General features: G+C 56.6%; 105 protein-coding genes, 2 tRNA genes, 2 other RNA genes and 3 pseudogenes (2 of these 112 only partly in view). 40 read left to right on the top strand and 72 right to left on the bottom strand.

What is annotated here, in order from left to right; translation table 11 throughout:
• Positions 1-133 carry the end of an acyl-CoA thioester hydrolase YciA gene (gene yciA, locus ACT3IC_RS18925; protein WP_103179910.1) on the top strand. Its footprint begins 263 nt before the window's first position, so the window shows 133 of its 396 coding nt (coding positions 264-396); its start codon lies beyond the left edge, outside the window; the stop codon is at positions 131-133.
• A gap of 31 nt (positions 134-164) precedes the next feature.
• On the opposite strand, the gene tonB is transcribed toward yciA, so the two are convergent.
• A complete protein-coding gene (gene tonB / locus ACT3IC_RS18920; protein WP_473478943.1) occupies positions 165-902 on the bottom strand; it encodes a TonB system transport protein TonB in 738 nt (245 codons plus the stop codon).
• 221 nt (positions 903-1123) lie between these two features.
• Between tonB and ACT3IC_RS18915 the strand changes: the two genes are divergently transcribed.
• Positions 1124-1420 (top strand): YciI family protein, encoded by a 297-nt coding sequence (locus ACT3IC_RS18915; protein WP_032611245.1) that lies wholly within the window; start codon positions 1124-1126, stop codon positions 1418-1420.
• Positions 1421-1456: 36 nt separating this feature from the next.
• Here ACT3IC_RS18915 and leuE read toward each other — a convergent pair whose 3' ends face one another.
• Together leuE and ACT3IC_RS18905 are read right to left on the bottom strand one after the other, a co-directional pair.
• Positions 1457-2092 (bottom strand): leucine efflux protein LeuE, encoded by a 636-nt coding sequence (leuE, locus tag ACT3IC_RS18910; RefSeq protein WP_103822506.1) that lies wholly within the window; start codon positions 2090-2092, stop codon positions 1457-1459.
• Positions 2093-2158: 66 nt separating this feature from the next.
• The gene (locus ACT3IC_RS18905; protein WP_139156347.1) at positions 2159-2332 is read right to left on the bottom strand and encodes a YciY family protein; all 174 of its coding nucleotides are present in this window, start codon (positions 2330-2332) and stop codon (positions 2159-2161) included.
• A gap of 142 nt (positions 2333-2474) precedes the next feature.
• On the opposite strand from ACT3IC_RS18905, the gene cls reads away from it, so the two are divergent.
• Together cls and ACT3IC_RS18895 are read left to right on the top strand one after the other, a co-directional pair.
• Positions 2475-3935, top strand: coding sequence for a cardiolipin synthase (gene cls / locus ACT3IC_RS18900; protein WP_473478595.1), 1461 nt, complete (start codon positions 2475-2477; stop codon positions 3933-3935).
• A gap of 33 nt (positions 3936-3968) precedes the next feature.
• Positions 3969-4298 carry an HI1450 family dsDNA-mimic protein gene (locus ACT3IC_RS18895; RefSeq protein ID WP_103179912.1) on the top strand — a complete coding sequence of 110 codons (330 nt, stop codon included), beginning with the start codon at positions 3969-3971 and terminating at the stop codon, positions 4296-4298.
• Positions 4299-4341: 43 nt separating this feature from the next.
• On the opposite strand, the gene oppF is transcribed toward ACT3IC_RS18895, so the two are convergent.
• The 6 genes from oppF to ACT3IC_RS18865 form a co-directional block, all read right to left on the bottom strand.
• On the bottom strand, positions 4342-5346 hold the full coding sequence (gene oppF / locus ACT3IC_RS18890; protein WP_103179913.1) for a murein tripeptide/oligopeptide ABC transporter ATP-binding protein OppF: 1005 nt from the start codon (positions 5344-5346) through the stop codon (positions 4342-4344).
• The gene (oppD, locus tag ACT3IC_RS18885) at positions 5343-6356 is read right to left on the bottom strand and encodes an ABC transporter ATP-binding protein (RefSeq protein WP_103179914.1); all 1014 of its coding nucleotides are present in this window, start codon (positions 6354-6356) and stop codon (positions 5343-5345) included. Before oppD ends, oppF begins: the two co-directional genes overlap by 4 nt.
• A gap of 11 nt (positions 6357-6367) precedes the next feature.
• The gene (gene oppC, locus ACT3IC_RS18880) at positions 6368-7276 is read right to left on the bottom strand and encodes an oligopeptide ABC transporter permease OppC (RefSeq protein WP_103179915.1); all 909 of its coding nucleotides are present in this window, start codon (positions 7274-7276) and stop codon (positions 6368-6370) included.
• Between the two features lie 14 nt (positions 7277-7290).
• Complete coding sequence (gene oppB, locus ACT3IC_RS18875; protein WP_103179916.1) at positions 7291-8211, bottom strand: oligopeptide ABC transporter permease OppB; 921 nt, start codon at positions 8209-8211, stop codon at positions 7291-7293.
• 85 nt (positions 8212-8296) lie between these two features.
• Positions 8297-9928, bottom strand: a complete 1632-nt coding sequence (gene oppA / locus ACT3IC_RS18870) for an oligopeptide ABC transporter substrate-binding protein OppA (RefSeq protein WP_103179917.1) — start codon at positions 9926-9928, stop codon at positions 8297-8299.
• 772 nt (positions 9929-10700) lie between these two features.
• Positions 10701-11348, bottom strand: coding sequence for a YchE family NAAT transporter (locus tag ACT3IC_RS18865; RefSeq protein ID WP_103179918.1), 648 nt, complete (start codon positions 11346-11348; stop codon positions 10701-10703).
• A 476-nt stretch (positions 11349-11824) separates the two neighbouring features.
• Between ACT3IC_RS18865 and adhE the strand changes: the two genes are divergently transcribed.
• Positions 11825-14503: a bifunctional acetaldehyde-CoA/alcohol dehydrogenase gene (gene adhE, locus ACT3IC_RS18860; RefSeq protein ID WP_103179919.1), complete on the top strand. Its 2679-nt coding sequence runs from the start codon at positions 11825-11827 to the stop codon at positions 14501-14503.
• 83 nt (positions 14504-14586) lie between these two features.
• Here the strand turns inward: adhE and tdk are convergent, their stop codons facing one another.
• Positions 14587-15201 (bottom strand): thymidine kinase, encoded by a 615-nt coding sequence (gene tdk / locus ACT3IC_RS18855; protein ID WP_103179920.1) that lies wholly within the window; start codon positions 15199-15201, stop codon positions 14587-14589.
• Between the two features lie 548 nt (positions 15202-15749).
• Here tdk and hns point away from each other — a divergent pair.
• Positions 15750-16163 carry a histone-like nucleoid-structuring protein H-NS gene (gene hns, locus ACT3IC_RS18850; RefSeq protein WP_039030686.1) on the top strand — a complete coding sequence of 138 codons (414 nt, stop codon included), beginning with the start codon at positions 15750-15752 and terminating at the stop codon, positions 16161-16163.
• 203 nt (positions 16164-16366) lie between these two features.
• Here the strand turns inward: hns and galU are convergent, their stop codons facing one another.
• The 3 genes from galU to rssA form a co-directional block, all read right to left on the bottom strand.
• Complete coding sequence (gene galU / locus ACT3IC_RS18845) at positions 16367-17275, bottom strand: UTP--glucose-1-phosphate uridylyltransferase GalU (RefSeq protein WP_103179921.1); 909 nt, start codon at positions 17273-17275, stop codon at positions 16367-16369.
• A gap of 201 nt (positions 17276-17476) precedes the next feature.
• Positions 17477-18490, bottom strand: a complete 1014-nt coding sequence (gene rssB / locus ACT3IC_RS18840; RefSeq protein WP_156654662.1) for a two-component system response regulator RssB — start codon at positions 18488-18490, stop codon at positions 17477-17479.
• A gap of 92 nt (positions 18491-18582) precedes the next feature.
• Positions 18583-19482 carry a patatin-like phospholipase RssA gene (gene rssA, locus ACT3IC_RS18835; RefSeq protein ID WP_103179923.1) on the bottom strand — a complete coding sequence of 300 codons (900 nt, stop codon included), beginning with the start codon at positions 19480-19482 and terminating at the stop codon, positions 18583-18585.
• Positions 19483-19596: 114 nt separating this feature from the next.
• Here rssA and ACT3IC_RS18830 point away from each other — a divergent pair, with 114 nt between their 5' ends.
• The 6 genes from ACT3IC_RS18830 (at position 19597) to ACT3IC_RS18805 (ending at position 21651) form a co-directional block, all read left to right on the top strand.
• On the top strand, positions 19597-20055 hold the full coding sequence (locus tag ACT3IC_RS18830; protein ID WP_156654663.1) for a YchJ family protein: 459 nt from the start codon (positions 19597-19599) through the stop codon (positions 20053-20055).
• A gap of 45 nt (positions 20056-20100) precedes the next feature.
• Positions 20101-20943: a formyltetrahydrofolate deformylase gene (gene purU / locus ACT3IC_RS18825; protein WP_103179925.1), complete on the top strand. Its 843-nt coding sequence runs from the start codon at positions 20101-20103 to the stop codon at positions 20941-20943.
• Between the two features lie 156 nt (positions 20944-21099).
• Positions 21100-21184 (top strand) — tRNA-Tyr (locus ACT3IC_RS18820).
• A gap of 43 nt (positions 21185-21227) precedes the next feature.
• Positions 21228-21359: non-coding RNA, RtT sRNA (locus ACT3IC_RS18815), on the top strand.
• 35 nt (positions 21360-21394) lie between these two features.
• Positions 21395-21479 (top strand) — tRNA-Tyr (locus ACT3IC_RS18810).
• A gap of 45 nt (positions 21480-21524) precedes the next feature.
• A non-coding RNA gene (locus tag ACT3IC_RS18805) (RtT sRNA) lies at positions 21525-21651 on the top strand.
• Positions 21652-21904: 253 nt separating this feature from the next.
• On the opposite strand, the gene ACT3IC_RS18800 is transcribed toward ACT3IC_RS18805, so the two are convergent.
• Positions 21905-22348 (bottom strand): Lrp/AsnC family transcriptional regulator, encoded by a 444-nt coding sequence (locus ACT3IC_RS18800; RefSeq protein ID WP_103179926.1) that lies wholly within the window; start codon positions 22346-22348, stop codon positions 21905-21907.
• A 107-nt stretch (positions 22349-22455) separates the two neighbouring features.
• Here ACT3IC_RS18800 and ACT3IC_RS18795 point away from each other — a divergent pair, with 107 nt between their 5' ends.
• Positions 22456-23352 (top strand): DMT family transporter, encoded by an 897-nt coding sequence (locus ACT3IC_RS18795; RefSeq protein ID WP_103179927.1) that lies wholly within the window; start codon positions 22456-22458, stop codon positions 23350-23352.
• On the opposite strand, the gene narI is transcribed toward ACT3IC_RS18795, so the two are convergent.
• The 5 genes from narI to ACT3IC_RS18770 all read right to left on the bottom strand — a co-directional run bounded on the left by narI (position 23349) and on the right by ACT3IC_RS18770 (position 31781).
• Positions 23349-24026: a respiratory nitrate reductase subunit gamma gene (gene narI, locus ACT3IC_RS18790; protein ID WP_103179928.1), complete on the bottom strand. Its 678-nt coding sequence runs from the start codon at positions 24024-24026 to the stop codon at positions 23349-23351. The genes ACT3IC_RS18795 and narI overlap by 4 nt on opposite strands.
• Positions 24026-24736, bottom strand: a complete 711-nt coding sequence (gene narJ, locus ACT3IC_RS18785; protein WP_103179929.1) for a nitrate reductase molybdenum cofactor assembly chaperone — start codon at positions 24734-24736, stop codon at positions 24026-24028. Before narJ ends, narI begins: the two co-directional genes overlap by 1 nt.
• On the bottom strand, positions 24733-26268 hold the full coding sequence (narH, locus tag ACT3IC_RS18780) for a nitrate reductase subunit beta (protein ID WP_103179930.1): 1536 nt from the start codon (positions 26266-26268) through the stop codon (positions 24733-24735). The genes narJ and narH overlap by 4 nt, the downstream gene beginning before the upstream one ends.
• On the bottom strand, positions 26265-30008 hold the full coding sequence (locus ACT3IC_RS18775) for a nitrate reductase subunit alpha (RefSeq protein ID WP_180210500.1): 3744 nt from the start codon (positions 30006-30008) through the stop codon (positions 26265-26267). Before ACT3IC_RS18775 ends, narH begins: the two co-directional genes overlap by 4 nt.
• Positions 30009-30386: 378 nt before the next feature.
• Positions 30387-31781: a NarK family nitrate/nitrite MFS transporter gene (locus tag ACT3IC_RS18770; RefSeq protein WP_473478582.1), complete on the bottom strand. Its 1395-nt coding sequence runs from the start codon at positions 31779-31781 to the stop codon at positions 30387-30389.
• A gap of 309 nt (positions 31782-32090) precedes the next feature.
• Here ACT3IC_RS18770 and narX point away from each other — a divergent pair, with 309 nt between their 5' ends.
• Together narX and narL are read left to right on the top strand one after the other, a co-directional pair.
• On the top strand, positions 32091-33887 hold the full coding sequence (gene narX / locus ACT3IC_RS18765; RefSeq protein WP_473478579.1) for a nitrate/nitrite two-component system sensor histidine kinase NarX: 1797 nt from the start codon (positions 32091-32093) through the stop codon (positions 33885-33887).
• Positions 33880-34530, top strand: coding sequence for a two-component system response regulator NarL (gene narL, locus ACT3IC_RS18760; RefSeq protein ID WP_032611305.1), 651 nt, complete (start codon positions 33880-33882; stop codon positions 34528-34530). Before narX ends, narL begins: the two co-directional genes overlap by 8 nt.
• Positions 34531-34532: 2 nt before the next feature.
• Here the strand turns inward: narL and ACT3IC_RS18755 are convergent, their stop codons facing one another.
• The 7 genes from ACT3IC_RS18755 to nasR form a co-directional block, all read right to left on the bottom strand.
• Complete coding sequence (locus ACT3IC_RS18755) at positions 34533-35936, bottom strand: YchO/YchP family invasin (protein WP_156654665.1); 1404 nt, start codon at positions 35934-35936, stop codon at positions 34533-34535.
• A 181-nt stretch (positions 35937-36117) separates the two neighbouring features.
• Positions 36118-38628 (bottom strand): nitrate reductase, encoded by a 2511-nt coding sequence (locus ACT3IC_RS18750; RefSeq protein ID WP_420193687.1) that lies wholly within the window; start codon positions 38626-38628, stop codon positions 36118-36120.
• Positions 38625-42605, bottom strand: coding sequence for a nitrite reductase large subunit NirB (nirB, locus tag ACT3IC_RS18745; RefSeq protein WP_473478574.1), 3981 nt, complete (start codon positions 42603-42605; stop codon positions 38625-38627). The genes ACT3IC_RS18750 and nirB overlap by 4 nt, the downstream gene beginning before the upstream one ends.
• Before the next feature lie 11 nt (positions 42606-42616).
• On the bottom strand, positions 42617-43405 hold the full coding sequence (locus ACT3IC_RS18740; protein WP_103179937.1) for an ABC transporter ATP-binding protein: 789 nt from the start codon (positions 43403-43405) through the stop codon (positions 42617-42619).
• A gap of 10 nt (positions 43406-43415) precedes the next feature.
• Positions 43416-44303, bottom strand: coding sequence for a nitrate ABC transporter permease (gene ntrB, locus ACT3IC_RS18735; protein WP_180210497.1), 888 nt, complete (start codon positions 44301-44303; stop codon positions 43416-43418).
• Position 44304: 1 nt separating this feature from the next.
• Positions 44305-45552 carry a CmpA/NrtA family ABC transporter substrate-binding protein gene (locus ACT3IC_RS18730; RefSeq protein WP_263950660.1) on the bottom strand — a complete coding sequence of 416 codons (1248 nt, stop codon included), beginning with the start codon at positions 45550-45552 and terminating at the stop codon, positions 44305-44307.
• A 228-nt stretch (positions 45553-45780) separates the two neighbouring features.
• Positions 45781-46947, bottom strand: coding sequence for a nitrate regulatory protein NasR (nasR, locus tag ACT3IC_RS18725; RefSeq protein WP_103179940.1), 1167 nt, complete (start codon positions 46945-46947; stop codon positions 45781-45783).
• Positions 46948-47020: 73 nt separating this feature from the next.
• On the opposite strand from nasR, the gene ychN reads away from it, so the two are divergent.
• The 3 genes from ychN to ACT3IC_RS18710 all read left to right on the top strand — a co-directional run bounded on the left by ychN (position 47021) and on the right by ACT3IC_RS18710 (position 49719).
• Positions 47021-47374 (top strand): DsrE/F sulfur relay family protein YchN, encoded by a 354-nt coding sequence (gene ychN / locus ACT3IC_RS18720; RefSeq protein WP_103179941.1) that lies wholly within the window; start codon positions 47021-47023, stop codon positions 47372-47374.
• 106 nt (positions 47375-47480) lie between these two features.
• Entirely contained in the window at positions 47481-49265 is a 1785-nt protein-coding gene (locus ACT3IC_RS18715) for a methyl-accepting chemotaxis protein (RefSeq protein WP_473478570.1), read from the top strand.
• Positions 49266-49476: 211 nt separating this feature from the next.
• On the top strand, positions 49477-49719 hold the full coding sequence (locus ACT3IC_RS18710; protein ID WP_039030709.1) for a DUF1883 domain-containing protein: 243 nt from the start codon (positions 49477-49479) through the stop codon (positions 49717-49719).
• A 40-nt stretch (positions 49720-49759) separates the two neighbouring features.
• Here ACT3IC_RS18710 and ACT3IC_RS18705 read toward each other — a convergent pair whose 3' ends face one another.
• Positions 49760-50455 carry a gamma-glutamylcyclotransferase gene (locus tag ACT3IC_RS18705; RefSeq protein WP_103179944.1) on the bottom strand — a complete coding sequence of 232 codons (696 nt, stop codon included), beginning with the start codon at positions 50453-50455 and terminating at the stop codon, positions 49760-49762.
• 192 nt (positions 50456-50647) lie between these two features.
• Positions 50648-50878, bottom strand: coding sequence for a putative cation transport regulator ChaB (gene chaB, locus ACT3IC_RS18700; RefSeq protein WP_159339480.1), 231 nt, complete (start codon positions 50876-50878; stop codon positions 50648-50650).
• A 268-nt stretch (positions 50879-51146) separates the two neighbouring features.
• Between chaB and chaA the strand changes: the two genes are divergently transcribed.
• Positions 51147-52247: a sodium-potassium/proton antiporter ChaA gene (chaA, locus tag ACT3IC_RS18695; RefSeq protein ID WP_336998427.1), complete on the top strand. Its 1101-nt coding sequence runs from the start codon at positions 51147-51149 to the stop codon at positions 52245-52247.
• A gap of 113 nt (positions 52248-52360) precedes the next feature.
• On the opposite strand, the gene kdsA is transcribed toward chaA, so the two are convergent.
• Genes kdsA through hemA form a run of 6 tightly spaced genes read right to left on the bottom strand, consistent with a single transcriptional unit; the run spans position 52361 to position 57664 of the window.
• Positions 52361-53215: a 3-deoxy-8-phosphooctulonate synthase gene (gene kdsA, locus ACT3IC_RS18690; protein ID WP_103179947.1), complete on the bottom strand. Its 855-nt coding sequence runs from the start codon at positions 53213-53215 to the stop codon at positions 52361-52363.
• 36 nt (positions 53216-53251) lie between these two features.
• A complete protein-coding gene (gene sirB1 / locus ACT3IC_RS18685; protein WP_103179948.1) occupies positions 53252-54061 on the bottom strand; it encodes an invasion regulator SirB1 in 810 nt (269 codons plus the stop codon).
• 3 nt (positions 54062-54064) lie between these two features.
• Positions 54065-54457 carry an invasion regulator SirB2 gene (gene sirB2 / locus ACT3IC_RS18680; RefSeq protein WP_473478564.1) on the bottom strand — a complete coding sequence of 131 codons (393 nt, stop codon included), beginning with the start codon at positions 54455-54457 and terminating at the stop codon, positions 54065-54067.
• Positions 54450-55283 carry a peptide chain release factor N(5)-glutamine methyltransferase gene (gene prmC / locus ACT3IC_RS18675; protein ID WP_263950656.1) on the bottom strand — a complete coding sequence of 278 codons (834 nt, stop codon included), beginning with the start codon at positions 55281-55283 and terminating at the stop codon, positions 54450-54452. The genes sirB2 and prmC overlap by 8 nt, the downstream gene beginning before the upstream one ends.
• On the bottom strand, positions 55283-56365 hold the full coding sequence (prfA, locus tag ACT3IC_RS18670; protein WP_103179951.1) for a peptide chain release factor 1: 1083 nt from the start codon (positions 56363-56365) through the stop codon (positions 55283-55285). Before prfA ends, prmC begins: the two co-directional genes overlap by 1 nt.
• A gap of 42 nt (positions 56366-56407) precedes the next feature.
• Complete coding sequence (gene hemA, locus ACT3IC_RS18665; RefSeq protein ID WP_039030718.1) at positions 56408-57664, bottom strand: glutamyl-tRNA reductase; 1257 nt, start codon at positions 57662-57664, stop codon at positions 56408-56410.
• Between the two features lie 221 nt (positions 57665-57885).
• Here hemA and lolB point away from each other — a divergent pair, with 221 nt between their 5' ends.
• The 4 genes from lolB (at position 57886) to dauA (ending at position 62231) form a co-directional block, all read left to right on the top strand.
• Positions 57886-58497, top strand: coding sequence for a lipoprotein insertase outer membrane protein LolB (gene lolB / locus ACT3IC_RS18660; protein WP_103179953.1), 612 nt, complete (start codon positions 57886-57888; stop codon positions 58495-58497).
• A complete protein-coding gene (gene ispE, locus ACT3IC_RS18655) occupies positions 58494-59363 on the top strand; it encodes a 4-(cytidine 5'-diphospho)-2-C-methyl-D-erythritol kinase (protein WP_103179954.1) in 870 nt (289 codons plus the stop codon). Before lolB ends, ispE begins: the two co-directional genes overlap by 4 nt.
• A gap of 123 nt (positions 59364-59486) precedes the next feature.
• Positions 59487-60434 (top strand): ribose-phosphate diphosphokinase, encoded by a 948-nt coding sequence (gene prs, locus ACT3IC_RS18650; RefSeq protein WP_003856663.1) that lies wholly within the window; start codon positions 59487-59489, stop codon positions 60432-60434.
• 120 nt (positions 60435-60554) lie between these two features.
• Positions 60555-62231, top strand: coding sequence for a C4-dicarboxylic acid transporter DauA (gene dauA / locus ACT3IC_RS18645; protein ID WP_473478556.1), 1677 nt, complete (start codon positions 60555-60557; stop codon positions 62229-62231).
• On the opposite strand, the gene ACT3IC_RS18640 is transcribed toward dauA, so the two are convergent.
• Together ACT3IC_RS18640 and ychH are read right to left on the bottom strand one after the other, a co-directional pair.
• Positions 62217-63260, bottom strand: a complete 1044-nt coding sequence (locus tag ACT3IC_RS18640; RefSeq protein WP_103179955.1) for a MerR family transcriptional regulator — start codon at positions 63258-63260, stop codon at positions 62217-62219. The genes dauA and ACT3IC_RS18640 overlap by 15 nt on opposite strands.
• 117 nt (positions 63261-63377) lie before the next feature.
• On the bottom strand, positions 63378-63653 hold the full coding sequence (ychH, locus tag ACT3IC_RS18635; protein WP_103179956.1) for a stress-induced protein YchH: 276 nt from the start codon (positions 63651-63653) through the stop codon (positions 63378-63380).
• A gap of 274 nt (positions 63654-63927) precedes the next feature.
• On the opposite strand from ychH, the gene pth reads away from it, so the two are divergent.
• Together pth and ychF are read left to right on the top strand one after the other, a co-directional pair.
• On the top strand, positions 63928-64512 hold the full coding sequence (gene pth, locus ACT3IC_RS18630) for an aminoacyl-tRNA hydrolase (RefSeq protein WP_103179957.1): 585 nt from the start codon (positions 63928-63930) through the stop codon (positions 64510-64512).
• A gap of 126 nt (positions 64513-64638) precedes the next feature.
• A complete protein-coding gene (ychF, locus tag ACT3IC_RS18625) occupies positions 64639-65733 on the top strand; it encodes a redox-regulated ATPase YchF (protein WP_103179958.1) in 1095 nt (364 codons plus the stop codon).
• Positions 65734-65847: 114 nt separating this feature from the next.
• Here ychF and ftrA read toward each other — a convergent pair whose 3' ends face one another.
• Positions 65848-66813 carry a transcriptional regulator FtrA gene (ftrA, locus tag ACT3IC_RS18620; RefSeq protein WP_103179959.1) on the bottom strand — a complete coding sequence of 322 codons (966 nt, stop codon included), beginning with the start codon at positions 66811-66813 and terminating at the stop codon, positions 65848-65850.
• A 108-nt stretch (positions 66814-66921) separates the two neighbouring features.
• On the opposite strand from ftrA, the gene ACT3IC_RS18615 reads away from it, so the two are divergent.
• On the top strand, positions 66922-67317 hold the full coding sequence (locus ACT3IC_RS18615; RefSeq protein WP_103179960.1) for a rhodanese-like domain-containing protein: 396 nt from the start codon (positions 66922-66924) through the stop codon (positions 67315-67317).
• 45 nt (positions 67318-67362) lie between these two features.
• Here ACT3IC_RS18615 and ACT3IC_RS18610 read toward each other — a convergent pair whose 3' ends face one another.
• Positions 67363-68748 carry a purine-cytosine permease family protein gene (locus tag ACT3IC_RS18610; RefSeq protein WP_201304737.1) on the bottom strand — a complete coding sequence of 462 codons (1386 nt, stop codon included), beginning with the start codon at positions 68746-68748 and terminating at the stop codon, positions 67363-67365.
• 296 nt (positions 68749-69044) lie between these two features.
• Between ACT3IC_RS18610 and ACT3IC_RS18605 the strand changes: the two genes are divergently transcribed.
• Positions 69045-71318, top strand: coding sequence for an FdhF/YdeP family oxidoreductase (locus ACT3IC_RS18605; protein ID WP_159339483.1), 2274 nt, complete (start codon positions 69045-69047; stop codon positions 71316-71318).
• Positions 71319-71408: 90 nt separating this feature from the next.
• Here the strand turns inward: ACT3IC_RS18605 and ACT3IC_RS18600 are convergent, their stop codons facing one another.
• Positions 71409-71810, bottom strand: coding sequence for a YybH family protein (locus ACT3IC_RS18600; RefSeq protein WP_103179963.1), 402 nt, complete (start codon positions 71808-71810; stop codon positions 71409-71411).
• Between the two features lie 245 nt (positions 71811-72055).
• Here ACT3IC_RS18600 and ACT3IC_RS18595 point away from each other — a divergent pair, with 245 nt between their 5' ends.
• Together ACT3IC_RS18595 and ACT3IC_RS18590 are read left to right on the top strand one after the other, a co-directional pair.
• A complete protein-coding gene (locus tag ACT3IC_RS18595) occupies positions 72056-72625 on the top strand; it encodes a hypothetical protein (protein ID WP_156654677.1) in 570 nt (189 codons plus the stop codon).
• Positions 72609-72827: a hypothetical protein gene (locus ACT3IC_RS18590; protein WP_139156348.1), complete on the top strand. Its 219-nt coding sequence runs from the start codon at positions 72609-72611 to the stop codon at positions 72825-72827. The genes ACT3IC_RS18595 and ACT3IC_RS18590 overlap by 17 nt, the downstream gene beginning before the upstream one ends.
• Positions 72828-72888: 61 nt before the next feature.
• Here ACT3IC_RS18590 and ACT3IC_RS18585 read toward each other — a convergent pair whose 3' ends face one another.
• From ACT3IC_RS18585 to ACT3IC_RS18575, 3 genes are all read right to left on the bottom strand, one after another.
• Entirely contained in the window at positions 72889-73212 is a 324-nt protein-coding gene (locus ACT3IC_RS18585) for an AzlD domain-containing protein (protein WP_103179964.1), read from the bottom strand.
• Position 73213: 1 nt separating this feature from the next.
• Complete coding sequence (locus tag ACT3IC_RS18580; RefSeq protein WP_473478548.1) at positions 73214-73948, bottom strand: AzlC family ABC transporter permease; 735 nt, start codon at positions 73946-73948, stop codon at positions 73214-73216.
• 114 nt (positions 73949-74062) lie between these two features.
• Positions 74063-75130, bottom strand: coding sequence for an FUSC family protein (locus ACT3IC_RS18575; protein WP_473478545.1), 1068 nt, complete (start codon positions 75128-75130; stop codon positions 74063-74065).
• Between the two features lie 394 nt (positions 75131-75524).
• Here ACT3IC_RS18575 and ACT3IC_RS18570 point away from each other — a divergent pair, with 394 nt between their 5' ends.
• A complete protein-coding gene (locus tag ACT3IC_RS18570) occupies positions 75525-75980 on the top strand; it encodes a hypothetical protein (protein ID WP_159339485.1) in 456 nt (151 codons plus the stop codon).
• A 55-nt stretch (positions 75981-76035) separates the two neighbouring features.
• On the opposite strand, the gene ACT3IC_RS18565 is transcribed toward ACT3IC_RS18570, so the two are convergent.
• The 3 genes and pseudogenes from ACT3IC_RS18565 to ACT3IC_RS18555 all read right to left on the bottom strand — a co-directional run bounded on the left by ACT3IC_RS18565 (position 76036) and on the right by ACT3IC_RS18555 (position 77235).
• Entirely contained in the window at positions 76036-76278 is a 243-nt protein-coding gene (locus ACT3IC_RS18565; protein ID WP_103179968.1) for a hypothetical protein, read from the bottom strand.
• A 2-nt stretch (positions 76279-76280) separates the two neighbouring features.
• Positions 76281-76757, bottom strand: coding sequence for a DUF2778 domain-containing protein (locus tag ACT3IC_RS18560; protein WP_159339486.1), 477 nt, complete (start codon positions 76755-76757; stop codon positions 76281-76283).
• A pseudogene (locus ACT3IC_RS18555) lies at positions 76754-77235 on the bottom strand (Hcp family type VI secretion system effector). The gene ACT3IC_RS18560 and the pseudogene ACT3IC_RS18555 overlap by 4 nt, the downstream one beginning before the upstream one ends.
• Before the next feature lie 1354 nt (positions 77236-78589).
• On the opposite strand from ACT3IC_RS18555, the gene ACT3IC_RS18550 reads away from it, so the two are divergent.
• Entirely contained in the window at positions 78590-79612 is a 1023-nt protein-coding gene (locus ACT3IC_RS18550) for an NACHT domain-containing protein (protein WP_159339487.1), read from the top strand.
• Positions 79613-79755: 143 nt separating this feature from the next.
• Here ACT3IC_RS18550 and catA read toward each other — a convergent pair whose 3' ends face one another.
• From catA to ACT3IC_RS18465, 17 genes are all read right to left on the bottom strand, one after another.
• Positions 79756-80682 (bottom strand): catechol 1,2-dioxygenase, encoded by a 927-nt coding sequence (catA, locus tag ACT3IC_RS18545; RefSeq protein WP_159339488.1) that lies wholly within the window; start codon positions 80680-80682, stop codon positions 79756-79758.
• Positions 80683-80714: 32 nt separating this feature from the next.
• A complete protein-coding gene (gene catC, locus ACT3IC_RS18540; RefSeq protein ID WP_103179973.1) occupies positions 80715-81002 on the bottom strand; it encodes a muconolactone Delta-isomerase in 288 nt (95 codons plus the stop codon).
• A 12-nt stretch (positions 81003-81014) separates the two neighbouring features.
• Positions 81015-82130 carry a muconate/chloromuconate family cycloisomerase gene (locus ACT3IC_RS18535; RefSeq protein WP_159339489.1) on the bottom strand — a complete coding sequence of 372 codons (1116 nt, stop codon included), beginning with the start codon at positions 82128-82130 and terminating at the stop codon, positions 81015-81017.
• Positions 82127-82894, bottom strand: coding sequence for a 3-oxoadipate enol-lactonase (gene pcaD / locus ACT3IC_RS18530; RefSeq protein ID WP_159339490.1), 768 nt, complete (start codon positions 82892-82894; stop codon positions 82127-82129). Before pcaD ends, ACT3IC_RS18535 begins: the two co-directional genes overlap by 4 nt.
• Positions 82895-83557 (bottom strand): 3-oxoacid CoA-transferase subunit B, encoded by a 663-nt coding sequence (locus ACT3IC_RS18525; RefSeq protein ID WP_473478538.1) that lies wholly within the window; start codon positions 83555-83557, stop codon positions 82895-82897.
• Positions 83558-83566: 9 nt separating this feature from the next.
• On the bottom strand, positions 83567-84253 hold the full coding sequence (locus ACT3IC_RS18520) for a 3-oxoacid CoA-transferase subunit A (RefSeq protein ID WP_159339492.1): 687 nt from the start codon (positions 84251-84253) through the stop codon (positions 83567-83569).
• A complete protein-coding gene (locus ACT3IC_RS18515) occupies positions 84246-85511 on the bottom strand; it encodes an MFS transporter (protein WP_201304738.1) in 1266 nt (421 codons plus the stop codon). Before ACT3IC_RS18515 ends, ACT3IC_RS18520 begins: the two co-directional genes overlap by 8 nt.
• 86 nt (positions 85512-85597) lie before the next feature.
• Positions 85598-86092 carry a flavin reductase gene (locus tag ACT3IC_RS18510; protein WP_103179979.1) on the bottom strand — a complete coding sequence of 165 codons (495 nt, stop codon included), beginning with the start codon at positions 86090-86092 and terminating at the stop codon, positions 85598-85600.
• Positions 86093-86102: 10 nt separating this feature from the next.
• Entirely contained in the window at positions 86103-87035 is a 933-nt protein-coding gene (locus ACT3IC_RS18505; RefSeq protein ID WP_103179980.1) for a PDR/VanB family oxidoreductase, read from the bottom strand.
• A gap of 9 nt (positions 87036-87044) precedes the next feature.
• A complete protein-coding gene (locus tag ACT3IC_RS18500) occupies positions 87045-87785 on the bottom strand; it encodes an SDR family NAD(P)-dependent oxidoreductase (protein ID WP_156654686.1) in 741 nt (246 codons plus the stop codon).
• Positions 87786-87795: 10 nt separating this feature from the next.
• Entirely contained in the window at positions 87796-88275 is a 480-nt protein-coding gene (locus tag ACT3IC_RS18495) for an aromatic-ring-hydroxylating dioxygenase subunit beta (protein WP_156655492.1), read from the bottom strand.
• On the bottom strand, positions 88275-89588 hold the full coding sequence (locus ACT3IC_RS18490) for an aromatic ring-hydroxylating oxygenase subunit alpha (RefSeq protein WP_159339494.1): 1314 nt from the start codon (positions 89586-89588) through the stop codon (positions 88275-88277). Before ACT3IC_RS18490 ends, ACT3IC_RS18495 begins: the two co-directional genes overlap by 1 nt.
• Before the next feature lie 28 nt (positions 89589-89616).
• Positions 89617-90129, bottom strand: coding sequence for a nuclear transport factor 2 family protein (locus ACT3IC_RS18485; protein ID WP_159339495.1), 513 nt, complete (start codon positions 90127-90129; stop codon positions 89617-89619).
• Between the two features lie 11 nt (positions 90130-90140).
• On the bottom strand, positions 90141-90497 hold the full coding sequence (locus tag ACT3IC_RS18480; protein ID WP_103179984.1) for an IacB protein: 357 nt from the start codon (positions 90495-90497) through the stop codon (positions 90141-90143).
• Positions 90498-90518: 21 nt separating this feature from the next.
• Positions 90519-91646, bottom strand: a complete 1128-nt coding sequence (locus ACT3IC_RS18475) for an acyl-CoA dehydrogenase family protein (RefSeq protein WP_103179985.1) — start codon at positions 91644-91646, stop codon at positions 90519-90521.
• Positions 91647-91748: 102 nt separating this feature from the next.
• Complete coding sequence (locus ACT3IC_RS18470) at positions 91749-92873, bottom strand: amidase (protein ID WP_159339496.1); 1125 nt, start codon at positions 92871-92873, stop codon at positions 91749-91751.
• A 335-nt stretch (positions 92874-93208) separates the two neighbouring features.
• Positions 93209-93673: a MarR family winged helix-turn-helix transcriptional regulator gene (locus tag ACT3IC_RS18465; protein WP_103179987.1), complete on the bottom strand. Its 465-nt coding sequence runs from the start codon at positions 93671-93673 to the stop codon at positions 93209-93211.
• 388 nt (positions 93674-94061) lie between these two features.
• Between ACT3IC_RS18465 and hpaX the strand changes: the two genes are divergently transcribed.
• The 3 genes and pseudogenes from hpaX to ACT3IC_RS18450 all read left to right on the top strand — a co-directional run.
• Positions 94062-95429 (top strand): 4-hydroxyphenylacetate permease, encoded by a 1368-nt coding sequence (gene hpaX, locus ACT3IC_RS18460; protein ID WP_371816556.1) that lies wholly within the window; start codon positions 94062-94064, stop codon positions 95427-95429.
• A 329-nt stretch (positions 95430-95758) separates the two neighbouring features.
• A complete protein-coding gene (locus ACT3IC_RS18455; RefSeq protein ID WP_159339497.1) occupies positions 95759-96559 on the top strand; it encodes a Zygote formation protein zyg1 in 801 nt (266 codons plus the stop codon).
• Positions 96560-96722: 163 nt separating this feature from the next.
• A pseudogene (locus ACT3IC_RS18450) lies at positions 96723-96824 on the top strand (AraC family transcriptional regulator); the annotation flags it as partial.
• A 22-nt stretch (positions 96825-96846) separates the two neighbouring features.
• On the opposite strand, the gene ACT3IC_RS18445 reads toward ACT3IC_RS18450, so the two are convergent.
• From ACT3IC_RS18445 to ACT3IC_RS18425, 5 genes are all read right to left on the bottom strand, one after another.
• Positions 96847-97596: a phage antirepressor KilAC domain-containing protein gene (locus ACT3IC_RS18445; RefSeq protein WP_103822326.1), complete on the bottom strand. Its 750-nt coding sequence runs from the start codon at positions 97594-97596 to the stop codon at positions 96847-96849.
• 128 nt (positions 97597-97724) lie between these two features.
• The gene (locus tag ACT3IC_RS18440) at positions 97725-98561 is read right to left on the bottom strand and encodes an MBL fold metallo-hydrolase (RefSeq protein ID WP_159339498.1); all 837 of its coding nucleotides are present in this window, start codon (positions 98559-98561) and stop codon (positions 97725-97727) included.
• A 12-nt stretch (positions 98562-98573) separates the two neighbouring features.
• Positions 98574-99371, bottom strand: a complete 798-nt coding sequence (locus ACT3IC_RS18435) for an OBAP family protein (protein ID WP_473478527.1) — start codon at positions 99369-99371, stop codon at positions 98574-98576.
• A gap of 89 nt (positions 99372-99460) precedes the next feature.
• Entirely contained in the window at positions 99461-100804 is a 1344-nt protein-coding gene (locus ACT3IC_RS18430) for a carbohydrate porin (RefSeq protein ID WP_159339500.1), read from the bottom strand.
• 41 nt (positions 100805-100845) lie between these two features.
• Positions 100846-102204 (bottom strand): glycoside-pentoside-hexuronide (GPH):cation symporter, encoded by a 1359-nt coding sequence (locus ACT3IC_RS18425; protein WP_156654695.1) that lies wholly within the window; start codon positions 102202-102204, stop codon positions 100846-100848.
• Between the two features lie 332 nt (positions 102205-102536).
• Here ACT3IC_RS18425 and ACT3IC_RS18420 point away from each other — a divergent pair, with 332 nt between their 5' ends.
• A complete protein-coding gene (locus ACT3IC_RS18420) occupies positions 102537-104381 on the top strand; it encodes an alpha,alpha-trehalase (protein ID WP_290561614.1) in 1845 nt (614 codons plus the stop codon).
• 95 nt (positions 104382-104476) lie between these two features.
• On the opposite strand, the gene ACT3IC_RS18415 is transcribed toward ACT3IC_RS18420, so the two are convergent.
• Positions 104477-104731 (bottom strand): GlsB/YeaQ/YmgE family stress response membrane protein, encoded by a 255-nt coding sequence (locus tag ACT3IC_RS18415; protein ID WP_103179996.1) that lies wholly within the window; start codon positions 104729-104731, stop codon positions 104477-104479.
• Positions 104732-104938: 207 nt separating this feature from the next.
• Between ACT3IC_RS18415 and ycgR the strand changes: the two genes are divergently transcribed.
• A complete protein-coding gene (gene ycgR, locus ACT3IC_RS18410; protein ID WP_103179997.1) occupies positions 104939-105670 on the top strand; it encodes a flagellar brake protein YcgR in 732 nt (243 codons plus the stop codon).
• A gap of 36 nt (positions 105671-105706) precedes the next feature.
• Here the strand turns inward: ycgR and emtA are convergent, their stop codons facing one another.
• Positions 105707-106318 (bottom strand): membrane-bound lytic murein transglycosylase EmtA, encoded by a 612-nt coding sequence (emtA, locus tag ACT3IC_RS18405; RefSeq protein WP_103179998.1) that lies wholly within the window; start codon positions 106316-106318, stop codon positions 105707-105709.
• 113 nt (positions 106319-106431) lie between these two features.
• On the opposite strand from emtA, the gene ldcA reads away from it, so the two are divergent.
• On the top strand, positions 106432-107346 hold the full coding sequence (gene ldcA / locus ACT3IC_RS18400; RefSeq protein ID WP_159339502.1) for a muramoyltetrapeptide carboxypeptidase: 915 nt from the start codon (positions 106432-106434) through the stop codon (positions 107344-107346).
• 98 nt (positions 107347-107444) lie between these two features.
• Positions 107445-109112, top strand: a pseudogene (locus tag ACT3IC_RS18395) (potassium/proton antiporter); the annotation flags it as partial.
• A gap of 147 nt (positions 109113-109259) precedes the next feature.
• Here the strand turns inward: ACT3IC_RS18395 and dadX are convergent.
• Positions 109260-110330: a catabolic alanine racemase DadX gene (gene dadX / locus ACT3IC_RS18390; RefSeq protein WP_103180001.1), complete on the bottom strand. Its 1071-nt coding sequence runs from the start codon at positions 110328-110330 to the stop codon at positions 109260-109262.
• A 12-nt stretch (positions 110331-110342) separates the two neighbouring features.
• The gene (locus tag ACT3IC_RS18385; protein ID WP_156654699.1) at positions 110343-111641 is read right to left on the bottom strand and encodes a D-amino acid dehydrogenase; all 1299 of its coding nucleotides are present in this window, start codon (positions 111639-111641) and stop codon (positions 110343-110345) included.
• A gap of 323 nt (positions 111642-111964) precedes the next feature.
• On the opposite strand from ACT3IC_RS18385, the gene ACT3IC_RS18380 reads away from it, so the two are divergent.
• The gene (locus tag ACT3IC_RS18380) at positions 111965-113497 is read left to right on the top strand and encodes a SpoVR family protein (RefSeq protein ID WP_103180003.1); all 1533 of its coding nucleotides are present in this window, start codon (positions 111965-111967) and stop codon (positions 113495-113497) included.
• A gap of 126 nt (positions 113498-113623) precedes the next feature.
• Here ACT3IC_RS18380 and fadR read toward each other — a convergent pair whose 3' ends face one another.
• Positions 113624-114343: a fatty acid metabolism transcriptional regulator FadR gene (fadR, locus tag ACT3IC_RS18375; protein ID WP_103180004.1), complete on the bottom strand. Its 720-nt coding sequence runs from the start codon at positions 114341-114343 to the stop codon at positions 113624-113626.
• A gap of 200 nt (positions 114344-114543) precedes the next feature.
• Between fadR and nhaB the strand changes: the two genes are divergently transcribed.
• Positions 114544-115343, top strand: partial view of a sodium/proton antiporter NhaB gene (gene nhaB, locus ACT3IC_RS18370; protein ID WP_103180005.1) — the 5' portion only. Its footprint extends 739 nt past the window's final position; 800 of the gene's 1539 nt are visible here — the first part of the coding sequence; the start codon lies at positions 114544-114546; its stop codon lies off the right edge, out of view.

Raw genomic sequence — 115343 nt, 5'->3', positions numbered from 1 at the left:
GATCAATATTGAAGTATGGGTGAAGAAGGTCTCTTCGGAACCGATCGGCCAGCGCTATAAGGCCACCGAAGCGCTCTTTATTTACGTGGCGGTGGATAGCGAAGGTAAACCGCGTGCATTACCGCAGGCATAAAAAAAGCCTCCCGATTGGGAGGCTTTTTTCATTATTCCATCTGAGCCCCGCCGTTGAGGCGGAAAACAATATTGACGATGAGTCCACTGCCTGGCTTACCGGCTTCGTAGCGCCATTTACGCATCGCGTTTTTCACATCACGCTCGAACATGTTTGACGGCTGCGCGGAGAGGATCTGGACATTATCCACACGTCCGTCGGCGGTGACGTCAAATTTCACCCGCACACGCCCTTCAATACGCAGAGCCTGCGCGCGCGACGGATATTGCGGCTGGTTACGGCTCAACGCACGTGGACCCGGCGGCGCCGCCGGAACCGGCTTAGCGGTAACTGGCGCGGAGTTCATGACCGGGCGAGCCGGGGCTGCGCGCTCAACGGGCTGCGTGGTACGTGGCTCAACCGGGCGCTCTTGACGCTTCGGACGCTCTTCCACCTTTTTCACCGGCTTCGGTTTCGGCTTCGGTTTTGGCTTGGGCTCCGGTTTGTGGATCACCACAGGCGCTTCTTTTGGCGGCTCAGGAACAACTTCAGGTTCTGGTTCCGGCTCGGGTTCGGGTTCGGGCTCTGCAACAGGCTCCGGTGGAGGCGCGACCTGTACGGGCTCCAGCTCCGCAGGCGTTACCATGGTCACCGAAATCGGCTGCGCGGGCGCTGGCATTTCAATAACCTGATGTACCGATGTGTAAAGCAGACCCGCCACCACGGCTCCGTGAATTCCGACGGACAACAGCGTCGGCCAGGGAAAGCGGCGAGGTAAATCGAGGGTCATTGAAGTCATAATCGTTTCAGTTAAAAAGCCAGGCCCTGATTTTAAATGCAAATAGCAATCATATTCAATAAGCCAGTTAAACTTCGCCCGATTTTACCGTCCAGCTGGCGAAAAAAGGCACATCAGGCGCAAGGTTTTAACAATGTTGCCATCTTTACATTGCAGTCACCTGCACTTTCACATAACGTAATTCCCACTTTTATCGGTTAAGGAGCTCCGCTGTGCTTTACGTGATTTTTGCTGCAGATGTCGCTGATTCTCTGGAAAAACGTCTCTCCGTACGCCCTGCCCACCTTGCGCGCTTACAGCTGCTGCATGACGAAGGCAGATTATTGACCGCAGGCCCGATGCCTGCCGTCGACAGCAACGATCCGGGCGCGGCGGGATTTACCGGCTCAACGGTGATTGCCGAATTTGAATCGCTCGAAGCGGCACAGGCCTGGGCGCAGGACGACCCGTATGTGGCGGCAGGCGTGTATGATAACGTCGTGGTGAAGCCGTTTAAAAAAGTTTTCTAGGATAAAAAAAGGCTCCGTACCAGGAGCCTTTTCTTATTAGTTCAGCGATGCCAGCCGCGCCGCAAAGCCAACAAACAGTAATCCAATTAAACCATTTCCCAGCTTCGCCAGTTTCTTTTTGGTTTTCAGGTAGCGCGTAACAAACGCGCCGGAGAAGATCAGGAAGCTCATATAGATAAAACTGATGATTTCCAGCGTGACCGCGAGGATCATAAAAGCGACGCCGGTGTGCTTCGCGTGAACGTCAATAAACTGCACAAAGAATGAGACATAAAACAAAATCGCCTTCGGGTTGGTCATACTCAGCACCAGCGAGCGTTTCATTATGGTTTTAGCCGGTTCGAGACCGCCAGCATCGCCCTGCTGTGTATGCCTTATTACCGACCAGAGCATTTTGCCGCCCAGCCATAACAGATAGAACGCCCCGAGATAGCGCACAATATTAAACAGCATTGGCGTGGTCTGGATCAGCGCCGCGACCCCCGCCCATGCCAGAAACATCAGTACCGCATCGCCAATAAATACGCCACTGGCGGCAAGATAGCCCTTTTTCACACCGTGACCAATACCGGTCTTTAAAACGAATAAGGTATTAGGCCCAGGAACCAGAACAATAAAAATAGCCCCGACAACATAGGTCCAGAAATTCAGTACACCCAAATCCGCAAACACCTCATCCTCCTTTTTGACGTAGCGAATAAAAAACATCGGGCACCTCTGTGGGTGCCCTTGTGTCATTCAGTAATCCTGAACGGCGAACAGCAACGCATTGCGATGACGGTTCATACTGCATTTTCTGATGGCGTGGATACGCATATTACGGCGGGATTGTGCTTCCAGCCAACGCGCTTTGCGACGACTTGTCTGTCGCAACATGCGCCAGCGCCCTACTTCTGTTCTACTGCGCTTCATGTTACCAACTCTTCACAAAACAGAGCGTTCATTATAGTCCCTTGCCTGCGGCAGACCAGCGCTTTTATCTGGCGTTTTTATTTGCCAGAAAAATCCTGACGCGTAAACTCTTAACAATACGCTTTCAAAAGGATTTTTTATTATGACAACCTTCTACACCGTGGTGAGTTGGCTGCTCATTCTGGGATACTGGCTGTTAATCGCAGGGGTGACATTACGCATCCTGATGAAGCGCCGAGCCGTTCCCTCTGCCATGGCATGGCTGTTGATTATTTATATCCTGCCGCTGGTCGGCATCATTGCGTATTTATCCTTTGGCGAGCTTCACCTCGGTAAACGCCGGGCCGAGCGTGCCCGGGCGATGTGGCCCTCCACGGCGAAATGGCTGAACGATCTGAAATCCTGCAAACATATTTTTGCCGAAGAGAACAGTGACGTCGCCGCGTCGTTATTTAAGCTCTGTGAACGCCGCCAGGGGATTGCCGGGGTGAAAGGCAATCAGCTGCAATTGATGACCACCTCTGATGACGTGATGAATGCCCTGATCCGCGATATTCAGCTGGCGCGACATAATATCGAGATGGTGTTTTATATCTGGCAGCCCGGTGGCATAGCCGATCAGGTAGCTGAATCCCTGATGGCCGCGGCACGCCGGGGGATCCACTGCCGTCTGATGCTCGACTCCGCCGGTAGCGTGAATTTTTTCCGCAGCAACTGGGCATCCATGATGCGCAATGCCGGTGTGGAAGTGGTCGAAGCGTTAAAGGTTAACCTGATGCGTGTGTTTCTGCGCAGGATGGATCTGCGCCAGCACCGCAAAATGGTGCTCATCGACAACTACATCGCCTATACCGGCAGCATGAACATGGTCGACCCGCGCTTCTTTAAACAGGATGCCGGTGTGGGTCAGTGGATCGATCTGATGGCGCGCATGGAGGGCCCGGTCGCCACCGCGATGGGGATCGTCTACTCCTGTGACTGGGAGATTGAAACTGGCAAACGCATTCTGCCCCCGCCGCCGGATGCCAATATCATGCCGTTTGAACAGGCCAGCGGGCACACTATTCACACTATCGCCTCCGGACCGGGCTTCCCGGAAGATCTGATCCATCAGGCGTTATTGACCGCCGCCTATTCCGCCCGCGAATACCTGATCATGACCACCCCCTATTTCGTGCCGAGTGACGATCTGCTCCACGCTATCTGCACGGCCGCCCAGCGCGGGGTCGACGTCAGTATCATCCTGCCGCGCAAGAACGATTCGGTGCTGGTGGGCTGGGCCAGCCGGGCCTTTTTCAGCGAACTGCTGGCAGCCGGGGTGAAGATTTACCAGTTTGAAGGTGGGCTGTTGCATACCAAGAGCGTGCTGGTGGACGGTGAGCTCAGCCTGGTGGGAACAGTGAACCTCGATATGCGTAGTCTGTGGCTCAATTTTGAGATCACGCTGGTGATCGACGATACCGGTTTTGGGGGCGATCTGGCGGCCGTGCAGGATGATTATATCTCGCGCTCCCGCCTGCTGGATGCCCGTCTGTGGATGAAAAGGCCGCTATGGCAGCGAATTGCCGAACGACTGTTTTACTTCTTTAGTCCGTTGCTGTAAAACGTGCCCAACGATGTTAAACAGGTAGTCATCATGGAAATGGATCTGAACAATCGCCTGACCGAAGACGAAACGCTCGAGCAGGCCTACGATATCTTTCTGGAACTGGCCGTCGATAATCTCGACCCGGCTGACGTGATTCTCTTTAATTTACAGTTCGAAGAGCGTGGCGGCGCCGAGCTGTTCGATCCGTCTGAAGACTGGGCTGAACATGTCGATTACGACCTGAACCCGGACTTCTTCGCCGAGGTGGTAATTGGCCTGGCGGAGACCGACGGGGGCGAGATCAATGATATTTTTGCCCGCGTTCTGCTGTGTCGTGAGAAAGACCACAAGCTCTGCCACATACTCTGGCGCGAATAAAAAAAGGCTGCGATTGCAGCCTTTTTTATTGCCTTTTACCCGGTCAGAGCGGGTCAACCTTCAGGCAGGAGACCGCATGGCGGAAGCTGCCCTCCAGTACCGGACGCGTTTTCGCGCACTCCGGCCCGGCAATCGGGCAGCGGGTACGGAACACGCAGCCAGACGGCGGGTTGATGGGCGACGGCAGTTCCCCTTCCAGCAGCTGAATGGTCTTATTCTGCTCCAGGTCAGGATCCGGCACCGGCACGGCAGACATCAGCGCTCTGGTGTAAGGGTGTAACGGATTATGATACACCTCATCATAGGTGCCCAGCTCCACCGCATGGCCCAGATACATCACCAGTACGCGATCGGAGATGTGCTTCACCACCGCCAGGTCGTGGGCGATAAAGATCAGTGACAGCCCCATCTCACGCTGCAGTTTTTGCAGCAGGTTAACTACCTGCGCCTGAATCGACACGTCCAGCGCGGAGACCGGTTCGTCACAGATAATCAGCTTCGGCTCAAGGATCAGCGCGCGGGCAATGCCGATACGCTGGCACTGGCCGCCCGAGAACTCGTGCGGATAGCGGTTGATAAGGTTCGGCAGCAGACCGACCTTCATCATCATCGCCTTGACGCGGTCGCGCACTTCGGTACGCGGCATCTTCGGATGGTAGGTGCGCAGCGGCTCAGCGATGATCTCGCCAATGGTCATACGCGGGTTCAGTGACGCCAGCGGGTCCTGGAAAATCATCTGAATGTCGCTTCGGACCTCGCGCCACTCTTCCGGCTTCATCCCCAGCAGATCTTTACCCAGCCAGGCGACCTTGCCGCCAGTGGCTTTGACCAGGCCGATGATCGCGCGGGCAAAGGTGGATTTGCCGCAGCCCGACTCCCCCACCACGCCAAGGGTCTCCCCCTCGTAGAGACGCAGGGTGACGCCGTCAACCGCTTTCAGGGTTTTCGCCGGCTGCCAGAACCACTGCTTGCCGTCTTTGATGTCGAAGTGCACTTTCAGATCGGCGATTTCAAGCAGAACATTTCTTTTTTCGTCAATGGCTGTCATACCAGCTCCTCGTACGGCTTAAAGCAGGCACGCAGACGGCCTGGTGCAAACTCTTCCAGCGGCGGCGCGCTGTTGCAGATTTCCATCGCGTGCGGACAGCGCGGCTGGAACGGGCAGCCTTTCGGCAGACGCAGCAGGTTGGGCGGGTTGCCAGGAATGGTCAGCAGCGACTCCCCTTCCGCATCAAGACGCGGTACCGCATTCAGCAGGCCAATGGAGTACGGGTGCGCCGGATGATAGAAGACATCTCGCGCTTTACCGTACTCCATGGTACGCCCGGCATACATCACCAGCACTTTATCGCAGATCCCGGCCACGACGCCCAGATCGTGGGTAATCATGATGATCGCAGTATTAAACTCGCGCTTCAGCTCGTTCAGCAGGGTCATGATCTGCGCCTGAACGGTCACGTCCAGGGCGGTGGTCGGTTCATCGGCAATGAGCAGTTTTGGCCGGCACAGCAGCGCCATCGCGATCATCACGCGCTGGCGCATCCCGCCGGAGAACTCGTGCGGGAACATGCGCATACGCTTACGCGCTTCCGGCATTTTTACCGCATCCAGCATCTTAACCGACTCTTCAAACGCTTCGGCTTTGCCCATCCCCTTGTGCAGCATCAGCACTTCCATCAGCTGCTCGCCCACACGCATGTACGGGTTCAGGGAGGTCATCGGATCCTGGAAAATCATGGATATTTGCTCGGCACGCAGCTTGTTAAGCTCGTTCTCCGGCAGGTTAAGGATCTGCTTACCGTTAAAGGTGGCAGAGCCGCCGATAACGCCATTCTGTGCCAGCAGCCCCATCAGCGCGAACGCCGTCTGGGATTTACCGGAACCGGATTCACCCACGATACCCAGCGTTTCGCCAGCACGCAGGCTGAAGTTAAGATCGTTTACCGCAGTCACATCGCCATCAGGCGTTTTAAAGGTGACGCGCAGATCTTTCACATCCAGCAGAAGGTTACCCTGCTGATGCGCTTGTGGGGCAGATGCCGTTTCAATAATAGTCATGGCGGCACTCCTTAACGGTCTTTCGGATCGAGGGCATCACGCAGGCCATCGCCGATAAAGTTGAAACAAAACAGTGTTACCACCAGGAAACCCGCCGGGAACAGCAGCAGCCACGGTGAAACTTCCATAGAGTTGGCGCCATCGCTCAGCAGCGCACCCCAGCTGCTCAGTGGCTCCTGGGTACCCAGGCCGAGGAAGCTCAGGAAAGATTCAAACAGGATCATGCTAGGTACCAGCAGCGAGGCATACACCACCACCACACCCAGCACGTTTGGCACGATATGACGGACCACGATATTACCGGTCGAAACCCCGCCCACCTGCGCCGCTTCGATAAACTCTTTGCGCTTCAGGCTCAGGGTCTGGCCGCGCACGATACGCGCCATATCGAGCCAGGAGACCATGCCGATAGCCACAAAGATCAGCAAAATGTTCTGGCCAAAGAAGGTCACCAGCAGAATGACGAAGAACATAAACGGGAAGGAGTTGAGGATCTCCAGAATACGCATCATCACCGAATCGACCTTGCCGCCGAGATAGCCGGAGAGCGATCCGTATAACGTACCCAGAATCACCGCAACAAAAGCTGCTGCGATCCCTACCATCAACGAAATGCGTCCACCGATGGCCACACGGACCAGCAGGTCACGTCCGGACGAGTCGGTACCAAAGTAGTGGCCCGATTCGGTATCCGGCGCGCTGGACATCATGCCCCAGTCGGTATCGAAGTAGGTGAACTGCGACAGCATCGGCGCGAGCGTCACAAACAGGGCGATAAGGACCAGGACAATCAGGCTGGCAACCGCAGCACGGTTATGCATGAAGCGACGGCGTGCATCCTGCCAGAGGCTACGCCCCTCCACTTCCAGTTTTTCACTGAAGTTTTCCAGCGCCTCGCTGTTTTTCTTACTTAACATCATGGCGAGCTCCAGTGTCAGTAGCGGATTTTCGGATCGATAACGGCATAGAGCACGTCGACGATCGCGTTAAAGAAGATGGTGAGCGCGCCAACGAGAATGGTCAGACTCAGTACCAGTGAATAGTCGCGGTTAAGGGCGCCGTTAACGAACAGCTGACCAATACCCGGCAGACCATAGATGGTTTCGATAACCATTGACCCGGTGATAATCCCGACGAACGCAGGGCCCAGATAAGAGAGCACCGGCAGCAGCGCAGGTTTTAACGCATGACGGAAGATGATGCGGCGCATCGGCAGCCCTTTGGCCCGGGCAGTACGGATGAAGTTCGAGTGCAGCACTTCAATCATTGAACCACGGGTGATACGCGAAATACTGGCGATATAGGCGAGAGACAACGCGACCATCGGCAGGATCATAAATTTCAGCGCCCCGCCATTCCAGCCGCCGCCGGGCAGCCATTTCAGGGTGATGGCAAATATCATGACCAGCAAAGGGGCCACGACAAAACTCGGTATGACGACACCGGTCATTGCCACCCCCATAACGGTGTAATCCCATTTCGTGTTCTGGTTAAGCGCGGCAATAACGCCCGCCGTGACGCCAAGAATAACGGCCAGTAAAAACGCCGCGGCGCCTAATTTCGCCGAAACGGGGAAGCTGGACGCCACCAGATCGTTTACGGAATAATCTTTATATTTAAACGACGGACCAAAATCACCGTGGGCCAGCTGTTTCAGATAGTTGAAATACTGGGTGGAGATAGGATCGTTTAAATGATATTTCGCTTCGATATTCGCCATAACTTCTGGCGGCAGCGTACGTTCACCGGTGAATGGACTTCCCGGCGCGAGACGCATCATAAAGAAGGAGATCGTGATAAGAATGAATAGCGTTGGGATCGCTTCAAGACAGCGACGTAGGATAAATTTCAACATTGCCCGTACCTTCTGGCGTGTGCCTATATAATATTACGATGAGTAGACACCGTGGGGCAGACAGCGCCCGCCCCACTCATTGCCATTAATGCTTGATAATATACAAGTTTTTAACGTAGATATTATCCATCGGGTCTTTCCCGGTATATCCACCTACCCACGGTTTCACCAGACGGGCGTTCACGTAGTAGTAAACCGGTACGATCGCAGAATCTTTGTCGAGCTGCTGTTCCGCTTTCGCGTAGAGCTCGGCGCGCTGCGCTTCGTCAGTCACTTTCAGGGTATCGCCGATCAGCTTATCGAACTCTGCGCTCTTATAGTGCGCGGTGTTGTTCGAGCTGTCGCTCAGCATGGTGTTCAGGAAAGAGGTCGGCTCGTTGTAGTCCGCACACCAGCCGGCACGCGCCACATCAAAGGTGCCCTGATGGCGGCTATCCAGGAAGGTTTTCCACTCCTGGTTTTCCAGCTTCACGTTCACACCCAGGTTTTTCTTCCAGATGGAAGAGACTGCGATAGCCAGTTTCTTATGCAGATCGGAGGTGTTATACAGCAGGCTGAAGGTCAGCGGCTTGTCTGCGGTATAACCCGCTTCGGCCAGCAGTTTCTTCGCTTCTGCATTACGCTGTTCCTGGGTCATTTTGAACCATTCTGGCTCGGTCAGCTTCGCACCATCGGTGTACGGTGGCGTGTAGCTGTACGCTGGCAGGTCGCCCTGGTTTTTCACTTTGTTGACGATGATATCGCGATCCAGCGCCAGCTTCAGGGCGGTACGAACGCGAACGTCAGTGAATGGCGCTTTCTGGTTGTTGATTTCGTAATAATAGGTGCAGAGGTACGGGTCAACGTGTACTTCAGCAGGGATCTCTTTCTTCAGCTTCTGGAACAGTTCAATCGGCATGTTGTTATAGGTCATGTCGATTTCGCCGCTGCGGTAGCGGTTAACGTCAGTCACTTCAGAAGAGATTGGCAGATAGGTGACCTGATTAATGACAGTTTTCGCGTTATCCCAGTAGTTGGTATTACGCTCCAGGTCGATACGTTCGTTAACGACCCAGGCTTTCAGCTTGTAGGCGCCGTTAGTCACGATATTGGCGGGCTGAGTCCACTTATCGCCAAATTTTTCAACCGCGGCTTTTGGAACCGGGGAGACGGACGGGTGAACCAGCAGCTTATAGAAATAAGGGACCGGCTCGCTCAGGGTAACTTCGAACGTATTGTCATCGATCGCTTTTACGCCGAGATCGGTAATCGGTTTTTTACCGGTGATGATGTCATCGATATTGGCGATGTGGCCATACTGCAGATAGCTCGCATACGGTGAGGCAGTATTAGGATCTGCCAGACGCTGCCAGCTATAAACGAAATCGTGGGCGGTAACCGGGGAACCATCGGACCATTTCGCGTCTTTACGCAGGTGGAAGGTCCAGACTTTAAAGTCTTTGTTTTCCCATTTTTCAGCTACACCCGCAACCGGGTGGCCGTTTACGTCAGTGACCAGCAGACCTTCGAACAGATCGCGGTTAACGTTAGACTCCGGTACACCTTCAATCTTGTGCGGATCCAGAGACTGAACCTCAGCACCGTTGTTACGCACCAGCGTTTGCTTCTCCGCCAGTTGAACTCCAGCAGGGACGTCAGCAGCCATTGCAACGTTGCCTGCGATTAGCGCAGTTAAAATCCCCGCAGCTACCAGACTTTTTTTTGTGATGATGGACATTGTGTTGATACTCCACTCTTTATAATTACTGGTTTTTACCAGCCTGTTTAATTCCCCTTTTTAGGGGTTCCCTGACAACGTAGGAGTTTATGCTGCCGTCAGGCGTTTTTTACTTCTCGCTATCACCGACTTTACTATTACTGGCGGCTCGTCTGGCCGCCTTGCGTCGATTTGTGACATGCCTCCCCTGCCGAGGCATGTATTAATTCTTATAGGTCAAAATCGTTAATGAAAAAGATTCTCAACTAGAAGAATTACGCTGAAATGGAATGGCCGGAAAGTACCAAATGAGTTACTTAGGTGCCAATACATTTTGCAAATTTGTTAACCAATTCTCTTTTACGGAAGGGACCGTCATGCCGTGGCCTGCTATGTCCCGCACCGAAAAAGAAAAAAGTGACCAATATTCAATGAGATGAAGAAAATGTTATGGATGAGCGCACCGCGATGCCAGAAGCGTTCTCTTTTTTGTACAAAAAATTAACAACTGTCTATTATTTAGCACATTCATCTAAATCATTCAGCAAATTACTAATATCATCTCAGTAATCTTGCAGCAAGCCCCAGAGTATTGTGTGAGTAAAATAACAGACGTATTGCGCGGTTTATGAGCAGGTGAGCGGCATGGGAACAGGCAAGTGATTGAAAATCAACAAAACAAAATTATTAATAAAATTAATTATAGTTAAAGCGATTTTCAACTTTCATTATATGATTTGCTGATAATGACAAAAAAAGCGGAGCCCAGGGCTCCGCTTTTTCATTTGAAGGATTAACCTAATAACCCCGGAAAGATTGATTTCAGACCGGTTACAATAAATTCAATCCCTAGCGCCATCAGCAGCAGACCCATTATACGGGTGATAACGTTAATACCCGTCTGTCCCAACAGGCGTACCAGCCATGGCGCAATACGGAATACCCCCCAGCAACAGAAGGCAAACAGAGCAATGGCGATCGAAAAGCCAATCAGATGCATCAGGTTATGGTAACGCGTTCCCCATACGATGGTAGAACTGATAGCCCCTGGCCCTGCCATCAAGGGCAACGCCAGCGGCACCACGCCAATGCTCTCGCGGATGGCGGTTTCTGATTTCTCCTGCTTGTTCTGTTTGTCCTCACCCAGCTTGCCGCTGATCATTGACATGGCAATGGTGACGACGAGGATCCCACCGGCAATTCTGAACGAATCGATTGAGATGCCAAAAATCTGCAATATTGAGTCCCCAAGATAGAGCGACGTCAGCAGGATGATGGCCACAGACAAATTTGCCGTCAGGTTGGTTTTATTCCTGGCAAGGGCGGTTTGATAGCTGGTCATACTGATGAAGACGGGAATAATACCCACCGGGTTCACCAGCGCGAACAGACCGATAAAAAACTTAAAATAGGTTGGGAAATCAAAGAGCGATAGGCTCACTGTTAGCTCCGCTGATTAGCAAGTCTCAATATAAAATGTGGCATCCACAGTAACCGCGCAGACGATACGCCTTTTATGCCGCCAGTTCACCACAATAATGCTAAATATGGTGATGTAACGCTGTAAAATATTTGTGTACTTTATACGTTGTTATGGTTCAATTAGTTTTGCAATTATTTAACAACTGACGAAATGCCCTAAAATACCCCTGCTGAAAGGTATCAGCTTATGGATAAATTGATACAGATCATGTTTTCGGTACTCAGAAGTGAGTAATCTTGATTACGCCACCAGGGAGACTCAGAGTCTGAACGTAGGCTACTGATGGGAGGCTCTTTTAGTAAATCAGGGGAACGATAAAAACATTAACACCTTGTTTTTACGTAAGTTAAGCAAGTGGCAATGACGCTGACTATACTGTTTTCGTGTCGAGCAGCTGATTTACTAAAAGAGTTTAACATTATCAGGAGAGCATTATGGCTGTTACTAATGTCGCTGAACTTAACGCACTTGTAGAGCGCGTAAAAAAAGCCCAGCGTGAATATGCCAATTTCACCCAAGAACAGGTTGATAAAATCTTCCGCGCCGCCGCTCTGGCTGCTGCAGATGCTCGAATCCCTCTCGCTAAAATGGCCGTTGCCGAATCTGGTATGGGTATCGTCGAAGATAAAGTGATCAAAAACCACTTTGCTTCCGAGTATATCTACAACGCCTATAAAGACGAGAAGACTTGTGGCGTTCTGTCTGAAGATGACACGTTCGGTACCATCACCATTGCTGAGCCAATCGGCATCATCTGCGGTATCGTTCCAACCACCAACCCAACGTCTACTGCTATCTTCAAATCGCTCATCAGCCTGAAGACGCGTAACGCGATCATTTTCTCTCCACACCCACGTGCTAAAGATGCCACCAACAAAGCTGCAGATATCGTTCTGCAAGCGGCGATCGCTGCGGGTGCACCAAAAGACCTGATCGGCTGGATCGATCAGCCTTCCGTGGAGCTGTCTAACGCTCTGATGCACCACCCAGACATTAACCTGATTCTGGCAACTGGTGGCCCAGGCATGGTTAAAGCGGCCTATAGCTCCGGTAAACCGGCTATCGGCGTAGGTGCGGGTAATACCCCTGTTGTTATCGACGAAACCGCCGATATCAAACGTGCTGTTGCCTCTGTACTGATGTCTAAAACCTTCGATAACGGCGTAATCTGTGCTTCCGAGCAGTCCGTTGTGGTTGTTGACTCCGTATACGATGCCGTTCGCGAACGTTTCGCCAGCCACGGCGGCTACCTGCTGCAGGGTAAAGAGCTGAAAGCGGTTCAGGACATCATCCTGAAAAATGGTGCACTGAACGCCGCCATCGTAGGTCAGCCAGCGTATAAAATTGCTGAACTGGCAGGTTTCACCGTTCCAGCCAGCACGAAGATCCTGATTGGCGAAGTGAATATCGTTGACGAAAGCGAGCCGTTTGCGCACGAAAAACTCTCTCCGACGCTGGCAATGTACCGCGCGAAAGATTTTGAAGAAGCGGTTGTTAAAGCGGAGAAACTGGTAGCTATGGGCGGTATCGGTCATACCTCCTGCCTGTATACCGACCAGGACAACCAGCCAGATCGTGTTGCTCACTTCGGTCAGATGATGAAAACAGCACGTATTCTGATTAACACCCCTGCTTCTCAGGGTGGTATCGGTGACCTGTATAACTTCAAACTCGCGCCTTCCCTGACTCTGGGTTGTGGTTCATGGGGTGGTAACTCCATCTCTGAGAACGTTGGTCCTAAGCACTTGATCAACAAGAAAACCGTTGCTAAGCGAGCTGAAAACATGTTGTGGCATAAACTTCCGAAATCTATCTACTTCCGCCGTGGCTCCCTGCCAATCGCGCTGGATGAAGTGATTACTGATGGCCACAAACGTGCGCTCATCGTGACTGACCGTTTCCTGTTCAACAACGGCTACGCAGACCAGATCACCTCTGTTCTGAAAGCGGCTGGCGTGGAAACTGAAGTCTTCTTCGAAGTTGAAGCTGACCCAACCCTGTCCGTTGTTCGCAAAGGCGCAGAGCTGGCAAACTCCTTCAAACCAGACGTGATCATCGCGCTGGGTGGCGGCTCCCCAATGGACGCAGCCAAAATTATGTGGGTAATGTACGAGCACCCAGAAACGCACTTCGAAGAGCTGGCGCTGCGCTTTATGGATATCCGTAAACGTATCTACAAGTTCCCGAAAATGGGCGTGAAAGCGAAAATGATCGCCGTCACCACCACTTCCGGTACCGGTTCTGAAGTGACGCCATTTGCTGTTGTTACCGACGATGCAACAGGTCAGAAATACCCACTGGCAGACTACGCTCTGACCCCGGACATGGCGATTGTTGACGCCAACCTGGTCATGGACATGCCGAAATCACTCTGTGCATTCGGTGGTCTGGATGCGGTAACTCACGCCCTGGAAGCTTATGTTTCTGTACTGGCGTCTGAGTTCTCTGACGGTCAGGCTCTGCAGGCACTGAAACTGCTGAAAGAGAACCTGCCAGCCTCTTATAACGAAGGCTCTAAAAACCCGGTTGCCCGTGAGCGTGTGCACAGTGCTGCCACCATCGCCGGTATCGCGTTTGCTAACGCCTTCCTGGGTGTGTGTCACTCCATGGCGCACAAGCTGGGCTCTCAGTTCCACATTCCTCACGGTCTGGCGAACGCCCTGCTGATTTCTAACGTTATCCGTTACAACGCTAACGATAACCCGACCAAGCAGACGGCATTCAGCCAGTACGACCGTCCGCAGGCTCGTCGTCGCTACGCAGAAATTGCTGACCACCTGGGCCTGAGCGCTCCTGGCGATCGTACTGCTGCGAAGATCGAGAAACTGCTGGCATGGCTGGAAAGCCTGAAAGCGGAACTGGGTATTCCTAAGTCTATCCGTGAAGCTGGCGTTCAGGAAGCTGACTTCCTGGCACACGTAGACAAGCTGTCTGAAGATGCCTTTGATGACCAGTGTACCGGTGCGAACCCGCGCTACCCATTGATCGCAGAGCTGAAACAGATCCTGCTGGATACCTTCTATGGCCGCGAATACACTGAAGGTGTGGTTGCTGCACCGGCAGCTGTAGAAACGCTGGTAAAAGCGGATAAGAAAGCGAAGAAAAGCGCTTAATTAATCGCTCAATAAAAAACCCGCTCCGGCGGGTTTTTTTATGTCTCTTTTCCAGCGCAAATAGCGACAGACGAACTGGACCGTTAACGACGACTGGCTTCCTGAATCGCCGTCAGAGAGCCTGTTACCAGCGCCTCTTTATAATGCTTACGACATACGGATACATAGCGCTCATTACCGCCAATCACCACCTGTTCGCCTTCCGCATAGGGTTTTCCTGCCTGATCAAGACGCAGCACCATACTCGCTTTACGCCCGCAGAAGCAGATGGTTTTTAATTCCACCAGCTTATCTGACCATGCCAGCAAATACTGGCTGCCGACAAACAGTTCGCCGCGAAAATCCGTTCGCAGCCCATAGCAAAGTACTGGAATATCCAGTTCATCAACGACTTCAGAAAGCTCATGAACCTGCTGACGCGTTAAAAACTGGCTCTCATCCACCAGCACGCAATGGACTGCCTGGTCAGCCGCCTGTGCACGAATTTCGTCCAGCAGATTAGTTTGTGGGTTAAATAACCTGGCTGGAGAAGAGAGGCCAATTCGCGAACTCACTTTTCCGGCACCAAAACGGTCATCGATTTCGGCGGTGTAAACCACCGTACGCATCCCACGCTCCTGGTAATTGTAGGAGGATTGCAGTAACGCGGTCGACTTACCTGCGTTCATTGCTGAATAGTAGAAATACAGTTGTGCCATTGGCCGTTAAACCCTAATCAATGTGTATTATTACCGATAGGCGATTGTACCATATTTTGTCGGGTCTTCCGTGCTGCAGCGCGGAAGACCCGCGTTACGAGAGATTTTATCCACCACCGGGATATAGGACACATCATGAAGGAGCATACGAAAAGAACATAAAAACCCATGGTTTTATAAACGCTAAGTTCCGGAAAAACCTGTTATTTTAATGTCGCCACCAGGCTGAAAATGATTCAGGCGTAATTAACGGTTTCATCGGGTAACCGTGTTTTCAGTACTAATACGAAAGGTTGATATTTATCCGGAGAAACAATAATCCCCATGAAAATTGCCTGTAAAAAAAGAGTTCACCGTCAGGTTTACAACGCATCTTTTGATAACGCCGCCCCCCTTTCTCCCCGCCAAATTTAAGTTCCGGTAATTAATAATAGTGCCGAATATTAGGTATTTTTGAATTCCTTACATTCTGGCCTATTGCACATATCAATTTATGCCTCTATTATTACCTCAACAAACCCCCACATTATAAGTTTGAGATTACTACAATGAGCGAAGCACTTAAAATTCTGAACAACATCCGCACTCTCCGTGCCCAGGCGAGAGAATGTACTCTGGAAACGCTTGAAGAAATGCTGGAGAAATTAGAAGTCGTTGTTAATGAGCGTCGTGAAGAAGAAAACGCCGCTGCTGCTGAAATCGAAGAACGTACACGTAAACTGCAGCAATATCGTGAAATGCTGATCGCTGATGGTATTGATCCTAACGAATTGCTGAACAGCATGGCTGCCGCTAAAACCGGTACTAAAGCTAAACGTGCTGCGCGTCCGGCTAAATATAGCTACATCGATGAGAACGGCGAATCTAAAACCTGGACCGGCCAGGGCCGTACTCCAGCTGTTATCAAAAAAGCAATGGATGAGCAAGGTAAACAACTGGACGACTTCCTGATCCAGGAATAAGCCAGTAAATATCCGAAAAATCCCGCTTAATGCGGGATTTTTTATGCCTTTATTTTATCTCGTGTGACATTCTGTTACACGTGCACATATAACGATTACATCACACTATTACCCTGCCCTACATGAGCGACACCCTAAAAAGGTTATAAAAAAACCGGCGTAGCATAGCTATCACCGGTTTTGCTTAGGGCGTTAACGCCGTATTAGTTTTTAATGTCCAGCGTCTCTTTCAGCCAGCCCTTAAATTCTTCGCCCAGGGACTGGTGACGAACACCATATTCAACGAAGGCCTGCATGTAACCGAGTTTATTACCGCAGTCATGGCTCTTACCTTTCATATGGTAAGCCTCGACGGTCTCTTTTTCGATCAGCATGTCGATGGCATCGGTCAGCTGGATCTCATCGCCGGCGCCTGGAGGCGTTTTCGCCAGCAGCGGCCAAATCTCTGCGCTCAGTACATAACGCCCTACTACAGCGAGGTTAGATGGCGCTACGTCGGCTTTTGGCTTCTCAACCACGCCAACCATTGGCACGCTGTCGCCTGGCTTCATATCGACGCCTTTGCAGTCCACAACGCCATAAGCGGTAACGTCTTCAACTGGCTCAACCATGATCTGGCTGCTGCCCGTTTCGTCGAAGCGTTTAATCATTTCAGCCAGGTTATCCTGGGAAAGATCGGATTCAAACTCGTCCAGAATAACGTCGGGTAAAATAACCGCTACCGGCTCGTTACCGACTACCGGGTGGGCACACAACACGGCGTGACCCAGACCTTTTGCCAGCCCCTGACGGACCTGCATAATAGTGACATGCGGCGGGCAAATAGACTGCACTTCCTGAAGAAGCTGACGCTTCACGCGTTTTTCCAGCATGGCTTCAAGTTCAAAACTGGTATCGAAATGGTTTTCGATAGAGTTTTTGGATGAATGTGTTACCAGCACAATTTCAGTGATGCCTGCAGCAATACATTCGTTGACCACATACTGGATTAATGGCTTATCAACGAGTGGCAGCATCTCTTTTGGAATTGCCTTCGTTGCTGGCAGCATCCTGGTTCCCAACCCGGCAACCGGGATAACGGCCTTTCTCACTTTCGAATTTACGGCAGCCATTGAAACTCTCCTGAACTGTTCATGTTTTGAACTTTAGTCTGCATTAATAACGCGTTCAGTATATCAGCCTGTGGATGGTGTCCGGGTCTGAAAAGGACGCGCTACCGCTTAATTAGGATAAATACGAATAAAAACAGGCACCGATAGTAGCATTGCCCGTAAAACGACGGTAAAGCTATCTACCGTTTAAATTCCAACTGACTATTCTGTGGACAACATTAAGCGCAACCGCCCCCCCGTCCCCCAAATTTGGCATTGCCATGAGGTACAGCGGTGGCTTATTTGATTCAGGTAAGTATTTCCTAAGGTTCCTAACGGGACGCCGTTACTGACCTGAATATGATGCTCCCCGGTATTTAGCGTGGCATTAAGTCCGGCAGAGACCAAAATCAAATTTTTCAGGCCGCTATGGTAATAACCGACCAGTAATGGGAATTGTCCTGGTAAACTGGCCTGGCGCAACAGCTGGTTGACCTGTTTCAACAGGCTGCCTAACTCAGGCAGACGCTGACCCTGATGAGAAAGTTGTTCCTGAAGCAATCCATTAAATAATGCCCGCAATAATAATGCCGCCAGCACACCATTATCGCCCGCCCGGGTAACATCCAGACAATAAAACGCCAGATCGTTTTCAGATAATGGTGCGATATCCAGCACCAGACCCGGTTGATCGGCAGCCATCAGCTGGCGGTAATTAACTTTGCACCCGGAAAATGTCTGCTGAACCGGCGGCTGAAGCTCCTGTAACAGTTTTGCCGCCGCAGAGGGGTTATTCACCAGCGCATCCCAGTCCTGAAAAAGCCGCTCTTCCTCTTCAACACGCGAATTAAACATATTGGGATAGAGGCAGGCGAGAACGGTTTCACGCAAACGATTCAGATCTTTAACTGGCTTAAGCAATACGTCCTGGACACCCAGGCGTAACGCTTTTGCGATATCGGCCATATTTTCGGTCGCAGAGATGACCAGAATGGGGATCTGGTCGCCGGCATTACGTAAATGCTCCACCAGCTTCAGGCCATTCATCCGCGGCATGGCGATGTCGCAAATCATCAAATCGGGCTTAATGCCCACCATTTTTTCCAGGGCGTCGATCCCATCACCTGCAAGTGCAGTCGTCGCCCCCAGCGATGATAGCCATGAATCCAGTAAGGAGCGGAAAACAGGCTCGTCTTCAACTATCAGAATTTGTTTCCCGGCTAATGGCTGTGTCATGGTCTCTCCCGGCGCTGACAATAGATAAATAGTGGCATGCTATCGGCACTATCGCCTGTCAGATTTTGCTGAAGTAATCAAAAAAAGGGTGCTCAGGCTGTTGCCCGCACTAAAGGTAATAATTCGTCCATTTTCTTTTCGACTGCCTGCGCGCCTGCGGTAATGGCCGCTTCAGCACGATGGAAATCGAGCGTTGAAATTTGTGGACAAAAAGGTTGAATCAATATATCCGGCGGATCACCCGCCATTCGGTTGCGCTTCAGGCGATTTTCCAGCACCTGAATCGACGTCGTCATGATTTCCATGGCGGTTGGCGCAGCAACCAGTTTACGGGTGGTTCGCGTGAAGCGTCCTCGCAGGCGTTTATGCCATGCGAGATCGTCCAGAGCGGACTCATCCGACTGGGTGTTAACCGGCATCAGATCCTGTTGCATCAGGTGAGCATCGTGCTGGAGATCGACGGCAATTACGATATCAGCCCCCATCGCACGGGTCAGTGAAATAGGGACAGGATTAACAACGCCACCGTCAACCAGCCAGTAACCATTGTGCGGAACCGGCGCCATCAGGCCCGGCATACTGCAGGAGGCGCGGACGGCAAGATGAATATCGCCTTCGGTAAACCAGATCTCCCTGCCGGTGCTGAGGTTGGTCGCAACCGCACCGAAAGGCATCTGACAGCTGGAGAATTCGGTCAGGGGCATCACCTGGCGAAAACGGTTAAAGACGCGCTCTCCGCGTAATAACCCGCCACGTTGCCAGGAGAGATCCATCAGGCGCAGGACGTCCCAGTAGCTAAACGATCGTACCCAGGTTTCCAGCTCGGGAAGCTTGCCACACGAATAGGCGGCCCCCACCAGTGAACCTATTGAACAGCCTGCAACAATATCAATTTCGATACCCAAACGTTGTAAGGCGTTGATCACACCAATATGCGACCAGCCCCGGGCTGCACCTGAGCCCAATGCCAGTCCAATTTTTACTTTTCTCATTAGCCCTGTTTAGCGTCCCCTGGATTCCTGCATAGCGTCATTGCAACCGCTCAGTTAACATAGTGCCACCCTGGCGTTATACGTCATTCATTTTTTAATTTCAGGAAGAGAATCGTGTCTCAACTCTGTCCATGCGGTAGCGCTCTCGAGTATAGCCTATGTTGCCAACGATATCTTACCGGTGAGCAGGTTGCACCGGACCCGGCATCACTTATGCGCTCCCGATATGCCGCTTTTGTGACGCGGGACGCAGACTACCTGATTAAGACCTGGCATCCATCCTGCCATGCTACTGATTTTCGTCAGGAGATCGAGGCCGGATTTGCAAATACGCAGTGGCTCGGCCTCACTCAGTACGAAACGGCAGCAGGCCGGGATGAAAACGAGGGGTTCGTCAGTTTTGTTGCGCGCTTTACCGAGCAAGGAAGAGCGGGCGCGATCATCGAACGCTCGCGTTTCTTAAAGGAGGGCGGAGAGTGGTACTATATTGACGGCACGCGTCCACAGTTTGGTCGTAATGACCCCTGCCCTTGTGGTTCAGGCAAAAAATTTAAAAAGTGTTGCGGGCAATAAGGCCTGACAACACGATTCAAGCAAACACGTAAGGATTTTCCGGCAATGCAATCAACACAACGTAAAGTGCTGCGCACCATTTGTCCCGACCAGAAAGGGCTGATCGCCCGTATCACCAATATTTGCTACAAACATGAACTGAATATCGTGCAGAACAACGAGTTTGTTGATCACCGTACCGGCCGCTTCTTTATGCGTACCGAGCTGGAAGGGATCTTCAATGACGCGACGTTGCTGGCCGATCTGGACGGCGCGCTGCCGGAAGGTTCCGTGCGTGAACTGAACCCCGCCGGTCGCCGCCGGGTGGTGATCCTGGTTACCAAAGAGGCACACTGCCTTGGCGACCTGCTGATGAAAGCCAACTATGGCGGGTTGGATGTTGAGATCGCCGCGGTCATTGGTAACCACGAGACGCTGCGTACGCTGGTTGAGCGTTTTGATATTCCGTTTGAGCTGGTCAGCCATGAAGGCCATACCCGCGAAGAGCATGACAATTTAATGGCGCAGGCCATCGAAGCGCATAACCCGGATTACGTGGTGCTGGCGAAATATATGCGCGTCCTGACGCCGTCATTCGTTGCCCGCTTCCCGAATAAGATTATCAACATTCACCACTCGTTCCTGCCGGCTTTTATCGGCGCGCGTCCTTATCACCAGGCGTACGAACGCGGCGTGAAAATCATCGGCGCAACGGCACACTACGTGAATGACAATCTGGATGAAGGTCCAATCATCATGCAGGACGTGATTCATGTCGATCACACCTACACGGCGGAAGATATGATGCGTGCCGGCCGCGACGTTGAAAAAAATGTCTTAAGCCGCGCGCTCTATCAGGTGCTGGCGCAACGCGTCTTTGTCTACGGTAACCGAACGATTATTCTTTAATCCTTTATAAAATGAATTGATTAGCTTTGCGTCTTTATGCGTAAAAATCAGGCAAACGATTCATTTATGCAAAGGAAGTCTTTACAGGGGCGCGTCATTTGATATGATGCGCCCCGCTTCCCACAAGGAAGCAGGCCAGTAAAAGCATTACCCCGTGGTGGGGTTCCCGAGCGGCCAAAGGGAGCAGACTGTAAATCTGCCGTCATCGACTTCGAAGGTTCGAATCCTTCCCCCACCACCATTATTCACCACAGCGATGTGGTAATACCGATGAGATATAGCGATGTTTGCACTTGTCGGGAAGGGTGAGAACCTTCGATTAAGGTTCGAGTCGAGCGCAAGCGAGACAACGTTGCCAGAGGCAACGGCCCGGAGGGTGAGGAGCGAAGCGACGAATAATCCTTCCCCCACCACCATCTTCAAGTTTCACCTCAAAATCTGAATTACCCCTGGTGGGGTTCCCGAGCGGCCAAAGGGAGCAGACTGTAAATCTGCCGTCACAGACTTCGAAGGTTCGAATCCTTCCCCCACCACCATCACTCCCAGAAAGTTCAAACTTCTTACTCCACGCTATGTTCCATATTCTTCCAGTACAGGGAAGGATGAGAAGCTTCGACCAGGGTTCGATTCGAGCGTAGCGAGAAAGCGTTGCCGCAGGCAACGACCCGAAGGGCGAGGCGCAGCCGAGTTCTCCTTCCCCCACCACCATCACTTCTTCGAAAAAATCGATTCAAAATAAAAACACATTCTTCGGATTCCGTGCACCTTTTCCCCGGTGGCGCTGCGCTTACCGGGGCTACAAAACCGCACCATACCCGTAGGCTGGGTAAGGCGAAGCCGCCACCCGGCAAGATATCCGCACCATACCCGTAGGCCGGGTAAGGCGCAGCCGCCACCCGGCAAGATACCCGCACTACACCCGTAGGCCGGGTAAGGCGCAGCCGCCACCCGGCGAAATCCCTTACAACGGGGGCAACCGACGGGTCACCGGTGAACTCTTCACAATCGAGGTGTTGCACTGCGCATGTTCTGCCAGTCCATCCAGCAACGTATCCAGTTGTTCAATGGAGCGCACCACCAGGCGGATAACGAAACAGTCCTCGCCGGTCACTTTGTCGCTTTCAATACACTCGGGCATCTGCTGGATGTATTTATCCACTTTATGCAATAACCCCGGTAACGGTCGCACGCGCACCAGCGCCTGCAGCGTGTAACCCAGCGCGGCCAGGTTTACCCGCGCACCATACCCCTGAATGATGCCCCGCTCTTCCAGCCTTTTTAAGCGTTCTGCCGTACTGGGTGATGTGAGCCCAACCCGGGCGCTTAAGACTTTCAGCGACATACGCGCATCCTCTACCAGACAACGCAGAATATGGCGGTCGATCTCATCGATAAGGTAATCCATAACATTCACCTAATTTATAAAAGCAAACCTCTCCTTTTACCTTAATTCAGCGCTGTTAAATCGGACACCGTTTTTTAACAATAGAGGCAATAATCAGGAGGTGTACGATGCGCGACATTCAACAAGGCGTCTGGCAGATGAGCCTGGCGATGCTGATATCCGGCTCTATCGGGGCTTTTGTGCTGCTTTCCGGCTTGCCGGTCACTGACGTAGTGTTCTGGCGCTGTCTGATCGGCGCCATGGCGCTGTTTCTTTTTATTCGTTTCAGTAAACGCCCTTTTAGCCCGTTAACCAAAGTAACCCTGGGTCTGGCCATTCTTGGCGGCATTGCGCTGGTCGTTAACTGGCTGCTGCTGTTTGCCGCGTTCGAACGTATCTCCATCGGACTTTCGACGGTGGTCTATAACACCCAGCCCTTTATGCTGGTGTTAATGGGTATGCTGATGGGCGAGCGGGTGAGTCTGGTGAAATGGGGCTGGCTGTTCCTCGCCTTTGGCGGGGTGGTGATTTTGCTCTCCAGCGAGCTGACCGGCGGACACAGCGCACAATGGCTTTCGGGGATCGGCCTCGCGCTGGGTGCCGCTTTCTTTTACGCCCTCACTGCCATTATCACGCGCAAATTACAGACCATTACACCGCAGCACATCGCCTTTATCCAGGTGTTAACCGGTGTGGTGATGCTGCTGCCGCTGGCGCATATGCCGACCTTCTCCCGCGATTTCCCGTGGGCGATTCTGCTGACGCTGGGCATCGTGCACACGGGGGTGATGTATCAACTGTTATACAGCGCCATTCAGAAGCTCCCTACTCCCATCATCGGCTCGCTGTCATTTATCTATCCGGTCGTCGCGCTCGTTGTCGATAACCTGCTGTTTGGGCATGCGCTCAGCCTTACCCAACTGGCTGGCGGAGCGCTGATCCTGTTTGCCGCTGCGGGTAACAACCTCGGCTGGGGCGAAAAAAAACCCCGCCAGAGCGGGGTTGAGATGAAAACGGCGGATTAGCGACGGGCGCGCACAATCTGGTATTTGCGCGTCATGTACTCCACCGGCGCGCTCCAGATATGCACCAGACGGGAGAACGGGAACAGCAGGAACAGCGTCATGCCCAGCACCAGGTGCACGCGGAAGATAAACGCCACGCCGTCCAGATGCTCAGACGCACCGCCATGGAAGGTCACCACCGACTGTGCCCAACCCACCAGCTTCAGCATTTCGCTGCCGTCCATGTGCTGAGCCGAGAACGGAATGGTCAGCAGACCCAGCGCGCACTGCACCATCAGCAGGGTGAGGATCAGGATATCCGCCCCGGTGGTGGTGGCGCGAACGCGCGGGCTGAACAGACGACGCTTCAGCAGCATCAGGCCGCCCACCAGGGTCATCAGGCCGCAGGCGCCGCCGGCAATCATCGCCATCTTCTGCTTCACGTCCATCGGCAGGAAGGATTCATACATCCAGTGCGGGGTGAGCATTCCGAGGAAGTGACCGGCAAAAATCCCCAGAATCCCGAAGTGGAACAGGTTGGATGCCATGTTCATCCCTTTGCGATCCAGCATCTGGCTGGAGGCGGCGCGCCAGGTGTACTGGCCGTAGTCGTAACGCAGCCAGCTACCAATCAGAAATACCGAACCCGCAATGTACGGATAGATATCGAAGAAGAACATATTCAGGAAGTGCATTATTGCTGTCCTCCGTTAGAGATATTCAAATATTGCGGGGCAACGGCACCGGCAAAACGACGCTGGTGAGCAGAGATTTCCGATTCACCGCAGCTCTGGTCAGCAAAGAACTTCACCTGCTCCTCTTCCCAGACCGCATCCAGCGCCTGTGGGGTGTCGTCGCGCGCTTCATCGGCGATTTTCTCCGCCACTTTTTCACTGTCGACCGAGGCGTTAGCCAGCTTCACCAGCAGTTCGAACAGCACCGCATAGCGGCTTTCACGCTGTTGCAGACGCGCGCTCAGTAACGCCAGGATCGGGGCGATATCCTGCAGGCCGCCCAGCGCCTCTTCTTTTGGCAGCTGTGCCAGATACTCCAGGTAGAGCGGCAGATGATCCGGCAGCTCGCGGCTGTCGAGATGCAGGCCGTGCTGCTCATACTGGGCCATTAAATCCACCATCGCCTGACCGCGATCGCGGGACTCGCCGTGAACATGTTCAAACAGGAGCAGCGAGGTGGCGCGGCCCCGGTCGAACAGCTGGCTGTAGTCAGACTGCGCATCCAGCAGATCGCGCGCTAACAGATCGCGGAGGAAAACGCCCAGTTTCTGGGCATCCTCTTTATCCAGGTTTTCCGATGACGCGAGTGCATCGAAGAGTTCCTGTTGATGCTGCGCCAGCGCAGCATCCGGGTACTCGAGCAGACGCGAAACAATGACGAGTTCAATCATTGGTGCGGCTCCGTTTTGCTGGTCACATCCATCGCGTCGATGCGGCGGCTGTTGAACAGGTTGAATTTGTTGTCTGAACCGTGGCAACCGTCGCCGAAGGTAAAGCCACACCCGCTTTTCTCCGGGAAGGCTTCACGCGCCAGCTCACGGTGGCTGCTCGGCACCACGAAACGGTCTTCGTAGTTGGCAATCGCCAGGTAGCGGTACATCTCCTGGGCCTGGGCTTCGCTTAAGCCCACCTCTTCCAGGGCGCGGGTATCGATGACGCCGTCAACGGTTTCCGCGCGTTTGAAGTGGCGCATCGCCAGCATACGTTTCAGGGCCAGCAGCACCGGCTGGGTATCCCCTGCGGTGAGCAGGTTCGCCAGGTACTGAACCGGGATACGCAGGCTTTCGACGTCCGGCAGGATTCCGTTGCTGCCGAGCTCACCGGCATCCGCCGCAGACTGGATTGGCGACAGAGGCGGCACGTACCAGACCATCGGCAATGTGCGGTATTCCGGATGCAGCGGCAGGGCCAGCTTCCAGTCCATCGCCATTTTGTAGACCGGCGACTGCTGCGCGGCGTCGATCACGCTCTGCGGAATACCGTCCTTCAGCGCCTGGGCGATCACCTTCGGATCGTTCGGATCGAGGAACACATCCAGCTGACGCTGATAGAGATCTTTCTCGTTCTCGGTGCTCGCCGCGTTCTCAATCGCGTCAGCGTCATAGAGCAGTACGCCGAGGTAGCGAATACGGCCTACACAGCTCTCGGAGCAGACGGTTGGCATCCCGGCTTCGATACGCGGGTAGCAGAAGATGCACTTCTCAGACTTACCGCTCTTCCAGTTAAAGTAGATCTTTTTGTACGGGCAGCCGGTGATGCACATACGCCAGCCGCGGCACTTGTCCTGGTCGATCAGCACGATGCCATCTTCTTCACGCTTGTAGATGGCGCCGCTCGGACAGGTGGCGACACACGCCGGGTTGAGGCAGTGTTCGCACAGGCGCGGCAGGTACATCATGAAGGTGTTTTCGAACTGGCCGTACATCGCCTTCTGCATGTTCTCGAAGTTCTGGTCTTTGGCGCGTTTTTCGAACTCGCCGCCCAGAATCTCTTCCCAGTTTGGCCCGCTGGTGATCTTGTCCATGCGCTGACCGGTGATCAGCGAGCGTGGACGGGCGATCGGCTGGTGTTTGCTCTCCGGCGCGTTGTGCAGGTTCTGGTAGTCAAAATCAAACGGCTCGTAGTAATCATCGATGCCCGGCAGATGCGGGTTAGCAAAGATTTTACCCAGCAGCAGCGCGCGGTTACCCATGCGCGGCTGCAGCTTGCCGTTGATTTTACGGATCCAGCCGCCCTTCCACTTCTCCTGGTTTTCCCAGTCGGTCGGGAAGCCGGTGCCCGGCTTGCTTTCCACGTTGTTGAACCAGGCGTACTCCATCCCTTCCCGGCTGGTCCAGACATTTTTACAGGTGACTGAGCAGGTGTGACAGCCGATGCATTTATCCAGATTCAGCACCATGCCGACTTGTGAACGAATTTTCATTTTACGCTCTCCTGTACCTGGTCATTACCTTCGCCGTCTAACCAGTTAATGTTCTTCATCTTACGTACCACCACGAACTCATCGCGGTTCGATCCTACGGTGCCGTAGTAGTTAAAGCCGTAGGCCAGCTGGGCATAACCGCCGATCATATGGGTTGGTTTCGGCGTAATACGGGTCACAGAGTTGTGGATCCCGCCGCGCTGCTCGGTGATCTCAGACCCCGGCAGGTTCACGATGCGTTCCTGCGCGTGGTACATCATGGTCATCCCGGCCGGTACGCGCTGGCTTACCACCGCACGCGCCGTCAGGGCGCCGTTACTGTTGAAGACTTCGATCCAGTCGTTATCTTCGATCCCCAGATCTTTGGCGTCCGCTTCACTCATCCAGACAATCGGACCACCACGGGACAGGGTCAGCATCAGCAGGTTGTCGCTGTAGGTGGAGTGGATACCCCACTTCTGGTGCGGCGTCAGGAAGTTCAGTGCCTTCTCCGGGTTGCCGTTCGATTTCGCGCCCATCACCGCTTTCACCGAGCGGGTGTCGATTGGCGGACGGTACACCAGCAGGCTTTCACCGAAGTCACGCATCCACTGGTGATCCTGATACAGGGACTGACGCCCGGAGAGGGTACGCCATGGGATCAGCTCGTGAACGTTGGTGTAACCCGCGTTGTAAGAGACATGCTCATCTTCCAGGCCAGACCAGGTCGGGCTGGAGATAATTTTGCGCGGCTGGGCCTGAATATCACGGAAGCGGATCTTCTCGTCTTCTTTGTTCAGCGCCAGATGGGTATGGTCGCGACCGGTAAACTCGCTCAGCGCCGCCCAGGCTTTCACCGACACCTGACCGTTGGTTTCCGGTGCCAGGGTGAGGATCATCTCTGCCGCATCAATCGCCGTATTCAGCATCGGCTGGCCTTTCGCCGGGCCGTCTGCCTTGGTGTAATTGAGCTTACGCAGCAGATCCATCTCGCTCTGGGTATTCCAGGCGATCCCCTTCCCGCCGTTACCGATTTTCTCCATCAGCGGGCCGATAGAGGTAAAGCGTTCGTAAGTGGCCGGGTAGTCACGTTCAACCGGAATAATGTGCGGTGCAGTTACGCCCGGGATCAGGTCGCATTCGCCTTTTTTCCAGTCCTTCACGTCCAGCGGCTGCGCCAGTTCGGCGGCGGAGTCGTGCTGGATGGGCAGCGTCACCACGTCGGTCTCTTTGCCAAGGTGCCCTACGCAGACTTCAGAGAATTTCTTCGCGATCTCTTTGTAGATATCCCAGTCGCTTTTCGATTCCCACGCCGGGTCAACGGCCGCAGAGAGCGGATGAATAAACGGATGCATATCCGAGGTATTCATGTCGTCTTTTTCGTACCAGGTAGCGGTAGGCAGCACGATATCGGAGTACAGGCAGGTACTGGAGAGACGGAAGTCGAGGGTCACCACCAGATCCAGCTTGCCGTCGAGACCGTTGTCTTTCCACTCCACCTCTTCCGGCTTCACGCCGCCCTGCTTGCCGAGATCTTTGCCCTGGATGCCGTTTTCGGTACCGAGCAGGTATTTCAGCATGTACTCGTGACCTTTACCGGACGAGCCCAACAGGTTGGAGCGCCAGATGAACAGGTTACGCGGATGGTTTTTACCGTTTTCCGGCTGTTCTGCCGCGAAACGGATGGAACCCTCTTTCAGGGATTTGACGGTGTAATCCACCGGGGTCATGCCCGCTTTCTTCGCCGCTTCCGCAATGCGCAGCGGGTTAGTACCCAACTGAGGCGCGGAGGGCAGCCAGCCCATGCGTTCAGCGCGGACGTTGAAGTCGATCAGGTGACCGCTGTAGCGGGATTTATCCGCCATCGGCGACAGCAGCTCCTGCGCGGTAACCGTCTCGTAGCGCCACTGGCTGGAGTGGTTATAGAAATAAGAGGTGCTGTTCATGTGACGCGCCGGACGCTGCCAGTCAAGGGCAAACGCCAGCGGCTGCCAGCCGGTCTGCGGACGCAGTTTTTCCTGGCCCACGTAGTGTGCCCAGCCGCCGCCGCTCTGACCCACGCAGCCGCAGAAGATCAGCATGTTGATCAAACCGCGATAGTTCATATCGAGGTGATACCAGTGGTTCAGACCGGCACCGACGATGATCATTGAACGACCGTGGGTCTTATCGGCGTTATCGGCAAACTCACGTGCGGTACGGATAATCTGCGCCCGTGGAACGCCGGTGATCTGCTCCGCCCAGGCCGGGGTGTACGCTTTTACGTCGTCATAGCTGGTGGCGCAGTTTTCATCACCGAGACCGCGCTCCAGGCCGTAGTTGGCCAGGGTCAGGTCATACACGGTGGTCACCAGGGCGCTAGAGCCGTCGGCGAGCTGCAGGCGTTTCACCGGCAGTTTGTGCATCAGGACGTTCTGCAGCTCCACCTTGTTGAAGTGCTCGGAGCCTTCGCCGCCGAAATACGGGAAGCCAACATCGGCGATCTCGTCCTGGCTGCCCAGCATGCTGAGGCGCAGTTCGGTCTCTTCACCCGTCGTGCCGTTACGCTGCTCAAGGTTCCATTTACCTTTCTCGCCCCAGCGGAAACCGATAGAGCCGTTCGGTGCAACCAGCTCACCATTGCTGTTACAGGCAACGGTTTTCCACTCCGGATTGTTTTCCTGGCCCAGCGCATCCACCAGATCGGCGGCACGCAGCATGCGGCCTGCGGCATAGTAGCCGTCACGCTCTTCGAGCATGACCAGCATTGGCATGTCGGTGTAACGACGCACGTAGTCGGTAAAGTACTGGCTTGGCTTGTCGACGTGGAACTCACGCAGCATGACGTGGCCCATCGCCAGCGCCATGGCCGCATCGGTACCCTGCTTCGGTGCCAGCCACAGGTCGCACAGCTTGGCGATTTCGGCGTAGTCCGGCGTCACGGCTACGGTTTTGGTGCCTTTGTAACGCACTTCGGTAAAGAAGTGGGCATCCGGGGTACGGGTCTGCGGAACGTTAGAGCCCCAGGCGATGATGTAGCTGGAGTTGTACCAGTCGGCGGATTCCGGAACGTCGGTCTGCTCACCCCAGGTCTGCGGAGAGGCAGGCGGCAGGTCGCAGTACCAGTCGTAGAAGCTCAGGCAGGTGCCGCCGATCAGCGACAGATAACGCGCGCCAGAGGCGTAGGAGACCATCGACATCGCCGGGATTGGCGAGAAGCCTGCCACGCGGTCCGGGCCGTAGGTTTTCACGGTATAGACGTTGGAAGCGGCAATCAGCTCATTCACTTCCTGCCAGGAGGAGCGTACAAAGCCGCCGCGACCGCGAGCCTGTTTGAAGCTCTTCGCTTTGTCGGCATCTTCGATAATAGAGGCCCAGGCCAGAACCGGATCGCTGTGCTGCGCTTTCGCTTCACGCCACATTTTCATCAGGCGTTTACGCATCAGCGGGTATTTCAGGCGGTTAGCGCTGTAGAGATACCAGGAGTAGCTGGCACCACGGGGACAGCCGCGCGGTTCGTGGTTTGGCATATCCGGGCGGGTGCGCGGGTAGTCGGTCTGCTGCATTTCCCAGGTCACCAGACCATTTTTGACGAAAATCTTCCAGCTACAGGAGCCGGTGCAGTTTACGCCGTGGGTCGAACGTACGACTTTGTCATGTTGCCAGCGCTGACGGTAACCGTCTTCCCAGTCCCGGTTAGTCTCCAGAACCTGGCCGTGCCCATCGGCAAATGTTTCGCCCTTCTGTTTGAAGTAGCGAAACCGGTCCAAAAATTTGCTCATCGGGTATCTCCTGTATGGAGCCTGTGGCTCTCTAAATCGACATTGCTGATTTGCAGCGAAGGTAACGCTCTGAAAGAGGAGGAGAATTGATAACGATCAAGGGGAGCTGGGGATGTTCAGAAGGGTAAATTTTCGACTACCACCAAAGCGGTACAGAATACAATAATGTAACTTACTGTTTTATATGGTCATTATTTATTTATCCTACAAAAGCGCGCGTAACATTTAACCCCAGCGGTATTAAGGGGTAGGTAAGCCTGTTTAGCGATGGCGATCACAGTGGCCGCATGCTAACGGCGGCTCACCCTTCAAGTATGTTGTAACTAATTGCAGGCTAAAAAAAGCGCGGCACCAGGCCGCGCAAACGGATAATCAAACTTACTTTTTATTAGAATTCCGTCCGTATACCAGCCAGGTGACAAACACGCAGACGATATAGAAAATCAGGAACACCTTCATCGCACCCGCCGGCGAGCCGGTCAGATCCAGCGAGATACCAAAAGCTTTCGGAATAAAGAACCCGCCAATCGCGCCGATCGCTGAGATAAAGCCCAGTGCGGCTGCGGTGTCAGTAGCCGCCTCACGCATCGCCTGCTGCTCAGTGCCGCCCTGCGCTTTAACGCGATCCATCGTCAGTTTACGGAAGATCACCGAAATCATCTGGAAAGTAGAGGCACTCCCCAGCCCGGCGGTCAGGAACAGCACCATAAAGACCGCGAAGAAGGCGCCGAAGTTGCCGCCCACGCCGTTTACCGGCAGGGTCATAAACAGCAGGGCACAGAAGATAGCCATCACCACAAAGTTCACCAGCGTGACGCGGGTGCCGCCCAGACGGTCAGAGATCATCCCGCCGGTAGAGCGTGCCAGGGCACCAATAAACGGCCCGAAGAAGGCGTAGTGCAGGATCTGCACATCCGGGAACTGGGTTTTGGACAGCATCGCAAACCCGGCAGAGAAGCCGATAAAGGAGCCGAACGTTGCCAGATAGAGCAGCGCCATGATCCACAGGTGGGCGCGCTTCAGCACCGGCAGCTGTTCGCTGAGCGACGCTTTCGATGCCGCCAGGTCGTTCATGCCAAACCATGCGGCCAGGGTAAAGACCACCAGGAACGGTACCCAGATCCACGCCGCATTCTGCAGGAACAGGTACGAGCCATCAGCCTGCTCCACGCCTGCGCCACCAAAGGCCGCAAAGATAGGGACCGAGATCGCCAGCGGCGCAATCAGCTGCATTACGCTGACGCCCATGTTGCCCAGGCCGCCGTTGATCCCCAGCGCCCCGCCCTGCTTCTGTTTCGGGAAGAAGAAGCTGATGTTCGCCATGCTGGAGGCAAAGTTTGCCCCTGCAAAGCCGCACAGCAGAGAGATGATCACGAAGGTGCTAAACGGTGTAGAGGTATCCTGTACCGCAAAGCCGAGCCAGACGCACGGAATGATCATGATGCCGGTACTGAACGCGGTCCAGCGGCGTCCGCCGAACACCGGTACCATAAAGGCATAAGGGACACGCAGCAGTGCGCCGGAGAGCGCAGGCAGCGCGGTTAACATAAACAGCTGATCGGTGGTAAACGTGAAGCCCACTTTCGGCAGGTTAACGGCGACGGCGCTGAACAGCATCCAGACGCAGAACGCCAGCAGCAGACAGGGAACGGAAATCCACAGATTACGACTTGCTACACGTTTGCCGCGCTGTTGCCAGAACGCCGGATCTTCCGGACGCCACTCGGTAATGACTGCGCCAGAATCCCTTTCGGGGGTAGTAGAGTGACTCATAGACACCTCTGATTCTTAAAAGTTGCCACAAAGATCAGGGTTTTAAGCCGACAGGAAGTTGATATAAATCAATGGGAAGGTGGGCAATTTTATGGCCTGAAAATCGCTATCCTCCAAAGTGAGTAGCGCTTTTCAGTGAAAAAGGTGTGGTTTTTCACGGTACTGCTCCCCCCGCTTACCCCTCTCCTCCCATTCACCCCTCCAATGGCAATTAGTAGGTAATCCTTTTGGGGTATGGGTATACTCCAGGGGTTGCCTGAGAATAGAGTTCTTGCCGAGTCCAGGCATTGTCAGGAGCCAGACTGCCCTATGTTTAAACGCTGTTTTTCACCACTCACGCTGGTTAACCAACTGGTGCTGATTGTCATGCTGTCTACCGGGATCGGGGTGACAGGGATGGCGATCTCCGGCTGGCTGGTTCAGGGCGTTCAGGGCAGCGCGCACGCCATTAATAAGGCCGGTTCACTGCGTATGCAGAGTTATCGCCTGCTGGCGGCCATCCCACTGGAAGCCAAAGACCAGGCGTTACTCGACGAAATGGAAGCAACGGCGTTCAGCCCCGAACTGGAAATCGCCGCCCGCCGCGATCGTCAGCAGGCGCAGTTGAAGGCCCTGCAGACTTACTGGCATACCCAGTTAATGCCCGGGCTGCGACAGGCGCGTAATCCGGATGCGGTAGCCCAGGATGTCTCCGGCTTTGTCAGCCGTCTGGATACTCTGGTTTCGGCGTTCGATCACAGCACCGAGCTGCGTATCGGCCGGGTAGTATTGTTGCAGCAACTGATGGCGGTCTTCATGGGGTTGCTGCTGGTCTTCACCATCCTCTGGCTGCGCGCCCGGCTGTTGCACCCCTGGCGCCAGCTGCTGGCGATGGCCCGCGCCGTGACCCAGCGTGATTTTACCCAGCGCGCCCACATCAACGGACGCAATGAGATGGCGATGCTCGGCGAGGCGCTGAACACCATGTCCGGCGAGCTGGCCGAGAGTTATGCGGTGCTGGAGCAGCGCGTGCGTGAAAAAACCGCCGGGCTGGAGCAGAAAAACGAGATCCTCTCCTTCCTCTGGCAGGCCAACCGCCGCCTGCACTCCCAGGTGCCGCTGTGCGAGCGCCTCTCGCCGGTGCTTAACGGCCTGCAGAATCTGACCCAGCTGCACGACATCGAACTGCGCGTATACGACCTGGAAGATGAAGAGAATCATCAGGAATTTACCTGTCAGTCGGATGCCAGCTGCGATGAAATTGGCTGCCACCTCTGCCCGCGCGGCCTGCCGCCGCTGACCACCAGCGGGACAACCCTGAAGTGGCGCCTGGCAGATAACCTGACGCAATATGGCATCTTACTGGCAACGCTGCCCGCCGGACGTCATCTCAGCCACGATCAGCAGCAGCTGGTCGATACGCTGGTGGAGCAGCTGACCGCGACGTTAGCCCTCGACCGTCATCAGGAAAAACAGCAGCAGTTGATTGTGATGGAAGAGCGCGCCACCATTGCCCGCGAACTGCATGACTCTATCGCCCAGTCCCTCTCCTGCATGAAGATGCAGGTCAGCTGTCTACAGATGCAGGACACGGATCTGCCGGAGAGCAGCAAGCAGCTTCTGAGCCAGATCCGCAACGAGCTGAACACCTCCTGGATACAATTGCGTGAACTGCTGACCACCTTCCGCCTGCAATTGACGGAGCCCGGCCTGCGGCCTGCCCTGGAGGCCAGCTGTCAGGAGTTTAGCGCCCGGCTCGGCTTCACCGTCTCGCTGGACTATCAGCTACCACCCCGTTTCGTGCCCTCTCATCAGGCTATTCATCTGCTGCAGATCGCCCGGGAGGCGTTAAGCAACGCCCTGAAACACGCCGGGGCGACGGCGGTCTCGCTCACCGTGAGCCAGCACGAAAACCAGGTCAGGCTGGTGGTGCGTGACAACGGCTGCGGGATCCCGGAAAACGCCGAACGCAGTAACCACTATGGTCTGATTATTATGCGAGACCGCGCGCAAAGCCTGCGCGGAGATTGTCAGGTCCGCCGGAGCGAATCGGGCGGAACGGACGTTATCGTCACCTTTATTCCCGAAAAGCCTCTTTTCACTGCTCAAGGAGAACATCATGTCTAATCAGGAGCCCGCTACAATCCTGTTGATCGACGACCATCCGATGCTGCGCACCGGTGTTAAACAACTTATCAGCATGGCGTCGGATATCACCGTCGTGGGCGAAGCCAGCAACGGGGAACAGGGCATTGAACTGGCCGAGGCCCTCGATCCTGACTTGATCCTGCTCGACCTGAATATGCCCGGCATGAACGGCCTCGAAACCCTGGATAAGCTGCGCGAAAAATCGCTCTCCGGGCGCGTGGTGGTCTTCAGCGTCTCCAACCATGAAGAGGATGTGGTCACCGCCCTGAAACGTGGCGCCGACGGCTACCTGCTGAAAGACATGGAACCGGAAGATCTGCTGAAATCGCTGCAACAGGCGGCGGCTGGCGACATGGTGCTGAGCGAAGCGTTGACCCCGGTACTGGCGGCCAGCCTGCGCGCCAACCGTGCCACCTCCGATCGCGACGTCAGCCAGTTGACCCCGCGCGAGCGCGATATCCTCAAGCTCATTGCCCAGGGATTGCCAAACAAGATGATCGCCCGCCGTCTGGACATCACCGAAAGCACGGTCAAAGTCCATGTGAAGCATATGCTGAAGAAGATGAAGCTGAAGTCACGGGTGGAAGCGGCGGTCTGGGTACACCAGGAGCGCATTTTCTGAGTTTACTCCTCCGGCAGCAGCGTCCAGCGCGGATCCTCCTCTGGCAGCGCCAGTAGCGGCTCCGTCAGGGCAAGCGTGATCTCATTGGAAGAGACACGCTGCCCCGCTTCATCTTCCACCACCACCGACAGCCGCCAGCGGTTGCTCGCCCCCTCACTGCTGTCCCACGCCGGCAGGATAATACTCCAGCCTTCGCTGTCACTGGCCTTCGCCGGTGAGGTCAGGCTCAGCGCCTGCGTATCGCCCTGCCAGTGCAGGGAACGCACCCCGTGTCGGCTGCGAATATCCAGCTTCAGCATGACCGTTTCGCCAGGCTTAAGATCCCACGGCGGCGTCGCCAGCCACACCGAGAGCGTTTTACGCTGGCGGAACTCCAGCACCGGCAGGTTCTGACGCTCAGGCGGATCGTAGCGGCTACCCCGCAGGGAGCGGCTTTCAGCCACTTCGCTGGCGGAGAGTTGTTTTTTCAGCGGCACCCCGAAGCGGTAGTTGAGCTTCAGGCCAAGGTTGTTCTGGCTCACCCCACTCTCCCCCTGCTTATGCCCGGCGGAAAGGGTCACCAGCGGCACCGGGGTGTAGTTCAACCCGAGGTTGACCGCCAGCGGATTGTGATACCCGGTGCCGGTGTGAAACAGATCCACGCTGTCGCCAAAATATTGTTCAAAGCTGATGCTGGTGTTGAGGTGATGATAAAAGGGCAGCCTGGCGTTGGCGCTGATATCGTACCCGCGCGCCATGCGCTGCTCCTGCACCTCCGAGCTGTCACGCCAGCTGGCAAACGGCTGATAGTAGTTGGCCGACAGGCGCAGGTATTCGCCCCAGGCTTCGGCGCCGAGCCCGGCGCGCTGGAGGTTTTCATCGAGCAGATTGTCATAAAAGGTGTTGTAACCCAGCAGCCATTTGCCCGCCACCCAGCGCTGGCCGATGCCTGCATTGCTCACCAGGCCGTCCTCCTGCTGGGTCAGGCCGAGCTGACTCCAGGTGAGGTAGTGGTTGTTATCCTGCCAGGGTATAAACCAGCTCCCCTTGCTGCCGGTGAAGCGCCCCTCGTCATTGACCAGCAGATCGACGCTGGCATTGCCCCACGGCGAAAGCCAGGACTCAATGTGCTGGTTCACCTCCTGGCTGACGGCGTCCCGCACCTGGCCCAGGGCAAACTGCCGGGCCTGCTCCTCGGTGGTCAGGCCGTTGTCGGTCATGCTGGCTTCGCCGAACGCTTTCGCCATCTCCGCCAGATGCTTTTCGCTTTCCCCCGTCGGGGTCGCCATGCCTAAGTCCGGCAGGCTGTCGCCATTATTATCGAACGGATTTTGCGCCTGATGGATAAACGAATTCGGGGCAGCGTGAACGGCTCCGGCATAACAGAGGAGAAGAAACAGCGAACGAATACGGGGGGAAACAACCATCACCGTCGTGTAAGGGTGCCTGTGTTGAGAGAAAACGGAGTTAACACCTTAGCGTGCCTGAGAAAAAATTTCAGCCCTAAGGGAAATTTCAGGAATATCCTGAAGCCTGATTGCCGGGTGGCGCTGCGCTTACCCGGCCTACGCATCCTTTGGGCCTGATAAGCGCAGCGCCACCAGGCGTTTACACCCTCACAGAAAGCATCGCTTTCAGCTCCGGCACACAGGAGCCGCAGTTGGTGCCGCAGCGCAATTTTGCCCCCAGCGCCGCCGCAGAGTCGCATCCCCCCGCAATGGCCTCGCGGATAGCGTTTTCGCCAACGCTAAAGCAGCTACAGATGATGCGCCCCGGATCGCTGCGCTCGCCAGGATCCTGCCCGTCAAGCAGGGCGTGACGCTCCGCCAGCGCGACCGGCGCGACGTGAAACGCGGCTTCGATAAAAGTATGCGCCAGCCCTGGCAAAGCGGTGTCTTGCCAGAAGCCGAGCATTAATGCTCCCTGATGCCAGGCCAGCAGGCTGCTGCGCTCGCCCGTCTGCGCGATTTGCAGCTGCCAGCCCTGGCCGGCGCAGTGTGCCAGCAGCCACTCCAACAGCGGCTTGTCCCCCGCCAGGGTCAGGCGCGACACCCCCTTTGCCGCCTTGCGCCACCAGTGGACGTGTGTCGGCAGGGTCAGTTCCTCCCGGCTGTAAAGCTCCCCCTGCCAGGCAGGCTGCCACGGCATGAGTCGCACCGCAGTCTGTTTGCTCTCCGGCTGGCCGGAGTGGGGATCGCAGCGCCCTTCTACCAGGGCATTCACTTTGCCCTGGCGTGAAAAACAGCTGTTCCAGTGCATCGGGACAAACAGCTCCCCGGGGCGCTGCCCGTCATTGATCCGCGCCCGGACCACCATCAGCCCGCGCTGGGCGCTGATGCGTGCCAGTTGTCCATCCTGCATCCCCAGCCGGGCGGCATCCTGCGGCGAGATCTCCACGGTCGGTTCATCGCGGTGCTGCATCAGGCGCGGCACGTAGCCGGTGCGGGTCATGGTGTGCCACTGATCGCGCATGCGTCCGCTGTTGAGGGTAAAGGGATAGAGCAGATTCGGCGTAGCGCCATGCGTCTGCGGGTTGACCGGCACCCGGTGCGCACGGGTGAATACTTCCCGGTTGACGGGCCACTGCCAGGGCGTCAGCCCATCCCACTGCGCGCGGGTCAACTGCGTCAAGGCCGCGAGGTTAAGCTGCCGTTCGCCATGGTTCTCAAAGGCGGTCAGGGCGGCGTGTTCGGTAAAGATGGCGTGAGGATGATCCCAGGAGAAGGCCGCGCCATGGCCCAGCCTCTGCGCGATACGGGCGATGATCCACCAGTCGGGTTTCGCCTCGCCGGGCGCGGGCAAAAAGGCGCGCTGACGGGAGATGCGCCGTTCGGAGTTGGTCACCGTCCCCTCTTTCTCTCCCCAGCCGAGCGCCGGAAAACGGATGTGGGCGAAGCGGCTGGTATCGGTGTCGCGCATCACTTCGGAGACCATCACCAGCGGACAGGCCGCCAGCGCCTGGCAGACTGCATGGCTGTCCGGAAGGGATACTGCCGGGTTAGTACCCATGATCCACACCGCCTTCACTTCACCGCGGGCGATGGCCTCAAACAGCTCCACCGCCATCAGTCCCGGCGTCTGCGCCAGCCGCTCCGTCCCCCAGAAGCGGGCCACGCGGCTTAAATCGTCCGGCGTGAAATTCATGTGCGCCGCCAGCTGATTCGCCAGCCCGCCCACCTCGCGCCCGCCCATCGCATTGGGCTGACCGGTCAGCGAAAAGGGTCCGCAGCCTTCGCGCCCAATTTTTCCGCTCGCCAGATGGACGTTGATTATGGCATTGCACTTGTCGCTGCCGCTGGTGGACTGGTTGATCCCCATGGTATAGAGCGTCACTGCGCGCGGTGCGGCGGTAAACCAGGCGTAAAAGGCGGCGACATCGTCGGGCGGCAGGCCGCAAAATTCGGCCACCCGCTCAGCCGGCCAGTCGCTGGCCTGGCCGGGGTCGACCGCGTTGAGCAGCCCCACGAACAGCCCGGCGTCGCTGCCAGGCGTCAGGGCCAGATGCAGATCGGCAATGTCACAGGTCGCGGTGCGCCGCGGGTCGATCACCACCACCTTCAGCGCCGGATTGTCGATTTTCGCCTGCGCCAGGCGCTGATAGAGCACCGGATGGGTCCAGGCGGCGTTCGAGCCCACCAGCACCACCAGATCGGTCTTTTCAATATCCTCGTAGCTGCACGGCACCACATCTTCGCCAAAGGCGCGCTTGTAGCCCACCACCGCCGAGGACATGCAGAGCCGGGAGTTGGTGTCGATATTGGCCGCGCCGATAAAGCCCTTCATCAGCTTGTTGGCGGCGTAGTAATCCTCCGTCAGCAGCTGGCCGGAGGCATAAAAGGCCACCGCCTGCGGCCCATGTTTTTCAATAATCTCCCGCAGCCGCGTACCCGCGATATCCAGCGCCTGTGCCCAGCTCACCGGCTGGTCGTCCACCTCCGGGTGCAGCAGGCGGCCCGCTAAGCCGGTGGTCTCCCCCAACGCCGAGCCTTTAACGCACAGCCGTCCGAAGTTGGCCGGATGGCTGTCGTCCCCGCGCACGCTGACCTCGCCGTTTTCGACGCGGGCGATCACCCCGCAGCCCACGCCGCAGTAAGGACAGGTCGTTTGGGTTTCCGTCATGAGGCCTCCGCGCGCATCACCAGCTCTTCACTGCCCACCTGCACCCGGTCGCCATCGACTCTGACCGGCCAGGCGCGCACCGCCACTTCGCCGGTTTCAACATGGCGCCCGTCGCGCAGGCGGATCCGCGTTTTATACAGGGGCGAGATCACCACCGGCTCGCCCCCGGCATCGCCGAGAATGCCGCGCGACAATACGCTGGCGCTGCCGCCCGGCTCGCGATCCTCCAGGGCATAAATCGCCTTACCAAAGCGGAACAGTGCAATGGGCTGTGTACCCAGACGCGCGCCAATGCCCGCCTGTTCCGGGATCTCGTCCAGGGTACAGATATCCTGCCAGCGTTTTGCGGATGCTGGCGCGACGTCGAGAGTGCGGAACTGCGCCAGACGGCCCGGGTCCTGCAAAGTGGTCTGCCATTCGCACTGATAGGTATCCACCACCCGCTGCATCTCCTGCTCCAGCTCGGCGGCAATGCCGAGGCTGTCGTCGATGATCACCTCGCGCAGGTACGCCAGCCCGCCCTCGAGGTTATCCCGCCAGGTGCTGGTGCGCTGCAGGCGGTCGGCGGTGCGAATATAGAACATCAGGAAGCGGTCGACGTAGCGCAGGAGCGTGGCGTCGTCGAGATCGCTGGCGAACAGATCCGCATGGCGGGGCTTCATCCCGCCGTTGCCGCAGAGATAGAGGTTCCACCCCTTGTCAGTAGCGATCACCCCCACGTCCTTGCTCTGGGCTTCGGCACACTCGCGGGTGCAGCCGGAAACGGCCATCTTGATCTTGTGCGGGGCGCGCAGCCCCTTGTAACGGTTCTCCAGCGTCACCGCCAGCCCGGTGGAGTCCTGCACCCCATAGCGGCACCAGGTGGAGCCAACGCAGGATTTTACCGTGCGCAGGGATTTGCCGTAGGCGTGGCCGGTTTCAAACCCGGCGTCGATCAGCTGCTGCCAGATCTCCGGGAGCTGCTCCAGCCGGGCGCCAAACAGGTCGATACGCTGCCCGCCGGTAATTTTGCTGTAGAGCTGATAGCGTTTGGCGATCTGGCCGATGGCGATCAGCCCGTCGGCGGTGACCTCCCCGGCGGCCATGCGCGGCACAATGGAGTAGGTGCCATCTTTCTGGATATTGGCAAAGTAGCGGTCGTTGGTGTCCTGCAGGGGCAGATGGGCCGGTTTCAGCAGATATTCGTTCCAGCAGGAGGCCAGCACCGATCCCACCAGCGGCTTACAGATCTCGCACCCGTGCCCCTGGCCGTAGCGGCTGATAAGCTGATCAAAGGTGTGGATGCGGTTGACGCGCACCAGGTGGTAGATCTCCTGACGCGAGTACGCGAAGTGCTCGCAGATGTCCTTTTTCACCTCCACGCCCTGGGCCGCCAGCTGGAACTCCATCACCTGTTTCACCAGGGCGCTGCACCCGCCGCAGCCGGTGGCCGCTTTGGTGCACTGTTTCACCGCCCCGATGTCGGTGGCACCGCTGCTCACCGCCTGGCAGATGTCGCCTTTGCTGACGTTGTGGCAGGAGCAGATCTGCGCGCTCTCCGGCAGAGCCGCCACGCCCAGCGCTTTCGGGGCGCTGCCCGCCACCGCAGGCAGGATCAGGGTTTCCGGATCGTTGGGCAGGCGGATGTCGTTAAGCATCATCTGCACCAGGGTGGCATATTCGCTGGCATCCCCCACCAGCACGCCGCCAAGCAGAGTTTTATTGTCGGCACTGACCACGATCTTCTTGTAGATCTGCTGCGGGCCGTGAGTCCACTGGTAGCTCTGCGCCCCTGCGGTGCGGCCATGGGCATCGCCGAACGACGCGACATCTACGCCTAACAGTTTCAGCTTGGTGCTCATGTCCGCACCCATAAACGCGTTCTCTTCTCCCGCCAGCGCGGCGGAGGCCACCCGCGCCATCTGGTAGCCGGGCGCCACCAGACCGTAGATTTTTCCCTCCCAGAGGGCGCATTCGCCGATAGCAAAAACATCGCTATCCGAGGTGCGGCACTGGTTGTCGATGGCAATCCCCCCGCGTTCGCCCAACGTCAGGCCGCAACTCCGGGCCAGCGCATCCTGCGGGCGGATCCCGGCGGAGAAGACCACCATGTCGGTCGCCAGCTCGCTGCCGTCGGCGAAGCGCAGTACCATCCCGCTGTCGGTTTCTGCGATTTCGGTGGTGGCCTTACTGGTATGTACCCCCACGCCGAGGGCTTCAATTTTACGGCGCAGCATCGCGGCGCCGTCGTTATCAAGCTGCACCGCCATCAGGTTCGGGGCAAACTCCACCACGTGCGTATCCAGCCCAAGCTGTTTCAGGGCGTTGGCCGCCTCCAGCCCCAGCAGGCCGCCGCCAATCACCACCCCGGTGCGCGAATTTTTTGCATGGGCGGCGATGTTATCCAGGTCGTCGAGAGTACGGTAGACAAAACAGCCCGGCAGATCCCGGCCCGGCACCGGCGGTACAAAGGGGTACGAACCGGTCGCCAGCACCAGCTTGTCCCAGTGGGTTTCATGCCCTGATCCCGTGCGAATCACCCGGGCGTCGCGATCGATGGCGACCACCGGCTGGGAGAGGCGCAGCTCAATGCCGTTATCGGCAAAGAAATCTCCGGCCACCATCGACAGCGAGTCGGCGCTGCGTCCGGCAAAATATTCCGACAGATGGACGCGATCGTAGGCGGCATAGCGCTCTTCGCCGAAGACCACAATCTGATACTGCTGATGCAAACCGCGATTGACGCAGTCTTCAAGAAAATGGTGGCCGACCATACCGTGCCCAACCACAACCAGAGTAGGTTTTGTCATAGCGTTCTGTCCTGCAACCTGCGGCTGCGTAGTGAATCGATCGAACAGCCAGTCCGCCTGAGCGGGTTCTGACGTTGCCAGTAAATCGGTGAGGGTGGCCGCGCTGCGACACTCCCCCATCAGCAGCACGCCTGCCAGCGTGCCGTTGCGAACCAGTAGACGACGGTAGTGGCGGGTCAGCGGGTCCCAGCTGGTCCACACCGCATCTTTTTCCTGCGCGATAACCTCGCCAGCGCTGAACAGCTCAATACCGGTCACCTTCAGGCGCATGCCATTTTGGGTGGGGGTAAAAGGTGCGACGCACTCCCCGGCGAGACGGACGGCGAGGATCTCCGCCTGGGCGAGGCACGGCGCCACCAGCCCCCAGGTCTCGCCGTTTAATTCACAGCACTCGCCGATGGCGCTGATGCCCTCCATTGCGGTGCGCATCTGGTTATCCACCAGGATCCCCCGGCCGCACGGCACGCGGCTTGCCTGCGCCAGGGCGATGTTGGGCAACACGCCCGTCGCCAGTACCACCCGGGTGGCGGCCAGGGTGCGTCCGTCGCTGAGGGTGACGCTGTCAGGGGCGATCTGCGACAACCCGGCGTTCAGCTCACAGCCGATACCTCGCTCGCCGAGCGCCTGCTCCAGCAGCAGACCCGCCTGCTGGTCGAGCTGCTGCTCCATCAGCCACGGACCGCGATGGACTAACGTGACATTGTCACCTTGCTGTCTTAATGCTGCGGCGGCTTCCACGCCGAGTACCCCGCCCCCCAGCACCACCGCCGGGCCGGGCATCGCCAGAATGGCGTTCACATCCTCCAGGGTGCGAAAGGTGAAGACGTGGGGCAGATGGCTGCCGGGGATGGGCGGCACAAACGGCCGGGAACCGGTGGCAAAGACCAGTTCATCCCATACGAACTGTCGGCTGTAAGTACGCAGCGTTCGGGCGCTGATATCCACTGCCCGCACCCGCTCGCCGCACACCACGGTGATGCCGCGCGTCCGATACCAGCTCTCATCGTGAAGCTGTGTCGCCGCCGCCTCTTTCTCGCCCCCCAGCACCGGCGAAAGCTGTATGCGGTTGTAGGCGTGTACGCCCTCCTCGCCGATGAGGGTGATCTCAAAGCGGCCTGGCGCGCGCTCGGTCAATGACTCAACCAGCCGCGTTGCCGCCAGTCCGTTTCCAATGATGACCAGGCGCATGGTTATGCTCCTCAGGCCGCTTTCGGCTGTTTTTCATAGAGGAAGTGCAGGATCTGCTGGCGCATATGGTGATAGCGGCTCTCCTCCGCCAGCTGCACCCGGTTGCGCGGGCGCGGCAGGTCAACGCGCAAAATCTCCCCTACCGTCGCCGCCGGGCCGTTGGTCATCATCAGCACCCGATCCGAGAGCAGCACCGCTTCGTCCACGTCATGGGTGATCAGCACGATGGTGGTGTTCAGCTCCTGCTGAATGTGCATCACCGAATCCTGCAGATGGGCACGAGTCAGAGCATCGAGGGCGCCGAACGGCTCATCCATCAGCAGCACTTTTGGCTTCATCGCCAGGGCGCGGGCAATCCCCACCCGCTGCTTCATGCCGCCGGAGATCTCCCCCGGCCGCTTGTGGATGGCGTGCCCCATCTGCACCCGCTCGAGGTTGTGTTCGATCCACTCCCGCCGCTCGGCTTTGCTCATGCTGCGGCGGAACACCTGATCCACCGCCAGCGCTACGTTGTCGAAGCAGGTGAGCCACGGCAGCAGGGAGTGGTTCTGGAACACCACCGCCCGCTCCGGCCCTGGCCCGGCGATCTCGCGGTTATCGCAGAGAAGCCCACCTTCCGTCGGCAGGGTGATGCCGGCGATCAGGTTCAGCAGCGTCGATTTGCCGCAGCCGGAGTGGCCGATCAGGCTGATGGTCTCCCCTTCGTGAATATCAAAAGAGACGTTCTGCAACGCCAGAAACTCGCCGCTGGCGGTGGAAAAACGCTGGCTGACGGCCTGGACCTGAATGAGAGGTTTCATCATGTGCTCCTTATTTTTCCTGCCAGCTGAAACGGCGGGCGATGAGCATCAGCCCCTGCTCCAGCAGCAAACCCACCACGCCGATAATGACGATGGCGATGAGAATGTTTTCGACGTTGAGGTTGTTCCACTCGTTCCAGATCCAGAAGCCGATCCCCAGCCCCCCGGTGAGCATCTCGGCGGCGACGATCACCAGCCAGGCGATACCGATGGAGAGCCGCACCCCGGTCAGCACCGCAGGCAGCACGGCCGGGAAGAGAATGCGGCGCATCACCGTCCACTCGGAGAGCTGCAACACCCGCGCCACGTTGAGGTAATCTTCCGGGATACGGCGCACCCCTTCGGCGGTGTTGATGACCATCGGCCAGATCGAGCAGATAAAAATGGTCCAGCTGGAGGCAGGCTCCGCCTTCTGGAACAGCAGCAGGCCGATGGGCAGCCATGCCAGCGGGCTGACCGGGCGCAGCAGCGCAATCAGCGGAGTGAACATGCGGGACATAAAGGTAAACCGGCCAATCATAAAGCCCAGCGGGATGCCGACGATCGCTGCCAGGCCAAAGCCGATAGCGACACGCTGCAACGAGGCCAGCACGTTCCAACCCACTCCCATGTCATTGGGGCCATCGCGGTAGAACGGATCGGCAAACAGCGTGATGGCCGAGTCCAGGGTGCTGAGCGGCGTCGGGAACCCTTTGCTGTTGATAGCCGCCAGTTGCCAGGCGATCACCAGTAATCCCAGGCCAAGCAGCGCCGGAATGATGCGCTGGAGCAGATCGTTGGTCCGGCGGGCAAACCCCGGAGTACGGCGGCGGACCTGCACCGGCGGCAGGGCGATCACTTCCCCGCTGACCGGCTCGGCGGGTATGGCGGGTGCGGCTTTAATGTTGACATTTTTCATATCAGGCCCCTGTACGGTGAATGGCGAAACGGTTGGCGTAACCCTTCGGATCGGTGCCGTCCCAGACGGTGCCGTCCATTAAGGTGCTGGTGCGCAGCGGCGATGAAGGTGCGCGAATGCCGCCCACGGCAGTGGCGGCCTCCTGCCAGATGTCGGTGCGGTTGATGCGCTGGGCGATAGCGGCGTAATCCGGGTCGGTTTTCAGCAGTCCCCAGCGGCGGAACTGGGTCAGGAACCACATTCCGTCGGAGTGCCACGGGTAGCTCACCGCCCCCTCCTCAAAGAAGCGGATCGGGTTAGCATCCTGCCAGCGGTTGCCGGTTCCGCTGTCGTATTCGCCCAGCATCCGGCCAGTGAGGTACTGCTCTTTGGTGTTGAGCCAGGCGCGCCGGGCCAGCAGCTGCGCGGTCTCCTCTTTGTTCTGCGGTGAGGCGTCGATCCAGCGCTGGGCCTCCAGCAGGGCGCTGACCAGCGCCCGGGCCGTGTTCGGATATTGCTCTACCCACTCGTGGCGGGTGCCGAGCACTTTTTCCGGATGTTCCGGCCAGATGGACTGGGAGGTGGCGGCGGTAAAGCCGATGCGATCGTTAATAGCGCGGGCGTTCCACGGCTCGCCGACACAAAAGCCAACCATATTGCCGATGCGCATGTTCATCACCATCTGCGGCGGCGGCACCACCACGGTGCGCACGTCGTCGAAGGGGTTGATGCCTGCGCTCGCCAGCCAGTAGTAGAGCCACATGGCATGGGTGCCGGTGGGAAAGGTGTGGGCGAAGGTGTAGGTGCCCGGTGCCTCCCGGGCGATGAGCTTCTTCAGCCCCTCGACGTCGCGCACGCCCTGTTGAGCCAGATCGCTCGACAGGGTGATCGCCTGCCCGTTCCGGTTGAGGGTCATCAGGTTGGCCATCGGTTTAGGTTTACCGGCGATCCCCAACTCCAGGCCATACAGCAGGCCATAGAGAATGTGCGCTGCGTCCAGCTCCCCGGCCACCAGCTTGTCGCGCACCGCCGCCCAGCTCGCCTCTTTGCTCGGCACCAGGGTGAAGCCATATTTCTTATCGAACCCTTTCCAGGCCGCGATCGCCAGCGGCGCGCAGTCGGTCAGCGGGATAAAGCCGACGCGCACCGTCTCCAGCTCCGGTTTATCGGAGCCCGCGGCCCATGCGCTCTGCATCAATCCCGGCACCATCAGCGTCCCGCCCGCCAGCGCACTGGCCTGTAAAAAACGCCGTCTTGTCCATTCCACCATGCTCACTCCTGAAAAAATGGCAAAAAAAAGCGCCCGGCAGTGCCGAAGCACCGCAGGACGCCTTTATCCTCAAAAACGACACACCGCCGTTGGCGCGTCGTCAGAATTGTTATGTTGATTAATGCAAGGGTGATGCCAGGTTTTAAAGGCTTAAATAACGGGGTTTTTCTGCCTGCCGACAGCGAGAACGCACCTCAACCATGCAGGCGTTGCCCATCCGGGGTGCATTTACTGCTGCCACAGGGCTTTGACCGTCAGCAACGCGCGGGCGATATCCACCATCCGTTGATTTTTATCCATCGCCATCTTGCGCAGCTGGCACCAGGCCTGCTCCTCACTCATCTGCTGATGGGTCATCAACACGCTTTTGGCCTTGTCGATCACCTTGCGCTCCTCCAGCGTGTCGCGCATCGAGGCCAGCTGGCGGGAGAGCTGCTCGATCTCCTGCGCCTGCTGGCGCACCAGCGGCAGCAGCGGTTTTTGCGGATAGAGGGCCAGCGGCTCCGCCGTCTGCGGCTCTGCGGGCGGCTCGTCGTCAGCCTGGCTAATCAGCGACTCCACCGCCAGCATCAGATCGGCGATCTGCATCTCCTCCAGGGTGCGCAGATGTTCGAGGCGTTCGGTTTGCAGCGAGAACCAGTGCAGCGCCAGCACCCCCTGATCCGCGGCGGGTTGCCGGGTACAGGCCAGCCGCCGCAGCTGTTCGACCTCCGCCCCCGGTACGCTGAGGTTGAAAGGATCGTGCAGGCTGGGAGGGGTCAGGGAGAGGAAGACCTCGAAACAGGTTTGCTGGCCGTCGATTCTGTCTACCAGCGTCTGGCGCATCTCATCGCTGAAAAAGCCCTGGGTAAAGCCAATCGCTCCCAGCGCCCGCTCCTGCCCCACCAGCTCTTTGCCCTGCATCAGGCTATAGAGCGCGACAAATCTGCCCGCGATTTGCGGGTTATCAATGCTGTCATTGAGTTGCGGCACAATACTGAGCAGGTTTCGCAGCATACGGCTATAACGCTCCATCGCCGCCGTAGCGGGCAGCGCGCAAGCCGTAATGGCCTCACGCAGCGCGGGAAGCTGCTCCAGACTTTGCAGGGCGTTGGCCACCCGCTCGCACAGGGCACCGCTGGCCATCACCGGCGAGCCGAGCGCCTGGTGCAGCGCCTGCACATGCTCGTCTACCAGCGCGCGGCTGGCTTTACACTCCAGGGCATAGAGCGCCCCTTCGGAACAGAGCCAGATGTTGGAGGCGCCCCGCTCGCACTGTAGCATGTGCGCAAGATGGCTGATCCGGCTCACCAGCGTGCCCAGTTGTGCCAGCTTGCACAGCTGCTGTTTACGCAGCAGCCTGGCCTGCTGGAACCATTCCGTGGCGCCGGGTGGACGGCCTCTGTTTATCGTCATGCTTACTCTCCCGGGTCAGTGTCTGCCGAAGAGAGAAGCAATTTTCATGCCTTTTCATTATTCAGGAGTCAACATGCAGAAGATTGTGATTGTCGCTAACGGTGCGGCCTATGGCAGCGAATCGCTGTTCAACAGCCTGCGACTGGCGATTGCCTTACGCGAGCAGGAGAGCGACCTGGATCTGCGCCTGTTTTTGATGTCCGACGCGGTCACAGCCGGACTGCGGGGGCAAAAACCGGCGGAGGGCTACAATATCCAGCAGATGCTGGAGATCCTGACGGCGCAGAACGTGCCGGTGAAGCTGTGCAAAACCTGCGCCGATGGCCGCGGTATCAGCGCCCTGCCGCTGATCGACGGGGTGGAGATTGGCACCCTGGTGGAGCTGGCGCAGTGGACGCTATCCGCGGATAAACTATTAACTTTCTAATAATGCATTAACAAAAATATTTTTTTCTTATGAGCGCGGTTCCAGCTTCAAGTTTGCCTGCCCGATGCCGATAGGCTTTTTACAACAACACAGCAGGTATTTCATTATGTTCAGGTCAATTCGCGCTCGTATTATTGCGGCGACGATCGGATGTCTGATCGCCGCGCTTTTACTGAATACCGTGATTAATTTCCAGGTCACGCGTCAGGATAATCAACAGTCCCAACGTTCGATACTGGCCAGCACCAGCGCCAGCCACAGCATGGCGATTGCCGACTGGGTCAGCAGCAAGACGCTGGTGATCAACTCCCTGCAGAACGTCGTCCTGAGCGACGATCCGGTACCGATGTTTAAACAGCTGGCGCAGGCGGGCGGGTTTATCAACGTCTATGCCGGCTACGCCAGCAAAACCGCGAAGTTTTCCAATCCTGAGGGTGTACCTGCCGACTACGATCCAACGGTGCGTCCGTGGTATCAGCAGGCGGTGAGAGAGGATCGCGCCATCGTCACCGCCCCGTATGTGGATACCGGCACCAAAAAGCTGGTGGTCACTTTCGCCGTGCCGGTGAAAGAGAACGGCGAGCTGAAAGCGGTGCTGGCGGGCGATGTGGCGATGGACAGCGTGATCGCCAACGTGCGCGGCATCCATCCGACGCCAGCCAGCAGCGGGCTGCTGGTTGACAGCGAGGGTTCGGTCATCGCTGCCAGCGATCCCGAGCTGACCTTAAAGCCTTTTAAAGCGGTCATCAGCGGCGTCGATCTGGCTGCGCTGAAGAATGGCAACAGCGCCGAGGGGGAGTACAACGGCGTGGCGAAAACCTTCGCCGCAACCCCGATTGCCGGTACCCAGTGGCAGCTGATTGTCGCGCTTGACAGCGATGATGCGACGACAGGTATGCGTACCCTGCTGAAAGCTTCCTCCCTGTCGCTGGTTGTGCTGGTGCTGCTCAGCGCGGTGGTTGTGCATTTCGTGATTGCCCGCCTGCTTAAGCGCCTGTCGGATATTCGCGATGCGATGCACGCCATTGCCAACGGCACCAACGATCTCTCCCAGCGTCTGCCGGAGAAAGGTGATGATGAGGTGGCGCAGATCGCCCATGCCTTTAACGCCTTCAGCGATAAACTCGCGGTGGTGATGGTGCAGTTGCGCGACGCCAGCGCCTCGGTGAAGAACGCCGCCCAGGAGATTGCCGCCGGGAACCAGGATCTCTCTGGCCGCACCGAGCGGGCCGCCTCCAGCCTGCGTGAAACCGCCAGCGCCGTAGAGCAGATCACCGCCTCCGTGGCGCAGTCCACCGAATCTGCCGCCGTGGCGAACGAGCAGGCGGGCAAAGCTGCCGAGGCCGCGACGCGGGGCGGCAACGTGGTGTCGCAGGCGATCACCACCATGCAGTCCATCGAAGCCGCTTCAACCAAAATTGGCGATATCACCAGCGTGATTGACGGCATTGCTTTCCAGACCAACATTCTGGCGCTGAACGCCTCGGTTGAAGCGGCGCGTGCCGGTGAGCAAGGGCGCGGCTTTGCCGTGGTGGCGGGCGAAGTGCGCAATCTCGCCAGCCGCAGCGCCCAGGCGGCAAAAGAGATCAAAAGCCTGATCGACTCCACCACCGACAGCGTGGCGACCGGTTCGCGCTATGTGCATCTTGCCGGGCAGAGCATGAATGAGATCGTCACCAGCATTGGCAGCATGTCGGGGATCATGCGGGAGATCACCGTGGCGACCAGCGAGCAGATGAAAGGCATTCAGGAGATTAACCGCGCGGTGCTCAATCTGGACAGTATGGTGCAGCAAAACGCCGAACTGGTGGTGCAGTCGGCTGCCGCCGCCAGCGCCCTTCAGGGTCAGGCAGGCGACCTCGCTGAAACCGCCGGTCATTTCCGCATTTAATGTTAATCCGCTGCCTGAAAGCCGCGTAAAGCGATGTTCGCTGCGCGCTTTCAGGCATTTTGTCATTTTTGTTTAAGGCTTACGCCATTTTTTGATCAAAATCAGCACCCCGGCCCTTCCCCTTTGGTGTTATGCCATGAGTGAATTGTGAACAACATCACGCTCAGGATTAGCCGCAAGGAGAGCGTTGTTTCGGATACGGGGTAAAAAAATGGCACTGGTAAAAGCAAGTCTGAAGTTGTTTGGCGGGGATACGGTCGTGGTGCGCTGCTCAGAGCGTTGTCATATTCATCTGATGAGTAATAAAGCACCACGCAAAACGCAGGCAGATATTTTAAGCGTACAGGACAGAGACAACGCCTGGCTGACGGTGCCTTATACCGGAACCTGGGAGGTGCTCATCGACAGCCACAGCCAGTCGCTTGAGCACTCCATCAGCTACGTCGCAGCCTGATCATTCTTCGCCCGGTGGCGCACTGTCACCGGGCTTTTTTTCAGGCAAAGCCGGGGCGCAGCTGGCTTTCCGGCGATTCGTTATCCAGCAGTGCCCGCACCCGCGACACCAGCTCGTTCAGACAATCATCCTGCATGCCGAGACGCGTCAGCTCCTGATCGAGCGAGAAGAGATATTGTGCGTTGGTGCCAAGCGGGCCGCTGGCGGCGGCAATCAGCGGGGCGATGACCTGTGCGCGCGTGTCGGCCTCAAACAGCGGATGGCGAGGATCCATAATAAAGACCAGGGCGTTAACGGTGCGTCCATCATCCAGCTCCAGCCGACACCAGCTCGGCATATAGCAGCCAGTGATCATCTCACGCTTCCACAGCAGCGCCAGCTCCTCTTCCAGGGTCGCATCCGGCAGACGGTAGGCCACGCCGGTGGTGCGTCCGCCCTCTTTCAGTGCAAGCATACGGCCTGGCTGGCAGGCGCTGCCGCGTCCGGCGGTCAGGCGCAAACAGAAGGCTCGATGCCAGCCCGGAAGCGTCCCGGTTGCCGATTCAACATACTCCAGCGCCGGGTTCCACATCAGGGAACCGTAGCCGAAAAGCCATACCGGACCGTTGTCCGGACGGCAGGCCAGGGTCGCAGCCAGCGACGCTGCGCGTTGCTCGGCTGACCACAGAAGCGACTCTTCGATCGCACCAAAGGCCGTTCTGCAGTCGGCCTTCATAAGAAAATCACGCGTTAACATATTGCACCTCCGCCACTGCCTGCATCCCTGCCCTCACTTTATGAACCTTCCGGGTCCTTTTACTGCTCAATTAGAAAGCAGTAGGGTGACGATATGCAATAATCTCGCCGGGTGCAACAGAGCGCGAGGCCGACCGCCTTAAAAGTCAAAGCCGACGGTGCAAACTATTAAGCACAGCCAACTAAGCAATGACTATTTCTTCTTGTGCCACTTATCATCGTCTCCCTTTTCGTAATCCTGCTTCACCGCCGCCCAGGCCACCTTGTGTGCGGTCTCCTCACGACTGTCATCGCCCCGGCGGTCCGCTTTATCTTTGTACTGATCCCAGGCGCTGTTAAAGGCTTCTTTGTAGATATCCTGCGCGTGGGCAGGCAGTACGTTCTTAACGTTATCCGGTAAATCAGTTTTCGATTTGTATGGCATAGCAACCCCCTCTTTTTATTCACTTAATAAGTGTGGTCGACAATGCCGAAGGCTTCCAGTCGAATCGATAATCCTGGATTTCAGTTTCTTAATCTACTGTTATTAAGACCCTATTTAACAAAAATATATTATTATGACGCTCTCGTGAAATAATTCCCCTGTACCGTAAAATTAAGTAAAAGATACTCAGAGATTAACGGCGATCTGTTAATTTAAGCTCCTCACTTTCTGTCTATAATTACAAGCACCTGCCAAAACGGAGAATTACATGACAACCGCACACGAGACGGTGAAAACCCGTCATAAGGAGACGTCTCTCATTTTCCCGGTGCTGGCCCTGGCCGTGCTGTTCTTCTGGGGAAGCGCGCAGTCACTGCCAGTGGTCATCGGGATTAATATTCTGGCCCTTGTGGGTATTCTGAGCAGTGCTTTTAGCGTTGTACGCCATGCCGACGTGCTGGCCCACCGCCTGGGCGAACCCTACGGTTCCCTGATTTTAAGTCTTTCCGTCGTTATTCTCGAAGTGAGCCTTATTTCCGCTCTGATGGCGACCGGTGACGCCGCACCTACCCTGATGCGCGATACGCTCTACTCCATCATTATGATTGTCACCGGTGGGCTGGTCGGCTTCTCGCTGCTGCTGGGCGGGCGCAAATTCGCAACGCAATATCTGAACCTGTTTGGTATTAAGCAGTATCTGATCGCCCTCTTCCCGCTGGCGATTATCGTGCTGGTATTCCCGATGGCGCTGCCGGGGGCCAATTTCACTACCGGTCAGGCCCTGCTCGTGGCGCTGATTTCTGCGGCGATGTACGGCGTGTTTCTGCTGATCCAGACCAAAACGCACCAGAGTCTCTTCGTGTATGAGCATGAAGATGAGAGCGACGACGATGACCCGCACCACGGCAAGCCGTCCGCGCACAGCAGCCTGTGGCATACGGTCTGGCTGGTGGTGCATCTGATTGCGGTTATTGCAGTCACCAAGATGAATGCCGCACCGCTGGAGACGCTGTTGACGGCGATGAACGCGCCGGTGGCCTTTACCGGCTTCCTGGTGGCGCTGCTGATCCTCTCCCCGGAAGGGCTGGGGGCATTACGTGCCGTGCTGAATAACCAGGTACAGCGTGCCATGAACCTCTTCTTTGGCTCGGTGCTGGCGACCATCTCCCTGACCGTGCCGGTGGTGACGCTGATTGCCCTTCTTACCGGTAACGAGTTGATGTTTAGCCTTGGCGCACCGGAGATGATTGTGATGGTGGCGTCGCTACTGCTGTGCCAGATTTCATTTTCCACCGGGCGCACCAACGTGCTCAACGGTGCGGCGCACCTGGCATTGTTTGCGGCCTATCTGATGACGATATTTGCCTAGTCCTTTGCCCAGCGGCGCTTCGCTTGCAGGGCCTACGGGTTTTGTAGGCCGGGTAAGCGCAGCGCCACCCGGCAATAAGCGCATAAAAAAACCCGCCGAAGCGGGTTTTTTTATTAGTTGCTGGTATCCAGCTCTTCAAAGCTCTTGACCAGATCGTCAATCGCCTTAATCTGCTTCAGGAACGGCTCCAGCTTGTCCAGCGGCAGCGCGGATGGGCCGTCGCACTTGGCGTTGGCAGGATCCGGATGCGCTTCGATAAACAGACCCGCCAGACCGGTCGCCATACCGGCGCGCGCCAGTTCGGTAACCTGAGCACGACGGCCGCCTGAGGCTGCGCCAAACGGGTCGCGGCACTGCAGAGCATGGGTCACGTCGAAGATGACCGGCGACTGGTTAGAGACATTTTTCATCACGCTGAAGCCCAGCATGTCCACCACCAGGTTGTCATAACCGAAGTTGGAACCACGGTCGCAGAGGATCACCTGGTCGTTACCGCCTTCGATAAACTTATCGACGATGTTCCCCATCTGGCCTGGGCTGACGAACTGTGGTTTTTTCACGTTGATGACGGCGCCGGTTTTCGCCATCGCTTCGACCAGATCGGTCTGACGGGCGAGGAACGCGGGCAGCTGGATCACGTCAACCACGTCTGCCACAGGCTGCGCCTGGCTTGCTTCATGGACGTCGGTGATCACTTTTACGCCAAAGGTCTGCTTCAGCTCCTGGAAAATTTTCATCCCCTCTTCGAGGCCCGGGCCACGGTAAGAGCGAATAGAGGAGCGGTTGGCTTTGTCAAAAGAGGCCTTAAACACATACGGGATACCCAGCTTCTGGGTCACGGTGACGTAGTGTTCGCAGATACGCATCGCGAGGTCGCGGGATTCCAGTACGTTCATGCCGCCGAACAGCACGAACGGCAGGTCGTTCGCCACGTTGATATCGCCAATGCTAACCACTTTTTGTTTCATAGGATCGCCTTATTCAGGTGTGAATCGGAATTAAGATTAATGCAGTGTAATCTGTTTGTGCGCGATGGAATTAATCTGCGCGCGGATCATTTCGCTGATCGGATCTTCCGGACACTGCTCAACAAAATAGCTCAAATCATTCAGCGCAACGTGGTCACACTCAAGCTGCACGTAGATCAGGCCGCGATCGCGGATCTCGTAAGGATCTTCCGGGTTAAACTGCAGCAACACCTCACTGGCACGCAAGGCCAGCTCCATCTGCCGCTCTTCCATCAACGCTGACTTCAGGGTGTCCAGCAGCTTGCGAACCACCTCGGCGTTATCCGCTTCGTCCAGATCTTCGTTGTAGAGCTCCGCCATCGGGCTGATGTTGCCCTTCAGCCAGACATCCAGCGTGTGATCGTCGAGCGTGTCGCCATTAAAGGGATTGATTAACCACATCTCGCCGTCCAGCCACTCGGCGCGCAGCAGCATCTGCGTCGGGAAGATGACCGGCACCAGCGGAATATCAAGACGGTGCGCCACCCATAATAAAATCGCCCCCAGGGAGACAGCGCTGCCCTGACGGTTTTTCAGTACCTGATCGAGCCACAGCGCGTCGGAGAGCCGATACACGCCACGCGTATCGCAAAAGCCCCACTCGCCATAAAAAAGCTCAATCAGTTTCTCCAGTTGCCAGTCCTGAGGGCGCGCCTGATTAATCTCTTCACGCGCCAGACTCACCAGTTTCTCCAGTTCATCGTAGACGTATTGTGAAATGAAATCATCGCGGATCATCTCTGATACCTTAATCATTCCATCGCACAGCGGCACTTTGTTAAATTCGAAATCGGCCAAGGACTCCATGACTTACCCCAGTATCGGTATTCTTGTGGTGGCGAGTTTAATGATGATGTACAGCACCACCAGCCCCAGCAGAAAGGCAACAAACCCGGCCTGCTGGCTGCGCGGACGATGACGCCCCAGCGCAATAAAACCCAAAACGATATAGATGATAACGCCAAACAGCTTTTCAGTCAGCCATGACCCTTCATCTGTAAACGGCAGATAACCGGTCACCCACATCAACCCTGCGCCGGAAAGAAACAGCACGGTGTCGATGCAGTGCGGCAGAATCCGCACCCAGCGCGCGTTGATAAGGGCGTTATTGCTGTAACGCCACCAGTAACGCAGCGCAAAAAACGTGACGGTCAGGACGACTGCCGTCAGGTGCAGGGCGATCAGTACAGAGAAGCTATTCATGCCACTTGCCCACGGTCAGGCGCTCGTTGCCGCCATAGTCGCGACAGGTTTCAACCTGGGCAAAACCGGCCTGCAGGAAGAGATTGCGCACCGCTTCGCCCTGCGTCCAGCCATGCTCGAGCAGCAGCCAGCCATTGCTGACCAGGTGTTGGCGAGACTGGATAATAATATGGCTGAGATCTGCCAGTCCGTGATCCGCCGCAACCAGCGCGCTGCGCGGTTCAAAGCGCACATCCCCTTCGCCGAGATGCGGATCGCACTCATCGATATAGGGCGGGTTACTGACGATCATCTCAAACTGCTGGTCAGCAAGAGCGGTAAACCAGCTGCTCTGCTGCACCGTCACATTCTTTAACGCCAGGCGCTCAAGGTTACGCTGTGCCAGCGCCACCGCATCGGGCATGAGATCTACTGCCGTCACCTGACAGTCCGGACGCTCGCTGGCCAGCGCCAGGGCGATGGCCCCGGTGCCGGTGCCGAGATCCAGAATGCGCGCGGGGGTGGCGGGCAATCTCGCCAGCGCCTGCTCCACCAGGCATTCGGTATCGGGACGGGGAATTAGCGTTGCAGCAGAGACATAGAGCGGCAGCGACCAGAACTCACGTTCGCCCACCAGGTGCGCCACCGGCTCGCCGGTTTTGCGCCGGGCGAGGAGTGCATCAAGCTCTCTTTGCTGATCGGCGGTAAGCGCTGTTTCGCCAAAGGCGAGAATCCAGGTGCGTGCTTTGCCCGTCACATGCTCCAGCAGGATCTCCGCATCGCGACGGGGGCTTTCGCTCCCCGCCAGCGTGCTTATCGCCTGCTTTAGCCAGTGCTGAAAATCCATTAATCCTGCTCTGCCAGCGCTGCCAGCTGGTCGGCCTGGTACTCCTGCACGATAGGTTCGATCAGCAGATCCAGTTTGCCTTCCATCGTCTCATCCAGACGATAGAGGGTCAGGTTGATGCGGTGATCGGTCACGCGACCCTGCGGGAAGTTATAGGTGCGGTTGCGATCGCTGCGATCGCCGCTCCCCAGCAGGTTGCGACGGGTTGAGGCTTCCGCCTGCTGGCGTTTCGCCATCTCTGCGGCATGGATACGGGCACCCAGCACCGAGAGCGCTTTGGCTTTGTTTTTATGCTGGGAACGTTCGTCCTGACACTCCACCACGATGCCGGTTGGCAGGTGGGTAATACGGATCGCGGAGTCGGTGGTGTTAACGTGCTGACCGCCCGCGCCGGAGGAGCGGAAAGTATCGATACGCAAATCCGCCGGGTTAATGTCCGGCAGCTCAGCTTCCGGCAGCTCGGGCATCACCGCCACGGTGCAGGCGGAGGTGTGGATACGCCCCTGGGATTCGGTGGCCGGGACGCGCTGGACGCGATGGCCGCCGGACTCAAACTTCAGGCGACCATATACGCCCTCGCCGCTGATTTTGGCGATCACTTCTTTATAGCCACCATGTTCGCCTTCGTTGGCGCTCATGATCTCCACACGCCAGCGACGCGACTCGGCGTAGCGGCTGTACATGCGGAACAGATCCCCGGCAAACAGGGCCGCTTCATCCCCGCCGGTTCCGGCGCGGACTTCGACAAAGGCGTTGCGTTCATCGTCCGGATCTTTTGGCAGCAGAAGCACCTGAAGCTGCTGTTCCATCTCTTCGGAGCGGACTTTCGCCTCCTGCAACTCTTCCTGCGCCATCTCGCGCATTTCCGGGTCGTCGAGCATCATCTGCGCGGTTTCAATATCTTCCTGAACCTGCTGCCAGTCGGTAAAGCAGCGCGCAACGTCACTTAATTGCGCATATTCGCGCGACAGGGCGCGAAAACGTTCCTGGTCGGCAATGGTCGCGGCATCGCCGAGCAGCGCCTGAACTTCTTCATGGCGCTCGTGCAGCGCTTCCAGTTTGGCGACAATAGAGGGCTTCATAGGCGTAAGTGCACCTTTTAATTATAAAATGGGTATGGCGCGCTATTCCAGCCCGAGGCTGTCGCGCAGAATATTCAGGCGTTCGTCGTCCCCGTCACGGGCAGCCTGTTGAAGTGATTTGGTTGGGGCATGGATCAAACGGTTGGTCAGTTTCCATGCCAGTTCCTGCATGATGACCTGCGGATCGCCGCCCTGCTCCAGGGCCGCCATCGCTTTGGCAGTCAGTTCATTACGTACCTGTTCCGCCTGACCGCGGTATTCGCGAATCGTCTCGCTGACGCTTTGCGCGCGCAGCCAGGCCATAAATTCGCTGGTTTCTTGCTCGACAATCGTTTCGGCCTGCACCGCCGCCGCTTTACGCTGGGCGAGATTGTGGGAAATGATGCTTTGCAGATCGTCCACGCTGTAGAGATAGGCGTTCGCCAGCTTGCCCACTTCCGGTTCAACATCACGCGGAACGGCGATGTCCACCAGCAGCATCGGCTGATTCCGGCGGGACTTAAGGGCGCGCTCGACCATACCTTTGCCGATAATCGGCAGCGGGCTGGCGGTGGAGCTGATGATGATATCCGCCTCGTTGAGACGGGCGTCGATGTCGCTGAGGGCAATCACTTCCGCGCCTACCTCATCCGCCAGCGCCTGGGCGCGTTCGCGGGTGCGGTTGGCGATAATCATCTTCTTCACTTTGTGTTCGCGCAGATGACGCGCGACCAGCTCGATGGTTTCGCCTGCGCCAACCAGCAGCACAGAGACCGTCGAGAGGGATTCAAAGATCTGGCGCGCCAGCGTACAGGCGGCAAACGCAACGGAAACGGCACTGGCGCCAATGTCGGTTTCGGTTCGCACTCGCTTAGCGACAGAGAAGGATTTCTGGAACATGCGCTCCAGCTCGCTGGCCTTAAGGTGGCCTTTTTGCGAGTCGGCAAACGCTTTTTTAACCTGTCCGAGGATCTGCGGCTCGCCGAGCACCAGCGAATCAAGGCCGCTGGCCACGCGCATCAGATGGCTGACCGCATCGTTATCCTGATGCCAGTAGAGGCTGTTACGCAGCTCTTCTTCGTTCAGGTTGTGGTATTCGCATAACCAGCGGATCAACGCTTCGTGCAGGTTGTCCTGCTCTTCCACGCTGAGATAGAGCTCAGTACGGTTGCACGTCGACAGCACCACGCCCCCCTGCACCATCGGCTGGGCAAGCAGACTTTCCAGCGCCTGGTCGAGCGTATCCGGCGAAAACGTGACGCGTTCTCGCAGTGAAACCGGGGCCGTTTTGTGGTTAATACCGAGTGCTAAAAGGGTCATATGAGCGGGAGTAGTACCAGCGTTAATAGGGTTAGCAGGGCGCATCATACAGGATGCGCGAGATCAATAAAAGAGACTGCCCCCTTTCGGAGTAATAGGTTATTAGTTGTTATTAACCGCTAATTTGATGATTTAGGACAACTTGAGCGTAGACGCTCCCGCTACCGGGCGCTAGCATTAAGGGTTATAACCGCCACGTATCTCAAGGATTTGTCATTATTATGACCAGACTGATTCGCCTCCTGCCTCTCGCCGCGCTGGTACTTACCGCATGTTCCATTACGCCGCCCAAAGGGCCAGGCAAAAGCCCTGACTCACCGCAGTGGCGTCAGCACCAGCAGGAGGTGCGTGGTTTAAGCCAGTACCAGACCCGCGGTGCCTTTGCATATCTGTCGGATCAGCAGAAAGTGTATGCCCGCTTCTTCTGGCAGCAGACCGGCCAGGATCGCTATCGCCTGCTGTTGCTCAACCCGGTGGGGAGCACCGAAATGGAGCTGATTGCCCAGCCAGGCAGCGCGCAAATCACCGATAATAAAGGGCAGAAATATACCGGTACCGATGCCGAAGAGATGATCGGCAAGCTGACCGGGATGCCGATTCCGATTACCAGCCTGCGCCAGTGGATCCTCGGCCTGCCGGGCGACGCCACCGATTACAAACTCGACGACCAGTATCGTCTGAGTGAAGTGAACTACAGCCAGAACGGTAAAAACTGGCACGTGGTCTATGGCGGCTACGACAGCAATACCAAACCGGCCCTGCCAACCAGCCTGGAACTGACCGAAGGCGGCCAGCGCATCAAGCTGAAGATGGATAACTGGATTGTCAAATGATGACCCACTGGCCTTCACCCGCAAAACTTAACCTGTTTTTATACATCACCGGCCAGCGTGCGGACGGCTATCACACCCTGCAGACGCTGTTTCAGTTTATCGACTACGGCGACACCATTTCGATTGAACCGCGTCAGGATGGGCAGCTTCGTCTGCTCACCCCGGTGGAGGGCGTGGCCGATGAAGATAACCTGATCGTCCGTGCTGCCCGGATGCTGATGGCGGCGGCGCAGCAAAGCGGACGCCTGCCGGCGGGCAGCGGCGCGGATATCCGCGTGGAGAAAAGGTTGCCGATGGGCGGCGGGCTCGGCGGGGGCTCGTCAAATGCCGCTACCGTACTGGTGGTGCTCAATCACCTCTGGGGCTGCGATCTCTCGGTGGATGAACTGGCCGCGCTCGGGTTAACCCTCGGGGCCGACGTGCCGGTGTTTGTCCGGGGGCATGCGGCCTTTGCCGAAGGGGTGGGCGAGATCCTCTCCCCGGCCGAACCCGCGGAAAAATGGTACCTGGTCGCCCACCCGGGCGTCAGCATCCCTACCCCGGTTATCTTTAAAGATCCGGACCTTCCACGCGATACCCCCGTCCGGTCAATAGAAACGTTATTAAAATGTGAATTCAGCAACGATTGCGAGGATATCGCAAGAAAACGTTTTCGCGAGGTTGATGAAGCGCTTTCCTGGCTGTTAGAATACGCGCCGTCGCGCCTGACTGGCACAGGAGCCTGTGTCTTTGCTGAATTTGATACGGAATCCGCTGCACGTCAGGTGCTCGAGCTGGCTCCAGAGTGGCTGCATGGTTTCGTGGCGCGCGGTATGAATATCTCCCCGCTACAGCAGGCCATTCTGGCGCAATCTGAGTTTCGGTGACAACGTCACCCTGTTCCAGACGTTGCATCGCGCTCTTTAATACACCGCCTGGATAGCGTTCGCCTGGCCCGCACAGTTTACGGCGAACTATCCACCACTGGACGCATGCCTGAGGTTCTTCTCGTGCCTGATATGAAGCTTTTTGCTGGTAACGCCACCCCGGAACTAGCACAACGTATTGCCAACCGCCTGTACACTTCTCTTGGCGACGCCGCCGTAGGTCGCTTTAGCGATGGCGAAGTCAGCGTACAAATTAACGAAAATGTACGCGGTGGTGATATTTTCATCATCCAGTCCACCTGTGCTCCAACTAACGACAACCTGATGGAACTGGTTGTTATGGTCGATGCCCTGCGCCGTGCTTCCGCTGGCCGTATCACTGCTGTTATTCCTTACTTTGGCTATGCCCGTCAGGACCGTCGCGTCCGTTCCGCACGTGTGCCAATTACCGCAAAAGTTGTTGCTGACTTCCTCTCAAGCGTGGGTGTTGACCGCGTTCTGACGGTTGACCTGCATGCCGAGCAGATCCAGGGCTTCTTTGATGTTCCGGTTGATAACGTATTCGGCAGCCCAATCCTGCTGGAAGATATGCTGCAGCTGAACCTGGACAACCCGATTGTGGTTTCTCCGGACATCGGCGGCGTGGTTCGCGCTCGCGCTATCGCCAAACTGCTGAATGACACCGACATGGCGATCATCGATAAACGTCGTCCGCGCGCTAACGTTTCTCAGGTGATGCATATCATCGGTGACGTTGCTGGCCGTGACTGCGTGCTGGTTGACGACATGATCGACACCGGCGGCACTCTGTGCAAAGCCGCCGAAGCGCTGAAAGAGCGTGGTGCTAAACGCGTGTTCGCCTACGCGACTCACCCGATCTTCTCCGGCAATGCCGTGAACAACCTGCGCAACTCCGTTATTGATGAAGTTGTGGTGTGCGACACCATCCCACTGAGCGACGAGATCAAAGCGCTGCCAAACGTGCGTACTTTGACCCTCTCCGGGATGCTGGCAGAAGCGATTCGTCGTATCAGCAACGAAGAGTCTATCTCTGCCATGTTCGAACACTAATCGGACGCAGTCAGAAAACCCGCTACGGCGGGTTTTTTTGTCTGCAAGATGTATTTGTATGATTAATGCCTCCTTCACCTGCCATTGATATGACAGATGATGCGCACACGGATGATGATTGTGAAAAACGCTTCCTCTCATGTTCTTCCCTTCCGCGCCCTCATCGACGCCTGCTGGAAAGAGAAATATACCCTGTCGCGGTTTACCCGCGATCTTATCGCCGGCATTACGGTCGGCATTATTGCCATTCCATTGGCGATGGCGCTGGCCATTGGCAGCGGCGTGGCGCCGCAGTATGGCCTCTACACCGCCGCCGTTGCCGGGATTGTGATTGCCCTGACCGGTGGGTCGCGCTTTAGCGTCTCCGGGCCCACCGCAGCCTTTGTGGTGATCCTCTATCCGGTTTCTCAGCAGTTTGGTCTGGGCGGATTGCTGGTGGCGACCCTGATGTCCGGGGTATTTTTGATTCTGTTCGGTCTGGCGCGCTTTGGCCGGCTGATTGAGTATATTCCCCTCTCCGTCACGCTGGGCTTCACCTCCGGGATCGGCATCACCATCGGCACCATGCAGATTAAGGACTTCCTGGGCTTACAGATGGCCCACGTGCCGGAGCATTACCTGCAAAAAGTGGGGGCGCTGGCGATGGCGCTGCCGACAACAAACCTGGGCGATGCGGCGATTGGCGTGGTGACCCTGGGCACGCTGATCCTCTGGCCACGGCTGGGCATCCGCCTGCCAGGACACCTGCCCGCCCTGCTGCTGGGCTGCGCGGTAATGGGGATAGTCAATCTGCTGGGCGGCCATGTCGCCACTATCGGCTCGCAGTTCCACTACGTGCTGGCGGATGGCTCCCAGGGTAACGGTATTCCGCAGCTTCTGCCCCAGCTGGTGCTGCCGTGGGATCTGCCCGGCTCCAGCTTTACCTTAAGCTGGGACTCCCTGCGCGCCCTGCTGCCAGCCGCTTTTTCGATGGCGATGTTAGGGGCGATTGAGTCGCTGCTCTGCGCCATGGTGCTGGACGGCATGACCGGCACCAAACATAAAGCCAACAGCGAACTGGTCGGCCAGGGGCTGGGCAACATTATCGCCCCGTTCTTCGGCGGCATTACCGCCACAGCGGCCATCGCCCGTTCCGCGGCCAACGTGCGCGCGGGCGCCACGTCGCCGGTCTCGGCGGTGGTCCATTCGGTGCTGGTGATCCTCGCCCTGCTGGTGCTGGCGCCCTTGCTCTCCTGGTTGCCGCTCTCGGCCATGGCCGCCCTGCTGCTGATGGTGGCATGGAACATGAGCGAGGCGCATAAAGTCATCAACCTGCTGCGCCGCGCCCCCAAAGACGACATCATCGTAATGCTGATCTGCATGTCGCTGACGGTACTGTTTGACATGGTCATTGCGATAAGCGTCGGGATTGTGCTGGCATCATTACTGTTTATGCGTCGCATTGCCCGTATGACCCGTCTGGCCAGCGTCAATGTCGCCACGCCGGAAGACGTGCTGGTGCTGCGAGTCATCGGCCCGCTGTTTTTTGCCGCCGCGGAAGGATTGTTCAGCGAACTGGAGTCGCGCATTGCGGGGAAACGTGTCGTGGTGCTGAAATGGGATGCGGTCCCGGTGCTGGATGCCGGCGGGCTGGACGCCTTACAGCGTTTTGTCCAACGTCTGCCGGAAGGCTGTGAACTGCGGGTGACCAATCTCGAATTCCAGCCCCTGCGCACGATGGCGCGCGCAGGGGTTCAGCCCATTGCGGGCCGTCTGGCGTTCTATCCTGACCGTGAGGCCGCGTTAGCGGATCTGTGACATCCGGCGCTGCATCATGATGCCTATCGCCTGCTGAAGCCACTCGAGCACAGCAGGCGTCATCCAGGTCCCTTTCATCAGATGCGGCTCCTGCTGCATCGCCTCGCGGAATTTTTGCTGAGTTGCAGGATTATCCCCTGCGTAAGACTGGAACAGCGCCAGCCAGTTTTCCGCCAGCCGCTGTGCTTCCGGACTCTCTGCCTGCACCCCTTCCCGGCTTGCCTGATGCAGTTTTGCCACCAGTGCAGGCCACTCCATCATGCGATCAAAATAGTGCGCACGGGTAAACGCCATCTCCTCGGGCGTCAGGTAGCGCTGCCAGATAGCCAGCTTGCTCTCGGCGAAGGCCCGGGTGATGAAATCGAGGATATCAGCGTCGATCCCCGTCTGCTCACGCATTTGCGGCTCCACGCTGTGCATCTCATTCAGGCGGGTCAGGAAGTCGGGGTTGCCTGCGGTATCCTGCTCAAGCTGCGTCATCCAACGCGTAGCCAGCCCGGTAGCGCGTGGGTCGGCAACGTCCACCTTTTCCGCCAGCATGCGGCGGGCTTCGGCCACCAGTCCGGCCCAGATCTCTGCCAGGGCGTCACTCTGCTGCGCAAACGGTAATACCTGTAACTCTTCTTTACTGAACCAGCGATCGTACATCGTCATTAACTCCAGCGTCTGTAACCAGGATTCCAGATCGGGCTCGGTGCCTGCGGCCAGCGTGCTATGCAAACTCACGAGCTGCTCGCGCAGCGTCTGAATGCTGCGCATCTGTTTATCCAGCAGAGCGATTTGCGCGCCCAGGAGATCCACCATGGAGCGCGGATCCCGATCGAGAACCTCTTTAATTTCGGCAAGCTCCAGCCCCGCTCTGGCTAACACCTGGATACGGTGTAGCCGCTGTACATCCGCGAGGGTATAAAGACGGTAACCTGCCGCACTTCTGGCAGAGGGCAGCAGCAAGCCGGTTTGCTCATAATGGTGTAATGTCCGAACGGTGATCCCCGCTCTCTTCGCCAACAGGCCAACCTGAATTAACATCGCTGCTCCTTTTATCTCGCCATCACGGTCACTCTGGTGCCTTACGTTACGTGAGGGTCAAGAAAAAAGGCAAAAAAAAACGGCTTCCGAAGAAACCGCTTTTCGCGCTGTCACAGGTTAGCTGTGCTTATGCTGTTCGCGACGGCAGCGTTTATCATAATGGCGCACCCACCAGTAGCGGTCGCAGACCTGTTCGTGGCCGCTGACGCGCGCCCCGGCCAGCCAGAGCACCGCTCCCAGGAAGATGCTCAACACTGCGCCATGGGCGAAGTATTGTGGCAGGTCAAGTTGCGGAAGCTGGTTTAAAATGGAATAACCGACGCCGACAACCATGACGACTAATCCCAACCCCATCAACACGTTACCGAGTAGCGAAGCGTTTTTGCGTTTCATATAGCACCTCCGGAACTTTGGGTTGTTAGGGAATAATCTCCCTATTCCTTGTGTGTAAAGTATAGACACCACCCGTTTTGCGGATTGCGTCAACGATCACAAATATCTACTTCGGTGCAACAAAACTTTACAAATAAGCCTTTGAGTAGCATGAAATTCTAATGGTTCAACGCCGGGATTATTCAGTTTCTACGTGTCGCTTAGCAGAATTTTGTCAACCGACGCGGCAGACAGTACACTACGCGCCAGACTTAGCACTTTCAGGAATAAAAACGTGACGATTAAACTGATTGTCGGCCTGGCTAACCCCGGCGCGGAATATGCTGCCACCCGCCATAATGCTGGCGCCTGGTATGTTGATCTGCTGGCCGAGCGGTTACGCGCCCCTCTGCGTGAAGAACCTAAATTCTACGGGTTTACCTCTCGCGTTAACCTGGCTGGCGCCGATGTGCGTCTGCTGGTGCCCACGACGTTTATGAATTTAAGCGGTAAAGCGGTGGCCGCGATGGCGACCTTTTATCGCATCAATCCGGATGAGATCCTGGTGGCGCACGACGAACTGGATCTGCCGCCGGGCGTGGCAAAATTCAAACTTGGTGGCGGCCACGGCGGGCACAACGGCTTAAAAGACATCATCAGCAAACTGGGCAATAACCCTAACTTCCATCGCTTACGCGTGGGGATTGGTCATCCGGGCGATAAAAACAAAGTTGTTGGTTTTGTCCTGGGTAAGCCACCGGTTTCCGAGCAGAAACTGATCGACGAGGCGGTAGACGAAGCGGCGCGTTGCACCGAAATCTGGCTCCAGGATGGTTTAACCAAAGCCACCAACCGTCTTCACGCTTTCAAAGCGCAATAACCGGCGCGAAACGGCTTTTTTGCCCCGCAGGCTGCCGGTTACGTGTATAATAGGCGTAGTTATTTACTTTTCTTCGACTCGTTAATGTTAACGTGTTGAATATCAAGATATTAAGGTGATTCAGAAATGGGATTCAAATGCGGTATCGTTGGTCTGCCTAACGTTGGCAAATCCACCCTGTTTAACGCGCTGACTAAGGCGGGCATCGAAGCGGCTAACTTCCCGTTCTGTACCATTGAGCCAAACACCGGTGTTGTACCTATGCCCGATCCGCGTCTGGATCAGCTTGCGGAGATCGTAAAACCGCAGCGCATTCTGCCCACCACCATGGAGTTCGTGGACATCGCGGGCCTGGTAAAAGGCGCCTCGAAAGGTGAAGGCCTGGGTAACCAGTTCCTGACCAACATCCGTGAAACCGAAGCGATCGGCCACGTTGTGCGTTGCTTTGAGAACGACAACATCATCCACGTGAACAACAAAGTGGACCCGGCTGACGATATCGAGGTGATCAACACCGAGCTGGCACTGGCGGACCTGGATACCTGCGAGCGCGCCCTGCAGCGCGTGCAGAAGAAAGCCAAAGGCGGCGACAAAGACGCGAAAGCGGAACAGGCTGCGCTGGAAAAATGTCTGCCACAGCTCGAAAACGCGGGCATGCTGCGCGCGCTAAAAAACCTGACTGACGAAGACAAAGCGGCGATCAAATACCTGAGCTTCCTGACCCTGAAGCCGACCATGTACATTGCCAACGTCAATGAAGACGGTTTTGAAAACAACCCATACCTGGACAAAGTGCGTGAAATCGCAGCAGCGGAAGGTTCTGTGGTCGTGGCCGTGTGTGCGGCTGTTGAGTCTGATATCGCCGAGCTGGACGATGCCGACCGTGAAGAGTTCATGGCTGAGCTGGGTCTGGAAGAGCCAGGTCTGAACCGCGTGATCCGCGCCGGTTACCAACTGCTGAACCTGCAGACCTACTTCACCGCTGGCGTGAAAGAAGTGCGCGCCTGGACTATCCCTGTCGGCGCGACGGCACCACAGGCGGCGGGTAAAATCCACACCGACTTTGAAAAAGGCTTTATCCGTGCCCAGACCATCGCCTTTGAAGACTTTATTACCTACAAGGGTGAGCAAGGTGCGAAAGAAGCCGGCAAGATGCGTGCAGAAGGGAAAGACTACATCGTTAAAGATGGCGATGTGATGAACTTCCTGTTTAACGTTTAAGGGTCATGCATCTGCGGATGCGTTAACTGACCTGAAAAAATCCACGCCATGGCGTGGATTTTTTTATCAAAGGCACGTTGTCTCGCCTGGAGAATCATTAAACAACCTTGCCCATTATTGCTCTGCTGAAGTGTAAAACCCCTTCCTGTATGCCGCAGGCGTCGTCGACAGCTGATTTTTGAAGTGATGACGCATCGTCGCCACGCTGCCAAACCCCACCTCCTCCGCGATACGCTCAATCGACAACTGGCTATTCTCCAGCAAATCCTGGCTGCGGCTCAGGCGGGCGTGGAGCAACCACTGGGCGGGCGTCTTGCCGGTGGTGGCGGTGAAACGGCGCAAAAAGGTACGCGGGCTCATCCCGACAAATTTTGCCAGCGACTCAACGGTATGCGGCTCGGCAAGTCTGGCGTACAGGTAGTCGAAGAGTGCCCCAAGGCGATGGCCTTCATAGGCGACAGGCACCGCCTGCTGAATAAACTGAGCCTGGCCGCCGTCGCGATGGGGCGACACCACCAGCCGACGCGCGACGCGGTTGGCCGCCACGCTGCCATAATCCCGGCGCACCAGGTGCAGACAAAGATCGATACCCGCCGCGCTGCCTGCGGAGGTCAATACATCACCGTTATCAATATACAGCACGTCAGGTGTGACCTTGATGGCGGGATAACGCTGTTGCAGCAGGTCGGTATAACGCCAGTGGGTGGTCGCCTGCCGGTTGTCGAGTAACCCTGCGGCGGCCAGCACAAAGACTCCGGAACAGATAGAGAGGATCCTCGCCCCACGTTGATGTGCCGCGACAAGCTGCTCGCACAGCGCGGCGGGCACCGGAACTTCGGCCCCCCGCCAGCCGGGCACGATGATCGTTCCGGCCTCACTCAGCAGCTCCAGCCCGCCATCCACCACCAACCTGAAGCCGCCCGTTGCGCGTAACTCACCCGGATCAACGCCCGCCACCGCAAAGCGATACCACTTCTCGCCCATCTCGGGGCGGGGCAGCGCGAAAATTTCGACGGCAATACCGAATTCAAAGGTACAGAGGCCGTCATAGGCCAGTACAACCACCAGAGGATTATTCATCACCACACTCAATGGGTTTTGTCATGATCTTGATGTTATCTGGTATTTCTGCCAGCTGTCAAAGCCGCGTCTCCGCCGTAGAGTAAAGGCTCATTCCTGGAGGTGTTTATGAGCTATGTAACTGATTATCCTGCTGCGTCGCCAGATGTCGCAGCAAACCATTTTTTACAGCGACTGAGCGTGGAAACAGACTGTGACGATGTGCATACCGCGTTTAAAGAGGGTAATGTCGATTTTGTGTTGCTGCATGTGGTCGGTAGCCCGGAGGCATTCGCCCGCCGTCATATTCCTGGGGCGCTGCACCTGCGACATCGCGATATGACCGAGCAAAGAATGGCGGAGTGGCCCTCCGATACAGTGTTTGTGGTCTATTGCGCCGGGCCGCACTGCAACGGTGCGGATCGCGCCGCGCTGAAGCTGGCGCAGATGGGCCGCCCGGTGAAAATTATGATTGGCGGAATGACCGGCTGGGCCGACGAAGGTTTTGCTTTTAACCCCCAGTAAAAGAGCCGCGATCCCGTCTGACCTGCGGGATCGCTGACACCTCTTTCACCTGCCCGACGCCGGATAGATCGTCTCTGTCGGCAGCACCCGACGATCAAAACGCCGCAAGCTATAATAGAGCGCTGCGGTACAGAACCAGCCAATCACCCACGAGACATCGTTGTCGGCAAACAGCCAGGTCAGCGAGCCGTGGTAGAGCGGGTTTTCAATAAACGGCAGCTGGATCAACACGCCAACAACATAGACGCTGATGGCAAACATGTTCCAGTGCCCGTAGCGACCACGGGAATCGAACAGCGCCGGAATATCTACCGCTTTACGGGAGATAATAAAGTAATCGGTCAGGCTGATGGCGCTCCACGGTACGAAAAAGGCCAACAGGAACAGCAGGAAATGGGTGAAGTGCTTCAGGAACGCCGGTTCGCTCAGCAGCGCAATCACGCACGAAAGGGCCACCATCAGTACCACAAAGGTCACACGGCTTTTCTGGTTCAGCGTCGTCTGCCGGCGAAAGCCCGAGACAATGGTGGTCAGGGACATAAAACTGCCGTAGGCGTTGAGGGTGGTAAAGGTGATTTTGCCAAAGCAGATCGCAAAGTAGATCACCATCGCCATCGCCTCGCTTTTACCCAGTCCGACGATGTAACTCACCTCATGTCCCTTGAAGGCGCTGCCGGCGATTGCCGCGGTGATCACCCCGAGCGTCATGGACGCCTGGGTGCCCAGCACCGTACCGCTGAAGACGGAGAGGAAGGTCTTCACCCCTGAGACGTCGCGCGGCAGATAGCGGGAATAGTCGGAGACGTAGGGACAAAAGGCGATCTGCCATGAGGAGGAGAGCGATACCGCCAGCAGGAACATCGGCATCGAGAAGTGGTTATTCTGCATCACAGCGCCCACATCGCTGGCGATCAGCAGAGCGATAAACAGATAGACAAACGCCAGCACCCCCACCACGCTCGCTACCTTGCCGAGCTTGTGGATCACCTTATATCCCAGCACCGCAATCACGATAATGATCGCGCTGAACAGGATCATACCGGCCACGTTCGAGATCGACAGCAGCCTGGCCATCGCCTGTCCGGCCAGTACCGTCCCGCTGGCGGAGAAGCCGACATACATCACGCAGACCAGCGCCAGCGGGATCATCGCACCCAGCACACCAAACTGGGCGCGACTGATGATCATCTGCGGCAGACCGAGGCGCGGTCCCTGCAGGGCATGAAATGACATTACCACCGCGCCCAGCACCTGCCCCACCAGCAGGCCAATGATGGACCACACCACATCCCCGCCCAGCACCACTGCCAGCGCCCCGGTCACAATGGCGGTGATCTGCAGATTGCCGCCAAACCACAGCGTAAACTGACTGAAGGGGTGGCCGTGCCGTTCATTATCCGGGATGTAATCGATGGATCGTGTTTCCGATATTCGCGTCCCGCCGCGCTTTGACTGCGCTTCTGAAGATGAAAAAGACGACATAGTTTCCTCTCTGAGTGGATGATTAATGCCCGTCAGAAACCCTGCTATACCTATGCAACGCCATATGACAGAACATGTATATACAACCATTGACATCCACCCACACGCATCTGATGGTGGATTTGTGAACTGAACTGTGAATAATTTGTAATTAACATGAAAACTATATGTGATTGAGATGGGTTTCGATCGACAGTCAAATCAGGCATCGCCATCACATATACCCGCTTAAGACAGGAGTGCAGATGAGCAATAACAGACGAGCGGTACCCGGCATTCGCCATTACGCCGGCCCTGCGGGGGGCTGGGGAGCCTTAAAAGCCACGGCGATTGCCGTGCGTACGCAGATGGACACCTTTGACGCTCCCGCCACGCTGCTGCGCACCAACCAGCCCGACGGCTTCGACTGCCCGGGCTGCGCCTGGCCCGACAAAGAACACAAATCCACCTTTCAGTTTTGCGAGAACGGCGCCAAGGCGGTGACCTGGGAAGCGACCACAAAGCGTGTCACCCCTGAATTTTTCGCTGAGCACACCGTCAGTACCCTGTGGTCAAAAAGTGATTTTGAGCTGGAAGGCTATGGGCGCCTGACCCATCCCATGAAATACGATCCGCAGAGCGACACCTTTCGCCCGGTGGCGTGGGACGAAGCCTTTGCCCGTATCGGCGAAGTGCTGCGCGGGCTGGCCCCGGATGAGGTGGAGTTTTACACCTCCGGGCGCGCGTCAAACGAAGCCGCCTTCCTGTATCAGCTGTTTGCCCGCCAGCTGGGCACCAATAATTTCCCCGACTGCTCTAATATGTGCCACCAGGCCACCAGCGTCGGCCTGCCCCGCTCCATCGGGATTGGCAAAGGCACCGTCTCGCTGGAGGATTTCGACCATACTGAGCTGGTGATCTCCATCGGCCATAACCCGGGCACCAACCATCCACGGATGATGGGCACCCTGCACGAGCTCTCCCGCCGGGGCGTGCCGATTATCGTTTTTAACCCGCTGCGCGAAACGGCGCTGGAGCGCTTCGCCGATCCGCAAAATGTCAGAGAGATGGCGACATACAGCGCCACCGATATCGCCTCGACGTACTATCAGGTTAAAGCCGGGGGCGACGCCGCGGCGTTAAAAGGTATCGCAAAACATCTGCTGGTGCTGGATGCGCTGGATCATGACTTTATCGCCAGCCACACCCAGGGGTTTGCCGATTTTGCCGCCGATATCGCCGCCACGGGCTGGGAGGCCATCGAGCGCGAGTCTGGCCTGAAGCGCGCCGATCTGGAGAACGTGGCGCGCCTCTACGCTAAGTCCAGCGCCACCATCATCACCTACGGCATGGGGATCACCCAGCACAACAAGGGTACCGCCAATGTGCGTTTGATCGCCGATCTCCTGCTGCTGCGCGGCAATTTTGGCAAACCCGGCGCGGGCATCTGTCCGTTACGCGGCCACTCCAACGTGCAGGGCAACCGCACCGTGGGGATCACCGAAAAACCGACCGCGGCCTTTCTGGACCGGCTGGGCACGGTGTTCGGTTTTACCCCACCAGCCACCCACGGCCACGACGCGGTACAGGCGGCGCAGGCGATGATTAACGGCGAGGCCAAAGCGCTCCTCTGCCTCGGGGGGAATTTTGCGGTAGCGATGCCCGATCACGACAGGGCGTTTGCGGCGCTGAAACGTCTCGATCTCAGCGTACAAATCGCCACCAAGCTGAACCGCACCCACCTGCTGGTCGGGAAAGAGACATATCTTCTCCCCTGCCTGGGGCGCACTGAACTGGATATGCAGCAGAGCGGCCAGCAGTCAATCACCGTGGAAGACTCGATGTCGATGGTGCATGCCTCCCGCGGCAAGCTCAAACCGGCCTCTCTCTGGCTACGCTCGGAACCCGCCATTGTCGCCGGGATCGCCCACGCCACCCTGCCTCACAGCAAAACCGACTGGCTGGGCCTGGTGGAGGATTACGACCGCATTCGCGACGCTATCGAGCAGACGCTGCCGGGCTTTGAAAATTTCAACGCCCGCATCCGGGTGCCGGGCGGATTTCGTATGCCGCTGCCGCCCACGGAGCGCGTCTGGCCCACCGCCAGCGGCAAGGCGATGTTTTCGCTGTTTGAGGGTGTGAGCGAGAACAGTCCGGGCGAAGGTGAGCGCGTGCTGCGTCTGGTTACACTGCGTAGTCACGACCAGTACAACACCACCATCTATGCCCTGGATGACCGCTATCGCGGCGTGTTCGGCCGGCGCGACGTGCTGTTTATGAACGAAGAGGATATGCAGCAGTTGGGGCTGGAGCATGGCGATCGGGTAGATATTCATACCGCCCTCCCCGGCTCACAGCAGCGTCTGGATGACATCACCGTGGTGGCCTACAGCATTGCCCCTGGCACGGTTGCTGGCTACTACCCGGAAGCGAACGTGCTGGTACCGCTGGATTATCTCGATAAAGAGAGCGGTACGCCGTCGTACAAATCAGTGCCCGTCCGCCTGAGTCTGCGCTCAAAGGAGATCCGCGCCCTCTAATCTCTTCTCACGCCGTCACCGATCCGGTGTGTTGCCCGGATCGGTGATGCTCTCTCTGTTCAGTTTGACGCCGGTCAGCAAATAAAAAGGTCAGGTGGGTTCAGCATCTAACACTGACGTTCCGTAGGAATTGTCGATGGTGCACAGCCAGCGGTCATTTTCCAGACGGAATACATAGGTTGCACGCCGGGTGATCTCTGTTGTAGCGCCCTGTTCATCCGGGTAAAAAAGCTGGGATTCCATGATCACCAGCGCATCTCCTCCGCCTTCAATGATCTGGATATCGCCCTGCTTCACAACGAGCTGATCCTGGAAATAATCAGAAATGGAAATAAAGGCGCTGCGGATATTGTCTTTACCTTTAACGATCATACCGGGCTTAACCACCAGCGCGGCGTCGTCGGCGTAGTGCTCCATCAGCGAATCAAAATCTTTGGCTAAGATCGCCCTGTCACACGCCTTAATGATATTGCGAAGCGGGTGTTCGTACATGTGCATACTCCCTGTTCAGTGATTGCCTCTATTCACTGTATCACCCGTCGGCGCAAAGTGTTGGCCGGGCAAGCGAAAGTGCCCGGCTGGCCTTTCTGGAAGAGGTCTCGCAAAGCCAAAAGTAAATCCATGTAATACCCGGTTGTGGGTTTTCATACTTCAATCACGGTCATAAAGTGACCGCATTGCGGCACATTTGCCATTGTGCCAGGGAACTATCAGGCGTTGTATGCAGGGAGCAATAAGTGCGTATAGAAGAAGAGGTTTTTCTTGACGATTATGGTATGAGGAGAAAAAGATTCGTCTACGATCATCGGGTTCATCACAGCTACGTCTTTGTTGCTGGTCACGAGGTATATACCGTGATTGTGGGCAGTCTGTTAGATGAAGCGACATTTACTCGGATCGGATATGAAATGCCGCCAGCCATTCCATTCCCGATCAATGGAATGGCAGAAGTCTGTTTTGATACTTTCGACGGTATGGGGGGCCTGGCTGATTTTCGTCATATTAAATTCAAAGGATTAGGCAGCGCTGTTGTTTTGCAATCAGTTTCCCTGGCCTTAATCGCTCACGCAGAGAAACTTCACATCGGGGGATTTGTTTTTCAGGCGGCTTCTGGAGGCGTGGTGGATAAGGGGCGCCGCACCTCTCTGGAAGAGATCTATGACGTTCTGCTTGGGTTAAAAAATGTACCGCGCTACAATCCGCACACAGGGTTGCCAAAAAGAACGCCGCGACCACTGATACAGGGAGATGTCCATGCCTACAAGAGAGTTACAGAAGGGAGAGCCTGCTATGTCGTATTGCAATAAGCACGAACATTCCGCGCTTCTTGCCCCTGGTGACAGGGAAAAGAGAGTATTTCAGGCATTAGCATCTGCGGAGTTGCACACTCATGGCATCAGTGCAGAGGCATATATTCACGATCTTAAAGCCGAACTGGCTGCAGTTAAAAAACGATCTTCTGCCACCCTGCTTCGCAAAAAACTAAATGCATCATCTGGGCGAGAATAACCCGACATCTGAGCGTAGCTTCCAGCAACAGGCCCAACAATCGGGCCTTATTTTTTGCAGATTAAGTGCCTAAAAAATACCCCGCCGCGCAAAACGCTACCACTCCCGCGATCACCGTGGCAAAGAGTCCGCGGGTAAGAATGCCCACCAGAGTGGCAAACGCCGCCGCCAGCAGCGAGATGCTGATCCCCGAATCTGTCATTGCAGGTTTACTCATCAGTTCGGCGGCAACCAGGGCGGCCATGATGGCGGTGGGGATAAAGCTCAGCCACTGCAGCAACACCTCCGGCAGCCGAAAACGGGATAACAACAAAACCGGCACGGTACGCATCAGGGCAGTGACCAGCGCCGAGGCGAGGATCGCCAGCAGAATATTTCTTTCCATCTTATTTTCCTTTCCGGGCGCGTAACAGCAGCGTCGCCAGCGTGGCGGCCAGGGATGCGGCCAAAATGACCACCAGACTGAGCGAGCTACTCCCGGCAGTCAGCAGTGTGATCGCCACCGCGACGACAATATTGATGGTTTCGAGGATCTTCCTGCGGCTGGCAAACCACATCATCAGGATCAGGCCGATAAACATCGACACCAGGCTGAAGCCCAGCCCCTCCATCAGCGAGGCGGGCAGCGTGGTTGCCAGCCATGCTCCGGCCACACAGGCGATGATCCAGTTCAGCCAGGCGGTAATATTCAGCCCCAGCATCCAGGGGTAGCTGATTTTGCCCTGCGGGCTGGCGCGCTGCACCGCCACGCCAAAGGTTTCGTCGGTCAGCAACAGCCCGCTGACCACTTTCTGCAGGGTGGTGTAGTCACGAAAAACAACGCTCATGGAGGAGCTCATCAGCAGGTAGCGCAGGTTGACCAGCAGCACGCTCAGCACCACGGAGGCCATTTCCGCCCCTGCGGCCCAGAGTGAGTAAAACAGGAACTGCGCCGAACCGGCGTAGAGGGCGCTCGCCAACAGCGCGATTTGCCCGGTGGTAAACCCGGAGAGCGTGCCTATCGCCCCCGCCGCAAAGCCAATGCTCCAGTAGCCTGCAATGGTGGGGAGACAGGCAGCAATACCGGCCCGAAATTCGTCCGTGACGGACGCGGGATGTCCGGTATTTATCTTCATCAACATCGTTTCTTCCCTTATATTACTTAGCTCAATAACTATCTTAAGAATCAACAGCAAACGCTATAGTAAAATACTGCTTAGCCGTGAAATTTATTCAGGTTGTGGGAGCCAGAGAATTCAGACGCTTAGTTTTAGCGAGCGAAATACCACCATAACAATGCTAATGAAAATAATGGCGATCAGTATGCTGGCACAGCGCATAACGGCCTGGATCGGCTCGGCCAGCCATAACGTATCCTGTATAAAAACGATGATCCAGGCCACAGTAAACTGACGTCCGAAATAACTGACGGAAGATTTTCCCTGTTGCAGATGACACCCCAGCCATAATCCCGCGACCAGTATTGCTATATACACCGGGGGATAATGATGCATGAGAGGTAAAAGGATAAAACTCAGCAATGTAGCGGCCATGCACCCGTATAAACGTTGCTGCATTCGCTGGCCGATCTGCTGTTGTAGGGGCTGAGTCGAGGCAGGAAGAATAAAGACCGCCAGCACTGAAACCATCGCCTGCCAGAATCCCGTCAGCTGGAAAACGAGCAATATCGGCGTCACCAGTAATAGTGTAATCCCGGCCTGCAGGGGCAATAGCGGTCGATGAGCTGGCTCAGGGTGACTCTCCTGATGCGGCGGTGCAACCTGTCTGCGCCGGTTTAACGGATAAAAGAGCAAAGTAATCGCAATGCAAACTACGCAACCCAACACCACCTCTTCGATACGGTTAAACGTAAAACGTAACAGATGACGCAGCTCACTGTTCTTCTGCGCTTCAGCCATCACCATCATGGATGTGACCGCCCCCAGCACCCAGGAATAGGACCAGCGGGAGATGTCCGCTTGCCATACCGCCACGCCCCCGACAACTGCGCAGAACAGGACCAGAAACGCCGAGTCCTGGACGAGATACGTGGTAAGCAAGAGTGCCAGCACACCGCCCAGCACGGTTCCTGTCACCCGGTTAAACGCCCGAACCGTGGAGGCCTTCACTGAATTATTCATCACCGCATAGCTACTCAGTGCTGCCCAGCCAGAGTAATCAAAACCCGCCAGATCGGACAACAGCACCGACACCAACACGGCTGAGATGACCTGAATTGCGAATAATTCTTTCAGCGTTGCTGCAGCCAGACGACTTAGCCAATTTTTGAGTTGAGCGGTCGGTGAATGAAAGCTGATGTTCACGATCTTCTCCCTCTATTTATGTGGCTAAAAGGGAGTGTAGTTATCCGCGCAGGGCAAGCAAATCACCCGGTATGACCTTTCTGGAAGCCGCCTCGCAAAGTCTCAAGTAACCTTATGTAATTCGGGGTTAACTCTTTTTATCAGGGGATCGGCGTCGTAGAGTGACTGCGTTGCGGCACATCCGCAATCGGGCGTAGGAACCCGTACTTTCACGACACGACAATATTTTTTGTCGCGACAGCGCTCATCCCGTTAAAATCACGGTGGCGCTGGCGGAGCAGCCGCGAGGCTGGCCGTTTTTGTCGTGTACGGCATTCCTACCTCCGTCAGCGCTACCACTCATGAGCGTAGGAACTCATGGGATGGTGAGGAGATTTTTAAAAAGGAACACGACATGACAACTCTCTCTAATCTGTATTATACCCCATCTGACGAAAGCGTTATTCATCAACTTACCGCCCTGCCCTTTCCGGCTGATGCGGATCTCTTCGAGACCGCCGAACATTGCGCCGCACTGGTGAGCGTGCTGGTTGAAACTGACGACGCAGCTATATTCAGTGCGCTTTGTGAGCGTTTACTGCATGGCCTTCGCCAGCTGCGAGAACTCTGCGATGCCGATCTGCCGCCGTACCTGGTCGCACAGCTTATCGTGGGGGAGAAAGTCGCCTCCTGCGTACCGGATTGCTGGCAGGAAACCGCGTTACAGGTGGATTATGCGCTGGCGTTAACAGAGGCGCTGCTGGCAGGCACTCTGCCGCCTGGCGTAACGAAGGAATTAACAGATTTGCTGCATGATATGGTGTGGTTGTTGGCGGAGTTTGTGAAGGAGCGGTATATTACGGCGCACTAAGCGCTGCTGAACGTCTGGGCACATAACCCGGTCAGTAAGACCGGGTTTGTGCTGGTTATAGGTGTCTTTCTTTCATCCTGGCGACAGTGAAAATCAATAGTGTATTGATGATTACTGACGCAGTGAGAACGGATAACATGAATAAATCATTCCACGCCTGCTCGGTAATAAATCCAAACCGATCGCTGAAGCGCTTGAACAAATATACTTCAGGCAGGAGCAGGTAAAATGCTGAAAAAATCACGAGAAATGACAAGAATTGAATAAGCCATAAACCTGCGTGTTTCGCTGGCGTCATCGTTAATACACCTGAATAGTGCCGTAAGCGTTAAGTGATGCGGATACCATCACTGTAGGGGTTCTTAGGAGTGCTTCCCGTAGTACTGCAAAATGACAACGAGAAGGAAGCGTAATGCAGCCGTTACTGATCCCTTTATATCCTGCAGGATGAAGTCTGAAGTTCCCTCTTTCCACTTGTTCAATAAATGTGTGATCATCGATATTCCCATCTACGCGATACAGAGCGAACCATATTGAGTGATCAGGGCCCGTCTCTTGCGTTGCAAAAACATCTTTTACGCGTGTACTTAAGCTACGGGGCCGGTCAACAATATAATATTTACCCGGCGGCAGTGGACCAATATCCTTTATGGCAACTGAATCAGGATTATTCCGGTGCTGTCCTGTATTACCCGAATACGCAGGGAAAAAACCAATACCCGTACAGCTCAGATTAGACAAAGCATTGCCGTTAAGCCGAAAGGTACAATGAATCATCGGTCGTTCCACGCATCAGTAAAAATGATATTTCCGTCGCAGTGCTTCCATGTAATCTTTTCATAGCGGAGCGAAACAGATTCAAGATGATTATGTTTTTCGGTGCTGGCATTTTTGAGTTATGCATCAGAGGACAGACCGAGACGACTTTGACACCTTCCAGCAGCATATTGAAGTATTCAACTTCCTGCCCGGCATCGTTGATGTGATACCACTTAAATTCGGCACTTTTTAGCGTCTGGCCTTTCGCTACTGCCTTGTACAAGTAGGGACTTGATGAATCGAATTCCTTTTCGAAGGTTAATGCACTATGCACTCGAGTTCCTGTAATTTTACCCGTCATGTTATCTGTGGGTAGATGTAGACCATGCGCGAAACTATGAATCTCAATGCTGCCCTCTCGAGCCCTTACATCTACAGAACCTTTAATATCTGCCCCACCGTCATCTTTAAGCCATAAGTAAGCTGGAATAGCCATGATCTTTAATCTCCATTTGACCTTAGAAACCATAATTATAATATGGTTATTTTCGACGGTATATAGATTAATTAACTGTGTAGATTGTCAAATGTCAAAAACCTAAAACCTCGACAAAGTAATTGGCTAGCTTATGAGTATTATTTAAATAATATATTTTATAAATGTTAATATCTATTCATTATGTTTTGCTTAGCACCAAAACCAGTATCTTCAAGCTTACTGTGCGCAGTACCACCAATAGTAAAGTGTAAGTGTTACAACACATCCATATGCAGACACAATACATCGTACTACACCGAGACAATTAACATGTTATAACAACACTCATCATGTTAAAACTACGTTCCCGCAGGCTGAACATCAGCTGCCTAAAGCTAACCGTTTTGTCTTGTTAATCACTCATGCCTCTGGCAGCGTTTCTGTGATGAGCGTCATAAGTTAGATGGCACTGGATTAATTTTGAGCAAGGACAATACCTGTTATGGTTACACTTTATTGATATAATGCAGACTGCAATTCACCAAACTGAGGTTTGAAAGTGTCTATGGGAGCAGTTACTAGTACGGTGTTGACCTCAACGGCTAATGAGGTCGCAAAAAAACAATAGCGTCCGTTTTCGATTTTTTAGCTAAAAAGCATGAACTTTTAGACATACTGAGATTCAAAGATCACTATTTAGAATATTGTGAAAGGAATTTAGAAATAAAAACCTTGATCTCTCAAGATAAATCTTTTCATGTTGATGACGTTTATATTCCGATTGATATAATGCAATCAGGTACACAGAGCAGATTAGAGGTCAACGATTCCACAGTTTTAGATAATGATAGATCTATATTAATAAAAGGATTAGCAGGCCAAGGAAAATCCATACTATTACGAAAATTATTATCTAATAACGCAAAAAATATAGTCGACTCCCTGTTTTCTATGAGCTAAAAAATATACTGGTGGAACTCTCGAACTCGCGATATCAAAATCGCAAGCCATTATGGAGTTAACATATCAGAGTATGCGCTGAAAAAATTATTTGCAGACAGTAATGTTAAGTTATATCTTGATGCGTTTGATGAGGTTAAGCCAGAGTTTAGAATAGATCTGCTTGATGAAATCAGACGCTTCATTAATTCTTTCAACTGTCATGTGATCTGTACAAGCAGACCCGATACTGAAATCGACTCTCTGTCAGAATTAAGAACATTTTCAGTGTGCGAATTAACTGAACAACAAATTTTTGGGATTATAAAAAAAAACTGCCATTGATGAAGAAAAATGTGATGAGCTATGTGGTGCATTAAAACGTAGTCCTTTACATACAAAGAAATATTCCATATTAAAGTCGCCAATTTTAGTGGTTTTATTTTGTATAAGTTATAACGTAGGTGAAGATATACCAAATACATTATCACAATTTTATTCAAATATTTTCAATACTGTTTTTCATAGACACGATAATATAAAAGGAAAAGTCTACAGAGAACGCCACTGGAATGATAATAGACGCATCTATAGAGAACTTTTTGATTGTTTGTGTTTTATTTCCTTGAGGGAGGGTTTAAATGGATTCAGTCATGAAAAGCTAGTAATCTTTGCCTCAATTGCACTTAAGCATATCAACGAGGACAAATCTATAGCTGAGAAAACATTAAGAGAGTTATCTTCTATTACTAACTTGATTATTGAGGATGGCTTTAATGAGTATCGCTTTATTCATAAGTCAATTCAAGAATTCTTCGCCGCATCTTTTATCATTTCATTGCAACATGATAAAAAAATAGCATTCTATAAAAAATGTTTTAACGATTATTCTTTTTATACCACATTTCATAACACCTTATTCTTCTTGGAAGAATTAGACTATTACAACTTCCATGAGCATGGATTTATACCAGCAATAACTAATTTCTTATCTTTATCCTCTCAGTATATCAAAAATGACAACTATGTAATACCGCCCTCTGTTAAAGAGATTTTCTTGAATGATATCTTTATCCGCGTCAAATTTACTACTTTCAAGGCTGGTCATAAAGAAAGCTATGAAATAGAGAAAACAAATTTCACTTTCGATAAATCCGATTTCTACCCAAGTTTATTTTCAAACTTATTTATATTCTCCCTTGACTTTATGAAAAAAGAGTTAACTGATAAAGAATTAATAAGTCTTATCAGAGAGAATGGTAATAGTTTAGAGGGTGATTGGTGTAAGTTAAGCATTCGTAAAATTCTTGATTTTAAAAGACTTCCAGAATCAATTGCCTTAGAAGCACTAAGACTAAGCATTGATGTGCTCATTAGACGACGATACAATAAAGCAGTAGATAAAATTAATAACAGAAAAGACTCATTAAACTCTACGGATTATTTTAATTTTTAGTGAGCGAAGTGATAGATATTATACTTAAAAGGGTTCAGTAAGTTTTTTAATGCTCAGCATAATAAAGGCTGTTATCTTTTGTTGAGTGGTCAAATAAAACGGGCCCGCTCACCGCGGACCCGGCCCTATCAACCTCTCAGCACTCACTCCTTAACCCGCGCTCGCTTCCCTCTCTCCTCTTCCCCGCTCTCCGCCGCTTCCACCAGCGTAAAGTTAAAGTTCACTTCCGTATGCTCCCCCCCGAGATCACGTGCCCGCGCTACCGCCGGGTCCGTAATCTTCACCGGATCCGCAATCAGCTCCGCCCTCGTCGCAAATGCAAAGTCATCCCACAGGTATTCATCCCCGTTGAGGTTGATCTGGGTGGTCAGGTGCTTGTACCCCGGTGCCGACACAAAAAAGTGTACGTGCGCCGGACGATTACCATGACGCCCCAACGCGGTCAGCAGCTTCTGTGTCGGCCCATCCGGTGGGCAGCCGTAGCCGCACGGCACGATGCTGCGCACGGCGTAGCGGCCATCATCCCCGGTGCGCACGCGGCGGCGCAGGTTATATTCGCTCTGGGACGGGTCGAAGAACGAGTAGCCGCCGAGGGTGTTGGCGTGCCAGATATCCACGATCGCGCCCGCCACCGGCTTACCGTTCAGATCGGTCACCTGGCCCTGCAACCATAGGGTTTCGCCCTGCTCTTTCCCGTCATCCATGCGGGCAAAGCCTTCGCTCAGCGGGGCGTTGGCGACATACAGCGGCCCTTCGATGGTGCGCGGGGTGCCCACCTCGTTGCCGGAGGCTGCCTCTTTCTCGTCGGCGCGCATATCGAGATAGTGCTCCAGACCCAGTCCCGCCGCCAGCAGCGCCGCTTCCTGACGTCCGCCGAGCTCGTTAAGGTAATTCACCGCAATCCAGAACTCTTCATCAGTCACGTCGAACTGCTTAATGGTTTTGCACAGGTCGCTCAGCAGCTGGTGCATGATGTTTTTGAGACGATCGTTACCGCCGGTGGAATTTAAGCCGCTGCTGATCGCGAGTAAGGATTCCAGTTCGGGTTGATGCGCAGGATTCACAGACATTGCATATTCCTCTTTGTAGGGTACGTTTGTTGTTATTGCGAGTGATGAATGGATGAGGGATGCGTACACAGAGGCTGCACGCTGATCTCCATCCACGGGTAGAGCGGCAGCGCGGTCAGGATGTCGTGCAGCTCCTGGTTGTCCGCCACATCGAAAATGCTGACGTTGGCGTACTGCCCGACCACGCGCCAGATGTGCGGCCACTTGCCTTCACGCTGTAAGCGCTGGGAGTAGGCTTTCTCTTTCGCCTTGATCGCTTCAACTTCTGCCGCAGGCAGCGACGACGGGATGTTGACGGTCATTTCCACTTTAAAAAGCATCGCGTTTTCCTTTTATTGACGTGCGTAATGGCGCAGCTTGTCTTCGTCGATCTCAATGCCTAACCCCGGCCCCTGCGGTAACGTCACCTCTCCCTGGCTGAAATCCAGCGGACGGACCACGATGTCATCCTTCAGCAGCAGCGGGCCGAACATCTCGGTGCCCCACTGCATCCTCACCGTGGACCAGGCGTGCAGCGAGGCGACGGTGCCGAGTGTCCCTTCCAGCATGGTGCCGCCGTACAGCGCCACGCCCGCCGCCTGCGCCACGTGCGCCAGCTTCAGGGCCTGCGCCGGGCCGCCCGCTTTGGCGATCTTCAGGGCATACGCCCCGGTAAAGCCGCCGCTCGCGAGGGCGTAGCCATCATGGCTGGTGGCCACCGCTTCGTCGGCGAGGATCGGCACCGCAAAACGCTGGCTGAGGGCAATAAGCCCTTGCCGATCCCACAGCGGGATCGGCTGCTCCACCAGGTCGATCCCGCCCGCCTGTAACTGCGTCATCCCTTTGATGGCAGTGGTCAGATCCCAGGCCTGGTTGACGTCCACCCGCACGCTCACCTCGTCGCCCAGCGCGGCCTTGATCGCCAGGGCGTGGCGGACATCCACCTCCAGCCCGCGGGCGCCGATTTTCAGCTTGAAGGTGTTGTGTCGCCCCTCTGCCAGCAGGCGTTTACCCTCTTCGATATCGTTCTGGGTGTCGCCACTCGCCAGGGTCCAGAGCACCGGCAGACGCGTGGTAAGCGCCCCGCCCAGGAGTGAACTCACCGGCAGCCCCAGCGCTTTGCCCTGGGCATCGAGGAAGGCGGTTTCGAGGGCGGATTTGGCAAAAGTGTTGCCCTTCACGCTGGCGTTCATCCTGTCGGCCAGCGCCGCCACGCCAGTAAATGACTGTCCGCACAGCAGCGGGGCCAGATAGGTTTCAATGGCGGATTTGATCGCCTCCGGGCTTTCCGGGCCGTAGCTCATGCCGCCGATGGTGGTGGCTTCGCCCCAGCCGGTAACGCCGTTCGCGCATTGCATCCGGACGATGGTGAGCGTCTGGCAACCCATGGTGGCCATCGACAGCTTGTGCGGGCGGATGGTGGGAATGTCCACCAGCCAGCAGGCCAGGGATTCTATGGTGAGGGTCATGTCATGCTCCTGCGGGTTAAAAAGGTCAGCACCTGCTGATTAAATGCGTCCGGGCAGGCGACGTTCGACAGGTGCGAGGCGGGTAACGCCACATATTCTGTCTGCTTCGCCTGGGCCGCGATCCACTGGGCGTCCTGCACCGTGGTGACCGGATCTTCCTCCCCTGCGATAGCCAGCATTGGGCGCAGCATGGCCGCCACCTCATCACGGAGATCCGCCGTTGCCAGCGCTTCGCAGCAGGCGGCGTAACCTTCGGCTGGGGTGTCGGCCAGACCGTCAACCAGCAGCTTCACCATGCCGGGATTGCTTTGGCGATATGCCGGGGTGAACCAGCGTTCCGCCGCGGTACCGGCGACCGGGGCCATCCCCTGCTGGCGCACCGCTGCGGCGCGCTGCTGCCAGCCTTTCGCTTCGCCGATTTTTGCCGCGGTGTTCGCCACCACGATGCGATCAAAACGCGACGGGGCGTGGCGGTTGAGCCACATCCCGGTCATCCCACCGAGCGAGATGCCGCAGAAAAAGGCGCGTTCAATATCCAGATGATCGAGCAGGGCAATCACGTCCTGCCCCAGCGAGTCGAGGGTGATACCCTCAGCCGAAACCGGAGAGCGGCCATGCCCGCGGGTGTTGTAGCGCAGCACGCGAAAATGGCGGGTAAAATCGGCCATCTGCCCCTGCCACATCTCCCAGGTGGTGCCGAGCGAGTTGGAGAGCACCAGCAGCGGGGCCGCTTCCAGGCCGTCGAGGCGATATTCAAGCTCCATTCACGCCTCCTCGGTTTCGGCGTTCAGGGCAAAGGTCAGCGCCACCGGGGTAACGGACTGGAGATACTCCGGCGTCACGTCGCCAAACAGTTCCCGTACCACAATGCCTTCGGCTGTGATATCCATCACCGCCATGTCGGTGTAGATGCGGTCGATACAGGCCATGCCGGTCAGCGGATAGGTGCAGGTTTTGACAATCTTGCAGTCGCCCTGACGGGTCAGATGTTCGGTCATCACATAGACGCGCTTCGCGCCAATCGCCAGGTCCATCGCCCCGCCGACGGCGGGAATCGAAGAGGGCTCGCCGGTGCTCCAGTTCGCCAGATCCCCGCGTTCGGAGACCTGATAGGCCCCCAGCACGCAGATATCCAGGTGGCCGCCGCGCATCATGGTGAAGGAGTCGCCATGATGGAAATAGCAGCCGCCCGCAAGCAGCGTCAACGGCTGTTTCCCGGCGTTAATCAGCTCCGGATCTTCACAGCCCGGTTCCGGCGCAGGCCCCATCCCGAGAATGCCGTTTTCGCTGTGAAGGAAGATCTCGCGGTCCGCAGGCAGATAGTTGGCAATCCGCGTCGGCAGGCCGATGCCGAGGTTGACGTAGGCCCCTTCCGGGATGTCGCGGGCAATACGTTCAGCCAGCTGTTGATGGGTCAGTTTATTCACGGGATCTCCTTATGCGCTCTGCTGCAGGCATTGCGGCGTGACCGTCACCACGCGCTGGACAAAAATCCCCGGGGTCACCACCGCCTCCGGATCGAGCTCGCCGAGGGCGACAATCTCGCTCACCTGGGCAATGGTGCAGCGGGCGGCGGCGGCCATGATCGGCCCGAAGTTACGCCCGGTTTTGTCATAGACCAGGTTGCCCCAGCGGTCGGCCTTCAGGGCTTTGATCAGGGCGAAATCGGCTTTTAACGGGTACTCGAGGACGTAATCTTTGCCGTCGATATGGCGGGTCTCTTTGCCTGCCGCCAGCTCGGTGCCAAACCCGGTGGGGGTGAAGATCGCCCCCAGCCCGGAGCCGCCCGCCTGAATACGCGCCGCGAGGTTGCCCTGCGGGACCAGCTCAAGCTCGACTTCGCCACGACGGTAGAGGTCGTCAAAGACCCAGGAGTCGGTCTGGCGTGGGAAAGAGCAGATCACTTTTTTCACGCAGCCAGCCTTCAGCAGCGCCGCCAGACCGTAGTCACCGTTCCCGGCATTGTTGCTGATCAGGGTGAGGTCCCGCGGCTGACGGCGGATCAGGGCGTCGAGGAGTTCAGCAGGTTGTCCGGCCGCGCCAAATCCGCCCACCATCACCACCGCGCCGTCAAAAATGTCCGCCACGGCATCCTCGGCGGTGGCAATCCGTTTATCAATCATTCGCTACCTCGTTATTTTTATGGGGGGACGGCAGGCTGCGCAGGGCGATCCACGCCAGCAGCGCATAGCCCATCAGCAGCAGGGAAACCGGCCAGGAGGCGTCGAAATGCATCAGCAGCGCCACCGCCAGCATCGGCCCCAGGCCGCCGGAGAAGATCGAGCCCACCTCGTGCCCCAGCGCCAGGCCGGAGTAGCGCACGCGCACCGGGAACAGGTCGCTCATGATGCAGGGCTGGGTGCCGATCATCGCCCCGTGGCAGAACGGCAGGCCGAGCAGCATCGCCAGCATGATCCAGCCGTAATCGCCGGTGGAGAGCAGCCAGAAGAACGGGAACGCCATCACCAGAAGCCCGATGACCCCGATGTAGTAGACCGGCTTCAGGCCGATGCGATCCGAGAGCGCGCCCCAGAACAGGATCGAGAAGAACTCCACCAGCATCGCCAGGGTTACGGCGCTGATGATCTCCCCGGTACCGATGCCGATGTGTTTGGCGTAGACCACCGAAAAGGTGAAGAAGATATAGGAGGCGCCGTTCTCCGGCAGGCGCAGGGCGATGGCCTGCATCAGCGCCTTAGGATGCTCGCGCACCAGCACCATCAGCGGGATCTTCTCGTGTTTTTCTTCCGGTCTGGCCTGAGTAAAGGCTTTGCTCTCGCGGATGTTTTTGCGGATATAGACCCCGACCAGGAAGATAACGATGCTCAGCAGGAAGGGCACGCGCCAGCCCCAGCTCATCAGCTCCGCTTCCGGCAGCTTCTGCACCAGGTAAAAGGCGAAGGCGGAGAGGACAAACCCGCCGGAGACCCCCATCTGGCTCCAGGCGGTAAAGTAGCCGCGACGGGACGCGGGCGCGTTCTCGCTCAGCATCAGCACCCCACCGCCCCACTCACCGCCCGATGCCACGCCTTGTAAAAAGCGCAGCGTGATCAGGGAGAGCGGCGCCCAGATGCCAATCTGCGCGTAGGTCGGCAGCAGGCCGATGACAAAGGTGGTGGCTCCCATTAGGGTCAGGGTCATGATCAGCGTCATCTTGCGACTGTAGCGATCCCCAAGATGACCGAAGACAATCCCGCCCAGCGGACGGGCGAGAAAGCCCACCGCAAAGCCGGAGAAGGCCAGCAGCGTGCCCTGCATCGGGTCGCCGACCACCGGGAAGAAGAGCGGGCCAAACACCAGCGCCGCGGCGGTGCCGTAGAGGAAGAAGTCATACCATTCCAGGGCATTACCCAGTACCGAGGCGAACACCAGCTTGCGCATCTGCCCGGCATCGTGTGGAACGGCGGCCGCAGCGTTGCGGTTTTCAGTCACGACATTGCTCATCAGCGTTACCCTTATGGTTGGTTTTACGCTTCCACATCATGCCCGATGGCATGGTAGCGACGGTTAAAGTAGACCAGCCCGCGCGGCGCTTCGCTGATGCGTATCGCCTGCACCTGGCAGTAGAAAACGGAGTGGCTGCCCACTTCATGACAGGTGTCGATCAGGCAGTCGAAGCTGGCGACCGACGAGCTGAGCACCGGCGCGCCGCTGGCCATCACCTGCCAGGAGTCATACGCAAAACGCTGCTCGGATCGCAGGCTGGCGTTGGCGAAGACCCCACAGAGATCCTGATGGTCGCTGGAGAGGACGTTGACGCACAGCGCTCCGTTCTGCTTGAAGTGCGCGTTGGCATAGGAGTTGCGGTTCATACAGACCAGCAGCGTCGGCGGCGAGTCCGTGACGCTGCAGACGGCGGAAGCGGTAAAACCAAATTTACCCGCCGGGCCGTCGGTGGTGATCACCGAGACCGCACTCCCCAGCTGTGCCATCGCGTTACGAAATTCGGTTTGCAGTGTCATAAGGGTTTCCTCACAGATCGATGACTAAACGGGCGCTTTTGGCCCGGGAGCAGCACAACAACATCTGATCGCCGTCAGCTTTCTCTTCGTCGGTCAGATAGCTGTCGCGATGGTCCGGCTCTCCCTCCAGCACGTCGGTCAGGCAGCTGCCGCAGATCCCCTGTTTGCAGGAGACGCAGACCTTCAGCCCGGCCTGGGCCAGCGCCTCGACGATGGTCTGGTTCTCCAGCACCTGGACGGTAATGCCGCTTGCGGCGGCGACCACCTCAAAGGCCGCACCACCGGTGACGACTTCGGCGCTGAAGCACTCCTGATGCACCTGCTCCGGGCGATAACCGAGGCGGCTTGCCTCGTCGGTGACCGCATCCATCAGCCGGGTCGGACCGCAGGTGTAGACGTGGGTATTGGCCGGGACGTCGCTCAGCACCGCCTTCAGATTGAGGCGTTGCGTGTCGCTGAAGTGCAGATGCACGCGGTCGGCCCAGGCCGCCTGCTCCAGTTGGGCAATAAACGCCGCCCCGGCCCGGGTACGGGCGCAGTAGTGCAGGCTGAAGGAGCGGCCGCTGGCGTGCAGTTCGGCGGCCATCGCCAGCATCGGGGTGATACCGATCCCGCCGCCAATCAGCAGGCAATGGCTGGCCGTCTCCTCCAGTGCAAAGAGGTTGCGCGGATCGCTGACCTGGATCCGATCCCCAACGTTGAGCGCATGCGCGGCAAGGGAGCCGCCCTGAGACTTTTTGTCTTTCAGAATGCCGAGCTGGTAGTGACGGCGATCCTGCGGGTCGCCGCAGAGGGAGTACGGACGCACCAGGCCGTCTGCAAGATGGAGATCGATATGCGCCCCCGCGCTGAATGCCGGAAGATCGTTCCCGTCAGCATGCGCCAGCGTCAGCAGGAGCACCTCGCCCTGCAACTCCCGCCTGATAACCTGTAATGTCAGCATGTTGGCTCCTTAACGCATAAACAGACCGCCGTTGATGTCCCAGGTCGCCCCGGTGACAAACGACGCCTGCTCTGATGCCAGCAAAGCCACCGCCTGGGCAACAAACCCGGCTTCCCCTAACTGGCCGACCGGGATCATCCCCAGCAGACCGGCCATCTTCTCTTCCGGCACCAGGGCGTGAACCATCGGCAGATCCAGCGGGCCCGGGGCGATGGCGTTCACCGTCACGCCGGATTTGCCGAGCTCCCGGGCAAAGATTTTGGTCAGGGTCAGAATGCCGCCCTTCGAGGCGGCGTAGTGGGCGCCGGAGGCGGTGCCGCCGTTCTGCCCCGCTAACGAGGCGAGGTTGATGATGCGGCCGTAGCCTGTACTTGCGAAGTAACGCCCCAGGGTCTGGCAGCCGACAAAGGTGCCGCGCAGGTTGGTGGCGATCACCCGGTCGAACTCCTCCACCGTAATCTCCATCACCGGGGTGGCGAGGGTCAGGGCAGCGTTGTTGACCAGCACCTCCAGGCTGCCGAAGCGTTTAATGGTCGCGTCGAGCGCCTGCGCAAAATCCTGCGGCTGGCAGATATCTAACCCCAGCGCCAGCACTCTGCCCTGGCCGTCATCAAGACGATCCGCAGCTTCCCGGGCGCGGGCCACATCAACGTCGGTCAGCACCACCTGATCCCCCTGCGCCAGCAGGTGAGCGGCAATCACGTTGCCCAGACCGGCGGCCGCGCCGGTCACTAATACGGTTTGCGTCATGGGGAGTTCCTCAGAGGATGTAGCCGATGCTGTGCAGCACATCGTCGCTGTTGACCAGGCGGATCACCTTCCGGGTAATCAGCAACCTGCCCTCCTGCGGTGTCAGGTGCCAGGTGATATCCGCGGCATAGTGGCGGCTGTGGCCTTTGCGGTGCTCCCACAGGGACTGCGCCCCGCGCACCACGATCAGATCCTCGCGGGACTCCAGCAGGCGGAAGCGCGACAGGGTGCGCAGGGTTCTGGCGCGGGGCGTGGTGGAGATGGACTCTCCGCTGTAGAGGCGCTTCACCCGCTTCTCGCGCATGTGGTGATCGTCGCAGGCGTAGTTAAGGGTGTTTTTAAAATCGGTTTCGTTCGGGTCGATGGGCACCACGTAAAGGCCGTCGCGCTGCCAGAGATCCAGCCAGGCGTTGAACTCGCCCTGGTCCAGCAGATCGCCTTCGAGGTTGATTACGGACATCGCCGCAAACAGCACAGAATCTGGCGTCATCATTTTTCGCTCTCCGTCATCAATTTTTTCCACTGCTGGTAGGCCGCGCGCATCCCGGTTTCGGCGCTGACGTCGCTGCGCAGGCCGTCATCGGTGCGGTACTCCCCCGCCAGGCCGCGGTTGAGCATGATCCACAGGTCATCCCCCGCGGTGGCTCCGCGCTGCACGCGCTCCCAGGCCTCGGAGTCGTCCGGGGTGCCAAAGCCCATCGGCCCCTGGAAGTGCTCGTGCAGACGCAGCCGCGCCTGGTTCGCGATCTCCGGCCCGCCGTCCATGGTGATCACCGCGTGATGAATTTCGGTTTCCATCACTGAGATGGGTTGCAGGACGCGGAAGAAAGCCATTGAACAGGCGATGTTCGGGAACAGGTTGAGGTTGAAGCCGGAGCCGCCCACCGCGCGCACGATGCGTCTGACCTGCGCTTCGTCGTGATCTTTTCGCAGTTCGTCCGCCAGCCCGATAAAGCGCTCCGGGATGGGCGCATCGAGGTTGGCCTCCAGATCCACCAGTTCCGGGATCATCACCATCACGCTGTGGCCGTTGCCGAGATCTTCGACATAGCCGCTGCCGTCCACGAAGTTGAGCATCTCTTCGGTCTGCTTATCGACGGAGCTCAGGAAAGAACGGTGCACCACCGGGAAGTGATAGCCGTCGGTGGTGTTCTCCAGCTGAATTTTCCAGTTGCCCGGGAAGCGGAAGCGGTGTGCCGGCCCGGTTTTGATCGGGTAGCCCGCCCCCTGCTTCATAAAGAGATCCATCCACTTCTTCGCCGCGCCGAGGAAATCCTCCAGCGGTTCGATCTGCTCGTTAAAGGTGGCGAAAACCATGCCCGCATACTGCTCGGTACGCAGCGACACCAGCCCCAGCTCGTTCTTCTCAAGCCTGTCGGCATAGCTTTCCGGGTGCGGCACGCCGCGCAGGCTGCCGTCCAGAGTGTAGCCCCAGCCGTGGTACGGGCAGACGAAGCTGTTGGTTTTGCCGCTGCGGTGTTCGCAGACGGTGGCCGCGCGATGGCGGCAGCGGTTCAGCAGGGTGTGGAGGGTGCCTTTGCGGTCGCGCACCACGATCACCGGCTGGGTGCCGATCTCGGTGGTTTTGAAGCTGCCGGTCTCCGGGATCTCGCTGACGTGCGCCACCCAGACCCAGGTTTTGCTGAAAATGCGCTCCAGCTCCAGCTGGAACAGCTCGTCAGAGGTGTAGAGCGACGTGTGGACACGATCCGCCTTCACCAGAGCCGCAATCGCTTCCCGGCTCGGGGCCGTCGGCGTCGTGGTATCGATATTTTTGACATTCATGATCTGGTCACACTGCATAATCTTTCTCCTGCTCGTGGTCGGCGTTTTAGTTTTTGTCCGGTACAGGTAGCGCATCCGCCGCATGCCAGTGGCTTACCGGCCTGCTGAACAGGTTGCGGGTGGTGAAATGGTGCATGGTCATCTCCCCGGCTTCGCGACGGAAAATAATCTGCAGCTCGGCAGCATTCAGGTGCGCGCCACCGGCGGTAAAGGCGGAGGTTTGCAGCATCTGCCAGCGGCCATGCAGCTCGCCGTCGGCCTCGTGCCAGAGCGCCTCGGAGCATAAAAAGTGGCCATTCAGGGCGAAGTGCGCGGGCGTGCGGACGTAGCTCGCCATCATCGCTTCAATCGCCTCGCGCCCCTGATGTCTGCCCAGCCGGGTGGCGTAAGGTTCACCCAACCCTTCCCAGCACGCGTCTGCGCTGAACAGCGCGCCGATGGCCTGTACCGTCTCCATGCTGTCGAGGCGATCGCACAGCCGCATGTAGGTGCTGATACAGACCCGGGCGGCCTGCTGATCCTCAAGCTGCTGTAAACGCAGCGCATCCTGTGGGCTCATGGTGTGCTCCGTTACTGAATGATCAGCTCACGCCCGACGCGGGCTTCGATCTTGCAGTACTTCCACAGCTTGCTCTCGCCGTCGCCCACCGGAGTGGTGCGGAACAGGTTGCAGGCGGCCACCACGCTGTCGAGGGTGTCGGCATCGGCCAGCACGTAGGTGGTCCAGGGCGATGTGATGGATGGGCCTACCATCAGGCGGTCATCGTCCATATTGCCGATGACGCGAATGCCCTGGGTTTCGTCGATGCCTTTCATCATCACGCCGAACGCGGCCCACACCTGTCTGGCTTCTGCCGGAGTGGCATCAAAGAAGTTCTGGTTCACGCCGATGCAAAACAGCACGCGTAAGGTTGTTGTCTGGCTCATCTGTTGCTCCTGTGGTGAAAATTACAAATAACCCGGCAGAGGCTGGCCACCGAAATAGACCGTACCGGCGTTGAGATAAGAGAGGTCACCCATAAAGGCGTGCTGGGTGATCACCATGGTGTCGCGGACGTAGCGTTGCAGGGGGCTTTTCAGGGTGATGCCGCCCATACCGTTCAGCGCCAGCGCCTGGCGGGTGACCTCAGCGGCCACGCGGGTGGCGTGGGTGGAGGAGAGCCGCAGGGCGTTGATCTGCGCGCAGGCAGGCTCATCCCCGGCGAGGATGCACTGCCACACCTCGTCGATGGCCTCATAAAACCAGGACCGGGCGGAGCGCAGTTCCGCTTCGCAGCGGGCTATCTGCATCTGCGCCTGCGGCCGTTCCGCCAGGCGCGGCGCGCCGGTCACCGACTGCTGGCGATGGGCAATGGCATAGATTTCATGGAGGGCCGCGCGGGCGACGCCGAGTGCCACCACCGAGAGCACCTGGGTGGCCAGGGAGAGCACCGGGTAGCGATAGAGCGCCCCCTCCAGGTTAAGGGCGCCGCCGCGCACAAAGGTCCACTCCTGCGGCACAAACGCATCGTTAACCACCAGATCGTGGCTGCCGGTTCCGGCCAGGCCGACGGTGTTCCAGACCGGATCGATCTGCACGCTGTCGCGGGGCAGCACCGCCATGCGCGGCAGCGGTTCGCCGCTCTCCGGCAGGATGCCGACGCCAAAGACCGAGGCGCCCATGCTGCCGCTGGCAAAGCCCCAGCGACCCGAGACGCGGTAGCCGCCATCCGCCAGCACCGCTTTCTGCGGCGGGAAAATACCGCCGGCGAAGACCACGTCCGGGCCGTCACGGTAGAGTTCTTTCAGGGTGTCCGGCGGCAGCGCCCCAAGGTAGAAGGGGCTCATGCCGAAGCTGGCGACCCAGCCTGCGGAGCCATCGGCGGTGGCAATCTGCTCGATCAGCTCACAGAACTGTGCCGGGGTACACTCCTCGCCGCCGTAGATTTTGGGGACTAACGCGCGGTAGACGCCGACCTGCTTAAAGCGGGCGATGATGTCGTCCGAGATATGACGCTGTTGCTCAAAATCGGCGCTGCGGGTGGCGACTTCATTCAGCAGTGGAACGAGTTCCTCACGAACATGAACGGCAGACATAGCTTCCTCCCAAAAGAGTGTGCGGCCCGCAGAGAGACGAGTGCTGCCGCAATGAGTGGTACTCACTGAGTTAGTGTTGAAACTGTCGGTAAAGCGGGATTGTTAGCGGCGTCGTCGCTCAGAGAGCCATTCAGCCGCCTGCACCAGCAGCCCCTCCTGCCCTTTGCCGGCAACGAGCTGTAGCGCCACCGGACGGCCATCAAGCGTACCCGCAGGCAGGGTCAGCGCCGGGTGGCCGCTGAGGTTGAACGGGCGCACCAGCCGGGTGAGGTTCACTACGCTGAGCGGATCTTTTGCCTCTTCCAGCGTGGGCGGCAGTTCCGGCAGGGTTGCCAGGGCCAGCAAGGGGGTTTTCGCCAGTTGGTCATCCACCTGGGCGGTAAATGTGCGGCGGATAGCCTCTGCGGCCTCAAGGGCATGGGCATCGATCCCGGCTCCGGCACGGATGCGGGTGCCAACGTCGGCAGAGACACTGTCGTCACGCAGTAGCGTTTTAAAAGCCTGCCAGTTTTCATGGCTGATGAGGGTCAACCCGGCGCGATGGGCATCCCCCAGCAGCGGCAATTCAGCCTGACGCGGTTGCAGGTCGGCCTGGGCGAGGAAGTTCAACAGCAGGGAATCGATGCTGATGAGCGCCGACGGGATAAAGCCGATGGCGGGCATCCTGTGCAGCGGCGCGTCAACCGGTAGCCCCAGTCGGGTCAGTACGTCACGCAGGACGCCCGGCTCTCGGGCGAAGATCCCCACGCAGTCCAGCGAGCTTTGCGCGGGCATCACCCCTGCCCGGCTCACGGCGCCGTAAGTCGGTTTTAAGCCGAGGATGCCGCAGCAGGCGGCAGGCATGCGCACCGAGCCACCGGTATCGGTGCCGAGCGCAAAATCCACCTCACCAGCAGCCACCACTGCGGCAGAGCCGCTGGAGGAGCCGCCGGGGATCAAGTCAGGAAACAGCGGGTTAACCGGCGTGCCGGCCCAGGGGTTGATTCCGGTGACACCAAACGCCAGCTCGTGCAGGGTGGTTTTTCCGGTCAGGATGCACTTCTGCCCGAGAAGGGTTGCGACCACGTCGGCATGTTGTTCCGCCGCCGGGTTTGCGGCCAGTGCCGGGCAGCCTGCACGGGTGGGAAAGCCTGCGATGTCGAGGGTGTCTTTTACCGCGAAGCGGAGATCGCCCTCGCCGAGGGTACATCGGGTGACAAAACCATTGCTCTCAGTAACAGGTTGCATAATTTGCACCTTAACCAGAAAAAACGAATCACATTTGGGTGACGCACTCTTCGCTGCGGTTCGACCCACGTTTGTTCTGGTCAATCATGGAAGATTTAGATGAATATTCAAGTAATATTTCACGTTAATTTTACGAAAAAATAACACTGAAACATTCTTCTAACAATCCATGAAGAGAGGCTTAGGATGATGATAAATAACAATAAACGCGGCGCGGAAATGATAAAAGAGCCGCTCTGGTCATCAGAGCGGCTCTTTTATAATATTATACTTTACAGTGACTTACCTTGAATTTTTAAGGCTGTCACAAATCCGCAATTCTCTGCGGGAACGCTTCAGAGCGCGTTGAGGTTGTCGAGTACCTTCGACAGTGAGAGGTTCATTTTTTCCCGCTGGGCCGCGGTCATGCCCTTAAAACCCTTCTCGAAAACCTTGCGGGTAAGGCGGTGTGCCTCGGCCACTTTTTCGCGTCCGGCATCGGTGAGCATCACTTCGGTCACTCTGGCATCCTGCACGCTGCTGGCGGTGGTCACCAGGCCATCGTCGCGCAGGCGACCAACGATTTTGGTGACGGTGGGCATTTTGGCCATCGCGAATTCGGCGATCTGCGAAATGCTGGCCTTACCGTACTGCTCGGTAATCATCAGCACCCGAAAGCGGGACACATCAAGCTGCACCTTTTTCAGTGTGATTTCCATCACTTGCGTATAACGTGCGTAGACGTTAACTATCCAGTAGAACGGGAACTCTTCGCGGTGAAAAGTGGGGCCGCTGTCTGACGATGTGTTCGTATGACTCATGAAATGACGTTCCAGAAGTAATGCATTGACCGCAATTATACCCGCTATTTATCCCCCGCTATAGCCCGATCGCACCCTGCCCCCTGCGGTTAACCACTCGCTGCGCCGCAAAAGCCGATCGATATCGCATTATGATTCAAAAACGCTACGAGATTAACAATTACGTATCATTTTTTAAACAGAACATTGACGTCCATGCTCGCGATTTCCTATACGTTAGCGCACGTGTTTGCATCGCGTGCACCGGGTAGCTCCCCTTACCCGCTAGTTATCGGCTTTTATTAAAATTTACCTGCTTATCAACACATTATAAAAACACCCCGCGTCAAACGGGGCTAACACTACCTCTAACCGTTATGTGGAGCATTTCATGAATGAGAGCCCATCGATGGAGCAAACACGCGCTAGCGTGCTGGCTCCGCCTGCGTCTGCTGACGACACGCTCGATCCGCGTCAACAGCGGGTGATCAAAAAGTTATTCCGGCGATTGATCACCTTTTTGTTCATTCTGTTCGTCTTTTCGTATCTGGATCGCATCAACATCGGCTTTGCCGGTCTGACGATGGGCAAAGATCTGGGCCTCACCAGCACCATGTTCGGACTGGCAACCACGCTGTTTTACGTGATGTATGTCATCTGCGGGATCCCCAGCAACGTGATGCTGAGCAGAGTGGGCGCGCGCCGCTGGATTGCGATTCTGATGGTGGTGTGGGGGATCGCCTCCACCGCCACGATGTTCGCTACCGGCCCTAACAGCCTGTACGTGCTGCGTATGCTGGTGGGGATTGCCGAAGCGGGCTTCCTGCCGGGGCTGTTACTCTATTTAACGTTCTGGTTCCCGGCGCACTACCGCGCCCGCGCTAACGCCCTGTTTATGATTGCCATGCCGGTGACCATGGCGCTGGGTTCGCTGGCCTCCGGCTATATTCTCAACCTAGATGGGGTGATGAACCTGAAGGGCTGGCAGTGGCTGTTCCTGCTCGAAGGCTTCCCGTCGGTCATTCTGGGCTTTGTGGTCTGGTTCTGGCTGGACGACAGCCCGGATAAAGCGCGCTGGCTGACCCAGGATGATAAAGCCTGCCTGAAGGAGATGCTGGAAGCGGATCGCCTGAACGCCGAGAGTAAGCAGCTGCGGGAGCAGGCCGCCCTGGCGCCGCAGCAGCGTAGCCTGATGCGCGAGCTGTTCACGCCCACTATCATGCTTTACACCCTCGCCTACTTCTGCCTGACCAACACCCTGAGCGCCCTGAGCGTCTGGACGCCGCTGATCCTGCGCAGCATCAGCGAGGAGAGCAGTAACGTGACTATCGGTATCCTGAGCGCCATTCCACAGGTCTGTACCATTGTGGCAATGGTCTGGTGGAGTAAACGTTCCGACAAGCGCAACGAGCGTAAAGTCCACACCCTGCTGCCGTACCTCTTTGCCGCCGCAGGCTGGATCCTCACCGCCACCAGCACCGATCCGATGCTGCAGTTCACTGGCATCGTGATGGCCTCGGCCGGGGCCTTTGCCGCCATGGTGATCTTCTGGACCACCCCGGATCGTTCCATCTCTCTGCGTGCCCGCGCCTTAGGTATTGCAGTGATCAACGCCACCGGGATGACCGGCGCCGCGCTGGGCCCACTGCTGATGGGGATGATGAAAGATCTCACCGGGAACTTTAACGCCGGTATTTTTATGGTGGCCGGTTTCCTGGTGCTGGGTGCGGTAGTGATTGCATTGATTCCGATGAAACAGGCGGAACCGCAGCGATAGCCCTTCCTCTAAAAAGCCCGGAACAGCAGCCCTGTTCCGGGCTTTTTCCTCTCTGTCTCCGGCCTTGCCTCGTCCCAGCCCGCGCGGAAAAGATCATTTTGCGTGATACATCGTTCTATTAATATAGATAAAAGATATTAACAATATAAAATTGATCACTTTTAATTATATAAACCCAGGAATGACGACATTCATCACATTTTCCTTATTTTATTCAGCGCATATTTAACAGCATAGGATTTTACTCAAAAAATATAATGCCCATCATAAATTGAAATCATTCGCGCGTATTTTATTTCTACACTTAATAAGTATAAGAGAGTTATTTTATGAATATTGAACCAATTATCGATACCAATCTGGATACATATGTAGACGCAGGAAAAGCGCCCCTGGATAACTATCTCTTTGTATCACCGGAGCTGGAAGAAAAGCATCGGGGTCTGATGGTACTGGACTGTGCCATCGATACTGAAAAACATGCCCTGCTGCGAATAAATCAGAGTGGAAATATTCTCTTTGTCTTAACCTCTGCTGAATTAACCATACGCACCAAAAAATTATTTGCCAGCGTGGCGGTGTTGTTTGCAGCCATGTCCAGCGCGATGAATCAATCGGGTAGATCACTTTTTGACTATCAGGCATGGCGCTCCCTGATGGGTAAGTCTGCTTTTTTTGTTGAAGTGCAGAAAAACAGGAACATACTAACAATCAAAAACAGTGGGGTTAACGTTGATACACAAATCATACAGCAGCTCATCCCCGGCCTGAGTAGTGGCAGCGCGATGGCGATCGCCAACGGGGTGTTGAGTGCGGTAAAGGGAGAATTTCAGGCAACTGAACGCGATGAAAACGCGAAACGAGGCCACCTTCTTTTTATCTGTGAAGAGCTTTACGGGGCCCCGAGCGTAACGGTTCGTCTGTTTTACGCCTCGAAAAAATCTCACTGTGCCCTGTTCCAGCCTCCGTGCGATAAGTCGGTTAACGCCACGTTTGAGCAGTTACAGGAAGCCCATACCTTCCTGTTTGTTTCACCTGATACGATCGCGGAATATGACACTATTTTTACAGCGCAACCCGCCAGATATAAAAATCTTATTGAACGTTTTAAAAAATTGGTTAAAGAATAATACTCCACCCTTTATACAAAATTAAGCCAGTCATTTTTTATATTATTGTACGCTTGCACAACGTCGGCGTGGCGATAATGAAGCTGAAGTGTGCCAGTAATATTAATCTGGCTAACCTAAAGCCTCTGTGGTTAGCCAGTTTACGTCTTCGTTATGCGTCGGCGGCTACCGTACGCTGGCGGCATTCAGCCGGGCGTTTAAGCGGGTTGTCGGTAAGTCGCCGGGGGCATTGCGTGAAGCCAGTCAGACCCCAGAGGAGATCTGACCGGTTCGCTTTACAGGAGAGATTAAAGCCAGCTCTGCTGGACAGGGGCGCCTTCGGTGCGCTCCGTGCGAGGCATTTCAATTGCCAGCGTTGACAGGTGTTTAGCCCACAGGTCAGCCACCCATTTCACGCCGCGGGCGGTAAAGCGTGCCTGAGACCAGGTGCGCTCGTTTTCGCCCACGCCGCTGTGCAGGGTAAAATAGCCCGCATCGATATGGTGCTGCGGCGGAACCAGGTTACCGCCGACGCGCTGCATGATATTCCGCTCAAGCAGGAACTCCCGGAACTGGGGCTCTTTCGCTTTGAGGATCTTACAGAGCTGACGGAAGCCCAGCGACTCTTTGACCTGAACAAACTGATCAAAGAACGCCGCCTTTGGTGCCCAGAGGGCTAGCTGCTCCTCAGCACGCTGGCGTTTTTCATACTGCTCGGCCCAGGCGCGCGCCGCCGCCGCCGGGTTGGTGAAGTCCGGAATATTGACGTTTCTCTCCTGCTCCTGCCAGCGATCGAGCATGGCGGCAGTAAAGCCCGGGGAGATACGCGAAACCGTCAGCAGGGAGTCCCGTTTGTTCAGCAAAAACTCCTGCCGCATTTCACCTTCGCGCTCATACAGGCTGGCCGTTACCGGCTGCGAAAGACGCTGCGCCGTTTCCAGGCTTTTTACCATGCGCTTCACCTCGGTATGAGCAATACCGGTCAGCTTCGCGATTTCGCGACTGCTGATGGTGGCAAGCTGGCCACTGGACTGGAAAGTTTCAACAGGAATTACCATAGGTTTCACCCCTCACTCATACATTACTCGGGTAATTTGCTCTAATAGTATACAAATACCTGTTCAAATATCCAGTATAATTTTTAAACGATCTTCTGCCAGAGCAGGCCACGCCTAAGTTGCGGTAATTAGAGCTGTTTTGCCTGTGTCATCAGGCTCTCCAGTTCCCGTGCGTCATGGCTACAGAAAAAAGTGATGTCGTGGGCATGCGCGCAGGAGAGCTCCCGCAGCCGCTGCTGGTTGTGCCGCCGGGTACCGTTGTCCATCGCCATCATCCACTGGTAAAACCGCAGCCCCGGCGTGCAATGGCGCTGCGGCTGGCGCATCTCATCCCGATAGAACCAGGCGTCGCCACCGTGCAGCAACCACCCGGACGGCTGGCTGATGGCGATCCCTGCATGCCCCGGCGTGTGCCCGGCCAGCGGCACCAGCAAAATTTCCGGCGGCAAGCCGCGTAACGCCGTCACCGCGTCGAAGCCAAACCAGCGTTCGCCCTGCACCTGGTATCCCTCCCAGCCAGAGATACCGCTCCACTGCCCGGGACGATAGCGCTCCCGTTGCAGCCAGCTATGGCGCCGTTGCGCCGTGTCGATCTCCTGCTGCATTAAATGGATGCGCGCGTGAGGGAAATCGCTCAGCCCACCCGCGTGGTCGAAATCGAGGTGCGTAAGCACAATATGGCGGACATCCGCCACGCTAAAGCCCAGCGCCTCGACGCGGGCGCGCGCCGTAAGGGACTCCCGACGCTGGATATTGTTTAGCGCCCGGAAAAAGCCCGACAGCCGGGAGGGATCGCGTACATCCCCTTGCCCAAAACCGGTATCCACCAGCACCAGTCCGTCACGGTCGGTTTCGATAAGCAGGCAGTGGCAGACCAGGTGCGCATGTAGACCCTTGCTGAAACCGTCGAACAACGCGCCGCCCAGCGGGCACATACAACCACAGTTAAGATGATGAATCTTCATATCGCCTCCTCATCAGGGTAGGTGTTTCTGCTGACTCTGCTCGGACGTGCCGAAATGGGTAGTGTCCCCATGCCCGTGTTCGCCGCTGCCCTGCACGCGTTTAAGCTGAATGACCTCGCCGCGCTGCCAGGCATTTGCCCCTTCCGCTACCGGATGGGCCACGATGTCGGCACGCTGGGCTTTGATCTGCTGCGTATCGATCCCCAGACGACGATCGCGATCCGCCAGCAGCCGGGGATCGAGCTGTCCCTCGCCGGTAAAGCCCATCATCAGCGCAGGTATGCCGAGCGGCAGGGTCTTATCCCTGTCGGTGTGCCAGGTATGCCAGGTTTTGCCGTAGGTGTTGACGATTTTATTCATCAGCGCCTTGTCAGCGACCACAGGCAGGCCAGGCGCCACCAGGCTGCCCGATTTCACTTCATACTGGTGGCTGTGCCAGAGCTTTTTCTCCTCCGGCGGCAGGCTGTTAAAGAGGCGTTCGCTGATGATGTACTCTACCCCCATCAGCCGGGCATCCTTTGTATTGCCGTCATAGATGACCGCCTGCATGACCTCTTCATTGAGTACCGTCACGTAGTGATGCGCCTCCATCTGCCCGTTTTTATCCCCGTTGTAAAAATGAAAACCGTCAAGATAGGCACTGATAGCCTCCACCGGCGGTCGGGACTGGATCACCTGGGCCCCCGTCTCCAGGGTACTAAGGGTAGTGGAGGTGGTTTTACCGGGAACAGGCACCTGCGGCGGGGTATTATTCGCTCCGCAGCCGACAAGCAGCAGAATGGCTGGAAGGATCTGAGGTAATGATTTCATTGGCACTCCCTTTCATTTGAACTCGTTATGAAGGTAGTGCAGATGTGGCAAGCCAGCCAGACCGTGCCGGAGGTCTGGCTGGGAGACGATCAGAAGTAATATTTAAAACGGAGGCGGCCACCGTAGCGGGCGTCGGTGTCGCCGTCACCCTCTTTCGGGTCAGCATCGATCCACGAGGCATAGGCTCCGAGATAAACATTGAAGTTTTTCATTTTCATTACGTCAGGGAACAGATACGACGCGTGAAGCGTATGGATATCGTAATCGCCCGGATGGGTGATCCAGCAGTCGCCATCGCAGTCGTCATTCAGCCCGGCAGCGCTGAATCTGTCGATCTCGTTATGGGCGTAGATATAGCCCAGCTCAATGTTCTTCCACAGACCATTCACCCCGGCGGTGAAATCAGTTTCGTCGCTGGCATCCATGTACGCGGTGTTGAGGTTGACGACCATGCCGTTATCCGGGTCGGTTTTTTGCCCGTTCCAGTTCATCGTCAGGCCATAGCCGGTGCGATCGGACTGATCGATCCAGTGGCCTTCTGCATCCCGATAACCGTAAGCGTTGTTCACCAGGTTGCTCTCCATAGCCAGCGCCGTGGTGAAGCGCCCCTCTGACCAGGCGATAACCGGGCGCACGTAGGCCACGTTTTTATCGTTATCCAGGTCCATGCCATGGTACTGCTTATCGACAAACAGCGAGCTGCCGTTTTCCAGCAGGGTGTTGACCTCAAAATACCAATTACCGAGGTTTTTACTCAGCAGGAAGTTACCGCCGCTGTCGCTGCGCCCGCGCCCCTCTTTCATCATGTAGATGTAGCCATAACCGTCACTGTAGAGATCGTTCGCCGTGTTGCCGGAGTATTCGATAAAGGTGTCCTGGTTGAGGGGAAACATGTCGTAGGCTTCGAAACGCCCGACTTTGATTTTCCAGTCGTTCTCCTGGCCGAAGAAGAAAACCGCGTCATCCAGATTCATCTTGCCGGTAAGATCCGCCAGCGGCTGCGCCGAGAAACCGGCAAACTGGCCGTTGTCCATTCGCCGATAGCCGTCAAACCCCAGCAGGAGACGGCCATTGATATCCCAGCGCTCGTTGTTTGATGGGGCCCAGTCCTTATTGGCGCTGGTGCGCATGGATGTCAGGCTGCCGCTGCGGCTGGCGGCGTCCATATTGAACTCCACATCGCCATAGAAGCGCAGATCGCCATAGCCTGACAGGGTTAACGTCGGCGCTGGCGACGTCGGGGGTTCAGCTGAGACCACATTCACCGCCGGAGTCTGTTGCGCCTGCGCTAAGCGCGCAATCTGGGCTTCGGCTTTTGCCAGACTGGCTTCCAGCCGGGCGATTTTCGCCTCCATGCTGTCCGTTTGGGTGGCCGCCAGCGTGGTCGCCGGAATAGAGGCGCTGATCAGCAGCGCAATATAATGAATACGCATAGATTCCATCCTGTGAGTTTATTGTTGATTCCACTGGTACATTAGGGCTTTGCAAATTTTCCGTTATTTAAATCCGTCACCACGGTATTCATTACCTGTTCATCGAGGCGGTAGAATTTAATTGCCAGCGCGGTCAACAGATAAAAGAGCGAGGGGATAAGGGTAAATAACCAGACAACCCCCTGCACCGCCTGAGGGGATTGCACTGCTGCGCTGGCTTGATATTCAAACCCGGCCAGAACCCAGCCCAGAATAGCGCCGCCGACAGCCACGCCTAATTTAATGACAAAAATATTGGCCGCGACATTCATGCCGGTAATTCGCCGCTGGGTTTTCCACTCGCCGTAATTATTGGCGTCGGTGATCATCGACCACTGCAGCGCGCCGTTTCCGCCCTGCACCGTCTGGATAAGAAAATGGGCCACCAGCGGAATTAGCCAGTATTGCACCGGCAACCAGAAGCAGACGATGCCCAGCCCGGCGTTGAGCAGGTTTATCCAGAATGAGAGTTTGATTTTGCAGAACCGGGACCCCAGCGGCTGCGCCAGCGCCGAGCCCAGCATTGAGGCGATCATTCCGCCCAGCATAAACAGCGAGATGATAGTTGAGCCCTGACGCAGCACGGTATTGACGTAATAGACCACCGCGCCGCCGCGGATCACCACCGCCACCAGCATCATAAAGTTGTAGATCGACAGAATGCGCCACTGCTCATTGCGAAACAGAATTTTGACGTCACGGACGACATTGAGGTTTTCTTCTTTGATGGGCTGAACGCGCTCTTTGGTGGTGGCGAAACAGATGATAAACATCAGGCAGCCAATCACCCCGAAAATGGCCATCGCCATCTGAATGCCGCTCGCGCGATCCTGAGGATAGAGATAATCCGCCAGCGGCAGAATGCAGGCGGTGCCCAGGGCGCCGCCCAATGGGGTGATGGCAAAACGCCAGGATTGCAAAGAGAGGTTTTCCCGCGGATCGGAAGTAAGTGCCGCGCCCAGCGAGCAGTAAGGAATATTGATGGCGGTATACATCAGGGTCATAAAGATATAGGCCGCCACGGCATAGACCACTTTACCGCTGTCAGAAAAGGATGGGATGGTATAGACCAGTACGCAGCTGACCGCGAACGGGGCGCAGATCGCCAGAAGCCACGGACGAAAGCGTCCCCAGCGTGAGGAGGTGGCATCTGCAATCGCCCCCATTATCGGGTCGGTGATGGCATCCAGCAGCCTGACCAGTAAAAACATTGTCCCCATCACTGCGGGCGGCAGCCCGTAGATATCTGTATAGAAATAGGCGAGGATCGCCACTGAGGAGTCAAAGACGATATGGCTGGCCGCATCGCCGAGGCTGTAGCCTATTTTTTCTTTTACCGTTAATTTTTCCGTTGCCGACATTTCAGGCCTCTCCCTGTATTTTTCAGTCCTTTCGTTGTAGCTGTCGACATAATTTCCATATCCCTTCCAGAGCAATCTATTATGTTTTCTCGCTAAGAAGTTATGATTTTCCCTTTATGTGATCTGCGTGATTAGTGGTTATTTATGCGATAAATAAATCGCGCCACTACTATATTTCTGACACTGCTTCAGGAGGCTAAATACTCAACGGTAAATAGTCTGGTTTTATGCAAAGTGTTACCTCCGACACGCGAAGTGACAAATATTCGTCTAAGGTTTTCAGGTGATTGATGGTAGCGGTCGCGCTGCCCAGAGAACCCAGGAGAACAACCATGATGAGACCTCAGCAGCAAACAGCATTGCGGCTGGCGATTGGCGGCATCCTGCTTGGGATAACTGCCTTTAGCTATGCGGAAGAACCGTCCGGCGCCCGGAAACAAGCCCCCGATATTCTGTTTGGCCCGCTGTTTAACGATGTGCAAACCGCCAAACTCTTCCCGGATCAAAAAACCTTCGCCGATGCGGTACCGAAAAACGATCCCCAGACGATCCTTGCCGACTACCACATGCAGCGGAAACAGTCCGGCTTTGACCTGCGCCACTTTGTAGAGGTGAACTTCACCCTGCCGACCGAGAAGGAAAAATATGTGCCGCCTGCCGGGCAGAGCCTGCGGGCGCACATTGATGGTCTGTGGCCGGTGCTGACGCGCACTACCTCCAGCGCCGGAAAGTGGGATTCCCTGCTGCCGCTGCCGAAGCCTTACGTGGTGCCGGGCGGACGTTTTCGTGAGATCTACTACTGGGACAGCTACTTCACCATGCTGGGGCTGGCCGAGAGCGGCCACTGGGACAAGGTCGCCAGTATGGTGGACAACTTCGCGTACGAACTGGACAGCTGGGGTCATATCCCTAACGGTAACCGCAGCTACTATCTGAGCCGCTCCCAGCCGCCCTTCTTTGCCATGATGGTGGAGCTGCTGGCGACGCACGATAAAGAGGCACTGAAAAAATACCGTCCACAGATGGAAAAAGAGTACGCCTACTGGATGGAGGGGGTAGATGCCCTTCAGCCGGGCCAGGCCAGCCAGCGGGTGGTGAAGCTCGACGATGGCGCCGTGCTTAACCGTTACTGGGACGATCGCGATACGCCGCGCCCGGAATCGTGGCTGGATGATATCAACACCGCGAAAAAATACCCCAGCCGTCCGGCAACCGAGATCTACCGGGATCTGCGCTCCGCCGCCGCCTCCGGCTGGGACTTCAGCTCACGCTGGATGGACGATCCGCAGCAGCTGGGAACGATCCGCACCACCAGTATCGTGCCGGTGGATCTGAACGCCCTGATGTTCAAGATGGAGAAACTGCTGGCGAAGGCCAGCCAGGAGGGCGGTGACAGCGCCGCAGCCAGCCGTTACGAGGGCCTGGCCTCCGATCGTCAGAAAGCGATGGAGCGCTATCTGTGGAACGAGAAAGAGGGCTGGTACGCCGATTACGATTTGAAAACCAAACAGGTCCGTAATCAGCTGACCGCCGCGGCGCTCTTCCCGCTCTACGTCAAGGCCGCCTCGCAGGAACGCGCGGACAAAACCGCCTCTGCTGCCGAAGCCCAGTTGCTGAAAGCGGGGGGCATTTCGACCACCACCGTTAACAGCGGCCAACAGTGGGATGCCCCTAACGGCTGGGCGCCGTTGCAGTGGGTCGCCACCGAAGGATTGCAGAATTACGGGCAGGATAAAGTGGCGATGGATGTGACGTGGCGCTTCCTCACCAACGTGCAGCACACCTACGATCGCGAGCAGAAGCTGGTAGAGAAATATGATGTTTCCACCACCGGCACTGGCGGCGGCGGCGGTGAATATCCGTTGCAGGATGGCTTCGGCTGGACTAACGGCGTGACGCTGAAAATGTTGGATCTGGTCTGTCCGCAGGCGAACCCGTGCGACAAAGTGCCCGCCACGCGACCCGCGGCCAATGAGGGTTCGGTAACTACCACCCCATCGACTACCGGCGCACAACCTGCGGCGAATGGCACATCCACCACCGGCGACCAGCCAGCGGCGACAAGCACCCCGTCGACAACTAACCCGTCAACGACCACCACAACGCCCCCGGCTACCACCGACCAGCCAGCGGCTAACGATGAAACAGAAACGCAGAAAAGTGTCGGACAGCAGTAACCTCCAGGCCGGGTAAGGCGTATCCGCCACCCGGCATGCCGTTCAGGCTCTGCCCATAAAAAAACGGCTCTTGTAAAAGAGCCGTTTTATCGGTTTCAGGCGCGTCGTACCATCCTGTAGATAAGCAGTACCAGAATGGCACCCACCACAGCCACCAGAAAACTTTGCAGGTTAAATCCGGATACACTGCCGCCGATGCCAAACATCGTCGCCAGCCAGCCGCCGACAACCGCACCGATGATCCCAAGGATACAGGTCACGATAAAGCCGCCGCCATCACGTCCCGGCATGATGAACTTTGCGATAACGCCAGCAATCAGACCAAATACAATCCAGGCGATGATACCCATAGTGTTGCCCTCTTGCAGAGTTAAGCTTGCGCAGGACACCCCCAGCGCAGGTAATAGTAAGTATAGGCAATCGCCGGAAAACCAGTTTTACTACACCGACTTAATTGCGGCTCAGGCGAAAAAAATAATTGCCGGTTTGTATTAAGTTCCGCGGCCCGCTGCCGATAACGCATCCACAGACTGTCATCTAACGAGGAGCCCCGGGGCGTGAGTAATTACAGTGAGCAGTTCCTGAAAACTAATCCGCTGGCTGTATTGGGTGTAGTACGCGATCTGCAAAAAAATGACGTTCCCGTACGTATCAGCTGGGGGAACAACCAGTTCATCAGCAAAATCCTGGATGCTACCCCGGAACGACTGATCATGGATTTGGGCAGTCAGGAGTTTGAAAACCGCTCGGTGTTACGTGCGGAGAATATCACCGTGGCCGCCGATACCCAGGGGGCCAAAGTCGAGTTCGACCTGCCGAAGGTGGAACAGGGTGACTACCAGGCGCTGCCTGCTTTTATCTCGCCGCTGCCGACCTCCGTATGGTGCATTCAGCGCCGGGAGTACTTCCGCATCAATGCCCCGCTGCATCCGGCCTACTTCTGCAAAGCCCGAATGCCTGATAAGAGCATCATTCGTTTCCGCCTGCACGATCTGTCGCTGGGCGGCATGGGTGCGCTGATGGATACCGCGAAACCCGAAGGCCTGGTCGAGGGAATGCGTTTTTCGCAGATCGAGCTGGATATGGGGGGCTGGGGCCGCTTCTTTTTCGATGCGCAGCTGATAACCGTCAGCGAACGTAAAGTGGTGGACAGCAAAAACGAGACCATCACCACGCCGCGTCTGAGTTTCCGGTTTCTTAACGTCGGGCCGGGTCCTGAGCGAGAACTGCAGAAAATCATCTACTCGCTGGAGCGTGAAGCGCGGGAACGTGCCAACAAAGTGCGTTAATCGCCACCGGGCAGCGCGTGGCTGCCCGGCAACCAATTACATAGCGTCCATCGCTTTCTGCACTTTCCAGATATAGCGTGGGGCCTGCGGGGCGGGATGGTTATTGACGACATGATCAAAGAACTCGTCTTTATCCATGTCATTGATTTCGGCGATCGCCTTTTTACGATCCGACGAGAAGGTACGCAACAGCGCGCCCGCGCCGTTCACGTAGGAGACCACCAGCGCATACTGCATCACTTCCGGGTCCTCAATACCGTTCAGGATCCCGTGCTCCAGAATGCTCAGGTAGGCGGTACCCATAGAGATATTGCGTTCCGGGTTCTTCAGCTCGCTGGTGGAGGGTTGCCCGCTCCAGCCCATGTGCCGGTAGACCTCACGCCCGGCGGTGGAGGCTTTCAGCTGCATCAGACCCACCGCGTTTGATTTACTCACCAGGTTCGGGTTCCCACCCGACTCCACCGCAATGATGGCGGTGATCAGCCGTGGGCTGACTCCCCACGCCTCACCTGCTTTTTCACTGATCGGCATCCACTGCATCGCCCGTTTAACCGGGACTTCCGGGTTCCATTCCGGCTTCTGGTAATCCTGCTTTGAACTACAGCCTGCAAGTAGCACAATCAAAAAAGCAAACCATCTTAATTTCACGTCATCTGTCCTTATGGTCATTCATCGCTGTTACCCTATCCTCCGCTTGATGAAGGACGCGCTCAGGCGGCATGATATATACATTCAGCTTTATAAGTCAGCAAGGAAATGCCATGTCTCAGTTTCATCTCATTGCACCATCAGGGTACTGCATTAATCAGGAGGCGGCGCAGCGGGGCGTGGCGCGATTACTGGACGAGGGTCACCAGGTACAAAATCAGACGATTATACCCCGCCGCCAGCAGCGATTTGCTGGTACCGAGGCGGAGCGGCTGAATGATATCAACGCCCTCGCCCGTCTGCCGGGCGCCGACCAGATAGTGCTGCCGGTGCGCGGTGGATACGGCGCCAGCCGCCTGCTGGAACAGATTGACTGGGAGGGCCTGGCGAAACGCCAGCAGCAGGATCCCTTGCTGATCTGCGGCCACAGTGATTTCACCGTGATCCAGCTCGGCCTGCTGGCGCTGCACAACGTCATCACCTTCAGCGGCCCGATGCTGGCGGGCAATTTTGGCGCCCCGGAGCTGAACGCCTTCACGGTAGACCATTTCTGGCGGGCGCTCAGCAACAGTACCTACTTCGTTGAGTGGCCGGGGGATGGCCCGTCGTGCGTGTGCGAAGGCCAGCTGTGGGGCGGCAATCTGGCGATGGTCGTGTCACTTATCGGCACCCGCTGGCTGCCCGCCATTGAGAACGGCATCCTGGTGCTGGAGGATATTAATGAGCATCCGTTCCGCGTAGAACGGATGCTGCTCCAGCTGCATCACGCGGGTATTCTCAACCGTCAGCAGGCGATTGTGCTCGGCAGCTTCAGCGGCGCGACCCCTAACGATTACGATGCCGGATACGATCTGGCAACCATGGTCGATTACCTGCGTTCCCGGATATCGGTGCCGGTTATCAGCGGACTCGACTTCGGCCACGAGCAACGGACCGTTACCCTGCCGCTCGGTGCGCAGGCAACGCTGGTTCACACCCCCGGCAACAGTCGTTTAACCCTGAGCGGGCATCCGGTGCTCCGGGCATAAAAAAAGCCCCTTAAGCGGCGGATTAACGCCCTGTAAGGGGCGTTAATATGATAGGGTTTTACTACTAGTCATCGCGTCAGGCAGGGAGTACGCACACATTGGATGCCGCAGCAATAATCAGTCTTTTTATCCTGGGTTCAGTTCTTGTAACCTGTAGTATTTTATTGAGTTCGTTTTCTTCGCGTCTCGGCATCCCCATTCTGGTTATTTTCCTCGCCATCGGCATGCTGGCGGGGGTTGATGGCATCGGGGGCATCCCCTTCGACAACTACCCGTTTGCGTACATGATCAGTAACCTCGCCCTGGCGGTGATCCTGCTGGATGGCGGGATGCGCACCCAGGCCAGTTCGTTTCGCGTGGCGCTGGGCCCGGCCCTGTCGCTGGCAACGGTCGGGGTGCTAATCACCTCCGGCCTCACCGGGATGATGGCGGCGTGGCTGTTCCACCTTGACCTGATGGAAGGGTTACTGATTGGCGCGATTGTCGGCTCTACCGATGCCGCGGCGGTCTTCTCCCTGCTGGGTGGCAAAGGGCTGAACGAACGTGTCGGCTCGACGCTGGAGATTGAATCCGGCAGTAACGATCCGATGGCGGTGTTTCTCACCATCACCCTGATTGAGATGATCCAGCAGCATGAAACCGGCCTGAGCTGGATGTTCGCCTGGCACATCATTCAACAGTTTGGTCTGGGTATCCTCTTTGGCCTTGGCGGCGGCTATCTGCTGCAACAGATGATCAACCGCATCTCGCTCCCGGGCGGGCTCTATCCGCTGCTGGCGCTGAGCGGCGGGATTTTGATTTTCGCCCTTACCACGGCGCTGGACGGCAGCGGCATTCTGGCGGTCTATCTCTGCGGTTTCCTGCTCGGCAACCGTCCAATCCGCAACCGCTTTGGCATTCTGCAAAACTTCGATGGCCTGGCCTGGCTGGCGCAGATTGGCATGTTCCTGGTGCTGGGGCTGCTGGTGACGCCGTCGGATCTGCTACCGATTGCCGTTCCGGCGCTGATGCTGTCACTGTGGATGATCTTCTTTGCCCGTCCGCTGTCGGTCTTCGCCGGACTGCTGCCTTTCAGAGGCTTTAACCTGCGCGAGCGGGTGTTTATCAGCTGGGTGGGACTGCGCGGTGCGGTGCCGATCATCCTCGCAGTGTTCCCGATGATGGCTGGGCTCGATAATTCCCGTCTCTTCTTCAACGTGGCGTTCTTCGTGGTGCTGGTGTCGCTGCTGTTCCAGGGCACGTCGCTGTCGTGGGCGGCGAAAAAAGCGAAGGTGGTGATCCCACCGGTGGGCTGGCCGGTCTCCCGCGTGGGGCTGGATCTTCACCCTGAAAACCCCTGGGAGCAGTTTGTGTACCAGCTCAGCGCCGATAAGTGGTGCGTGGGCGCCTCGCTGCGCGACCTCCATATGCCCGCCGAGACGCGCATTGCCGCCCTCTTCCGCGATAATGCCCTGCTGCATCCGACCGGCAGCACCCGGCTGCGCGAGGGAGATATTCTCTGTGTGATTGGTCGCGAGCATGACCTTCCTGCCCTTGGCAAGCTCTTCAGCCAGTCGCCGCCGGTGGCACTGGATCAGCGCTTCTTCGGGGACTTTATTCTGGAAGCCAGCGCCAAATTTGCCGACGTGGCGATGATTTACGGTCTGGATGTCGGGCTGGAGTATCGCGATAACCAGCAGACCCTGGGCGAGATCGTGCAGAAGCAGCTCGGTGCCGCGCCGGTCGTGGGTGACCAGGTGGAGTTTGCCGGGATGATCTGGACGGTGGCGGAGAAAGAGGATAACGCGGTGCTGAGGGTGGGCGTGCGCGTGGCGGAGGATGCCGAAGAGTAGGCCGGTTTGCCGGGTGGCGGCTACGCCTTACCCGGCCTACGGGTTTTGTAGGCCCGGCAAGCGTCGCGCCGCCGGGCGATGTTACACAACGACGATCGGTACTCGTGGCGCTAACGCCGTTAACAGCTCATACCCGACGGTGCCCGCGGCGGCGGCGACATCGTCCACTTTCACCTCGTTGCCCCACAGCTCAACCGGCGTACCGATCCCCGCATGCGGGCACGGCGTCAGGTCAATCGCCAGCATATCCATCGACACCGTGCCGACCGTGCCGGTGCGCACGCCGTCCACCCATACCGGGGTACCGGAAGGGGCAACGCGCGGATAGCCGTCGGCATAACCCCCGGCGACGATGCCGATCCGCTGTTCGCCCGACGCACGATAGCGGCTGCCGTAACCCACGGTATCCCCCGCTTTCAGGGTCTGGACGCCAATGATCTCACTGCGCAGGGTCATCACCGGCTTCAGGCCGCTGTTGGCGATATCCTGCCACTGACCCGACGGCGAGGCGCCGTAGAGGATGATCCCCGGACGCACCCAGTCAAAATGCGCCTCCGGATGCCAGAGCGTTGCCGCCGAGTTGGAAAGCGAACGCGGACAGGCCAGACCTTCTGCTGCCTGCTCGATGCGCTTCATCGGTTCGACAATGCCCTCCGTCTTTTCCGCATCGGCAAAATGGGCCATCAGGGTCATTTCGCCGACGTTCTTCAGCGCCCGCAGCTGTTGCCAGACGCTGTGCACGCGCTCCGGCTGGAAACCGAGCCGGTTCATACCGCTGTTCATTTTCAGGTAGATATCGAGCGGGGCATGCAGCTTCGCATTCTGTAGCGCCTTGACCTGCCAGTTGCTGTGCACGCTGGTAGTCAGGCGGTACTTATCGAACAGCGGCAGTTCATCGCTGTGGAAGAAGCCTTCGAGCATCAGAATCGGCCCTTTCCAGCCGCGCTCGCGCAGCAGGATCGCCTCTTCAAGGTTGAGCAGCGCAAAACCATCCGTTGCGCTTAACGCGCTCCAGATGCGGTCCAGACCGTGGCCGTAAGCATTGGCTTTGACCACGGTCCAGACGCGTGAAGCGGGCGCAGCGCGACGGACAATTTGCAGATTATCCTTCAGGGCCTGCAGATCCATCTGAGCCAGAACAGGACGGGACATGACGACTCCTTGTTAGTTATGCGCGCCGTGTAAATGTTGTGGACGTGACGGCGTGAATCCCGGACGGTAGCGCGCAACGCTTAAATCATCAAACGGAATAGCGGGTGTGCGCCCGGAGATCAAATCACTGAGTAGCTGCCCTGAACCGCAGGCCATTGTCCAGCCCAGCGTACCGTGTCCGGTGTTTAGCCACAGGTTTTTAAACGGTGTCCGCCCGACCACCGGGGTACCGTCCGGGGTCATTGGACGCAGCCCGGTCCAGAAGGTCGCCTGTTCGATAAAGCCGCCGCGCGGGAAGAGATCGCCAACGACCATCTCCAGCGTTTCCCGACGCGGTTTCAGCAGCTCAGTGTTAAAGCCGACGATTTCCGCCATTCCTCCCACGCGGATCCGGTTGTCAAAACGGGTGATCGCGATTTTGTAGGTTTCATCAAGGATAGTTGAAACCGGGGCACCGCTCTCCTCTTTGACCGGAATAGTGAGCGAATAACCTTTCAGCGGGTAGACCGGAATGTCCACAATCCCTTTCAGCATGGCGGTAGAGTAAGAGCCAAAAGCCATCACGTAAGCGTCGGCCTTCACCACCTCGTCGCCACACAGCACGCCATAGATGTTATCCCCTTCGTAGAGAAGTTTATCGACACCGGTGTTGTAGCGGAATTTGACGCCGGCCTGCTCGGCCATCTGCGCCAGATTCTGGGTAAAGAGCTGGCAGTCGCCGGTCTCGTCATTAGGCAGACGCAGACCGCCGGTCAGCTTATGCGCGACTTCCGCCAGGGCCGGTTCCACCTGCGCCAGCTGGCTCGCTTCCAGCAGCTGATACGGGACGCCCGCATCCTTGAGTACAGCGATATCACGGGTGGCGTTTTCGTACTGCTGGGCGGTGCGGAACAGCTGCAGGGTGCCTCCCTGACGGCCTTCATACTGGATACCGGTGGCGGCACGCAGCGCTTTCAGGCAGTCGCGGCTGTACTCTGCCAGACGCACCATCCGTCCTTTGTTTTCCATGTAGTGCGAAGTGTCGCAGTTGCGCAGCATCTGCCACATCCACTTCAGCTGGAACTGAGTGCCGTCGAGACTGATCGCCAGCGGCGCATGACGCTGGAACATCCACTTAATCGCCTTCAGCGGTACGCCCGGTGCCGCCCACGGCGCCGCGTAGCCCGGAGAGATTTGTCCGGCGTTCGCCGCGCTGGTCTCCAGTGCCGGACCCGGTTCCCGATCGATGACGGTTACATCATGCCCGGCCTGACTTAAATACCAGGCGCTGGTCACACCAACGACGCCACTTCCCAGTATGACAACACGCATAGCCACTCCATTTATAAGCAAAAGAACAATCTTCTGGTTACACATTGATAACCCAGATGAAAATATTATTCAACATAGGCATTTTTTATGGTGACTTACCTCACACCTTCCCCCTATGACGGGGCTGTGGCGTATTTGGCATCTCATGCTGCGCGGCATTTTTAACCAGCAGATTATGCTGTTACCCACCCCCTTTTCGTCATGCCCGCGACGGGAAATCGCAAAGAAAAAAATAGCGCACCAGCACGCTTTTGAATGGCGTGTTCTATGCTTGAAAAGAGGTTCTCCAGACAGAGAGAGCTACCAACAACGAGGGCGCGCTAATGGCTACTATTGATTCCATGAATAAGGACACCACTCGTCTGAGCGATGGACCCGACTGGACATTCGAGCTGCTGGACACCTATCTGGCGGAAATTGACCGGGTGGCAAAACTCTACCGTCTGGACGCCTATCCCCATCAAATCGAAGTGATCACCTCCGAACAGATGATGGACGCTTACTCCAGCGTCGGGATGCCCATTAACTATACCCACTGGTCGTTTGGTAAAAAATTCATTGAGACCGAACGGCTCTACAAGCACGGTCAGCAGGGGCTGGCCTATGAGATCGTCATTAACTCTAACCCCTGTATCGCCTACCTGATGGAAGAGAACACCATCACCATGCAGGCGCTGGTAATGGCGCACGCCTGCTACGGGCACAACTCGTTTTTCAAAAATAACTACCTGTTCCGCAGCTGGACCGACGCCAGCTCGATTGTCGATTACCTGATCTTCGCCCGAAACTACATTACCGAATGCGAAGAGCGCTACGGGGTGGAAGAGGTCGAGAAGCTGCTGGACTCCTGCCATGCGCTGATGAACTACGGCGTGGATCGCTACAAACGTCCGCAGAAGATCTCCTTGCAGGAGGAGAAAGCCCGGCAGAAAAGCCGTGAAGAGTATCTGCAAAGCCAGGTGAATACCCTGTGGCGTACCCTGCCGAAACGGGAAGAGGAGAAAGCGGTTCCCGAAGCACGCCGTTATCCCTCTGAGCCGCAGGAGAACCTGCTCTACTTTATGGAGAAGAACGCCCCGCTGCTGGAGCCGTGGCAGCGTGAGATCCTGCGCATCGTGCGCAAGGTGAGTCAGTACTTCTACCCGCAAAAGCAGACCCAGGTGATGAACGAGGGCTGGGCCACCTTCTGGCACTACACTATCCTCAATCACCTCTATGACGAAGGCAAAGTGACCGAACGCTTTATGCTGGAGTTCCTGCACAGCCACACCAACGTGGTGTTCCAGCCGCCTTACAACAGCCCGTGGTACAGCGGTATTAACCCTTATGCGCTGGGCTTTGCCATGTTCCAGGATATCAAGCGTATCTGCCAGAACCCGACGGACGAGGATAAATACTGGTTCCCGGATATCGCCGGTTCCGACTGGCTGGAGACGCTCCATTTTGCGATGCGCGACTTTAAAGATGAGAGCTTTATCAGCCAGTTCCTGTCGCCGAAGGTGATGCGTGATTTCCGCCTGTTTACGGTGCTGGATGACGATCACAACAACTATCTGGAAATTTCGGCGATCCACAACGAAGAGGGATACCGTGAGATCCGCTCCCGTCTCTCGGCCCAGTACAACTTAAGCAATCTGGAGCCGAATATTCAGGTCTGGAATGTGGATCTGCGCGGGGATCGCTCCCTGACGCTGCGCTATATCCCGCATAACCGCGCGCCGCTGGATAAAGGACGTAAAGAGGTGCTGAAGCACGTACATCGTCTGTGGGGCTTTGACATTCTGCTTGAACAGCAGAACGAAGATGGCAGCGTGGAGTTGCTGGAGCGCTGCCCACCTAAGGGTAATATCCTTTAGGCCGGTATCGCCTGTTTGCCGGGTGGCGTTCGCTTATCCGGCAAACATATATTGCGGATTTTGTAGGCCGGGTAAGGCTTAGCCGCCACCCGGCAAAAAAACCTCTCAGATGAGAGGTTTTTTATTTTATCGGCCGTGGATGGAGAGATCGCCCGGCAGGGTCTTCTGCATCCGGTGCCAGATCTCGCCGCTGTCGCGACCGTAGCGACGCACGATGTCATACACCTGATCGTGCTGGCCTTCGGCACAGAGTTCGCTCAGCTTGTGATAGAAGCCCAGCGCGAGGCTGCGGGCTTCCGGATTGGCGAAGTAGTGACGACCGATGCGGGTATAGAGCCCTTTCATGCCGTTGAGGATCAGGCCGTAAATTGGGTTGCCGGAGGCAAACGCCAGCCCGCGGAAGACGTTGTAATCCAGCAGCGCAAAGGCGTCGGCGTGATCTTCCACCGCCGTAGCGCGGGCGAGCACCTCCTGCGCCTTATCCGGATGCTGGCGAAACGCCGTGCGGATAAAGATGGTAGCGATGTTGGTGCGCACGGAGAGCAGATTGTCGATCAGCTGCGGCACGCTCTCGTGATCGAGGCGCGCAAGCGTTTCAAGGATATTCAGACCCGACGTTTCCCAGAAGTTATTCACTTTGGTCGGTTTGCCGTGTTGGATCGTCAGCCAGCCGTCGCGTGCCAGTCGCTGCAACACTTCACGTAAGGTGGTACGTGTGACGCCAATCAGTTCAGAGAGTTCGCGTTCTGCGGGAAGAATCGAGCCTGGGGGGAAACGGTTGTTCCAGATGCTTTCGATAATATACTCTTCCGCGAAACCCGCCGGGCTTTGCGCCTTTATTACCATAGTGAGTTTTCCATTCCACTGCTTTTTACAAAATTCACTCATCATACCAGAGGCAGACAGAGGCAGATAGCGCAGCGAGGCGAGAAAAAAGGGATCGCCGTTTTATTTTTATCATTTAAAAAAACGCGGCCTGCGCTCCTTCCCCGGCGCCATTTGCGTATACTTAGTGCGTAATTATGTGACGGGCAAGGAAATCTGTTGTGAAAATGTCGTATCGTCGCGCCCTTTGGCGCAATTTTTTAGGCCAGTCTCCCGACTGGTACAAACTGGCTCTGGTTATCTTCCTGGTAATTAACCCGCTTATCTTTATGGTGAGTCCTTTTGCCGCAGGCTGGTTGCTGGTGGCAGAGTTCATCTTTACCCTGGCCATGGCGCTGAAGTGTTACCCCCTGCTGCCGGGCGGCCTGCTGGCCTTCGAGGCGGTAGCAATAGGGATGACCAGTGCGGAACACGTGAGAGAAGAGCTGGCGTCCAACCTGGAAGTGCTCCTGCTGCTGATGTTTATGGTGGCCGGGATCTATTTTATGAAGCAGCTGCTGCTGTTCATTTTTACCCGCCTGCTGTTGAGCATCCCCTCAAAAAGACTGCTGTCGCTGGCCTTCTGTCTGGCGGCCGCTTTTTTATCGGCCTTCCTCGATGCATTGACCGTGGTGGCAGTGGTGATCAGCGTCGCCGTCGGCTTTTACGGGATTTATCACCGGGTGGCCTCTTCCCAGCCGGCATCGGGCATGCAGGATGACAGTCAGGTTGATGCCCACCAGCGCGACGTGCTGGAGCAGTTTCGCGCCTTTCTGCGCAGCCTGATGATGCATGCTGGCGTGGGGACTGCGCTGGGCGGCGTCATGACCATGGTCGGCGAGCCGCAGAACCTGATTATCGCCAAAGCTGCGGACTGGAATTTTATCGAATTTTTCCTGCGCGTTGCTCCCGTCAGCGTGCCGGTGCTGGTGTGCGGCCTGCTCACCTGCTGGCTGGTAGAGAAGTTCAGGTGGTTTGGTTA

Source organism: Leclercia sp. GHBNCSD (genome assembly GCF_055805075.1).
This window is presented reverse-complemented; position numbering and strand designations above follow the sequence as displayed.

What these genes read in the sequence shown, in the direction of transcription:
- sirB1 (WP_103179948.1), bottom strand. Translation starts at nt 54,061, where the DNA reads ATGGAGTCCTTGGCCGATTTCGAATTTAACAAAGTGCCGCTGTGCGAT.
- narL (WP_032611305.1), top strand. Translation starts at nt 33,880, where the DNA reads ATGTCTAATCAGGAGCCCGCTACAATCCTGTTGATCGACGACCATCCG.
- ACT3IC_RS18465 (WP_103179987.1), bottom strand. Translation starts at nt 93,673, where the DNA reads ATGAGTCATACGAACACATCGTCAGACAGCGGCCCCACTTTTCACCGC.
- ACT3IC_RS18905 (WP_139156347.1), bottom strand. Translation starts at nt 2,332, where the DNA reads ATGAAGCGCAGTAGAACAGAAGTAGGGCGCTGGCGCATGTTGCGACAG.
- ACT3IC_RS18755 (WP_156654665.1), bottom strand. Translation starts at nt 35,936, where the DNA reads ATGGTTGTTTCCCCCCGTATTCGTTCGCTGTTTCTTCTCCTCTGTTAT.
- oppB (WP_103179916.1), bottom strand. Translation starts at nt 8,211, where the DNA reads ATGTTGAAATTTATCCTACGTCGCTGTCTTGAAGCGATCCCAACGCTA.
- ACT3IC_RS18795 (WP_103179927.1), top strand. Translation starts at nt 22,456, where the DNA reads ATGCGCGACATTCAACAAGGCGTCTGGCAGATGAGCCTGGCGATGCTG.
- fadR (WP_103180004.1), bottom strand. Translation starts at nt 114,343, where the DNA reads ATGGTAATAAAGGCGCAAAGCCCGGCGGGTTTCGCGGAAGAGTATATT.
- ACT3IC_RS18420 (WP_290561614.1), top strand. Translation starts at nt 102,537, where the DNA reads ATGATGAGACCTCAGCAGCAAACAGCATTGCGGCTGGCGATTGGCGGC.
- narI (WP_103179928.1), bottom strand. Translation starts at nt 24,026, where the DNA reads ATGCACTTCCTGAATATGTTCTTCTTCGATATCTATCCGTACATTGCG.
- tonB (WP_473478943.1), bottom strand. Translation starts at nt 902, where the DNA reads ATGACCCTCGATTTACCTCGCCGCTTTCCCTGGCCGACGCTGTTGTCC.
- ACT3IC_RS18535 (WP_159339489.1), bottom strand. Translation starts at nt 82,130, where the DNA reads ATGACCCTCACCATAGAATCCCTGGCCTGCTGGCTGGTGGACATTCCC.
- rssB (WP_156654662.1), bottom strand. Translation starts at nt 18,490, where the DNA reads ATGACACAGCCATTAGCCGGGAAACAAATTCTGATAGTTGAAGACGAG.
- chaA (WP_336998427.1), top strand. Translation starts at nt 51,147, where the DNA reads ATGACAACCGCACACGAGACGGTGAAAACCCGTCATAAGGAGACGTCT.
- ACT3IC_RS18485 (WP_159339495.1), bottom strand. Translation starts at nt 90,129, where the DNA reads ATGAGCCCACAGGATGCGCTGCGTTTACAGCAGCTTGAGGATCAGCAG.
- ACT3IC_RS18425 (WP_156654695.1), bottom strand. Translation starts at nt 102,204, where the DNA reads ATGTCGGCAACGGAAAAATTAACGGTAAAAGAAAAAATAGGCTACAGC.
- kdsA (WP_103179947.1), bottom strand. Translation starts at nt 53,215, where the DNA reads ATGAAACAAAAAGTGGTTAGCATTGGCGATATCAACGTGGCGAACGAC.
- prfA (WP_103179951.1), bottom strand. Translation starts at nt 56,365, where the DNA reads ATGAAGCCCTCTATTGTCGCCAAACTGGAAGCGCTGCACGAGCGCCAT.
- ACT3IC_RS18775 (WP_180210500.1), bottom strand. Translation starts at nt 30,008, where the DNA reads ATGAGCAAATTTTTGGACCGGTTTCGCTACTTCAAACAGAAGGGCGAA.
- sirB2 (WP_473478564.1), bottom strand. Translation starts at nt 54,457, where the DNA reads ATGAATAGCTTCTCTGTACTGATCGCCCTGCACCTGACGGCAGTCGTC.
- ACT3IC_RS18385 (WP_156654699.1), bottom strand. Translation starts at nt 111,641, where the DNA reads ATGCGTGTTGTCATACTGGGAAGTGGCGTCGTTGGTGTGACCAGCGCC.
- ACT3IC_RS18715 (WP_473478570.1), top strand. Translation starts at nt 47,481, where the DNA reads ATGTTCAGGTCAATTCGCGCTCGTATTATTGCGGCGACGATCGGATGT.
- ACT3IC_RS18445 (WP_103822326.1), bottom strand. Translation starts at nt 97,596, where the DNA reads ATGGTAATTCCTGTTGAAACTTTCCAGTCCAGTGGCCAGCTTGCCACC.
- oppD (WP_103179914.1), bottom strand. Translation starts at nt 6,356, where the DNA reads ATGACTATTATTGAAACGGCATCTGCCCCACAAGCGCATCAGCAGGGT.
- ACT3IC_RS18440 (WP_159339498.1), bottom strand. Translation starts at nt 98,561, where the DNA reads ATGAAGATTCATCATCTTAACTGTGGTTGTATGTGCCCGCTGGGCGGC.
- ACT3IC_RS18710 (WP_039030709.1), top strand. Translation starts at nt 49,477, where the DNA reads ATGGCACTGGTAAAAGCAAGTCTGAAGTTGTTTGGCGGGGATACGGTC.
- ACT3IC_RS18605 (WP_159339483.1), top strand. Translation starts at nt 69,045, where the DNA reads ATGAGCAATAACAGACGAGCGGTACCCGGCATTCGCCATTACGCCGGC.
- ispE (WP_103179954.1), top strand. Translation starts at nt 58,494, where the DNA reads ATGATGACCCACTGGCCTTCACCCGCAAAACTTAACCTGTTTTTATAC.
- oppC (WP_103179915.1), bottom strand. Translation starts at nt 7,276, where the DNA reads ATGATGTTAAGTAAGAAAAACAGCGAGGCGCTGGAAAACTTCAGTGAA.
- ntrB (WP_180210497.1), bottom strand. Translation starts at nt 44,303, where the DNA reads ATGAAAAATGTCAACATTAAAGCCGCACCCGCCATACCCGCCGAGCCG.
- nasR (WP_103179940.1), bottom strand. Translation starts at nt 46,947, where the DNA reads ATGACGATAAACAGAGGCCGTCCACCCGGCGCCACGGAATGGTTCCAG.
- oppA (WP_103179917.1), bottom strand. Translation starts at nt 9,928, where the DNA reads ATGTCCATCATCACAAAAAAAAGTCTGGTAGCTGCGGGGATTTTAACT.
- ACT3IC_RS18585 (WP_103179964.1), bottom strand. Translation starts at nt 73,212, where the DNA reads ATGGAAAGAAATATTCTGCTGGCGATCCTCGCCTCGGCGCTGGTCACT.
- ACT3IC_RS18520 (WP_159339492.1), bottom strand. Translation starts at nt 84,253, where the DNA reads ATGATTGATAAACGGATTGCCACCGCCGAGGATGCCGTGGCGGACATT.
- ftrA (WP_103179959.1), bottom strand. Translation starts at nt 66,813, where the DNA reads ATGAATAATCCTCTGGTGGTTGTACTGGCCTATGACGGCCTCTGTACC.
- ACT3IC_RS18615 (WP_103179960.1), top strand. Translation starts at nt 66,922, where the DNA reads ATGAGCTATGTAACTGATTATCCTGCTGCGTCGCCAGATGTCGCAGCA.
- ACT3IC_RS18895 (WP_103179912.1), top strand. Translation starts at nt 3,969, where the DNA reads ATGGAAATGGATCTGAACAATCGCCTGACCGAAGACGAAACGCTCGAG.
- ACT3IC_RS18580 (WP_473478548.1), bottom strand. Translation starts at nt 73,948, where the DNA reads ATGTTGATGAAGATAAATACCGGACATCCCGCGTCCGTCACGGACGAA.
- purU (WP_103179925.1), top strand. Translation starts at nt 20,101, where the DNA reads ATGCAATCAACACAACGTAAAGTGCTGCGCACCATTTGTCCCGACCAG.
- ACT3IC_RS18430 (WP_159339500.1), bottom strand. Translation starts at nt 100,804, where the DNA reads ATGCGTATTCATTATATTGCGCTGCTGATCAGCGCCTCTATTCCGGCG.
- ACT3IC_RS18565 (WP_103179968.1), bottom strand. Translation starts at nt 76,278, where the DNA reads ATGACGCCAGCGAAACACGCAGGTTTATGGCTTATTCAATTCTTGTCA.
- ACT3IC_RS18515 (WP_201304738.1), bottom strand. Translation starts at nt 85,511, where the DNA reads ATGCGCAAGCTGGTGTTCGCCTCGGTACTGGGTAATGCCCTGGAATGG.
- ACT3IC_RS18750 (WP_420193687.1), bottom strand. Translation starts at nt 38,628, where the DNA reads ATGACGGAAACCCAAACGACCTGTCCTTACTGCGGCGTGGGCTGCGGG.
- pcaD (WP_159339490.1), bottom strand. Translation starts at nt 82,894, where the DNA reads ATGGAGCTTGAATATCGCCTCGACGGCCTGGAAGCGGCCCCGCTGCTG.
- ychF (WP_103179958.1), top strand. Translation starts at nt 64,639, where the DNA reads ATGGGATTCAAATGCGGTATCGTTGGTCTGCCTAACGTTGGCAAATCC.
- ACT3IC_RS18705 (WP_103179944.1), bottom strand. Translation starts at nt 50,455, where the DNA reads ATGTTAACGCGTGATTTTCTTATGAAGGCCGACTGCAGAACGGCCTTT.
- narX (WP_473478579.1), top strand. Translation starts at nt 32,091, where the DNA reads ATGTTTAAACGCTGTTTTTCACCACTCACGCTGGTTAACCAACTGGTG.
- narJ (WP_103179929.1), bottom strand. Translation starts at nt 24,736, where the DNA reads ATGATTGAACTCGTCATTGTTTCGCGTCTGCTCGAGTACCCGGATGCT.
- ACT3IC_RS18560 (WP_159339486.1), bottom strand. Translation starts at nt 76,757, where the DNA reads ATGATTCATTGTACCTTTCGGCTTAACGGCAATGCTTTGTCTAATCTG.
- ACT3IC_RS18740 (WP_103179937.1), bottom strand. Translation starts at nt 43,405, where the DNA reads ATGAAACCTCTCATTCAGGTCCAGGCCGTCAGCCAGCGTTTTTCCACC.
- ACT3IC_RS18470 (WP_159339496.1), bottom strand. Translation starts at nt 92,873, where the DNA reads ATGCAACCTGTTACTGAGAGCAATGGTTTTGTCACCCGATGTACCCTC.
- lolB (WP_103179953.1), top strand. Translation starts at nt 57,886, where the DNA reads ATGACCAGACTGATTCGCCTCCTGCCTCTCGCCGCGCTGGTACTTACC.
- galU (WP_103179921.1), bottom strand. Translation starts at nt 17,275, where the DNA reads ATGGCTGCCGTAAATTCGAAAGTGAGAAAGGCCGTTATCCCGGTTGCC.
- cls (WP_473478595.1), top strand. Translation starts at nt 2,475, where the DNA reads ATGACAACCTTCTACACCGTGGTGAGTTGGCTGCTCATTCTGGGATAC.
- ACT3IC_RS18480 (WP_103179984.1), bottom strand. Translation starts at nt 90,497, where the DNA reads ATGAGCCAGACAACAACCTTACGCGTGCTGTTTTGCATCGGCGTGAAC.
- hns (WP_039030686.1), top strand. Translation starts at nt 15,750, where the DNA reads ATGAGCGAAGCACTTAAAATTCTGAACAACATCCGCACTCTCCGTGCC.
- narH (WP_103179930.1), bottom strand. Translation starts at nt 26,268, where the DNA reads ATGAAAATTCGTTCACAAGTCGGCATGGTGCTGAATCTGGATAAATGC.
- ACT3IC_RS18590 (WP_139156348.1), top strand. Translation starts at nt 72,609, where the DNA reads ATGTCGTATTGCAATAAGCACGAACATTCCGCGCTTCTTGCCCCTGGT.
- ACT3IC_RS18800 (WP_103179926.1), bottom strand. Translation starts at nt 22,348, where the DNA reads ATGGATTACCTTATCGATGAGATCGACCGCCATATTCTGCGTTGTCTG.
- adhE (WP_103179919.1), top strand. Translation starts at nt 11,825, where the DNA reads ATGGCTGTTACTAATGTCGCTGAACTTAACGCACTTGTAGAGCGCGTA.
- catA (WP_159339488.1), bottom strand. Translation starts at nt 80,682, where the DNA reads ATGTCTGTGAATCCTGCGCATCAACCCGAACTGGAATCCTTACTCGCG.
- hemA (WP_039030718.1), bottom strand. Translation starts at nt 57,664, where the DNA reads ATGACCCTTTTAGCACTCGGTATTAACCACAAAACGGCCCCGGTTTCA.
- chaB (WP_159339480.1), bottom strand. Translation starts at nt 50,878, where the DNA reads ATGCCATACAAATCGAAAACTGATTTACCGGATAACGTTAAGAACGTA.
- ACT3IC_RS18510 (WP_103179979.1), bottom strand. Translation starts at nt 86,092, where the DNA reads ATGACACTGCAAACCGAATTTCGTAACGCGATGGCACAGCTGGGGAGT.
- ACT3IC_RS18495 (WP_156655492.1), bottom strand. Translation starts at nt 88,275, where the DNA reads ATGACGCCAGATTCTGTGCTGTTTGCGGCGATGTCCGTAATCAACCTC.
- prmC (WP_263950656.1), bottom strand. Translation starts at nt 55,283, where the DNA reads ATGGATTTTCAGCACTGGCTAAAGCAGGCGATAAGCACGCTGGCGGGG.
- ACT3IC_RS18415 (WP_103179996.1), bottom strand. Translation starts at nt 104,731, where the DNA reads ATGGGTATCATCGCCTGGATTGTATTTGGTCTGATTGCTGGCGTTATC.
- ACT3IC_RS18490 (WP_159339494.1), bottom strand. Translation starts at nt 89,588, where the DNA reads ATGCAGTGTGACCAGATCATGAATGTCAAAAATATCGATACCACGACG.
- ACT3IC_RS18600 (WP_103179963.1), bottom strand. Translation starts at nt 71,810, where the DNA reads ATGTACGAACACCCGCTTCGCAATATCATTAAGGCGTGTGACAGGGCG.
- ACT3IC_RS18505 (WP_103179980.1), bottom strand. Translation starts at nt 87,035, where the DNA reads ATGCTGACATTACAGGTTATCAGGCGGGAGTTGCAGGGCGAGGTGCTC.
- hpaX (WP_371816556.1), top strand. Translation starts at nt 94,062, where the DNA reads ATGGAGCAAACACGCGCTAGCGTGCTGGCTCCGCCTGCGTCTGCTGAC.
- ACT3IC_RS18770 (WP_473478582.1), bottom strand. Translation starts at nt 31,781, where the DNA reads ATGAGTCACTCTACTACCCCCGAAAGGGATTCTGGCGCAGTCATTACC.
- ACT3IC_RS18380 (WP_103180003.1), top strand. Translation starts at nt 111,965, where the DNA reads ATGGCTACTATTGATTCCATGAATAAGGACACCACTCGTCTGAGCGAT.
- ACT3IC_RS18640 (WP_103179955.1), bottom strand. Translation starts at nt 63,260, where the DNA reads ATGTTAATTCAGGTTGGCCTGTTGGCGAAGAGAGCGGGGATCACCGTT.
- ACT3IC_RS18455 (WP_159339497.1), top strand. Translation starts at nt 95,759, where the DNA reads ATGAATATTGAACCAATTATCGATACCAATCTGGATACATATGTAGAC.
- dadX (WP_103180001.1), bottom strand. Translation starts at nt 110,330, where the DNA reads ATGTCCCGTCCTGTTCTGGCTCAGATGGATCTGCAGGCCCTGAAGGAT.
- oppF (WP_103179913.1), bottom strand. Translation starts at nt 5,346, where the DNA reads ATGACAGCCATTGACGAAAAAAGAAATGTTCTGCTTGAAATCGCCGAT.
- ACT3IC_RS18730 (WP_263950660.1), bottom strand. Translation starts at nt 45,552, where the DNA reads ATGGTGGAATGGACAAGACGGCGTTTTTTACAGGCCAGTGCGCTGGCG.
- nirB (WP_473478574.1), bottom strand. Translation starts at nt 42,605, where the DNA reads ATGCGCCTGGTCATCATTGGAAACGGACTGGCGGCAACGCGGCTGGTT.
- ychN (WP_103179941.1), top strand. Translation starts at nt 47,021, where the DNA reads ATGCAGAAGATTGTGATTGTCGCTAACGGTGCGGCCTATGGCAGCGAA.
- ACT3IC_RS18435 (WP_473478527.1), bottom strand. Translation starts at nt 99,371, where the DNA reads ATGAAATCATTACCTCAGATCCTTCCAGCCATTCTGCTGCTTGTCGGC.
- ychH (WP_103179956.1), bottom strand. Translation starts at nt 63,653, where the DNA reads ATGAAACGCAAAAACGCTTCGCTACTCGGTAACGTGTTGATGGGGTTG.
- rssA (WP_103179923.1), bottom strand. Translation starts at nt 19,482, where the DNA reads ATGAGAAAAGTAAAAATTGGACTGGCATTGGGCTCAGGTGCAGCCCGG.
- ACT3IC_RS18475 (WP_103179985.1), bottom strand. Translation starts at nt 91,646, where the DNA reads ATGTCTGCCGTTCATGTTCGTGAGGAACTCGTTCCACTGCTGAATGAA.
- tdk (WP_103179920.1), bottom strand. Translation starts at nt 15,201, where the DNA reads ATGGCACAACTGTATTTCTACTATTCAGCAATGAACGCAGGTAAGTCG.
- ACT3IC_RS18570 (WP_159339485.1), top strand. Translation starts at nt 75,525, where the DNA reads ATGACAACTCTCTCTAATCTGTATTATACCCCATCTGACGAAAGCGTT.
- catC (WP_103179973.1), bottom strand. Translation starts at nt 81,002, where the DNA reads ATGCTTTTTAAAGTGGAAATGACCGTCAACATCCCGTCGTCGCTGCCT.
- ACT3IC_RS18500 (WP_156654686.1), bottom strand. Translation starts at nt 87,785, where the DNA reads ATGACGCAAACCGTATTAGTGACCGGCGCGGCCGCCGGTCTGGGCAAC.
- ldcA (WP_159339502.1), top strand. Translation starts at nt 106,432, where the DNA reads ATGTCTCAGTTTCATCTCATTGCACCATCAGGGTACTGCATTAATCAG.